Source organism: [Lactobacillus] rogosae, from assembly GCA_900112995.1.
GTDB classification, from domain to species: Bacteria; Bacillota; Clostridia; order Lachnospirales; family Lachnospiraceae; genus Lachnospira; species Lachnospira rogosae.
This window is the reverse complement of record FONU01000016.1, coordinates 1-87,871: the sequence shown is the minus strand read 5'-3', so window position 1 is coordinate 87,871 and position 87,871 is coordinate 1. Positions and strand designations below refer to the sequence as shown.

Annotated in this window: 78 protein-coding genes and 2 pseudogenes; 67 read left to right on the top strand and 13 right to left on the bottom strand. The window is 36.1% G+C overall.

Annotated elements, in window-relative coordinates:
- The 12 genes from infB to BM157_RS08340 all read left to right on the top strand — a co-directional run.
- A partial coding sequence (gene infB, locus BM157_RS08395; protein ID WP_090140677.1) for a translation initiation factor IF-2 occupies positions 1–2,112 on the top strand: 2,112 nt, incomplete at its 5' end.
- Positions 2,113–2,197: 85 nt separating this feature from the next.
- Complete coding sequence (rbfA, locus tag BM157_RS08390) at positions 2,198–2,572, top strand: 30S ribosome-binding factor RbfA (RefSeq protein WP_022502039.1); 375 nt, start codon at positions 2,198–2,200, stop codon at positions 2,570–2,572.
- A 13-nt stretch (positions 2,573–2,585) separates the two neighbouring features.
- Positions 2,586–3,539, top strand: coding sequence for a DHH family phosphoesterase (locus tag BM157_RS08385; RefSeq protein WP_055306539.1), 954 nt, complete (start codon positions 2,586–2,588; stop codon positions 3,537–3,539).
- 23 nt (positions 3,540–3,562) lie between these two features.
- Positions 3,563–4,471 carry a tRNA pseudouridine(55) synthase TruB gene (gene truB, locus BM157_RS08380; protein ID WP_055174488.1) on the top strand — a complete coding sequence of 303 codons (909 nt, stop codon included), beginning with the start codon at positions 3,563–3,565 and terminating at the stop codon, positions 4,469–4,471.
- A 31-nt stretch (positions 4,472–4,502) separates the two neighbouring features.
- Entirely contained in the window at positions 4,503–5,429 is a 927-nt protein-coding gene (locus tag BM157_RS08375) for a bifunctional riboflavin kinase/FAD synthetase (protein ID WP_022502036.1), read from the top strand.
- Positions 5,430–5,667: 238 nt separating this feature from the next.
- Positions 5,668–5,934 (top strand): 30S ribosomal protein S15, encoded by a 267-nt coding sequence (rpsO, locus tag BM157_RS08370; protein WP_022502035.1) that lies wholly within the window; start codon positions 5,668–5,670, stop codon positions 5,932–5,934.
- Positions 5,935–6,146: 212 nt separating this feature from the next.
- On the top strand, positions 6,147–8,231 hold the full coding sequence (locus BM157_RS08365) for a polyribonucleotide nucleotidyltransferase (protein WP_055174490.1): 2,085 nt from the start codon (positions 6,147–6,149) through the stop codon (positions 8,229–8,231).
- A gap of 121 nt (positions 8,232–8,352) precedes the next feature.
- On the top strand, positions 8,353–8,772 hold the full coding sequence (locus BM157_RS08360) for an HIT family protein (RefSeq protein ID WP_022502033.1): 420 nt from the start codon (positions 8,353–8,355) through the stop codon (positions 8,770–8,772).
- A gap of 194 nt (positions 8,773–8,966) precedes the next feature.
- The gene (locus BM157_RS08355; RefSeq protein WP_090140675.1) at positions 8,967–10,319 is read left to right on the top strand and encodes a putative bifunctional diguanylate cyclase/phosphodiesterase; all 1,353 of its coding nucleotides are present in this window, start codon (positions 8,967–8,969) and stop codon (positions 10,317–10,319) included.
- A 69-nt stretch (positions 10,320–10,388) separates the two neighbouring features.
- A complete protein-coding gene (locus BM157_RS08350) occupies positions 10,389–11,132 on the top strand; it encodes a YebC/PmpR family DNA-binding transcriptional regulator (RefSeq protein WP_022502031.1) in 744 nt (247 codons plus the stop codon).
- 273 nt (positions 11,133–11,405) lie between these two features.
- A complete protein-coding gene (locus BM157_RS08345; RefSeq protein WP_022502030.1) occupies positions 11,406–12,170 on the top strand; it encodes a PilZ domain-containing protein in 765 nt (254 codons plus the stop codon).
- Between the two features lie 2 nt (positions 12,171–12,172).
- Entirely contained in the window at positions 12,173–12,727 is a 555-nt protein-coding gene (locus BM157_RS08340; RefSeq protein WP_090140673.1) for a hypothetical protein, read from the top strand.
- Between the two features lie 174 nt (positions 12,728–12,901).
- On the opposite strand, the gene uxaC is transcribed toward BM157_RS08340, so the two are convergent.
- On the bottom strand, positions 12,902–14,308 hold the full coding sequence (gene uxaC / locus BM157_RS08335; protein ID WP_090140672.1) for a glucuronate isomerase: 1,407 nt from the start codon (positions 14,306–14,308) through the stop codon (positions 12,902–12,904).
- A 21-nt stretch (positions 14,309–14,329) separates the two neighbouring features.
- Positions 14,330–15,334 (bottom strand): LacI family DNA-binding transcriptional regulator, encoded by a 1,005-nt coding sequence (locus BM157_RS08330; RefSeq protein WP_022502027.1) that lies wholly within the window; start codon positions 15,332–15,334, stop codon positions 14,330–14,332.
- A 582-nt stretch (positions 15,335–15,916) separates the two neighbouring features.
- On the opposite strand from BM157_RS08330, the gene BM157_RS08325 reads away from it, so the two are divergent.
- The 5 genes from BM157_RS08325 to BM157_RS08305 all read left to right on the top strand — a co-directional run bounded on the left by BM157_RS08325 (position 15,917) and on the right by BM157_RS08305 (position 22,860).
- Complete coding sequence (locus tag BM157_RS08325; RefSeq protein ID WP_090140670.1) at positions 15,917–17,431, top strand: tagaturonate reductase; 1,515 nt, start codon at positions 15,917–15,919, stop codon at positions 17,429–17,431.
- A 265-nt stretch (positions 17,432–17,696) separates the two neighbouring features.
- On the top strand, positions 17,697–19,184 hold the full coding sequence (locus BM157_RS08320; RefSeq protein ID WP_022502025.1) for a UxaA family hydrolase: 1,488 nt from the start codon (positions 17,697–17,699) through the stop codon (positions 19,182–19,184).
- A gap of 265 nt (positions 19,185–19,449) precedes the next feature.
- A complete protein-coding gene (locus tag BM157_RS08315; RefSeq protein WP_090140668.1) occupies positions 19,450–20,028 on the top strand; it encodes a QueT transporter family protein in 579 nt (192 codons plus the stop codon).
- 308 nt (positions 20,029–20,336) lie between these two features.
- The gene (locus BM157_RS08310; RefSeq protein WP_090140666.1) at positions 20,337–21,740 is read left to right on the top strand and encodes a hypothetical protein; all 1,404 of its coding nucleotides are present in this window, start codon (positions 20,337–20,339) and stop codon (positions 21,738–21,740) included.
- 10 nt (positions 21,741–21,750) lie between these two features.
- Positions 21,751–22,860 (top strand): hypothetical protein, encoded by a 1,110-nt coding sequence (locus BM157_RS08305; RefSeq protein WP_090140664.1) that lies wholly within the window; start codon positions 21,751–21,753, stop codon positions 22,858–22,860.
- A gap of 115 nt (positions 22,861–22,975) precedes the next feature.
- Here the strand turns inward: BM157_RS08305 and BM157_RS08300 are convergent, their stop codons facing one another.
- The 4 genes from BM157_RS08300 to BM157_RS08285 all read right to left on the bottom strand — a co-directional run bounded on the left by BM157_RS08300 (position 22,976) and on the right by BM157_RS08285 (position 27,597).
- Positions 22,976–23,899, bottom strand: coding sequence for a Fic family protein (locus BM157_RS08300; RefSeq protein ID WP_090140662.1), 924 nt, complete (start codon positions 23,897–23,899; stop codon positions 22,976–22,978).
- Positions 23,900–24,175: 276 nt separating this feature from the next.
- Entirely contained in the window at positions 24,176–25,516 is a 1,341-nt protein-coding gene (locus tag BM157_RS08295) for a sensor histidine kinase (RefSeq protein ID WP_090140661.1), read from the bottom strand.
- An 11-nt stretch (positions 25,517–25,527) separates the two neighbouring features.
- Positions 25,528–26,241: a LytR/AlgR family response regulator transcription factor gene (locus tag BM157_RS08290; RefSeq protein WP_090140659.1), complete on the bottom strand. Its 714-nt coding sequence runs from the start codon at positions 26,239–26,241 to the stop codon at positions 25,528–25,530.
- A gap of 243 nt (positions 26,242–26,484) precedes the next feature.
- Positions 26,485–27,597: a sugar kinase gene (locus tag BM157_RS08285; RefSeq protein WP_012739150.1), complete on the bottom strand. Its 1,113-nt coding sequence runs from the start codon at positions 27,595–27,597 to the stop codon at positions 26,485–26,487.
- A gap of 322 nt (positions 27,598–27,919) precedes the next feature.
- Here BM157_RS08285 and BM157_RS08280 point away from each other — a divergent pair, with 322 nt between their 5' ends.
- The 4 genes from BM157_RS08280 (at position 27,920) to gltA (ending at position 36,287) form a co-directional block, all read left to right on the top strand.
- Entirely contained in the window at positions 27,920–31,804 is a 3,885-nt protein-coding gene (locus BM157_RS08280) for an Ig-like domain-containing protein (RefSeq protein ID WP_090140657.1), read from the top strand.
- Positions 31,805–32,280: 476 nt separating this feature from the next.
- Positions 32,281–33,948, top strand: a complete 1,668-nt coding sequence (locus BM157_RS08275) for a chitobiase/beta-hexosaminidase C-terminal domain-containing protein (protein ID WP_090140656.1) — start codon at positions 32,281–32,283, stop codon at positions 33,946–33,948.
- A 54-nt stretch (positions 33,949–34,002) separates the two neighbouring features.
- The gene (locus tag BM157_RS08270; RefSeq protein WP_022502018.1) at positions 34,003–34,881 is read left to right on the top strand and encodes a sulfide/dihydroorotate dehydrogenase-like FAD/NAD-binding protein; all 879 of its coding nucleotides are present in this window, start codon (positions 34,003–34,005) and stop codon (positions 34,879–34,881) included.
- Positions 34,882–34,901: 20 nt separating this feature from the next.
- Positions 34,902–36,287, top strand: a complete 1,386-nt coding sequence (gene gltA, locus BM157_RS08265; protein ID WP_055174508.1) for an NADPH-dependent glutamate synthase — start codon at positions 34,902–34,904, stop codon at positions 36,285–36,287.
- Positions 36,288–36,528: 241 nt separating this feature from the next.
- Here the strand turns inward: gltA and BM157_RS08260 are convergent, their stop codons facing one another.
- Positions 36,529–37,137 carry a hypothetical protein gene (locus BM157_RS08260; protein ID WP_090140654.1) on the bottom strand — a complete coding sequence of 203 codons (609 nt, stop codon included), beginning with the start codon at positions 37,135–37,137 and terminating at the stop codon, positions 36,529–36,531.
- A gap of 251 nt (positions 37,138–37,388) precedes the next feature.
- On the opposite strand from BM157_RS08260, the gene BM157_RS08255 reads away from it, so the two are divergent.
- From BM157_RS08255 to rpsA, 13 genes are all read left to right on the top strand, one after another.
- Positions 37,389–38,039 carry a thiamine diphosphokinase gene (locus BM157_RS08255; RefSeq protein WP_090140652.1) on the top strand — a complete coding sequence of 217 codons (651 nt, stop codon included), beginning with the start codon at positions 37,389–37,391 and terminating at the stop codon, positions 38,037–38,039.
- A gap of 163 nt (positions 38,040–38,202) precedes the next feature.
- The gene (locus tag BM157_RS08250; protein ID WP_055174514.1) at positions 38,203–39,648 is read left to right on the top strand and encodes an acyl-CoA carboxylase subunit beta; all 1,446 of its coding nucleotides are present in this window, start codon (positions 38,203–38,205) and stop codon (positions 39,646–39,648) included.
- Positions 39,649–39,664: 16 nt separating this feature from the next.
- Positions 39,665–40,513, top strand: a complete 849-nt coding sequence (locus BM157_RS08245; RefSeq protein WP_055174516.1) for an OadG family protein — start codon at positions 39,665–39,667, stop codon at positions 40,511–40,513.
- A 3-nt stretch (positions 40,514–40,516) separates the two neighbouring features.
- Positions 40,517–40,885, top strand: coding sequence for a biotin/lipoyl-containing protein (locus BM157_RS08240; RefSeq protein ID WP_055174518.1), 369 nt, complete (start codon positions 40,517–40,519; stop codon positions 40,883–40,885).
- A 46-nt stretch (positions 40,886–40,931) separates the two neighbouring features.
- A complete protein-coding gene (locus BM157_RS08235) occupies positions 40,932–42,083 on the top strand; it encodes a sodium ion-translocating decarboxylase subunit beta (RefSeq protein ID WP_090140650.1) in 1,152 nt (383 codons plus the stop codon).
- Positions 42,084–42,287: 204 nt separating this feature from the next.
- On the top strand, positions 42,288–43,721 hold the full coding sequence (locus BM157_RS08230; RefSeq protein ID WP_022502010.1) for an oxaloacetate decarboxylase subunit alpha: 1,434 nt from the start codon (positions 42,288–42,290) through the stop codon (positions 43,719–43,721).
- Positions 43,722–43,922: 201 nt separating this feature from the next.
- Positions 43,923–45,890 (top strand): hypothetical protein, encoded by a 1,968-nt coding sequence (locus tag BM157_RS08225; protein WP_090140648.1) that lies wholly within the window; start codon positions 43,923–43,925, stop codon positions 45,888–45,890.
- A gap of 132 nt (positions 45,891–46,022) precedes the next feature.
- Positions 46,023–47,003 (top strand): diaminopimelate dehydrogenase, encoded by a 981-nt coding sequence (locus tag BM157_RS08220; RefSeq protein WP_022502008.1) that lies wholly within the window; start codon positions 46,023–46,025, stop codon positions 47,001–47,003.
- Positions 47,004–47,255: 252 nt separating this feature from the next.
- Positions 47,256–47,870: a hypothetical protein gene (locus BM157_RS08215; protein ID WP_055174525.1), complete on the top strand. Its 615-nt coding sequence runs from the start codon at positions 47,256–47,258 to the stop codon at positions 47,868–47,870.
- Between the two features lie 20 nt (positions 47,871–47,890).
- On the top strand, positions 47,891–49,309 hold the full coding sequence (locus BM157_RS08210; protein WP_318255875.1) for a BaiN/RdsA family NAD(P)/FAD-dependent oxidoreductase: 1,419 nt from the start codon (positions 47,891–47,893) through the stop codon (positions 49,307–49,309).
- Between the two features lie 45 nt (positions 49,310–49,354).
- Positions 49,355–50,020 carry a (d)CMP kinase gene (gene cmk / locus BM157_RS08205; RefSeq protein ID WP_090140646.1) on the top strand — a complete coding sequence of 222 codons (666 nt, stop codon included), beginning with the start codon at positions 49,355–49,357 and terminating at the stop codon, positions 50,018–50,020.
- 15 nt (positions 50,021–50,035) lie between these two features.
- Complete coding sequence (gene ispH, locus BM157_RS08200; protein WP_090140644.1) at positions 50,036–50,902, top strand: 4-hydroxy-3-methylbut-2-enyl diphosphate reductase; 867 nt, start codon at positions 50,036–50,038, stop codon at positions 50,900–50,902.
- Positions 50,871–51,956 carry a 30S ribosomal protein S1 gene (gene rpsA / locus BM157_RS08195; RefSeq protein WP_022502003.1) on the top strand — a complete coding sequence of 362 codons (1,086 nt, stop codon included), beginning with the start codon at positions 50,871–50,873 and terminating at the stop codon, positions 51,954–51,956. The genes ispH and rpsA overlap by 32 nt, the downstream gene beginning before the upstream one ends.
- Positions 51,957–52,162: 206 nt before the next feature.
- Here the strand turns inward: rpsA and BM157_RS08190 are convergent, their stop codons facing one another.
- Positions 52,163–52,918: a YlmH/Sll1252 family protein gene (locus tag BM157_RS08190; RefSeq protein ID WP_090140642.1), complete on the bottom strand. Its 756-nt coding sequence runs from the start codon at positions 52,916–52,918 to the stop codon at positions 52,163–52,165.
- A gap of 359 nt (positions 52,919–53,277) precedes the next feature.
- On the opposite strand from BM157_RS08190, the gene BM157_RS08185 reads away from it, so the two are divergent.
- Positions 53,278–54,057, top strand: a complete 780-nt coding sequence (locus BM157_RS08185) for a CheR family methyltransferase (RefSeq protein WP_022502001.1) — start codon at positions 53,278–53,280, stop codon at positions 54,055–54,057.
- On the opposite strand, the gene BM157_RS08180 is transcribed toward BM157_RS08185, so the two are convergent.
- Positions 54,026–55,180 (bottom strand): ribonuclease H-like domain-containing protein, encoded by a 1,155-nt coding sequence (locus BM157_RS08180; RefSeq protein WP_022502000.1) that lies wholly within the window; start codon positions 55,178–55,180, stop codon positions 54,026–54,028. The two genes, BM157_RS08185 and BM157_RS08180, sit on opposite strands and share 32 nt — an antisense overlap.
- 252 nt (positions 55,181–55,432) lie before the next feature.
- Here BM157_RS08180 and rsxC point away from each other — a divergent pair, with 252 nt between their 5' ends.
- The 8 genes from rsxC to BM157_RS08140 all read left to right on the top strand — a co-directional run bounded on the left by rsxC (position 55,433) and on the right by BM157_RS08140 (position 61,863).
- Positions 55,433–56,752 (top strand): electron transport complex subunit RsxC, encoded by a 1,320-nt coding sequence (rsxC, locus tag BM157_RS08175; protein ID WP_022501999.1) that lies wholly within the window; start codon positions 55,433–55,435, stop codon positions 56,750–56,752.
- Between the two features lie 13 nt (positions 56,753–56,765).
- Positions 56,766–57,737: an RnfABCDGE type electron transport complex subunit D gene (locus BM157_RS08170; protein WP_055174533.1), complete on the top strand. Its 972-nt coding sequence runs from the start codon at positions 56,766–56,768 to the stop codon at positions 57,735–57,737.
- 1 nt (position 57,738) lies between these two features.
- The gene (locus tag BM157_RS08165) at positions 57,739–58,401 is read left to right on the top strand and encodes an RnfABCDGE type electron transport complex subunit G (RefSeq protein ID WP_022501997.1); all 663 of its coding nucleotides are present in this window, start codon (positions 57,739–57,741) and stop codon (positions 58,399–58,401) included.
- Positions 58,394–59,059 carry an electron transport complex subunit RsxE gene (gene rsxE / locus BM157_RS08160; protein WP_022203742.1) on the top strand — a complete coding sequence of 222 codons (666 nt, stop codon included), beginning with the start codon at positions 58,394–58,396 and terminating at the stop codon, positions 59,057–59,059. Before BM157_RS08165 ends, rsxE begins: the two co-directional genes overlap by 8 nt.
- A gap of 16 nt (positions 59,060–59,075) precedes the next feature.
- On the top strand, positions 59,076–59,648 hold the full coding sequence (gene rsxA / locus BM157_RS08155; protein WP_022203743.1) for an electron transport complex subunit RsxA: 573 nt from the start codon (positions 59,076–59,078) through the stop codon (positions 59,646–59,648).
- A gap of 12 nt (positions 59,649–59,660) precedes the next feature.
- A complete protein-coding gene (locus BM157_RS08150) occupies positions 59,661–60,458 on the top strand; it encodes an RnfABCDGE type electron transport complex subunit B (protein ID WP_055174535.1) in 798 nt (265 codons plus the stop codon).
- A gap of 214 nt (positions 60,459–60,672) precedes the next feature.
- Positions 60,673–61,242 carry a hypothetical protein gene (locus tag BM157_RS08145; RefSeq protein ID WP_090140640.1) on the top strand — a complete coding sequence of 190 codons (570 nt, stop codon included), beginning with the start codon at positions 60,673–60,675 and terminating at the stop codon, positions 61,240–61,242.
- Between the two features lie 228 nt (positions 61,243–61,470).
- A complete protein-coding gene (locus BM157_RS08140; protein WP_090140638.1) occupies positions 61,471–61,863 on the top strand; it encodes a pyridoxamine 5'-phosphate oxidase family protein in 393 nt (130 codons plus the stop codon).
- A 190-nt stretch (positions 61,864–62,053) separates the two neighbouring features.
- Here the strand turns inward: BM157_RS08140 and BM157_RS08135 are convergent.
- Positions 62,054–62,938 (bottom strand): annotated as a pseudogene (locus BM157_RS08135) (aldo/keto reductase); the annotation flags it as partial.
- A gap of 54 nt (positions 62,939–62,992) precedes the next feature.
- Positions 62,993–63,148 carry a hypothetical protein gene (locus BM157_RS13010; RefSeq protein ID WP_318255874.1) on the bottom strand — a complete coding sequence of 52 codons (156 nt, stop codon included), beginning with the start codon at positions 63,146–63,148 and terminating at the stop codon, positions 62,993–62,995.
- A 268-nt stretch (positions 63,149–63,416) separates the two neighbouring features.
- On the opposite strand from BM157_RS13010, the gene BM157_RS08130 reads away from it, so the two are divergent.
- The 17 genes from BM157_RS08130 (at position 63,417) to BM157_RS08060 (ending at position 78,246) form a co-directional block, all read left to right on the top strand.
- On the top strand, positions 63,417–63,638 hold the full coding sequence (locus tag BM157_RS08130) for a Lar family restriction alleviation protein (RefSeq protein ID WP_055174545.1): 222 nt from the start codon (positions 63,417–63,419) through the stop codon (positions 63,636–63,638).
- A 65-nt stretch (positions 63,639–63,703) separates the two neighbouring features.
- Positions 63,704–63,913: a hypothetical protein gene (locus tag BM157_RS08125; RefSeq protein ID WP_022203749.1), complete on the top strand. Its 210-nt coding sequence runs from the start codon at positions 63,704–63,706 to the stop codon at positions 63,911–63,913.
- A 62-nt stretch (positions 63,914–63,975) separates the two neighbouring features.
- On the top strand, positions 63,976–64,476 hold the full coding sequence (locus BM157_RS08120) for a pyridoxamine 5'-phosphate oxidase family protein (protein ID WP_055306557.1): 501 nt from the start codon (positions 63,976–63,978) through the stop codon (positions 64,474–64,476).
- A 30-nt stretch (positions 64,477–64,506) separates the two neighbouring features.
- Positions 64,507–64,725, top strand: coding sequence for a hypothetical protein (locus BM157_RS13005; protein ID WP_055306558.1), 219 nt, complete (start codon positions 64,507–64,509; stop codon positions 64,723–64,725).
- The gene (locus BM157_RS08115; protein WP_456361690.1) at positions 64,626–64,928 is read left to right on the top strand and encodes an alpha/beta hydrolase family protein; all 303 of its coding nucleotides are present in this window, start codon (positions 64,626–64,628) and stop codon (positions 64,926–64,928) included. Before BM157_RS13005 ends, BM157_RS08115 begins: the two co-directional genes overlap by 100 nt.
- 104 nt (positions 64,929–65,032) lie before the next feature.
- Positions 65,033–65,764, top strand: coding sequence for an AlkZ-related protein (locus tag BM157_RS08110; RefSeq protein ID WP_090140634.1), 732 nt, complete (start codon positions 65,033–65,035; stop codon positions 65,762–65,764).
- 206 nt (positions 65,765–65,970) lie between these two features.
- Complete coding sequence (locus BM157_RS08105; protein WP_090140632.1) at positions 65,971–66,510, top strand: nitroreductase family protein; 540 nt, start codon at positions 65,971–65,973, stop codon at positions 66,508–66,510.
- Positions 66,511–66,554: 44 nt separating this feature from the next.
- The gene (locus tag BM157_RS08100; protein WP_055306670.1) at positions 66,555–66,773 is read left to right on the top strand and encodes a hypothetical protein; all 219 of its coding nucleotides are present in this window, start codon (positions 66,555–66,557) and stop codon (positions 66,771–66,773) included.
- Between the two features lie 32 nt (positions 66,774–66,805).
- Positions 66,806–67,216 carry a peptide deformylase gene (locus tag BM157_RS08095; RefSeq protein WP_090140629.1) on the top strand — a complete coding sequence of 137 codons (411 nt, stop codon included), beginning with the start codon at positions 66,806–66,808 and terminating at the stop codon, positions 67,214–67,216.
- A gap of 173 nt (positions 67,217–67,389) precedes the next feature.
- A complete protein-coding gene (locus BM157_RS13235) occupies positions 67,390–67,548 on the top strand; it encodes a LysR family transcriptional regulator (protein WP_172678513.1) in 159 nt (52 codons plus the stop codon).
- A 283-nt stretch (positions 67,549–67,831) separates the two neighbouring features.
- Entirely contained in the window at positions 67,832–68,329 is a 498-nt protein-coding gene (locus tag BM157_RS08090) for a class I SAM-dependent methyltransferase (RefSeq protein ID WP_090140627.1), read from the top strand.
- Between the two features lie 12 nt (positions 68,330–68,341).
- The gene (locus BM157_RS08085) at positions 68,342–69,136 is read left to right on the top strand and encodes a class I SAM-dependent methyltransferase (RefSeq protein ID WP_090140624.1); all 795 of its coding nucleotides are present in this window, start codon (positions 68,342–68,344) and stop codon (positions 69,134–69,136) included.
- A gap of 69 nt (positions 69,137–69,205) precedes the next feature.
- Complete coding sequence (locus BM157_RS08080) at positions 69,206–70,189, top strand: DUF3878 family protein (protein ID WP_090140622.1); 984 nt, start codon at positions 69,206–69,208, stop codon at positions 70,187–70,189.
- A 249-nt stretch (positions 70,190–70,438) separates the two neighbouring features.
- Complete coding sequence (locus BM157_RS08075; RefSeq protein ID WP_090140620.1) at positions 70,439–74,275, top strand: alpha-amylase family glycosyl hydrolase; 3,837 nt, start codon at positions 70,439–70,441, stop codon at positions 74,273–74,275.
- A gap of 382 nt (positions 74,276–74,657) precedes the next feature.
- A complete protein-coding gene (gene uxuA, locus BM157_RS08070) occupies positions 74,658–75,725 on the top strand; it encodes a mannonate dehydratase (protein ID WP_022501642.1) in 1,068 nt (355 codons plus the stop codon).
- Between the two features lie 58 nt (positions 75,726–75,783).
- On the top strand, positions 75,784–77,391 hold the full coding sequence (locus BM157_RS08065; protein WP_022501641.1) for a mannitol dehydrogenase family protein: 1,608 nt from the start codon (positions 75,784–75,786) through the stop codon (positions 77,389–77,391).
- Positions 77,392–77,583: 192 nt separating this feature from the next.
- Positions 77,584–78,246: a GntR family transcriptional regulator gene (locus tag BM157_RS08060; RefSeq protein ID WP_022501640.1), complete on the top strand. Its 663-nt coding sequence runs from the start codon at positions 77,584–77,586 to the stop codon at positions 78,244–78,246.
- Positions 78,247–78,360: 114 nt separating this feature from the next.
- Here BM157_RS08060 and BM157_RS08055 read toward each other — a convergent pair whose 3' ends face one another.
- Entirely contained in the window at positions 78,361–79,581 is a 1,221-nt protein-coding gene (locus BM157_RS08055; protein WP_022501639.1) for an AraC family transcriptional regulator, read from the bottom strand.
- A 454-nt stretch (positions 79,582–80,035) separates the two neighbouring features.
- Between BM157_RS08055 and BM157_RS08050 the strand changes: the two genes are divergently transcribed.
- The 7 genes from BM157_RS08050 (at position 80,036) to BM157_RS08020 (ending at position 87,521) form a co-directional block, all read left to right on the top strand.
- On the top strand, positions 80,036–81,430 hold the full coding sequence (locus BM157_RS08050) for an MFS transporter (RefSeq protein WP_022502166.1): 1,395 nt from the start codon (positions 80,036–80,038) through the stop codon (positions 81,428–81,430).
- A 114-nt stretch (positions 81,431–81,544) separates the two neighbouring features.
- A complete protein-coding gene (gene uidA / locus BM157_RS08045; RefSeq protein WP_022502167.1) occupies positions 81,545–83,377 on the top strand; it encodes a beta-glucuronidase in 1,833 nt (610 codons plus the stop codon).
- Positions 83,378–83,611: 234 nt separating this feature from the next.
- Entirely contained in the window at positions 83,612–84,289 is a 678-nt protein-coding gene (gene hypB / locus BM157_RS08040; protein ID WP_090140619.1) for a hydrogenase nickel incorporation protein HypB, read from the top strand.
- A gap of 241 nt (positions 84,290–84,530) precedes the next feature.
- Positions 84,531–85,883, top strand: a complete 1,353-nt coding sequence (locus tag BM157_RS08035) for an MATE family efflux transporter (protein WP_090140679.1) — start codon at positions 84,531–84,533, stop codon at positions 85,881–85,883.
- A gap of 46 nt (positions 85,884–85,929) precedes the next feature.
- Entirely contained in the window at positions 85,930–86,451 is a 522-nt protein-coding gene (locus BM157_RS08030) for a DNA-deoxyinosine glycosylase (protein ID WP_090140618.1), read from the top strand.
- Positions 86,427–86,870: a NusG domain II-containing protein gene (locus BM157_RS08025; protein ID WP_082437116.1), complete on the top strand. Its 444-nt coding sequence runs from the start codon at positions 86,427–86,429 to the stop codon at positions 86,868–86,870. Before BM157_RS08030 ends, BM157_RS08025 begins: the two co-directional genes overlap by 25 nt.
- A gap of 111 nt (positions 86,871–86,981) precedes the next feature.
- Entirely contained in the window at positions 86,982–87,521 is a 540-nt protein-coding gene (locus tag BM157_RS08020) for a Gx transporter family protein (RefSeq protein ID WP_022502174.1), read from the top strand.
- Between the two features lie 97 nt (positions 87,522–87,618).
- Here the strand turns inward: BM157_RS08020 and BM157_RS08015 are convergent.
- Positions 87,619–87,871 (bottom strand): annotated as a pseudogene (locus tag BM157_RS08015) (transposase); the annotation flags it as partial.

Genomic DNA, 87,871 nt, shown 5'->3' with positions numbered 1-87,871 from the left:
GGCCAGAACAGAGATGGTTATAGAAATGACCGTAATAACGGCGGTTATAGAAACGATAGAAACAATGACCGTAATGGCGGTTACCAGAACAGGGATAATAACGGCCAGAACGGCGGACGCTCAGGAAGAGATGGTCAGGGATTCTCTGGTCAGAGAAGAAATGACAGAGGTTCTTCAGCACCTAAGGACGATTTCATTTTTGAGACAAAGCCAGATTCAAGAAGACCAGACTCAAGAAAGAATGATTCAAGAAAGAATGACAGAAAGAAAGATAATGAGGCAAAGGAAAATCTTAAATTTGCTAACAGCAAGTTAGAGAAGAAACCGGCTCCAAAGCAGGAGAAGAAGGAAGAAGAGACAATTAAGCAGCTCATTTTACCAGACAGCCTTACTATCAAGGAACTTGCTGATAAGATGAAGGTTCAGCCATCTGCAATTGTTAAGAAGCTTTTCTTACAGGGCAAGGTTGTAACAATTAACCAGGAAGTTGATTATGATACAGCAGAAGAAATAGCACTTGAGTTCAACTGCATATGTGACCACGAAGTTAAGGTTGATGTTATTGCAGAACTTCTTAAGGAAGATGAAGAGTCAGAGGACGATATGGTTGCAAGACCACCAGTTGTCTGTGTTATGGGACACGTTGACCACGGTAAGACATCTTTACTTGATGCAATCAGGGAAACACATGTAACAGCTAAGGAATCAGGCGGTATTACACAGAAGATCGGTGCTTATATGGTGGATGTCGATGGACAGAAGATTACATTCCTTGATACTCCTGGACACGAAGCGTTTACAGCTATGCGTATGCGTGGTGCACAGGCTACAGATATTGCTATTCTTGTAGTAGCAGCTGATGATGGCGTTATGCCACAGACAATCGAAGCTATTAACCACGCTAAGGCAGCGGGCGTTGAAATTATCGTTGCTGTTAATAAGATTGATAAGCCTAATGCTAATATCGAGAAGGTTAAGCAGGAACTTACAGAATATGAACTTATCGCAGAAGACTGGGGTGGTTCAACTACATTTGTTCCAGTATCAGCTCACACTAAGGAAGGTATTGACGAACTTCTTGAGATGATTCTTCTTACAGCAGAGGTTAATGAGTTAAAGGCTAACCCTAACCGTAAGGCAAGAGGTATCGTAATTGAAGCGGAGCTTGATAAAGGACGTGGTCCAGTTGCGACTATCCTTGTACAGAAGGGTACATTAAGAGTTGGTGATGCAGTTGCTGCAGGTTCTTGTTATGGTAAGATAAGAGCTATGATTGATGATACTGGAAGAAGAGTTAAGGAAGCTACTCCATCTATGCCTGTAGAGATTCTCGGTCTTAATGATGTTCCTAATGCTGGTGAAATTATTATGGCTACAGAGAGTGAGAAGGAAGCAAGAAATATTGCTGATACATTTATTGCAGAAGGCAAGAAGAAGCTTCTTGATGATACTAAGCATAAAGTATCACTTGATGCATTGTTCGAGCAGATTCAGGCTGGTAATATGAAGGAACTCGACCTTATTATCAAGGCTGATGTACAGGGTTCAGTCGAGGCTGTTAAGCAGAGTCTTGTTAAGCTTTCTAATGAAGAAGTTATCGTTAAGGTTATCCATGGCGGCGTTGGTAATATTAATGAGTCAGACGTTGTGTTAGCTTCTGCTTCTAATGCTATTATCATCGGCTTTAATGTTAAGCCTGATAATCAGGCGAGAATAGTTGCTGAGAGAGAAAAGGTTGATTTAAGACTTTACAGTGTAATCTACAATGCAATTGAAGATGTTGAGGCAGCTCTTAAGGGTATGCTTGAGCCTATATATGAGGAAAAGATTATCGGTCATGCTGAGATAAGACAGATATTCAAGGCTTCTGGTGTTGGTAATATTGCCGGTGCTATCGTTACAGAGGGTAGAATTACTAAGGATTCAATTGTAAGAATTACAAGAGATAAAGAGCAGATATACGAAGGTCCTATCGCTACACTTAAGCATTTCAAGGATGATGTTAAGGAAGTTAAGGGCGGTTCTGAATGTGGTATGGTATTTGAGAACTTTGGCCAGATTCAGGAAGGCGATCTTGTAGAAGCTCATATAATGGTAGAAGTGCCTAGATAGAGTTATCCGATAGTCCAGAAAATTGAATTTTCTGGACTATATGGTTTTGACAGTGATATAATTATATATTAGAAAGTAGGAGTATATGCGTAAAAATAGTGTTAAGAATACCCGCATTAATGGGGAAGTATTAAAAGAGCTAAGCAATATAATCCGTAGTGAAATCAAAGACCCAAGAATCAATCCGATGACATCGGTTGTATCTGTTGAGGTCGCACCAGATTTAAAGACTTGTAAGGCATATATAAGTGTACTTGGCGATGAGCAGTCACAAAAGGACACTATTACAGGACTTAAGAGTGCGGAAGGCTATATAAGAAGAGAACTTGCTAGAACAGTGAATTTAAGAAATACACCAGAAATCAAGTTCATTCTTGACCAGTCAATTGAGTACGGAATTAATATGTCTAAGCTTATAGACGAAGTTACACAGAAAGATAGTGATAGTCATAATAAGTAAGAAGGTGTAATATATGAATATTATTGAAGAGTTAGGTGCTGCAAAAGTAGTTGGTATAACAGGGCATATAAGACCAGATGGTGACTGCACAGGTTCAGTGCTTGGTCTGTATAATTATTTAAAGGATAATGCACCAGATATAGATGTAAATGTTTATCTTGAACAGCCATCAGACAAATTATCATATCTTAATGGTTTTGATGCTATAAAAAATGTTATTGAGCCGGATAAGAAGTTTGATGCATTTATTGTTCTTGATTGCAGTTCAATAGACAGAATAGAGCCATTCGCAGACGGCTTTAAGAATGCGGATAAGACTATATGTATAGATCATCATATAAGTAATGACAGTTTTGCAGATGTTAATAATGTTATTCCAACAGCGAGTTCAGCGTGTGAAGTGCTTTATGACACATTTGATGCCGGTAAAGTAAGCAGGAATACTGCTGAATGTATATACACAGGTATTATACATGATACAGGTGTATTCAAATATAGCTGCACATCACTCCACACTATGGAGATAGCAGGAAAGATGATGCAGATGGGAATAGATTATTCTGATATAATAGATAATAGCTTTTATAAGAAGTCTTATGTACAGAACCAGATTCTTGGAAGGGCGCTTCTTGAAAGCGTGCTTTTTTATGACGGAAAATGTATATTCTCAAGCGTGACAAGAGATGAAATGGATTTCTATGGAGTTACTGGCAGAGAGCTCGGAGGAATTATTGAACAGTTAAGGCTTACGGATGGAGTTGAAGTTGCAATATTCTTATATGAAACAGGTGAGAATGAATATAAGGTAAGTCTTCGTTCTAAGAAAGAGATTGATGTAAGCAGGATAGCTGCCTGCTTTGGCGGCGGCGGACATATAAGGGCTGCCGGCTTTAATGCTAAAGGCACTGTATATGAAATCGTCAACAGAATAGGCGAAATGATTGAACAGCAGTATGCACAGGAGTAATCACTAAGAAAGGTTAAGTTGGTATGAACGGAATTATTAATGTATACAAAGAAAAAGGTTTCACATCACACGATGTGGTTGCAAAACTTCGTGGAATTCTTCATATGAAAAAAATAGGTCATACCGGTACACTTGACCCTGATGCAGTTGGCGTGCTTCCGGTGTGTCTTGGTAAAGGAACGGGTCTGTGTTCCATGATTACAGACTGGACTAAGACCTATGAGGCTGTAATGCTTCTTGGTACAGTTACTGATACTCAGGATACATCGGGAACTGTTCTTAAGACAAGAGAGGTTAATGTCACTAAAAGACAGATATTGGAAGTTTGCAGCAGCTTTGAGGGAGAATATGATCAGATTCCCCCAATGTATTCGGCACTTAAGGTTAATGGAAAGAAGCTTTATGAGCTTGCAAGAGCAGGGGTAGAGGTTGAGAGAAAACCGCGCCGTATAAAGATTAATTCTTTGAGGGTTAATGATATTAACCTTGAAGATGATATTAAGACGGTTACAATTACTGTAGACTGCTCCAAAGGAACCTATATAAGGACGTTGTGTCAGGATATAGGAGAGAAACTTGGCTGTGGAGCTTGTATGATGGAGCTTATAAGAACAAGAGTGGGGGATTTTCTTATTGATGATACTCTTACACTTAATCAGATAGCAGCTTATATGATTAAGGGAGAGATGGAAGAACATATTATCAGCATTGATTCTATGTTTCCGTCATATACCAGACTTACAGTAGATGAAGCTTACAACAAGCTTTTGTATAATGGCAATAAGCTTCCTTTAGAAGCGGTTGTTAATGAAGATTGTGAGTTTCTTGATATGGAGAAATTCAGGATATATGATTCTGGCAATACATTTGTTGGCATATATCAGTATATTGCGGGACAGTTTGTCCTTGAGAAGATGTTTTATGAAGGATAAATGATGTACCTGAAAGGCGGTGTAGACCAGTATGGAATACATACACGGAACGGAGGATTTCAAGCTGGAAAGGTCCAGCGCTGTAACGCTTGGCAAGTTTGATGGTGTTCATCTTGGACATCAGAAGCTTATATCCATAGTTAAAGAGAAAGCAGAGGAACAGGGACTTTTGTCGGTTATGTTTACATTTGACAGAATTCCGCTTAGTATCTGTCCTCAGAAGAACCAGCATTTTTTATCTACTAATTCGGAGAGAAGAATGTTATGCGAGAATTATGGAATAGATGTCGAGGTTGAGTATCCATTTACTACAACACTTATGAATATGGAACCAGAAGAATTCGTAAGTGATATATTGATTAATAAATTGAAAGCAAAGGTAATTGTCGTTGGAACTGATTATTGCTTTGGCAGGGATAGAAGCGGCAATGTGGAATTTCTTATAAGTAATGCAGCTAAATATGGCTATGAAACCATTGTTGTAGAGAAAGAGAAGTTTCAGGATAAAGATATAAGCAGTACATATGTAAGGGAAGAATTAAAGTTAGGTCATATGGAGACAGTCAATGTGCTCCTTAACAGACCTTATTCGATAACAGGAATTGTTGCCAAGGGTAACCAGCTTGGCAGGAAGTTAGAGATACCTACCATTAATGTATATCCTACAGAGATTAAGCTTCTTCCACCGAACGGAGTATATGCATCCAGAATATTAATAGATGGTGTCTGGTATTATGGTGTTACTAATCTTGGTACTAAGCCGACAATAAGTGATGGATATGAAGTGAGCGTTGAGACTAATGTATTTGACTTTGATAAAGATGTATACGGAAACAGGGTTGAGGTGGCACTTTATCATTTCTTAAGGCAGGAAATGAAGTTTGAAAATGTTGAGGCATTAAAGAAGCAGATGGAAAGTGATGCAAGCTTTGCTAAAGAGATGTTTCTTATACAATAAAAGATAAATGGAAATATTTTGAGATTGTTTTTGAAAAGATATTTTTGAAGTGATTTTGATAAAATTAAATTAAAATTAAATTTTGAAAATGTCTTGAAATCTTGAAATTATTTTGTAAATCCACTTGATTTCATATTGGTGTTATGATATATTATCAACGTATGAGCCGTCACTCAGATACGGGACACTCCGACCCCAGGCTTGGTGGCAGGTGATTAATATTTAGGAGGAATCAACAATGATATCTAAGGAAAAGAAAGCAGAAATTATTGCTAATTACGGAAGAAAAGCAGGAGATACAGGTTCTCCAGAAGTTCAGATTGCAATCTTAACAGAAAGAATTGCTGAATTAACAGAACATTTAAAGATTAACCAGAAGGATCATCACTCAAGAAGAGGTCTTTTAAAGATGGTTGGTAAGAGAAGAGCTTTACTTTCTTACTTAAAGAAGAACGACATCGAAAGTTACAGAAACTTAATCGAACGTTTAGGAATCAGAAAGTAATTAATTATTTATGGCGGAGTTGTATAACTTCGCCTTTTTCTTTTGGTAATATGCTTGCAAATCAGGCAGTAATTACTTATTATTAAGCTAATAACAGAAAGATTTCACCGAGACCACTCAAAAGCGTACTTAATTAAGTGGGTTTTTGAGTTGTTTCGGACTTTCTGTTAATACAATTAAGCAAGCCATAACAGGCGGAAACGAGGAAATTTATGTTTAAACAGTACACAATGGAATTAGCTGGCAGAACATTAAGAGTTGATGTCGGCAGAGTATGTGCACAGGCTAACGGAGCAGCTCTTATGCACTATGGTGATACAGTGGTACTTTCAACAGCTACTGCATCTAAGGAGCCAAGAGAAGGAATTGATTTCTTCCCATTAAGTGTTGAATTTGAAGAAAAGATGTATGCTGTAGGTAAGATACCTGGCGGATTTAATAAGAGAGAGGGAAAGGCTTCTGAGAATGCAATTCTTACATCAAGAGTAATAGACAGACCTATGAGACCTTTATTCCCTAAGGATTACCGTAATGATGTTACGCTTAATAATATGGTTATGGCAGTAGATCCAGAGTGCCGTCCAGAGCTTGTTGCTATGATTGGAGCTTCTATTGCAACTTGTATATCAGATATTCCATTTGATGGTCCTTGTGCTATGACACAGGTTGGTATGATTGACGGAGAATTCATTATTAACCCATCACAGGCTCAGTGGCAGGAAGGTGATCTTCAGCTTACAGTAGCTTCTACTAAGCAGAAGGTTATTATGATTGAAGCCGGTGCTAATATCATTCCAGAGGACAAGATGATTGAAGCTATATATATGGCTCACGATATCAACCAGACAATCATTGCATTTATTGAGAAGATTGTATCAGAAGTTGGAAAAGAAAAGCACTCATATGAGAGCTGTGCTATTCCAGCAGAGATGTTTGAAGCTATGAAACAGGTAGTATCTCCAGAAGAAATGGAAGTTGCTGTATTCACAGATGACAAGCAGACTAGAGATAAGAACATTGATGAGATAATGGAAAAGATGAAAGAAGCATTTGCTGATAATGAAGAATATCTTGCATTACTTGGTGAAGCTCTTTACCAGTATCAGAAGAAGACTGTCCGCAAGATGATCTTAAAAGACCATAAGAGACCTGATGGACGTGCAATCAACCAGATAAGACCGCTTGCAGCAGAGGTTGATATCATTCCTAGAGTTCATGGTTCTGCTATGTTTACAAGAGGACAGACACAGATATGTGACGTTGTAACACTTGCTCCTTTATCAGAAGCACAGAAGGTGGATGGACTTGATGATAATGTTACAACTAAGAGATATATACATCACTACAATTTCCCTTCATACTCCGTAGGTGAGACAAAGCCTTCAAGAGGACCAGGACGTAGAGAGATTGGACACGGAGCTTTAGCCGAGAGAGCACTTATTCCAGTACTTCCTTCAGAAAAGGAATTCCCATATGCAATACGTGCTGTGTCAGAGACATTCGAGTCTAATGGTTCTACATCAATGGCTTCAACTTGTGCATCTTGTATGTCACTTATGGCTGCTGGTGTTCCAATTAAGAGTATGGTTGCAGGTATCTCTTGTGGCCTTGTAACAGGTGATACAGATGATGATTATGTTGTTCTTACAGATATTCAGGGTCTTGAAGATTTCTTCGGAGATATGGACTTTAAGGTAACTGGTACAACAGAAGGTATAACAGCTATCCAGATGGATATTAAGATTCATGGTCTTACACGTCCTATCGTAGAAGAAGCTATAAGAAGAACAAGAGAAGCAAGACTTTTCATTATGGATACTTGTATGAAGCCAGCTATCGCTGAACCAAGAAAGACTGTAGGTGAATTCGCACCTAAGATTATCCAGACTACAATTGATCCGGCTAAGATTGGTGAAGTTGTTGGACAGCGTGGTAAGGTTATCAATGCCATCATCGAAGAATGTGGTGTTAAGATTGATATCACAGATGACGGCTTTGTATCAGTATGTGGTGTTGACCAGGCTGGTATGGATAAGGCTATGAAGTATATCAGAACTATTGTTGATGAATTTGAAGAAGGAAAGATATACGAAGGTAAAGTTGTAAGTATTAAGGAATTCGGTGCATTTGTTGAGTTCGCACCTGGAAAGGAAGGAATGGTTCACATTTCTAAGATTTCTAAGGAAAGAATTAATATGGTAGAAGATGTTCTTACTCTTGGTGACGTTGTCAAGTGTAAGTGCATGGGTAAGGATAAGATGGGAAGAATAAGCTTCTCCATCAAAGATGCTGAATAATTGATAGTTCAGACATTTAATAATTGATATATAAAGATATTAACTGATAAGCAGTTTGACCTGCTGGCTTGACTGCTTATTAGTTATTTATAGTGATTTTAATTATAAGGAGGATACAGATATGGTAGATCAGAATTGTGCATACTGTATGGAAGGTGAACTTGTTGCAAAGTTCGGTATTAAGATATGCGAATTAGAGACATCTAAGGTATATCTTTTCAAGGAGCAGAGTCATCCGGGAAGATGTATCGTTGCGCATAAGAAGCACGTAGGTGATATGAACGAGCTTACAGCAGAAGAAAGAGCAGCTTACTTTGAGGATGTTGCAAGAGTTGCAAGAGCAATTATGAAAGCGTTTAACCCAGATAAGGTTAACTATGGTGCATATGGAGATACAGGACATCATCTTCACTTCCACCTTTGTCCTAAGTATAAGGACGAATATGAATGGGGTGGAGTATTCCTTATGAATCCAGATAAGAAATACCTTACAGATGAAGAATATGCTGCTATGATTGAGAAGATTAAAGCTAACCTTTAAGATTAAGTGGTGTTTTAACATATAATTCTGCTGCTTTTGCAGAAAATATAAGAATGCATACAAAATATTGTGATATTGGTATAAAATTTATGCAATATCACAATATTTTTTGCTTTTTTTAATGTAATATGATATAATTTGCAATAAGTAATCTTGATATACATTTATAGAAAGATGTAGGAACGGAGATTAATATGGGAAATGCGGGAGATAATACTACAAATTCTAAGATTGTGAGTGATGAATTATATCTTTATTCGTTGAAGAAGATGGCTGATCTTAACGCTAAGAAGAATGAATCGCCGCTTACAGGTCTATATGGAATTAAGGCATTCTTTTATGAAGCTAATGAACTTATGAAGAATAACAGTGATAAGAAGTTCGCTGTTATAAGAATGGATATATACCATTTTAAGACAGTTAATGAGTTTTGTGGACGTGAAGAAGCGGATAAGCTGCTTAAGTACATATCAGGATTGTTTTGTGATTATGAGGGGGAATTCTGTGTTGCAGGTCATTTCAGGGCTGACATATTTGTGTTATGCACATCATTTGATGACAAGCAGGAGCTTATTGATATTGTTAACTCGATTAGGAGTAGAATAGACCAGTATAATATACAGTGCAAAGTTCTTCCCGCATTTGGAATATGTATTAATCATAATAATATGGATGTAAGCCTTATGTGTGATTACGCAGATCTTGCGATTAAGAAGATTAAGGGCAAGGTATTTAAGACATATGAGTTTTATGATAATGCTATGCGTGAGTCTATGCTTTTGGAGAAGAAGATAGAAAATGATGTGCTTCCGGCACTTAAGAATGACTACATAAAAGCATATGTACAGCCCAAGGTTGATATGCACAATGGGCATATTATTGGCGGAGAGGCACTTGTAAGATGGCAGAACGATAAGGAGATGATATATCCTGACCAGTTCATACCTGTTCTTGAGAAGAATGGATATGTAATTGATGTGGATAATTTTATATGGAACAAAGTATGTGCCTGTATTAAGATGATGGAAGATAAAGGTATTGAACCGGTTCCTATATCAGTTAATGTATCAAGAATGCATGTATATCAGGAAAAGTTCACAGAGAATTTAAAGAATATGGCCGGTGAATATGGTATAGATCCTAAGTATATTCCGCTAGAGATAACAGAAAGTGCGTTTACTAAGGAAGAGGGCAGTCTTTTTAAGAAGGTTCAGTCATTGCAGGGATATGGCTTTAAGTTCTCAATGGACGATTTCGGTTCGGGATATTCTTCTCTTGGAATGTTAAAGAGCGAGCGTGTAGATGAAGTTAAGATAGACAAGACCTTTGTTGATGATATAGCAACAGATAAAGGAAAAGTACTTCTTGGCAATGTCATAAGAATGATTAATGAACTTGGAATAGATATGATTGCAGAAGGTGTTGAGACAAAAGAGCAGGCTGATTTCTTAAAGGAGAATGGCTGTATGTATGCACAGGGCTACTATTATTATAAACCTATGCCTATTGAAGAATTTGCTAAATTGCTTGAAAATTCAGCCAGATAGTGATAGAATATTTGTCGGTGTATTTTTAGATTAGAAATAAGAAGATAAGTAGATTAAAGGAGAAATAAAATGTCAGGACATTCAAAATTTGCTAACATAGCCCATAAGAAAGCTGCAAATGATGCTGCTAAGGGTAAGATTTTTACAAGACTTGGTAAGGAGATTATGGTTGCCGTTAAAGAAGGTGGACCTGATGTTAATAATAATAGTAAGTTAAGACAGGTTGTTACTAAGTGTAAGGCTGCTAATATGCCTAATGATACAATTGAAAGAGCTATTAAGAAGGCTGCAAGTACAGATATGTCTAACTTTGAATCAGTTACATATGAAGGATATGGTCCTAACGGAACAGCTATTATAGTTGAGGCATTAACAGACAATAGAAACAGAGCTGCTTCTAACATCAGAAATGCATTCACTAAGGGTGGCGGTAATGTAGGAACACCTGGCTGTGTATCATTTATGTTCGATAATAAGGGACAGATTATCGTTGCTAAGGAAGATTGTGATAAGGATGCAGATGATCTTATGATGATTGCCCTTGATGCAGGTGCAGATGACTTCAATGAAGAAGAAGACAGCTATGAGATTACTACAGCTCCAGATGATTTTGGCACAGTAAGTGATGCACTTTCTAACGAAGGAATTACATTTGCTTCAGCAGAAGTTACAATGATTCCACAGACAATGGTAGAGCTCACATCAGAAGATGATATTAAGAAGATGAGAAGAATATTAGCACTTCTTGATGAAGAAGATGATGTTCAGAATGTATACCACAATTGGGACGAGCCAATTGAGGACGAGGAATAATAACAATATAGCGTAGCCATTAGATGATTATATATCATTTTATGGTTATATGTGTTTATGATAAAAAGACTGCTGGTATGTTAGTATATATTAGCAGTCTTTATTTTATGTAATAGGAAATTCCAATAGAATGTGTGGAAAATGTCTAAAATGTTGTCTAAAATGTCAAAAAACAACTTTTCAATAAGCGTGAAAAATGTTATTATTTAATTAAATATTTTTGATTACGTTTAATTGAATATATGGATATTTATATATTTCTGGAGATGATTAATGATAATTAAGGAAGTTCCGGCTGAAGGTAATTTAACTATTGAGGTCAGTCTTAAGGAAAGAAAGTTGGAATTTCACTCACAGTGTGTAGAATCAGGAGTGAATTATATATATGCCCAGCCGATAAGGATAGATGGTAAGATACTATCATTTAATAGTGAAGGGCATTTGATGGTTAATTTAATATATTTAAGAGAAGAAAAGAATCCTATAGTATGGAAAGGTGTCGGAATAACGACTGTCCAGAATAATGGAAAGAATGTATACAAGATAGTTGCATCAGGGGAAGGATTTGAGATGAACCGAAGAGAGTCGTTTAGATTGTTTCTTGGTCTGGGAGCGGTTGTCCAGATAGGTTCTAATAAGAAAGCTGTTAATGTTATTCTTAAGGATATAAGTGAGAATGGTTTCTCATTTGTTGAAATTGAAGATATAGATGCAGAGAATCTTCCTGTAAGACTGGTGTTTAATGATATGAAGACAGGTATAAGCCTTATTGGAAATATTGTAAGAAAGGTTACAGTAGGTGAGAAGAAGATTATCTATGGCTGTACACTTACATCCTGCAATATTGATGTGGCACGTTATATCAATGAGAAGCAAAGACAGTTCCTTGCTGCAAGCCGTAGTTCACGTAGTTCAGGGGAATCTAATAAGGAAGCACTAAAGAGGTCTTTAAGAGAACCTACACAATATGAATCAGCACTAAAGGCAGCACAGGCAAATCAGGACAGCAAGAAACAGGGTAAAAGAAAGAAGGGGTAAAGTTGGAGAATAATAAAAGAGTTGTTGACAACAGACAGCATATCAATGACGATGAAAAGATGAAGATTAATATGAGGGCAGAACTTGATGAGCATTATACAATGCTTAAGGAATGTCCTAAGTGTGGCACGAGAATGATATATGCATATGGAGAGGTATATGAATGTCCTAAATGTGGTAATAAAGAATTTACTGAATTTGGCAAGATAAGAGATTATCTTGAAAAGCACGGACCACAGAATGCAGTCACAATAGCTGATGCAACAGGTGTAAGCGTTAAGACTATACAGAAGTTCTTATATCAGGGCCGTATTGAGATACCAGATGGTTCTGGTTCATATATTAAGTGCCAGATGTGTGGTGCAGAGATAAGATACGGAAGATTTTGTCCGGAGTGTTCAGCTAAGCTTAGCAGGGATAATTCATCTATGGTATATGTTGGAGAGAAGCCAAAGCATAAGATGGATTACAATGGCAAGATGCATACACTTGATGAGAGTGAGATGAAGAATGTATCAAGAAAGCCAGTTGCAATGAGAAGAAAAGATAAGAAATAATGAAACAAAGAGAATAATTACTAAGTGGTCTTTGTCAGCTTTTGCCAAAGAGCCTTAAGGATTAAAGATATAAAAATCCGCTGTATATTGATTTTACATTTCAATATACAGCGGATTTTAGTTTAATATTATTAACAAATGAATGTCTATAATACTATTTGTCCGTGCTTGATTTTATAAGTCGAAACCAAAGTAACGAACTGCATTGTTGTAAGAGATGCCTTCAACAATTTTCTTAAGAGCCTTCTCATCGTTAGGGTATTCACCGTTCTCAACCCATCCACCAATAAGCTCGCACATAATTCTTCTGAAGTATTCATGTCTTGTATAAGATAAGAAGCTTCTTGAATCTGTAAGCATACCGATGAAGTTGCCAAGTAAGCTTAAGTTAGCGAGACTTGTCATCTGGTTAGTCATACCAACCTTATGATCATTGAACCACCATGCTGAACCCTGCTGGATCTTACCAACAGCCTTAGAATCCTGAAAACATCCAATAACAGTACCGATAGCAGCATTAACTGATGGATTAAGTGAGTAGATGATAGTCTTAGGAAGTTCATCTGTGCTGTTAAGAGCGTTAAGGAACTGAGCCATCTCTGCTGAACAGTCATAAGTGTTGATGCAGTCAAAGCCTGTATCAGGACCTAACTGATTGTATCTGAATACGTTGTTATCACGGATAGTACCATAATGTAACTGCATTACCCAGTTAAGCTTGTTGTATTCCTTACCAACAGATACCATAAATGCTGTCTTGAACTTGTTCATCTCTTCTGTTGTGATAGCTTTACCAGATAATCTCTTAGCAAATAAAGCTTCGATTTCTTCATCTGTGTATGGCTTATACATAACATATTCAAGAGCATGGTCAGATACTGAGCATCCCATTGAATCAAAGAACTGCATTCTGTTTCTTAAAGCATCCATAAGAGAAGCAAAAGAGTTAACTTTAATTCCACTTACATCTGATAATGTGTTAAGGTAGTCAAGATATTCAGGCTTTTCGATGTTCATAGCCTTGTCAGGTCTCCAGGCTGGGAGTACCTGTACATCAAATGTATCATCTTCTGCAAGCTTCTTGTGCCATTCAAGTGAATCAACTGGATCATCTGTTGTACAGATTAACTTAACATTTGACTGCTTTATAAGATTTCTAACTGACATAGAATCTTCCTGTAACTTAGCGTTGCAAAGATTCCATACTTCTTCGGCTGTATCACCATTTAAGATACCGTTGTAACCGAAGTATCTCTGAAGTTCAAGGTGGCTCCAGTGGTAAAGAGGGTTACCGATAGCCATTTCAAGTGTTTCAGCCCATTTCTGGAACTTTTCACGATCTGTAGCATCACCTGTGATGTACTTCTCATCAACACCATTAGTTCTCATCTGACGCCACTTATAGTGGTCACCGCCGAGCCATACCTGTGTAATGTTCTCGAACTTTCTGTCTTCTGCGATTTCCTTAGGGTTGATATGGCAGTGATAATCAACGATAGGCATCTGGTCAGCATAGTCGTGGAAGAGGTGCTGTGCTGTAGGTGTTGAAAGTAAAAAGTCTTTGTCCATGAATTGTTTCATAGTACATAATCCTCCTGTGAATTAAAAATGTGTTGTATTGCGTTTTATAATATCAGCAGTGATAATGCTGTGTTTATCAGCAGATTCACCGCACAATACCTTCATAAGAACATCTACTGCTTTAGTTGAAAGCTGTTCAACGTGGCTGTCAATAGATGTAAGCTCTGGTTCAGTGCATATGGAAAGAACCGAGTTGTTAAACCCTATAATCTCCAGCTCATCAGGAACACTGATGGAGTGGGAGTGTGCATATTTGACTGCACCTGCTGCAAGCGAATCATCAGAAGTTACAACAGCATCAAATTCGATACCTTTATTATAAAGATAATTAAGGTATTCCTTGGCGTGCGAAATGTTCTTGCCACATAGATGTCTGTAATCTTCAGGAAGCGAAATGTCTGCTTCTTTCAAAGCTTTCATATATCCTGCATATTTGTTCATACCGCTGTATGACTTGCTTGTGTATAAGTAGACTATATTACGATGTCCATTATTAATCAAGAGGTTAGTTGCATTATATATGGCAATTTCATCATTGCACATAACAGAATATATATTAGGTGCATCAAGGTATCCATTCACTAAGACAATAGGTATATCCTTAGCTGCATTAATTATGTAATCATTATTGTGGATATTGGTATTCTCAACAAACTGTGAACCGGCAAGTATTATGCCGTCAACTCTTTTGCTTAACAGGAGTTCAAGATATTTCTTCTTATTAGTATAATCCTTACCTGTACAGCAGAGTATGGAGTCATAACCATGCTTTCTTAATTCCTGTTCAAGATAATATACAGCATTAGCAAGGTAAATATCAGAGGAGTCAATACACATTATACCTATGGTCTTCATTGTATTAAGTCCTAAGCCTCTTGCAAATACATTTGGTGTATAATCAAGCTCTTTCATAGCATCTAATACTTTGTTTCTTGTAGCTGATGATACTTTGGCATTACCATTAAGAACACGGGAAACAGTGGCAATAGATACTCCTGCTTTATTGGAAACATCATATATATTCATAAATTAACCTCATTCTTGTAAGCTCTGGACAACGCTTGCATTAATGTAATATATAGGTGCAGTTGATCATTAGGCCATTAATTATGATGAATAATTATAATTAACAGAATTGTGTAATTATAAAAGTAGTAAAATATCATAAAAAACACTTAATGTAAGCACTTACATATTGATAAACTGATTATACAATGGTATTATTATAAAAGCAAGTATGTAAAGTGTATTTTTATTGTACTTAATTATTACCATTAAAGAGTTGTGCAATTGTTTAGTAATGAGTGAAGAACAATAACTGATAATTAAATTTAACAGACAATAATGTATACAAAAATAAGTATTGACTAAAAATGTTTTTGAGTATATCATAATCTGTGAAAGATAATGAAAGCGCTTACATACGCTTTGGATACCATTTACTGGTTAAGAATGCGTAGTCCGGCAAAGCTGAGTGATACTGCGCTACAATAATGTTAAATATGGAATATCTTAATATTTTAATTAACACTGGGATATTTCATAGTCAGTGTCTACGCCCTGCGTGGAGCTGAGATGCCCTTAAAGTGGGCGGAATGGAGGAATAATATGCAGAGATTAAACAAGAGTATTACACATGCAGTTGACAGACCTGTAAAGGTTATGCAGTTTGGTGAAGGTAACTTCCTTAGAGCATTCGTAGATTATATCTTCGATGTTACTAACGAAAAGACAGATTTTAATGGTGGTGTTGTTATCGTTAAGCCAATCGAGTTTGGTACACTTGAAAGATTCCACGATCAGGAATGCCAGTACACACTTCAGTTAAGAGGTTTCGTAGATGGACAGCCTAAGGAAATCACACGTCAGATTACATCTGTTGTTGATGCTGTAGCAGCTATCGAAGATTATGACAAGTACATTGAATATGGTACAAGTGAAACACTTAGATTTATCGTTTCTAATACAACAGAAGCAGGTATCGTATTTGACGAGACAGATAACGATCCTAATGCTCGTCCTCCTAAGACATATCCTGGTAAGCTTACACAGCTTCTTTACAAGAGATACCAGAAGTTCAACGGAGCAGCAGATAAGGGACTTATCTTACTTCCTTGCGAACTTATCGCTGATAATGGTATCGAATTAAAGAAGTGCATTATGAAGTTTATAGAACTCTGGGATCTTGAAGATGGATTCAAGGACTGGGTTAACAATTACTGCTCATTCTGCCCAACACTTGTTGATAGAATTGTTCCAGGTTATCCAAGAGAAGATGCTGCTAAGCTTTGCGAAGAGTGGGGCTATGAAGATCAGCTTATCGACAGAGCTGAGGTATTCGGTCTCTGGGTTGTAGAAAGTGATTCTAACCTTCCACTTGAACAGCTTGAGAAGGAACTTCCATTCAAGGAAGCTGGACTTAATGTAGTATTTACAAAGGATCATCATCCATATAAGGAAAGAAAGGTAAGAATCCTTAATGGTTCACATACATCATTCGTATTAGCATCATTCCTTGCTGGTAACGATAACGTAGAGAACTCTATGAAGGATCCAGTTATCAGAAAGTATATGGAAGAAACACTTTACAATGAAGTTATTCCTACACTTTCACTTTCTAAGGAAGATTGTGAAGAATTCGCTAAGGCTGTTATCGACAGATTCCTTAACCCATTCGTAGATCACAGATTATTAAGCATTTCACTTAACTCTGTATCTAAGTGGGAAGCTAGATGTCTTCCTTCATTCTTAGGATATGTTAAGAAGTTTAACAAGCTTCCTAAGTACCTTACATTCTCTATCGCAGCACTTATGAGCTTCTATACATCACAGACAGAAGCTGAGTTCAACGGCGGTATTGTATTAAAGGGTGACAGAAACGGTGAAGAGTACAACATCACAGATGATAAGGCTGTACTTGATTTCTTCAGAGATAACTCTGGTAAGACACCAGCTGAATTCACACACGCTTACTTAAGCAATACTAAGTTCTTCGGTGGCGAAGACCTTACTAAGGTTCTTGACCTTGAAGAAGTTATCACAGGATATATTACAGATATCAGAGAAAGAGGCATGAGAGCTGTAGTTAACGATTTAGCTCTTGATGATGAAAAGTTAGCATAATTGCGTTGGCAGTTTGCAGCAAAGTATTTATAAGCCTTAGCTGAATATAAGTTTCGGCATTGATTTATATCGTATTTTAAAGCATTAATAAGGGCGGGTGTTCTTTTTCATCCGCCCTTAAGTTATGTAAGAGGTATTGTGTATTTATACCCTTTTATTGTTATAATAAAAATGTTATGATATGAATGTAATCATTGAATTTCATAATTCTATGATGTACGTGGTTAATGATACATAGAGATTATATTAATTACAGGAGGTAGTTATGCAGGATTTTATTAAGATTAATAAAGATGATAATGTTGCAGTAGCTCTTAAGCCAATCGCTAAGGGCACAACACTTAATGTTGCTGGTACAGAAGTTACTACAATAGAAGATATCCCTCAGGGACATAAGTTTGTTATCAAGCCTATCAAGAAGGGTGATGCAGTTATAAAGTATGGTTTCAGAATCGGTTTCGCACAGTCTGATATTGAAGTTGGTGGCTGGGTTCATACACACAACTTAAAGACAGCTCTCGGTGAACTTCTTGAATACACATACAATCCAGAAGGACATAAGGACGTTGAGCCAACAGAGGAAGCGTTCTTTGAAGGATATATGCGTGAAAATGGTACAGTTGGTGTAAGAAATGAAGTATGGATTATCCCAACAGTTGGCTGTGTTAATTCAATAGCAAGAGCAATCGAAGCTACAGCAAGAGCTAACAAGCCAGAAGGTGTTGATGAAGTTGTTGCTTTCCCACATCCATACGGATGTTCACAGGTAACAGAGGATCAGGAGAATACAAGACACGTACTTGCTGACCTTATCAACCATCCTAATGCTGGTGCAGTACTTGTACTTGGTCTTGGTTGCGAGAACAGCCGTATTGAAGTTCTTAAGGATTATATCGGTGAAGTTAACCCAGACAGAGTTAAGTTCTTACAGGTTCAGGATGTAGAAAATGAGCAGGAAGCTGCTGAAGGTATTATGAAGGAACTTATGTCTTACGCTGCTACATTTAAGAGAGAAAAGGTTAGTGCTAAGCATCTTATCGTTGGTATGAAGTGCGGTGGTTCTGATGGTTTATCAGGTATCACAGCTAACCCAACAGTAGGTCTTTTCTCAGATATGCTCGTATCTAAGGGTGGTACAACTATCCTTACAGAAGTTCCAGAAATGTTCGGTGCAGAGACTATCCTTATGAATAGATGTGCTAACAAGGAACTTTTCGAGAAGACAGTTCACCTTATCAATGACTTTAAAGAGTACTTCATCAAGAATGGTCAGGAAATCTATGAGAATCCATCACCAGGAAACAAGGATGGTGGTATCACAACACTTGAAGATAAGTCACTTGGATGTACACAGAAGTCTGGTTCATCACTTGTAAAGGGTGTATTAGCTTATGGTGAAAGAGTATCTGATAAGGGACTTAACCTTCTTAGCGCACCTGGTAATGACCTTGTTGCTTCAACAGCTTGTGCAGCAGCAGGAGCACAGATGGTTCTTTTTACAACAGGACGTGGAACACCATTTGCATCACCAGTACCTACAGTAAAGATTGCTACTAACTCAAGACTTGCTGGCAATAAGAGCAACTGGATAGACTTCAACGCAGGAAGAATTGTAACAGATGACCTTCCACTTGAAGATGCAGCTAAGGAACTCTTCCAGCTTGTATTAGATGTTGCTTCTGGTAAGAAGGTAAAGGCTGAAATCGCTGGCTTCCACGATTTAGCTATCTTTAAGCAGGGTGTAACTCTCTAATTAACAAATTTTAAGGATTGTGTTAATTGTTTTTCAGAGGCAGTTGTGTATCTTTCAGATTTTGCGTGGCTCTGAATAACAGCATATAAATATAGTGACATATAAGATTAAGGCGGGCAGATATTTACATTTCTGTCCGTCTTATAATGTGTCTGTGAATGCTGCTTATACGGAATGTGTCAGTGATATGTTTCATATATGCAGAGATTATAGTAATGTGTGTTCGAAACCTTCCACACATAAAACAAAACTAAAGGAGAATAAAATGGATACATTAAATCAAGGTAAAGAGGATAAGAATAAAGATATTATTGAAAATAATAATAAAAATAACAGCGGTAATAGAAATACTAAAAGTGCACAGTTTAAGGTTGCGTTTATTACACAGGCGGCCGTGATTGCGGCACTTTATGTTGTGCTTGTTATTATGTTTAACTATTGCAGCTTCGGACCTATACAGTTCAGAATAGCAGAGGCACTTACAATTCTGCCATATTTTACATCAGCGGCGATACCGGGATTGTTCGTAGGTTGTCTGTTATCTAACATCTTAGGCGGTGCGGCTATATGGGATATAATATTTGGAAGCATTGCGACACTTATCGGCGCAATAGGAACTTATGCGTTAAGGAAGAATAAGTGGCTTGCACCATTACCACCAATTATTGCGAATACACTTATAGTACCATTTGTATTAAGATATGCTTATGGTTCAGAGGGGATATTTGCTATGTTCTTTGTGACAATCGGAGCAAGCGAATTCATTGTGTGTGGTGTTATTGGAATGTTGCTTTTATTCGCACTTAATCCGGTGAGAAACGTGATATTTAAGGGCGTGGAGTAATTGGTACAAGAATTAAACAAAATGTTTGATATACCTGATTACAATCAGGAAAAGAAAAGTTGATATAAGAAAATAACAGAACAGGCGGCATTATGGGAATGCTGCCTGTTCTGTTATTAATAGAAATGATTTGTTGCGTAATAAGTAAGTTCCCGAGCTTCATAAAACGGGAAGTTTGAATAAGAATTTACACAATTAAAGCCCTTGACAAAAAAATACCGGGGGGGGGGTAAAATGTAACAGGAATTTATTAAATGTGAAAATTTTATAATAAGTAAATTCTTAAATTACATTTAAAGGAGAAAAATATGAGGTTGATTAAGAAATTGACAGGCTGCATAGAAGTAATTGCAGCGACAGCAGTAGTTGCAACAACATTATTTGGTGGTGTGACTGGAAAAGTAAGCGTTAATGCGGCAGAGGTGACAGATAAGCCAGTTTATTATTGGGAAGATGATGATACTGTAAATAAAAATGGTGTCAAATATGTAATGGACAAAGAAGATTCGGCGGCATTTAAGGAATATTTTGGATATTTTGATGATGATGACAGCCGACAGATGAATATTTTCTATGAGGACAGTACATTAAGAATTGATGCAGATAAGTCGGCATATGGTATAGATGCTGCTAAAGAAGTAGATGTTTATGCATATGAATTAAGCAGAGACGAGTCTGGAAAGCTTGTATTTGACAGAAAAGCAGTGTGTCTGCAAGGGGAAGGTGTTATTGGCGGTGGCTTTGTTGGCGCTTTTGAAGTTATGCCAATCATCTTTAAAGGCTTCTCAGGTGAAAAGAAATATCAGAAGGCACAATTTACCAAGTTATATAATAGCAAAAGTGATGATGGAAAATTTCAGGCAGTAGTGAGGAATAGCTATAATATTGATTTTATTTATATAAATCTTAAATATGAAGCTTCAGATGGCGAGGAGCGGAATAATAATGTAATTATGATGCCTGACTATATGATAGATAAGACAGTCCTTCATTTAACCAAAGTTACAGATGATAAGACTGATGATGTAACAGATAACACATATACATATGATGCAACAGACAAGGACACACAGGTTGTTGACAATGAAACCTTTACAAAGCTTTTAAAGGAAAATGAGAATAAGGATATTGTAATTAAATCTAATAACAATGTTACATTTACATTTGCAAAGGGAACAATGAAGAGTGTTGATGGAAAGAACGAATATGACTTTTCGACAACGATTAATCCAGCTTATGCAGACACAATGCCATCATATGTAACAAAGGATAATTTCGTGTCACAGGTGAAGTTTAATTATTCAGGACAGCTTCCAGCAACAGCAAGTATCCGTATACCAGTGGGAACACAGTATGCAGGAAAGACATTATATTACTCATATATGAATAACGATAATACATTTGCAGACACACAGACAGTAGTAGTTGATGAAGAAGGATACATAACAGTAAAGCAGGAACATTGTTCAAGTTATGTTGTGACAAATAAAGCACCTGAGTATATTAGTTCAGGTTCTAAAGATACAGAACAGGATACACAGATAACAGAGAGTAATACAGAAAATGCTTCTACAGATACTTCTGCACCAACAGATGAAAATGTAGATACACCACAAACATCTGACAGTAATAATGTATACATATATGTGGCTTGTATCATATTCGCTTTAACAGGCGTTATTAAATATGGTAAGATGAAGAAAGTATATTAGAATAAATGGAATGAATACACTTAAGGATTTTTTGAATAATAATAAGAAATATGTATATTTAATGATAAGTATATTAGTCATAGCTGTTATTATAATTGTTGCTGTGCTTGTCAATATTATAAATAAAGGAAACAGAGATACTTCAGATACTGCAGGAGCGACCATTGAAAGCAGAGCAGACAGTCAGGTATTGACAGAAAGCACTATAGATAAAAGCAACATTAATAAAAATGGAGATAATGACAAAGCCGTGTCAACAGATAATGAGAGTGCAGAGAATAGTGATAATGATATAGCACAAAAAGATGACACAGAAGCATCGAAAGAGACTTCGGAGTCAGATGAACAATCACAATTAGCAGGAAATGATAATGATGTATCTAATAATAAATCACAAGAGCAATACATTTCTAGTGATAATAGTGGTTCAGATGATGAGGAAGGAGTAGCTGCGGATGATAATAATGTTAATCAGGATGTGTCTTCTGACCATATTGTATACAATGCTGACGGTTCTTTGAATTTGCAGGAGAGCTACTGGGAGTCATACAAAGGCTGGAAAGAGTTTCAGAATGCGATAGGTTCAAACAGCCAGTTTCAGCAGCTTATAAGTAAAGCCCAATCGAAGGGGATACCTGTAAGTGGAAGATGGTCATTGGTTGGAGAAAAAGGTAAGAATGTTTCAAAAAATGGTTCTCCAAAAGATGTACAGTATTATATTTATCCTGATGGATTAGATTATTATTATATGTTTAAATATGATGGCGATAATTTTTATTTTAATAAACAATATTTTATGAGTATAGGATATGTTGGAGATTCTGCTAGTCAGAATAATTTTGATAATAATATTGTATATAAAGCAGACGGAACATTAAATCTTCAGGAAAGCTATTGGCATTATGAAGATAGTGATTCATTATATGAAAGCATTAAAAGCACGCCAGAGTTCAAACAGGCTATAAATGGATTTAGAAGCATACAGATAAGATATCCTAAAACAAGTGGAAAAATTACTGCAAAGACACAGCAATGGATTGTTGTATATCCTGATGGAAGCGAATATCATTTCTTATTTGACGGTTATAACTATCGTAAAATGCCTTTGTGGAATGATTAGTGTACACAAATAAAAATGTATTAATAACAAGTGCATTTTATAATATACCCCTAGATTTTAAAGTGTTTCAAAATCTAGGGGTATATGTTATATGCTATTTAATGACATCGCTCTTTTAAATATATTCAAAATATTCCAACAATTTCTTATATTCATCCTGTGATGCACGGCAGGTTTCTAGTAAATAACCTTTTTCATCATTGTATTCATTTAAGCCTCGTCTATAATAATCTTTCATAGTATCATAAATAATAAAAGGGCAGATGTTATTTTTCAGACATTCTTTAAACATTATAAGTCTGCCAACACGTCCATTTCCGTCCTGAAATGGGTGTATTTTTTCAAATTTATAATGAAAATCAATTATATCCTCAAAGGTTATATTGCTGTTTTCCCTATAGTCTTTTAATAGACTCTTGATAGCGGTTGGGACTTTGGGAGGGTGTGTTGTTTCAATCATATCACCAATGACATTAGGGCGTTTCTTATAATCGCCAACTGCAAACCATTCTTTTTGACTATCCGTTGTTCCGCTTTTTAATAAGAGATGAATATGTTTTATAATATCTTCGGAAAGTTCTTTATCCGCAATTTTTAAAATATAATCAAAACATCTGAAATGATTAACAGTTTCTATGATGTCATCTACTTTTTCAACGCCATCAGTAATACCTATAGTCTTGGTTTCATAGATACTTCGTGTCTGTTCTTCTGTCAACCGGCTTCCTTCCATATGATTTGAATTATAAGCTATGCGTATCTGGGTCTGATGATATAGACCCCCTTTTAGTTTCATTTCCATTTCTTCACGAAGTCTGAAAAGAGTAGTATTTTTATCAATTTCTTTTTCATATGACAGAATAGCACCGGGCTGGCAGTCAAAAAAATCGCAAAGACTTTGAATTGTTGACATTGAAACATCTTCATTTTTGGAGAGCTTTGCCATAGTTGCTGAGGAAATTCCGATTTTATTTTTTAGCTTTTCTTTTGTGATTTCCTGTTCTTCCATTAGTAGAAATAATTTTTTGTATGAAATCATAGAATACCACCTTTCTGTACATACATAGTATATTATATATATTTAGATTTGTAAATATTTAATGTTTAGATATTGAAAGCAATATAATTTCACTAATTTGGTAGTTGCTGTAAAGGCATTTTGTGGGTATAATATATATAGATATAATTATTAGTATATGAAGGGATACGATATTAAAACTTTTGATAAGAAATTAAATAAATTATTGAAAAACAATTAATATAATGAAAAAGGACTGTCATCATAAATGACAGTCCTTTTTATGGTGGTGTATATTTATATACACGCCTGAAAATAAAACAACCCATCCTCAGTAAAGAAATCATATACACCGTTATATTTCTCAATCACAGATATTATGCTTCTAATACCGATACCGTGGCCGGCTTTATCCGATACAGGAGTATTATTTACAAATATAGGTTCAACAGCATAAGTATTGGTGATATTAATACATAATTTATTGTTTTTATCAAACACCTTTACTGTGATAATACGGTTTGAATTAACCTCGCCGTAGTCAGAAGCAGTGTCGGATATGCTGCTATATGAATTATTAATAGATGTCTTGGCTGTCTGTACAAGCTTGCAGGCATTTATGGCATTTTCAAGTGCATTTGCAAATAGACTGCAAAGGTCAGTTGGCTTGTAGTCAGCAAGGTTGGCGGCAGTAACTGACACTTGTGTGGTGATATTATATTTGTCAGCTTTGGCAATATAGGAAGATAATATAAGGTTGACAGCTTCATTAGCGCAGTATCTTGTTATTTGGCTGTTGTTAAGACTGGTACATATCTCCCTGATATAATCCTGTGCCTGTGCGTAGCTGTTATCATTAAGACAGCTTTGTATAAAGTTCATATGGTGTCGAAGGTCGTGGCGGTATATAGCTGCCTGTTTCTGATAGTCCGATAACTGGGCAATCTCTTTTTCTGCCTGTGCAGCTGCAGCCAAGAGAATGATATTTTCACGCTCGGCGGTATTTTTCTTATTTAACAGAGCCAGTATAACTGTTGATAATATAAAATAGAGTATGACAATAAAGCTGTCCATAAATTCTATAACAACAGCTTCTCCGCGGTATAACAGGTCTGTGTATACAGTGAATGCGTACTCTAAAATATAATAAGTAAGAGGCAGGAGAAAGAACATTGATATAATGGTCTTTGATTCGTTCTTAAGCCTTATTATGTAAGGAGAAATGTATTTAATTACAATAAATATAAGTGGGATTGTAATAATAATAGTTACAATATCTGATATCATAGGAATATCTTTGAAAATGTAAGCGGCAGCAGTGCCGAACCATTTTCTTGGGGTACACATAAGATAAGCCGACAGAACTGCAATTGATGAAATGTATATATTCTTATGGCAGACAAATCTTATGACAAGAATTAAAGGTATATGTATAAGGAAAGGATAGCTTTTATAAAGCACATTCTGACCAAGTAGCAGATAGCATACAGCCTGAAATAACGCAAATGTGAGAGTTGTATATATAAACAGCTTATGGTTATCTTCCAAGCGTATATCAGCAAAATAAAATGATACAATAATGCCAAAGATAAGAACAAAGATATAATTAATAAGATTTAATAAAGTAGAAATATCCATATAGCCCCCTGTTATTCTTCCATCTGGAAAGTTAAATACTGCTTCTTGATTTCAACGACACGGCGTTGTGCCAATGGAACTGTTTTGTTATTGCTCAGATGAATTTCATTACTAATAATAGTACTTATGTAGTTCATCTGAGCAATATATGAACGGTGTGGAAGCGTAAATTCTTTGTGAATACTAAGTGTATCACATATTGAGGAGAATACGTCGGTTGATGTTATGTGTTCTCCATTTTTAAGATGAATAGTTACCTTGCGGTTTAATGCTTCCGCATAGACAATATCAGCTGTACGGATTTTGTGTATACCTGAATTGTTCTTAATAATTATGTTGTTTGTCTGTTCGATGTTAAAGAAGTCTATTAAATCATCAAGCGTAGTATACAGGCGTTCTTTGTTCACGGGCTTTAACAGGTAATTAAATGCCTTGACTTCATAGCTGTCTACTGCAAATTCGGAAGATGAAGTTAAGAATATTATAGGTGCGGCTTTATCAAAGGTACGGATTTCCTTAGCGAGTGCAAGTCCGTTCATTACTGGCATAATAATGTCAAGAAAATATATGTCAAACTTCTCAAATCCAGCAGTAGAAGCAAGCTCGACACTGCTATTATAATATTTCACTGTGAAGCTGATATTAGATGAGGCTTCATAATTATCTAAAAGTTCTCTTATTATACCTAATTCGTATTGGTCATCATCACATACGGCAATCTTCATAGTAATCTCCACTTCTAACAATTAATACTTACGTTATTATATATTTCTTTTTGATAAAATTCCATAGAAATTTACATTGTTCGCGTTGAAAAATGTAGGTTGATATGATAAATAGTGTTAATTAGCTGATTTATTTCAATTATTGTGTTATATAACTGAAAAAGGAGGTATACGGAATTCTGTATACCTCCTTTTTATGCTTAAAAGCATAAGTTTAAATGGATTAACTAAAACAATGTTTAATTATCTCTGAACTCTGGCACCAGCTCCACCAACGATACCTTCAACTTCCTTAAGAGAAGCCATTGTTGTATCACCAGGAGTTGTCATAGCTAATGCACCATGAGCAGCACCATAGTTAACAGCCTTTTCAGCGTCTTCAAATGTCATAAGACCATATACAAGACCTGAAGCGAATGAATCTCCGCCACCAACTCTATCCATGATTTCAAGTCCATCATACTGAGCAGCTTTGTAGATTTCACCATCAGCCCAGCAGATTGCTGACCAGTCATTAACTGTAGCTGTCTTAACCTGACGAAGAGTTGTAGCAACAGCCTTGAAGTTAGGGTATGTAGCAGCAGCTTCGTTAATCATCTTCTTGTAACCATCAAGGTTAAGAGTCTTAAGGTTCTCATCGTTACCTTCGATTTCGAAACCAAGGCAAGCTGTGAAGTCTTCTTCGTTACCAATCATAACGTCAACATACTTAGCAACTTCCTTATTAACTTCCTGAGCCTTAGCTAAACCGCCAATAGCTTCCCACATAGATGGTCTGTAGTTAAGATCGTAAGATACGATTGTACCGTACTTCTTAGCTGCCTTACAAGCTGCAATAACAGTTTCACAAGCCTGTTCAGAAAGAGCAGCATAGATACCACCTGTATGTAACCAACGAACACCTAAGCCACCATCGCTCTTGTTCTTGAAGATGTAATCAAAGTCGAAATCTTCTGGAGTAGCCTGAGAAATAGCTGTGTTAGCTCTATCTGAGCAACCCTTGGCACCACGGATACCGAATCCTCTTTCTGTGAAGTTGAGACCATTTCTGCAAAGACGACCGATACCATCTGTCTTCTTCCAGCAGATAAGGGATGTATCAACACCACCCTGTTCGATGAAGTCCTTCATAAGAAGACCTACTTCGTTATCAGCGAAAGATGTGATAACAGCAGTTCTCATACCGAAGCACTTGTGAAGACCACGGATAACGTTATATTCTCCGCCACCTTCCCATGCTCTAAAGCTTCTTGCTGTACGAATTCTTCCTTCACCTGGATCAAGACGAAGCATTACTTCACCTAAAGATACAGCATCAAATGTGCATTCTTCAGCTGGTCTTAAATTTAATTTCATTTTTTAGATACCTCCAAATAAATTTTTACATAATCATATTAACATATAATTTAGATTTAATCTATATATTTAAGTAAAGTTTTGTATAAAGCTGTCAATTTTCCACTGATTAAAAAGAATATTGGTAAGTTACATTATATATAAATTGAAATATAATGTATTATGTAAGATGTAATGCAATTTATAAAAAGTGAAATGTTAAAAAAATATACATAATTATTGAAAATAGAACTTTTTGCTTATTGAAAATATTGTGGAGATATTGTAAAATATTTCTAAAATAGTATACCAATGAATAATATTTATGAAATGAGGCATATATATGAGCAATATCAAGAAGTTAAGAAAACTCAAAATCCAATGGAAAATATTGCTTTCAGCAATGCTTGTTATATTCGTATTTGGCGGATATATGGTATTTGCTAAAGCTGATTCCAGTGTCACTGTATCAGTGACAACGACAGCAACAATTGTTAATCAGGGCACAGAGTCGAACAGCATCGTGGCAACTATGTCGGGAAGAGATGAGAATAATGTCAGTCAGGATTCACCGGATAATTATAAGCCGGCAGTAAGAAATCTTAAATGGACAGTATCCAACTCTGATATTATTAAATTTGTCGTAAGTGATAGTGCGGGAACTAAATATGCAGACACAGCAGAAGGCACTGCCAATCCTACAATATATGGTAATAGAGCAGGTAAGGCAACAATTACGGCTACATATTATACTAAGGCTTACGGACCAGACGGTAGCATTACTTATGAAGAAGAGCTTGGAAATGACTCTGTAGATATCATCGTTCCTTTAAAGATTAACAGCTTTAAGGCATACAGAAATGGTGTAGAGCTTACAAAAGAAGAAATGCTTTGTTATCAGGTAGGAGATATTATTGAGATAACATCTAATGCCAATGATACTAATAAAATATTTGTTGAAACAGACAATGATAAGACAGGAAGTCTTTCTAAAGATGGTATTGTAGAGAAAGTATCATCTTCAGGTGCTAAAGTAACACTTAAGATTGTCGGTGGTGGTAGAACTAATCTTAAAGTAAGAACAGCAGATGGTGATGGTATCAATTCTCTTACAGCAACATACCAGATAACATCAAAGGTCGAATACACTGATGGAGTTGCTAACTCAGAAGGACATTCTATTCAGAAGCTTTCTGATGGTACAAGATTTATTACATTATCAGATAAAGATTTTGAAGACTTTAAAGAAGAAGCAATTCCTTCTAATATTAAGTATCCAGCAACAGCAGGTGTTACATATGTATCATCAGATACAGACGTAATTACATATAAGGCTGGCAGCGTAAAAGGTGTTAACGCAGGTGTAGCCCAGGCAACAGCAGGTGTTGCAAGTATTGATGTACAGGGTAACATAGGCTGGGCGACCAAAGATGTAGTTAATGTTGTTGTACCATTTAAGAAGCTTGGCAATGATGTAAGCAATATGAATGTGGGTGACTCAATACAGCTTAAGACTTCTGCTAAATCAACAGAGGTTACCTGGTCAACATCTGATAACAGCGTACTTCAGGTTGATGCAACAACAGGTCTTGTTACAGCAATGGGAGCTGGTAAAGCTACTATATATGCAACAAGAGTTGACGATGAACTTTCAACAAAGTACAAGCTTAATAATCAGCTTTCTTATGAGATTACAGTTATCGATGGATTTGGCTTAAGCCTTACATCAATGAGTGTTAATATAGGTGATACACAGAACCTTGTGGCACTTGTAACTAATAATCCTAGCAAGGATGATATTACATTTACAGTAGAGAATCAGCCAGATGCAGCAGGAGTTGTTCCAACTGAGACTTTAATTAATGTAGTTCAGTCAGAAGACGGAAGAACATTCAAGGTAACAGGTATTGCATCAGGTATAGCACATATTAAGGTGACACAGAATGTTAATGGCGTTATTAAGAAAGCAACCTGTGTTGTATATGTTACAACACCAGTGGGTGAGATTACTATTAATCCTTCATCACTTACAGTAGACAGAGGTTCATCTGATACTGTACAGCTTATATTTAACCCATCAGCACCAACTAATAATAAAGTATTATGGTCATCATCTAATACAGATGTTGCAACAGTAGAAGGTGACAGCTATACAGCTACAATTACTGGTGTATCTGGTGGTACAACAACAATTACGGTCATAACAGAAGACGGACTTAAAGTAGCAACTTGTGATGTATATGTAAGAGAACCTGTAACAGGTCTTGTACTTAATGCAACAACAGTTGAATCATCGATGGCAGTTGGTCAGTATCAGCTCGTTGCAACTGTTCTTCCAGCAGGCGAAGGTGTTGACCGTGCTGTAACATGGACATCATCAGATCCATCAGTTGCAACAGTAGATGAGAATGGTCTTGTTAAGTATGTTAAGCCAGGATATTGTACGATCGTATGTAAGACAACAGATGGAGCATATATAGCTACTTGTAACTTTATCATAAGCATACCAGTAGAGCAGATTAAGCTTGATTATACTGATGAGATAATGTCAATAGGCAGTACATTAAGAATTACAGCAGAGGTTCTTCCGGTAACAGCTACTAATAGAACAGTAGTATGGGAATCTTCTAATACTAATGTGTGTATCGTAGATTCTAATGGTCTTGTAGAAGCAGTTGGAACAGGAAGTTGTACAATCCTTTGTAAGTCATTGGACGGTAACTACACAGCAATGTGTAATATATATGTTAAACAGCCTGTAACACAGGTTATACTTAATACAACAGATATAACTGTAAGACAGGGTCAGGTATTCTGGCTTAATGCTACTTGTCTTCCAGAGAATGCAGATAATAAGATTATCAGCTGGGAAAGCCGTGATGAGAGCGTGTGTACAGTTGAGAGCGATGGTAAGGTTACAGCAGTAGGTGCTGGTACAACATCTATTATTGCAACCAATGTTGATACAGGACTTACAGCATATTGTGTTGTAACGGTTACACAGCCGGTAACAGGAATTTCGCTTAACTCAGATTATCAGGAATTATGGGTTGGAGCTAAATATGCAATCATACCGGTAGTTGAACCTTATGATGCTGAGAATAAGAATGTTACATATTTATCAAGTGATCCATCAGTAGCAACAGTAGATGAAAATGGTGTTGTTACAGCATTAAAGGGTGGAAGTTGTATAATTGAAGTGACAACCGAAGTTAATAAGTTAACGGCGGCGTGTACGATTGTAGTAAAAGAGTATGTATCATCAATAACTCTTAGTGAAACTGATAAATTTATGAATGTTGGTTCAACAGGAACGCTTGTTGCTTCTGTTGGAACGGATACAGCTACTAATAAGAATATAGTATGGTCATCTTCTAATTATGATATATGTTATGTAGATGGCAATGGTAACTTAAGTGCCAACTCAGTTGGTAATGCAGTTATTACAGCAACAGCGGCAGACGGAAGTGGTGTTAGTGCTTCTTGTATTGTAAAGGTTGTTGATCCTGTAATAGGAATTACAGTTGAACCAGATACAGTAAGGCTTCTTGTTGGTGATTCAGCTAAGGTTACAGCAGTCATAACACCAGACAGTGCAACTGTCAAAGATGTATCATGGACATCATCTAATGAAGCTATTGCAACAGTAGATGAGTCGGGAGAAATATTTGCCCTTAGTACTGGTAAATGTAAGATAACAGCTACATCACAAGACGGTAACGAAGTTAAGGGTGTATGCTGGGTATATGTAACACCAGTTGTTAACATATCATCATTAAGAATTAACTCTAAAGAAATATATATGCTTTCTGGACGAGCTAGACAGTTATCAGTAATTGTAAGACCTGTTAATAATACAGATTCTTATGAGTGGTATTCAACAGATACAGGAATTGTACAGGTAGACCAGAATGGTGTAATCACAACCGTTGGTCCTGGTACTGCAGATGTGTTTGTTATAAGCAATAACAGCAGTGTAGAAGCTTCATGTACGGTACATTCGCTTGCTATGAGTACATCACGAGTGAGATTGGAGCAGTACGATAGATTTAATCTAGATGTAATAGGTACAGAAGATGCTGTTACCTGGAGAAGTTCTAATCCAAGAGTATGTACGGTTTCATCATCAGGTGAAGTTATAGGTAGACGGGCAGGAACAGCTACAGTAACAGCTACAGTTCATAATAAGACACTTAGCTGTACAGTAACAGTTACTAACATCAGGTAATGCTGCTGGAAAATTTCAATTCTTGATATAAGCTTTAAAGATATTATAGAACTTAAAGATGGTTATGCCAGACATTCAAGTCTGGCATAACCATTCTTTATATAATATTTTGACTGTTATCAGAACATAATGGAACTGACTGTAATAATAAACGGCTTATAGAACAAAATAGACAATATAAAAAGAAACAGGCACTATAAGATTATTCTTATGGTGCCTGTTCTTTATTATTTAATATGAGGGGGAGATAGAAAGAATTAACTTTGCTATCTGATTATTAATATAACCTGTAATTGTGTGCAAAGTATGTCTTATTTGTGAAAGAACGATAAAAAGAATTAAGAAAATAATAAAATAATATATATCAAATGGGTAATGGCTATAAAGTTCAAAAAGTTTAATTTGTTAATTTATTGATTATTGAGTATCAATATGTTAGAATTTATTAGTTAAAATATAAAGGCAGGGGAATAAGTATGAATAGCAATGACAAAGATGAGTTAGATAATGAGTTAATTAAATCAATGAAAAAGCTTGTTGAAGAAGAAACTAACGTTGCTAAAGCGTTCATAGATACTCAGAACGAGTTATCGGATGAAGATGATGAGTTGGCTGATGAAACAATGGGTAAGACAAGAGTTATACCTAAGGTCACAGATGATATGCTCACTAAAGTAAGTGATGCTACAATTAATATCAGTGATTTGAATGCAGACAAAAAACTTCAATCCAATAAAGAACAGAATAATATAGATGATACCAGCAGAGTAAAAGAATATAATAAAGTCAGGGAGTCAGAACCGGTAACAGAATATAATATGGCAGAACAGCAGGATAAGAGCTCTGATGCACATATGAATAATGGTAATAATGAGAAAGATGACAGCGTGCAGGAAAAGGATAAGAAGCCTATGGATGCTAAGAGGAAAAAGATGATTATAGCTGTTTCCTGTGTAGTAGCTGCTTTAGTAGTTATTATAGGTATAGTTGTCGGAGTTGTTCTTAATAATAAGAATAAGAATTCGTTCCAATATAATTATGATAAAGGAATGGCTTCTTATCAGAACAAGGATTATGATAATGCTATTAAGTATCTTGCTAAAGCTTCCAAGTTATCTGAAGGCAAGAAAAATGTAGATTTAAAATATACATTGTATCAGTGTTATGCTGCAACAGATAATACAGATATGTCAATTGAAGTGTTAAAGGATATTTTATCATTTGATGAGAATAATGAGAAAGCTATAAAAGCATTAGCTTCAATATATAATACTAAGAAAGATGGAACAAGTCTTAATAAGCTTATTAAAGATTATAAGGATAAACAGGGTTACAAATATCTTACAGATTATGTTGTTGAAACCCCTAAGCCATCAGTTGAAGCTGGAAGCTATGATGATGTGATTAAGTTACAATTTACAGAGAACAGCAGTTCAACAATATATTACACAACAGATAAGACTGAGCCAGATAAGAAAAGTAAACGTTACACAGGTACAGCAATAGAAATACAGAGTGGTACTACTACAATAAAGGCTATTGCTATTAGTGACATAGGAGTGTGCAGTGATGTTGTGGAGCTGGAGTATACAGTTGACTTTAAGAAGCCATCTGCACCAACAGTAGGTCCTGCCTCAGGGACATATGAGGAAGGACAGACTGTGACAATAGATAATATTCCAGTTGGCAGTACAGCGTATTATACATTAGATGGTTCTACACCAACTAAGAATTCGGAGGAATACTCTGAACCATTTACAATTCCAACAGGTAATAATGTAATATCTGTTGTTATAATTGATTCGCATAACCAGTCAAGCAGTGTTGTTAAGCGTAACTATGTTGTCAACAAGGCTAAGACATATGTATATAATGAGGCACTTGAGATATTAAAAGGAAAGCTTATATCAAAGGGAGTGCTTAAGTCAGATGGAACTACAGCTGCTGATGGTTCTACAGTTACATTTGTATATCAGTCAAGGACAACTGTAGATGGAGTTGAGATGTTCGTTGTAAGATATGATGTGACATCTAAGACGGGTAAGACTTCTACAGCTGGTTATTATGGTGTCGCGACTAAGACAGGTGACTGCTATACAGTGACACAGAATGGCGGAGCATATAGTGCAGCCGCATATAATTAAGTTTTGATGTGTGATTAACACTTCAGATAATATATAACTGAAAGGGGTAATAAAATGTACAAGATTCTTAAGGCTGAAAAATTAGCAGAAAAGATTTTTCTTATGGATGTTGAAGCACCAAGAGTTGCTAAGCACTGTGAACCTGGCCAGTTCATAATTGTTAAAATGGATGAAAAAGGAGAGAGAATTCCTCTTACAATCTGTGATTATGACAGAGAAGCTGGAACAATAACAATTGTATTCCAGATAGTAGGAGCATCAACAGAAAAAATGTCTCACCTTAAAGCAGGTGATGCTTTTAGTGATTTCGTTGGTCCATTAGGATGCCCTTCAGAATTAATTCACGAGAATATTGAGGATTTAAAGAAGCAGAATATCGTATTTATAGCAGGTGGTGTAGGTACAGCACCAGTATATCCTCAGGTAAAATGGCTTCATGAGCATGGTGTAGATGTTGATGTTATCGTTGGAGCTAAGAACAAAGACCTTATCTTATTAGAAGAAGAGATGAAGGCAGTGGCAGGTAATCTTTATATAACAACTGATGATGGCAGCTATGTAAGAAAAGGTATGGGTACAGATGTACTTAAAGATCTTTATGCACAGGGTAAGAAGTATGACAAATGTATAGCGATTGGACCATTGATTATGATGAAATTCGTCTGTCTTTTAACTAAGGAATTAGGTATACCTACAGTTGTAAGTATGAACCCTATTATGGTTGATGGTACAGGTATGTGTGGTGCATGCAGACTTCAGGTTGGTGATGAGATTAAGTTCGCTTGTGTAGACGGACCGGAGTTCGATGGACATTTAGTAGACTTTGACCAGGCTATGAAACGTCAGCAGACATATAAGACAGAAGAGGGCAGAGCTATGCTTGCAGCCCTTGAAGGAGATACACATCACGGTGGATGTGGACAATGTAATTAATCAACGGAAAAGAGGTATATATAATGGATGTTATGAAGAAAGTTCCAGTAAGGGAACAGGCTCCAGATGTAAGGAATAAGAACTTTGATGAGGTATGCCTTGGATATAATGCAGAAGAGGCACAGGAAGAAGCAACACGTTGCCTTAATTGTAAGAATGCTAAATGTGTACAGGGATGTCCAGTATCAATCAATATTCCGGAATTCATACATAATGTAAAAGAAGGTAATTTTGAAGAAGCTTACAAGGTTATTGGAAAGTCATCTGCATTACCTGCTGTATGTGGTCGTGTATGTCCACAGGAAACACAGTGTGAAGGTCAGTGTATAAGAGGAATTAAGGGCGAAGCTATATCAATTGGTAAGCTTGAAAGATTCGTAGCTGACTGGGCTAGAGAGAACAATGTATCACCAGAGATGCCAACAGAGAAGAAGGGTAAGAAAGTGGCTGTTATCGGTTCAGGTCCTTCAGGACTTACTTGTGCCGGTGACCTTGCTAAGATGGGATATGATGTTACAATATTTGAAGCACTTCACGAAGCTGGTGGAGTATTAGTATATGGCATTCCAGAATTCCGTCTTCCAAAGAAGACAGTTGTTGCATCAGAGATTGAAAATGTTAAGAAGCTTGGCGTTAAGATTGAAACTAACGTAGTAATCGGTAAGTCAATGACAATTGACCAGCTTATTAATGAAGAAGGTTTTGATGCTGTATTTATCGGTTCAGGTGCTGGTCTTCCAAGATTTATGGGTATCCCAGGAGAAAATGCTAATGAAGTATTCTCAGCTAATGAATACCTTACAAGAAGCAATCTTATGAAAGCTTTCAGAGAGGATTATGATACACCAATAGCAAGATTTAAGAAGGTTGCTGTCGTTGGTGGTGGTAACGTTGCTATGGATGCCGCAAGAACAGCATTAAGACTTGGTGCTGAGGTACATATTGTATACAGAAGAAGTGAGGAAGAACTTCCTGCAAGAGCAGAAGAAGTACATCACGCTAAAGAAGAGGGTATTATATTTGACCTTCTTACTAACCCAACAGAAGTCCTTACAGATGATAAGGGTAATGTTACAGGTATTAAGTGTGTTAAGATGGAACTTGGCGAGCCAGATGCTTCTGGAAGAAGAAAGCCTGTTGAAGTCCCTGATTCAGAATTCGTAATGGACCTTGATGCAGTTATTATGTCACTTGGTACATCACCTAACCCACTTATCTCATCTACAACTAAGGGTCTTGAGATTAATAAGAGAAAATGTATTGTAGCAGAAGAAGCTAATGGACAGACATCTAAGGAAGGCGTATACGCTGGTGGTGATGCTGTTACAGGTGCTGCAACAGTTATTCTTGCTATGGGAGCTGGTAAAGCTGCTGCTAAGGGTATTGATGAGTACCTTTCAAAGTAAGTAATTATATTTACAATAATAGTAAAAAGCTGTTGATTTATTATCAGTGTTTAGATAATAAACCAACAGCTTTTGCTTATCTTATGTTATAGCCTGATTATAGCTGGGTAATATTTAGCATTGACAGGCTGCGTGATTTTATAGCAGACTGTATGGTTCTATGGAAGCCAGTGTTTTTATAAAGCTGATTGTATGCTTTTTATAGAAGCCTGTATATTCTTTTTGTTTTTGTAAAGTTGATTTACATATTGAAAATGCTGTCAATGTATTTATCAGAGATAGTGTCACATAACCCTTCAGACGTGTCAGGGAACTGTTTCATAATAGCATTTTTGATGTAATCACTTCTGTTGAAATATTTCATTTCTTCTGCAATATCATTGTTGTAAGAACCTTCAATGTCTTCTTTGGTTACATTGTCATTAAGCCAGTTGATAATAGTGTCCGTTGCTTCATTTTCGATAGAGGCGTTTGACTTGATTTTCTTGGAATACTTTAAAGACCAGAAACCTATTGCGATAAATCCAACAAATAAAAGACCAAGAACAACATTTACAAGTATGAAATTAGAACTACCTTTTGTTACAAACTTTAATATTCCGATGTCATTAAGAATAAGAATTATAATTCCAGCAGCACCGCATACAAAAAAAGTTATTGCAGACGACAAGTTATCTTTATATTTGTCATCTGTTGACTCATACAGATTGCCAGAGTGCTGTAAAAGCTCAATGCCTTCTTCTTCCTCGATAATATTTTTGGCTTCTTTTTCAGAAATGCCAGATTGCTTAGCTTCGTCAATGATGTGTTCATCAACTGTATTGTCTGACTGTGAATTTAAGCTGCTCACAATAATCTCCTTTCTGTGTATATAAATAATATGTAATATGTAGCATTAAAATGCTTCGCGTAAATTAAACTATATATAAGCAGTAAAATGTGGTACTATTACCAGATGTAAGCAGAATGAAAATGCTGTCTGCTTATTAAAATATATACGCTTAATTACTATTTGGTTAATTATAAAGTATAAATGTGAAAAATTAAAGAACATGGGCAGAAAATTTAAAAGATTGATAATTAAAAAGGAGGTTATAGAAGATGAGCAAGGCTCTTATTGTTACAGGTGGAAGTATTAATGTTGCGTGGGCTAAGGAATGGCTTGATAATCAGACATTTGATTATTGCATAGCGGCTGACAGCGGGCTTGAGTATGCTGATAAGCTTGGATTGAAGGTGGATTATCTGCTTGGAGATTACGATTCAGTAGATAAAGATGTGCTTGACACATATAAGAGTAATACTGAATTTGAGACATATCCTAAAGAAAAAGATTATACCGACACACATCTTGCGATTATGACAGCACTTAAAAAGGGTGCAACAGACATATATATACTTGGTGCGACAGGAACAAGAATGGATCACACAATTACCAATATAGGAAATATGAAGGTGGTGGCTGATTGTGGAAAGGACTGCCATATAGTTGATGAACACAATTATATATATCTTTTAAGTGAGGCTGATGGAATACATATAATTCGTAAAGACAGCCAGTATGGAAGATATGTGTCAATTATTCCTATGTCAGAAAATGTCAGTTTAAGCCTTGAGGGATTTAAATATACGCTTGATAATTATGAATTAAAGCAGGGATTAAGTATATGCCAGAGCAACGAGGTAGAAGATGAACAGGGAATAATTAAGGTTCATAAAGGACTTATTATAGTTCTTGAAACAAAAGATTAATAACATATATGTCCTATGTGCAAAATTAATGAAAAATGCGTATGAAATTAACAAAATAACGTGGAAAGCAACAACAAATCTCTTGTAATTTAACTTACATTGTTATAAAATAAACAATAGTTGTTTGCATTAAGCAATATATAACAAAGAGGAGGTCTCGGTGATGAGTAATACTACACAGGCTTTATCAAGAATCGAAGCAATTCTTGATGATAGCAGTTTTGTTGAAATCGGAGCGGCTGTTACAGCAAGAGCAACAGATTTTAACATGCAGGAAAAAAAGGCTCCATCTGATGGTGTAATCACAGGATATGGAGTTATCAATGGAAATCTTGTGTATGTGTATAGCCAGGATGCTGCTGTGTTAGGCGGAACAATTGGTGAGATGCATGCCAAGAAGATTGCTAATCTTTATGAGAAGGCAATGAAAATGGGAGCTCCTGTGATTGGTCTGATTGACTGCGCAGGTTTAAGACTTCAGGAAGCAACAGACGCCCTTGACGGCTTTGGACAGATTTATAAGAATATGTCATTAGCTTCTGGAATTGTTCCACAGATTACAGCCGTATACGGTGAATGTGGTGGAGGTCTTGCTGTTCTTGCAGAACTTTCAGATTTCGTATTTGTGGAAGAAAAGAAGGCTAAGTTATTTGTTAACAGTCCTAACGCATTAGATGGCAACTATGAATCTAAGCTTGATACATCAAGTGCAGAATTTATGGCTAAAGCAGGTGTTGCAGATTTCATTGGTGATGAAGAAACAATCGCTAATGGAGTAAGACAGCTTGTATCAATGCTTCCATCTAATAATGAGGAAGGTGCTGTATACACAGATAATCAGGACGACCTTAACAGAGTATGCGCTGATATGTCAGCAGAGATAGCTGATGCTGCACTTGCTCTTACAGATATTTCAGATGATGGATTATTTGTAGAAGTTAAGGCTGAATATGCTAAGGAAATGGTAACTGGCTTCATTCAGCTTGATGGAGTTACAGTTGGTGCTGTTGCTAACAGAACAGCAATATATGATGAGAATGGCGAAAAGGCAGAAGAGTTTGCAGCTGTATTAACTACAGATGGAGCTTATAAGGCAGCCGAATTCGTAACATTCTGTAACGCATTTGAAATACCAGTGCTTTCACTTACTAATGTTAAGGGCTTTGAAGCTAATGTAAGAGCTGAGAAGACAATTGCCAAGGCAGCTGCTAAGTTAGTATATGCATTTTCTAACGCAGATGTGCCAAAGGTTAATGTAATTACAGGTGAAGCTTATGGAAGTGCATATGTAGCTATGAATTCTAAGTCAGTAGGTGCAGATATGGTATATGCCTGGTCACAGGCAAGCATCGGTATGATGGATGCTTCTTTAGCTGCTAAGATTATGTATGCTGATGAAATCGCAGCAGCAGATGATGTTACAGCTAAGATTAATGAAAAGGCTTCTGAATATGCAGCATTACAGTCAAGCGTTGAGCAGGCAGCTGCAAGAGGTTATGTTGATACAATTATTAACCCAGAAGATACAAGAAAGTACATTATTGCAGCATTTGAAATGTTGTTTGATAAAAGAGAGGTTCGTGCAGATAAGAAGCATGGCACAGTATAATTGAAGAGGTGATAATATGAAGAAAATTAAGTTTAAAAAGTTCTTAGTGTTATTCTCATTACTTATCTGTGTATTCTGTATGACAGCCTGCAGTTCATCTAATGGTACTATATCAACAGCAAGTGCCAAGACAGAGTTAAAACAGCAGCAGCTTGATGCCAGTGAGGCTTATCTTGTAGACTGGGCTAAAGATATGATTATATATCTTGATAAGAATGATTCTGCTAAGATAACAGCGGATGCAGAGGCAGCTCAATCACTTACAATGGTAAATAATAAGTTATACATTGTTGACCAGAGTGGAATTAGTGTTAAGACAATAGCTTTTTATAATAGCTGGAATAGCACAAGAGATGAGTTAGGTGCTTTAAAGAGTATCAATGAAATTAATGTAGAACTCAATAGCAAGACAGGTGAGTTATGTACTATTACAGTTGATACTTCATATGAGAAAAATGATAAATGTACATTTGAATTCGTAATTAATGATGACTATACACTTGAAAATGGTGCTATCAATCCATCATATACTACAGGACAGAAGATGTATAAAGCGGTAATGAATACTCTTATCGGTATGGGAACAGTATTCGTTGTACTTATATTTATTTCATTCATTATTTCATTATTTAAGTACATCAATAAGTTTGAGAATAGAAATAAGGCTAAGAATGAAGCATCTAATGGTGCCCAGGGCGTTGATAATGCTATTGCTCAGATAGTTTCAAGCGAAGAGCAGGATGAAGAAGTTGATGATCTTGAACTTATAGCAGTTATAACAGCAGCTATTGCTGCATCAGAGAATACATCTACAGACGGACTTGTAGTTCGTTCAATTAGAAAGGTTAATAGCAGGAGGAAATAAATTATGAAGAATTATACAATAACAGTTAATGGTAATGTATATGATGTTACTGTAGAAGAAGGAACAGGAAGCACAGCAGGTGCAGCTAAGGCAGCAGCACCAAAAGCAGCAGCTCCTAAGGCAGCGCCAAAGGCTGCAGCACCAGCAGGCGCACAGGGTGCAGTAAAGGTTAATGCACCAATGCCTGGTAAGATTCTTAAGGTTAACGTTAATGCGGGCGCAGCAGTTAAGAAGGGTGATGTATTACTCGTTCTTGAAGCTATGAAGATGGAAAATGAAATCTGTGCACCACAGGATGGTACAGTTGCTACAGTTGAGTGTGCAGCTGGTGATTCAGTAGAGTCAGGTAAAGTATTAGTTTCTATGAACTAATTGATATATCAATTAGTTGTGTAGAGATAATATACGGAGGTAAAAAATGGAATATATTTTATCAACATTGGGAAACCTCGTTCACCAGACAGCATTCTTTAACCTCACTTGGGGTAATTATCTGATGATTCTGGTTGCGCTGTTTTTCATGTATTTGGCAATCAAAAAAGAATATGAACCTCTGCTTTTAGTACCTATTTCATTTGGTATGTTACTTGTTAATCTTTTCCCGGATATTATGTTATCTATTGAAGATTCAAGCAATGGCGTAGGTGGTTTGTTACATTATTTTTATTTATTAGATGAATGGAGTATTCTGCCATCACTTATCTTCCTTGGTGTTGGTGCGATGACAGACTTTGGTCCACTTATCGCTAATCCTAAGAGTTTCCTTTTAGGTGCAGCAGCACAGTTTGGTATATTTGCTGCTTACATTATGGCTATATTTATGGGATTCCCAGATAAGGCAGCAGCAGCTATATCTATTATTGGTGGTGCTGATGGTCCTACATCAATATTCCTTGCTGGTAAATTAGGACAGACTAATTACCTTGGACCAATAGCGGTTGCAGCATATTCATATATGTCACTTGTACCAATTATTCAGCCACCTATTATGAAGTTATTAACAACTGAAAAAGAAAGAAAGATTAAGATGGAACAGTTAAGACCTGTATCTAAGCTTGAGAAAATTCTTTTCCCTATTATCGTTACAATCGTTGTAGTATTAATTCTTCCTACAACAGCACCACTTGTTGGTATGCTTATGCTTGGTAACCTTTTTAGAGAGTCAGGAGTTGTTAAGCAACTTACAGAAACAGCATCCAATGCACTTATGTATATAGTTGTTATTATTCTTGGTACATCAGTTGGTGCTACAACAAGTGCAGAAGCCTTCCTCAATCTTGATACATTAAAGATTGTTGCATTAGGTCTTATTGCATTCGGCTTTGGTACAGCGGCAGGTGTAATATTTGGTAAGATTATGTGTAAGGCTACACACGGTAAGGTTAATCCACTTATTGGTTCAGCAGGTGTATCTGCGGTTCCTATGGCAGCCAGAGTTTCACAGAAGGTTGGTTCAGAAGCAGATCCTTCTAACTTCCTTTTGATGCATGCTATGGGACCTAACGTAGCCGGTGTTATTGGTACAGCGGTTGCGGCTGGTACATTTATGGCGATGTTTGGTGTTATGTAAAACAGACTAAGAGGCTCTAAGCTCGCACAATACGCGAGCTAAGACCCTCTAAGTCTGTATAGAAGTTGCTTACGCAACTTCGTTGTGGACAGAGGAATGGTCTATATATATCATAAGACCTTCTAAGTCTGAATAGAAGTTACTTACGCAGCTTAATTAGAGTTTATTTACTTTATATATAGGAATATATAGGAGGAGTTTAAGATGGCAGATCAGGTTAAGAAACCATTAAAGATAACTGAGACTGTATTAAGAGATGCTCATCAGTCACTTATTGCTACAAGAATGACTACAGAGCAGATGCTTCCAATCATAGACAAGATGGATAAGGTTGGATATCATTCAGTTGAGTGCTGGGGCGGTGCTACATTTGATGCATCACTTCGTTTCCTTAAGGAAGACCCTTGGGAAAGACTTCGTAAGTTAAGAGATGGTTTTAAGAATACAAAGTTACAGATGTTATTCAGAGGACAGAATATCCTCGGATACAATCATTATGCAGATGACGTTGTAGAATATTTCGTACAGAAGTCTATCGCTAATGGTATTGATATAATCAGAATATTTGACTGTTTCAATGATTTAAGAAATCTTAAGTCATCAGTTGAGGCAGTTAAGCTTGTTAAGAAAGAAAATCCTAATGCTCACGCACAGATAGCACTTTGCTATACACTTGGTGATGCATATACTCTTGATTACTGGAAAGAAACAGCTAAGAGAATTGAGGATATGGGTGCAGATTCTATCTGTATCAAGGATATGGCAGGTTTACTTGTTCCTGCTAAGGCTACAGAGCTTGTACAGGCATTAAAGGATGGTTCTTCACTTCCTATCCAGATGCATACACATTATACATCAGGTGTTGCTTCAATGACATATATGAAGGCTGTTGAAGCAGGTGCTGATATTATCGATACAGCTATGTCACCATTCTCAATGGGAACATCACAGCCGGCTACAGAAGTTATGGTAGAGGCATTTAAGGGTACAGAGTACGATACAGGTCTTGACCAGAACCTTCTTGCAGAGATAGCTGCTTACTTCCAGCCAATGAGAGAAGAAGCATTAAAGTCAGGTCTTATGAATACTAAGGTTCTTGGTGTTAATATTAAGACATTATTATATCAGGTACCTGGTGGTATGCTTTCTAACCTTGTATCACAGCTTAAGGAAGCTGGTGCAGAAGATAAGTATCAGGCAGTTCTTGAGGAAATTCCTAAGGTTCGTAAGGACTTTGGTGAACCACCTCTTGTTACACCATCATCACAGATTGTTGGTACACAGGCTGTTCTTAATGTATTACAGGGCGAGCGTTATAAGATGATTACTAAGGAATCTAAGAAGGTTCTTATGGGTGAATTCGGACAGACAATTAAGCCATTCAACCCAGAAGTACAGAAGAAGGCTATAGGTGATGCTACACCTATTACCTGCCGTCCGGCAGATCTTATTGAGCCACAGCTTGAGAAGTTCAAGAATGACCCAGTCGTACAGCAGTACAAGCAGCAGGATGAAGATGTGCTTTCATACGCATTATTCCCAGCAGTTGCTACTGAGTTCTTCAAGTATAGAGAAGCACAGCAGAAGAAGGTTGACCCTGCTAAGGCTGATACAGAGAATAAGGCATATCCAGTTTAATAGCTAGCGGTATGATTTGTTCTTTTTCCGTAGAACTCGCAACAACTGGTGGTTTTAAGTGAAAAAATGGGCGTGGGACGTTAGTCCCACGCCCATTTTTGTCATTTTCTGGCAGATTGGGATATATGACAACTGTAATTATAAGGATAAATAAAGTAATATAGCAGCATAAAAATATAAGAAACAGGAGGAACAAAGTTTATGGTGAAAAACAAAAAATGTCATAGTAAGAAAATGGCAGCATTAGTTACAGCTGTTGTGCTTGCTGTATCGGCAGCAGTTTCATTTGCAGTACCACAAGTAAAAGCTGCCAATGGACCATGTGATACTGGTGATTGGGCTTATGCTTATATTAATGTAAGAAATGGAGAGGAAAGTAATCTGCTATTCTCATCAGAAGGCACTAATTCTATAGATGGAATGTCTTATGACAGAGAGTCTAATACACTTACATTAAATAATTATAAAAGCTCTACAACAGTAATAGTTACTAATATGATGGGTGATGATTTCAAGATTAACCTTGTTGGTGATAATGAAATCGGAAGTATAGGTTCATATGGTGATGCATGGGGTGGTTCAATCAATATAAGTGGTAATGGTTCTTTGGTAATTAATGCAGACAAATCAGATGATTATGGAATAGCTTTCTTTGCTGAGGGAACTAATTCGGTGCTTTCAGTTGCAGACACCTGTAATGTTACAATATATTCTGGTTCAAAGGCAGTAGTGTATACAAGCGATAATCTCACTAACAAGCCAATTAAGGATAATGGAACATTAAAGGAAAATGTGACATATAATGTTTCACATCCGCTGGAAATATCAAGATTATGTGCCAGGTATTATGAGTACGACCCTTATACAACTAATATAGTATATAAGAACGAGACAGATAATACTTCATTATATTATATTAAGGAACTGACATATGTTGAATCTGGGAAAGTAACTTATACAATGTACAAGCTTACCACAAAGAAAGCTCTGGGTGACGTATATTATGCTGATAAGATAGGTGAATATGATAATATCCCTGCTGGATATACCAAGACCACATTAGATAATCCAATTTCATATTATGAGTCAGACAGTGGAAGCGGCGGAACAAGTCAGGTTATAATCAATACAGCAACAAATGAAAAGTATGTATCTGCATATGTTTATGAAAATAAAACATCATATTATAGAATATGTAAGCTTCTTGAAAAGCTTGGTGTAGATGAACGAAGCAATGATGAATTATGGCTTATTGATTATGACAATCCTGTAGCAACATACAATCCTGTAGTGGAAAGTGATAATCTTCCAGACGGATACAAGTATGACGGTACAGAGATAGAAGGTCTTTATAATGTTGAATGTGTAGCAGATAAGCTTACATTTACAGCTAAATCATCTAGTGATAATACGACAGATAATTCAAAAGGAGACACAACCAATAATCCATCTGACAACACAACAGATACACCAGCAGATGAGAAGCCATCGACACCAGAGTCAAGCACCACTAATACAGTAGTAGATGTATCAGACGGCAGCACAACTATTAAGGCTGATGAAATCAGAAAGATTATTGAAGATAACAAGGTGAATGATGTTGTTATCAAATCTAACAATGATGTTACATTTACATTTGCAAAAGGAACAATGTCAGAAGTATCACAGGTTGCAATATATGACTTCTCAACAGCAATTACTTCTGATATAAAAGAAGCAGGAGATATGCCGGCAGATGTAACAGAGGATATATTCGTATCTAAGATTGTATACAATTATTCCGGCGTGCTTCCAGCAACGGCAAGTATTAAGTTAAATGTTGGAAAAGCATATGCAGGCCAGACACTTTATTACAGCCAGCTCTTAGATGATGGAACAATAATTAGTATGATGTCAGCTGTAGTTGATAATGATGGTTATATGACAGTAGAACAGGATCACTGCTCAACATATCTTATTACAAAACAGCAGATTACAAGCAGTTCATCAGATATAAGTTTACCAGGCACATCAGTAGAAAATGTAACAGAAGCCGCAGGTAATACAGTTGAAACACCACAGACAGGAGATATGACACATATATACTGGGCAGGATATTTATTAGTATTATCATTAATGGGCATTGGATTTACAATTTTAATGGCTGGTAAGCTAAAGAAAGAACAGTAATAATATTTATTGATAAAAAACTGCCTGAATGAGAGTTGACATATGTATTTTCAAAAAGTAATATTAAAGAAGTGTTTGTTCACATTAATTATATGTGAAATACAGTAAATATGTATAAAATGGAGGCAGAATATGAGAATAGGTATTATTGGATACGGAAATCTTGGAAGAGGCGTTGAGTGTGCTATCAGGCAAAATCCAGATATGGAGCTTGTAGCAGTATTTACAAGACGTGCACCAGAAAGCGTATCTATATTGACAGAGGGTGCTTTAGTATGCTCAGTAGATGAGGTAGAGCAGTGGAAGGATAAGATAGACGTAATGATTCTTTGCGGTGGAAGTGCTACAGATTTACCAGTACAGACACCAAAGTTTGCAGAGATGTTTAACGTAGTTGACAGCTTTGATACACACGCAAGAATTCCAGAACATTTTGAAAATGTTGATTCTGCGGCTAAGAAGAGCGGACACGTTGGAATTATATCAGTAGGCTGGGATCCAGGTATGTTCTCTTTAAACCGTATGTATGCCAATGCTATTTTACCAGAAGGCAAAGATTATACATTCTGGGGTAAGGGCGTAAGTCAGGGACATTCAGACGCTATCAGAAGAGTTGAGGGCGTCAAGGATGGCAAGCAGTATACAATTCCAGTTGAGGCAGCCTTAGAAGCTGTAAGAAATGGCGAGAATCCAGAGCTTACAACAAGACAGAAGCATACAAGAGAATGTTTTGTAGTATTAGAGGAAGGTGCTGATGCTGCAAAGGTAGAAGAAACAATCAAGAATATGCCTAACTATTTCGCTGATTACGATACAACAGTACACTTTATCAGTGAAGAAGAATTAAAGAAAAACCACAGTGGAATTCCTCACGGAGGATTTGTTATCCGTACAGGAAAGACAGGCTGGAACAAAGAGAACAATCACGTTATAGAATACAGCTTAAAGCTTGATTCTAACCCAGAATTCACATCTTGCGTTATCGTAGCATATGCAAGAGCAGCTTATCGTCTTTATAAGGAAGGTCAGAGCGGTTGTAAGACAGTATTTGATATTGCACCTGCATATCTTAGTGCTAAGGATGGAGCAGAATTACGCAAGAGCCTTCTTTAATTAATATTGTGTTATTAATATTATATTGCAGGAATTGATAATGTAATTATTGTAAGAATTAATTACATAAATATTATGAACTAAAATAAGATTGACCTTTGGAGGTATATTATGGCTTCTAAAGGTCAATTTTATTATTTTAAGTCAACTATATACTTTGCACTAATAATAGTGTAATATAAATATGTATGCGTTATTTATAATAATGTCACAATATACGTTACTAATAAACACAGAAAGGTATTTGAATAGATGATTAAGCTTGAAAGATTTGAAGTTATGAATTTTGAAAATGCTATGAGAGGAGCGAGAAATCCGCTTAATAGCTGGGCTAGAATGGATAGTAAGACAGAAAATGGAGTATTCACATTTGGACCTAATGATTTAGATTTAGCGAAAAGGCTTTGCAAGGCTGGTTCAGACCATAGAAAGTTTATAAGACAGATATTTGTAACAGTAGATATAACAGCACCAATCTACTGGTGGAAGGAATACGATACATATAAGGTTGGAACAGTTGCCAATTCAACAAGTACAATGCATAAAATCCACAGCAAGTCATTTGAAATGGAAGATTTCAGCGTTGACCATTGTACTTCTGAGGCGTTAGATATGATGCAGAAGAATATAGATTTTCTTGAAACAATACGCCAGAAGTTCATAGAAACTAAGGATAAAGACCTTTGGTATAGTATGATTCAGTTGCTTCCAGAAAGCTATAATCAGATGCGTACCTGCACATTTAATTATGAAAATCTTGCAGGAATGTATTATTCAAGAAGAAACCATAAGCTTGCAGAATGGCATACATTCTGTGACTGGGCACTTGAGTTACCATATTTCAAAGAACTTTTGGTTCAGGAATAAAGAGGATAGAGAGGTTTCCTATGGGTAAAGTTGTAGTTATTGGAGGCGGGGCGGCAGGTATGATGGCTTCTATTATAGCCGCCAGAAATGGACACACAGTAACTCTTATAGAAAAGAATGATAAGCTTGGAAAGAAGCTTTTTATAACAGGAAAAGGCCGCTGTAATTTTACTAATGCTGGTGATGAGGACGACATTAAAAATAGTGTTGTAACCAACCCTAAATTTATGTACAGTTCATTTAAAGGCTTTTCTAATTATGATGTAATGGGATTCTTTGATGAACTTGGACTTAAGTTTAAAATAGAACGAGGTAACCGCTGTTTTCCAGAGTCAGACCATTCATCAGATGTAATCGGCACATTGGCAAGAGAATTAAGAAAATGCAAAGTGGATATTATGCTTAGCACAGAGGTTGTTGATGTTACAGCCAGGGAATTATCAGAGAATGTAGTATCAGAAAATGCAGTGTCAGGGAAAATAGTATCTTGCAATGCAGTATCAGAGAATATAGCAAATGATAGTGTAAAACTTGAAAAAAAGTATAAATCCAAGAAAAAAGAACCTAAATCTAAGAAAAAAGAGCCAGAATATATATCGCAGTTTGTAAGTGTTGAAGTTAAGGAGTTATCTACTGGCAGAAAGCAGGTTATAAAAGCTGATTCCTGTATTATAGCAACAGGTGGTAATTCTTATTCAAGCACCGGTTCAACAGGCGATGGCTATAGATTTGCAAAGGCACTTTCACATAATGTTACACCTATTATACCGGCATTAGTTCCTCTCACAGTAAGAGAAGAATGGGCTTCAGAGCTTATGGGACTGAGCCTTAAGAATATAGCAATAAGCATATATGACAGTATGGGTGACAGTCGTAAAGAGCTGTATAGTGACTTTGGTGAAATGCTATTTACGCATTTTGGTGTGAGCGGGCCAGTTATTCTTAGTGCGAGCAGTTATACAACAGCAATATTAAGAAAAAGACCGCTTAAGCTTGTGATAGATTTAAAGCCAGCTTTATCAGAGGAACAGCTTGATGAGAGAGTTCTTAGGGATTTCTCAGAGGAAAAGAATAAAACCTTCCGTAATTCACTTGATAAGCTGCTTCCTAAGAAACTTATCCCTGTTATAGTAAGGCTCAGTGATATCAATAAAGATAAACAGGTTAATGAGATAACAAGGGAAGAAAGATTAAGGCTTGTACATCTGTTAAAGCATTTTGAAATGACAATAACCGGTACAAGAGGCTTTAATGAAGCTATAATTACACAGGGCGGTGTTGATGTTAAAGAAATCAATCCGACAACTATGGAGTCAAAGTTAGTTAAAAATGTGTATTTTGCAGGAGAGGTGCTTGATGTAGATGCGGTTACAGGCGGTTTTAACTTGCAGGTAGCGTGGTCGAGTGCGTATGCTGCAGCAATGCATTTGAATAATTAAATAATGCCAGCGTGTTTTATAACACAGGCAGAAAAGAGGATTATTATGTCTTATTCAGTAGCAATTGATGGACCGGCAGGAGCTGGCAAGAGTACAATAGCAAAGCTTATATCTAAGCAGATGGGTTATATATATGTAGATACCGGTGCTATGTACAGGGCAATGGCAGTATATTTTAACCAGAATAATATTGACCCCGCAGATGAAGCTGCGATTAATGCGGCAGTCGATAATGTAAAGATAACAATAGAATATAAAGACGGCGAACAGCAGGTTATCCTTAACGGCGAGAATGTAACCAGTCTTTTAAGAACTGAGGCAACAGGCAATATGGCTTCAAAGACATCTAAGTATAAGGCTGTAAGAAGCAAGCTTGTTGATTTGCAAAGAGAGCTTGCGGCAGCAGAAAATGTTGTTATGGATGGACGTGATATTGGCACAACAGTTCTTCCAGATGCCAATGTAAAGATATATCTTACTGCAAGTTCTGATGCCAGAGCCAGAAGAAGATATGACGAACTTAAGGCAAAGGGTGAAGAATGTGATTTACAGAAGATAAAAGATGATATTGAACAGAGAGATTATCAGGATATGCACAGGGATATTTCACCATTAAAGCAGGCAGATGATGCAGTTCTTGTAGACAGTTCTGATATGGGAATTGATGAGGTGGTGGAAGCCATCAAGACAGTTATTAATAAAGCAAAGTAGTGATTTGGAGGATATATGAAAGAGGCAGAAGTTATACTTGCCAGGTCTGCTGGTTTCTGCTTTGGAGTTCACCGTGCAGTGGATACAGTGTATGAAAGAACAGGAATGGAAAATGTATACACATACGGACCTATCATACATAACGATGAAGTTGTAAAGGACCTTGAAAGCAAAGGGGTCAAGGCAATATCAGATGTAGTACAGCTTGACGGTATTGATAATGCTACTGTCATAATAAGGTCGCATGGTGTATCTAAAAATGTGTATGAGAGCATAAAGACAAAGAATTATGAAGTTGTAGATGCAACCTGTCCATTTGTTCTTAAAATACACAGAATAGTTGAGCAGGAGAGCAAGGCAGGAAAGCAGATTGTAATAATAGGCAATGAGAAACACCCGGAAGTTGAGGGCATTAAAGGGTGGTCAGTAAGTCCTGTATATATAGTGGATTCTATCGAAAAAGCACAAAATCTTGAGCTTGACAGGGCAAAAGAAGTGGTTGTTGTATCCCAAACGACATTTAATTACAATAAATTTCAAGAATTAGTTGAAATTATCAACAAAAAGAGTTACAATATTACCATTAAAAATACTATTTGTAATGCCACGGAAGAACGTCAGACAGAGGCAAGAGATATTGCACGGAAAGTTAGTGCGATGATTGTCATTGGTGACAAGAGTAGTTCCAATACGAGAAAACTGTATGAGATTTGTAAAGGCGAATGTGAGGATACATTTTACATTCAAACTCTAAGAGATCTTAATCTTAACGATTTAAGATTCATAGACAGCATAGGTATTACAGCTGGGGCATCGACCCCGAACAATATCATTGAGGAGGTTTATACTAATGTCAGAGAATTTTGCAGAGATGTTAGCTAACGAAGAGTGGAAGGAAATTCATACAGGAGAAGTTGTTGATGGCACTGTAATAGCAGTTAAAGAAGACCATATCGTTCTTAACATAGGCTATAAGCACGATGGAATTATCACAAGAAGTGAATATTCATCAACACCAGGTATCGATTTAACAACAGTTGTTTCTGTTGGAGATGAGATGAAGGCAAAGGTGCTTAAGCTTAATGATGGAGAAGGACAGGTTCTTCTTACATATAGAAAGCTTGTTGCAGAGAGTGGAAGCAAGAGACTTGAAGAAGCATTTAATAACAAAGAAGCTATAACAGCTAATGTATCAAGAGTTATTAAGGGTGGTCTTGAAGTTGTTGTTGATGAGACAAGAATCTTCATTCCAGCAAGCCTTGTATCAGATTCTTATGTTAAGGATTTCTCAGAATACAATGGTAAGGAGATTACATTTGTATTAACAGAATATGATCCAAAGAACAGAAAGGTGATTGGTGACTGCAAGCAGCTTATCGTAGCTAAGAAGAAGGCAGCTCAGGAAGAACTTCTTTCTAAGATTAAAGAAGGAGATACAATCGAAGGTACAGTTAAGAATGTAACAGATTTTGGTGCATTCATTGACCTTGGTGGTGTAGACGGACTTCTTCATATTTCAGAGATGTCTTGGGGAAGAACAGAGAACCCTAAGAAGGTATATAAGGTTGGCGATTCAGTTAAGTGCTTCATCAAGGAAATCAATGGTGACAAGATTGCACTTTCAGTTAAATATCCAGACCAGAACCCTTGGAATGATGCTTCAACAAAGTATGCTGTAGGTAATGTTGTTACTGGTAAGGTAGCAAGAATGACTGACTTTGGTGCTTTTGTTCAGCTTGAAGACGGCATTGATGCTTTACTTCACGTATCACAGATTTCTAAGGAACATATTAACAAGCCAGAAGATGTATTAAAGATTGGTCAGGAAATTGAAGCTAAGGTTGTAGACCTTAACGAAGCTGACAAGAAGATCAGCCTTAGTATGAAAGCATTATTAGATGATGCAGAACCACAGGAAGAGGCTACAGAAGAATAATTTAATAATTAATTGTCAGATGTTCTGATGATTGGCTGTAACTTAATATTTGATAATATAAGAGCTGTACACCTTAGTGTGATATATACTTTCTATGCTGGGTAGAACCGGTAGAAAGTATATATACAATGTTGGTGTACAGCTCTTGTTAAATTTCCTTAAGCTTTCTGTCAAAATCTGGGGTGCGAATTATATTAGAAGAATAATTACTTATATTGCATAAGTGTCAGATAGCTTCGTCCTTTGCGGGTTTCGGCTTCATCACCTATAAAGATATACTTTCCATGTCCACGGATTACAAGTACATCATCTTTCTTTAAGTTCTGGATTTTATTCTCGGTACATATTCCATTGAGGAATATTTTCTTTGACGTAAATAGCTCATTGGAATTACTGCGTGATAATCTGGTGAGGGAAGCAACAACTGCATCAATCCGCTTAGAAGCAGCAATTATTCGTATCTCTTCAAGTTCTGGTTTGATTGCTTCAATCTCATCAGTGCATATTGTACATCTTATGTGTGTGTGTTTAATAGAGTCCAGATTATCACATATATAATCAGCTATGTGCGAAAGGCAGTATACATAAGCATCAGGCACTTTAATTATAATGTCACCGACTAGTTCGCGTTCAATTCCAAGGTTCATAATTGCACCAAGGTAATCACGGTGGTTAAGCTGTTCAGCAAATTTGACGGATAATGGGCTTATTCGGATAGTTGAGATAGGGTAACCGGCATCATAGCCATAGAGTTCCTCAGAGCCGAAACGTATTATTTTGCGTTCACATACAGGATTGCCACCCCATTCATCATATGGTATAAATGATAATTCATTGCTCATTTTGTTGACAGACGACAGTTCATTTATACTTAAAAAATTAGTGTAAGTATATATATTGTGGTTGAAAGCCTGATTGGCAGTATCTATTATTTTTCTTTTTAAAAGCTGTTCTTCGTTCATTGTGTTAATTCCTTCTATTTTATAAATTGGTGATATGTGCTCATTGTGCTTAGATTAAATTGATATAGTAAATTAATGTTTATTATAATGTAATTAATTATATATGTCTAATACGATGTTTAATATATTGGCAAATTCAATATTGGCAGAATGAGTTGTAAAATCCAGAATATTGTAAAATTGAATATAATGGTAAGCTTAATCGGATATGGTAATTAGATATTTTATGTAATGTTTTTATATTTTTTATATAATGATAAAATTTTGACACAATTAATATTGTGTGATAAAATCCATATAAAGCTAAGGGATTGCAACAACTGCGGAATATGTTACAGGAAAGAACAGAGGATATCAATATGGTTAAAGATTATGAAGATTTTAAGAAATTTGTGTTAGGACTTACAGGAATTGACCTTAATGCTTATAAAGAAAAGCAGATGAAGAGAAGAATAGATACACTTATAGCAAGGAATAAGCATACAGGTTATGACAGTTATTGCAATGCGATAAAGAATGATGCCCAGATGCTTGATGAATTCGTTAATTATCTTACAATTAATGTGTCAGAATTCTATAGAAATCCAGCGTTATGGAAGAAGCTTGATGAGATTATCCTTCCAGACCTGATTAAGAAGTTTGGACCAAGACTTAAGATATGGAGTGCTGCTTGTTCAACAGGTGATGAGCCATATTCACTTGCAATGGTGCTTGCAAAGAAAGTCCCACTTAAAGATATAAAGATATATGCTACCGATATAGATGACCAGGTTCTTGAAAAGGCCAAAGATGGCGTGTATTCAGCCAACAGCTTAAAGGGACTTCCTGATGAGTATAAGAATAAATATTTTGAAAAAATGGGAGATAAGTACTATAAGATTTCAGATGAGATTAAGAAGTGCGTTGAGTTCAAGAAGTCTAATCTTTTAAAAGACTCATATCCTCAGAGCTGTCATCTTATAGTTTGTCGAAATGTACTTATCTATTTTACAGAAGATGCCAAGTTAGAGATATATAAGAAATTCAATGATTCATTAGTTAAGGGCGGCTGTTTATTTGTTGGTAATACAGAGCAGATTATCAATTATAAAGACCTTGGTTATGAATCTAGTGAGTTGTTTTTCTACAGAAAAAAGTAATCAGTATATGTACTGCCTGAAGAATTATGTCTTCAGGCAGTTCTTTTTTATCGTATAAAAGGTATATATTAGCATCATTATACTCATATCTGAATATATATTCAGAAGTCTGGAGACTGTCTGTATTGTAACAAGGCAGTTTGATAAACGAAGCGAATTTTTTAGTGTATGCTGTTTCTCTGGTTGCTTTCACTTTACATTCAGCATCAACATAAGCAGCTACACTTTTGTGAATGGCAGTATCTTCGTATGGAAGATAGTAGTAATTCTTATAATCACTATAATATAATCTGAGATTATCAGTTATTAATGGCAGTTTGATTTTCATAGTATTGCCATTGATTCTTATGGCATATCCATTATTATCAAGATGAATAACGGGTATGGGAACTGCACAGGGCAGGGTATAGTTAATTATTAAATCTCCATTTTTATTAGTATCATCGGAATATTCGACAGAATATCCAGTATAGGTTACATTTTCTTCTAATACAGCATTGTAGGCAGTTATAGATGAAAGCTGGATAAGTCCGTATACATCATCATAATTATGAAGCAGAAGCAGTTCTTCGTAAGAAGCTTCTCCAGTCTTAACATAGTCGTTGTATACCTTGATAAGCTCGCCGCCAGAGAATTCATCATCACGGCTTATGTTAAGGAATTGCTCAACAGACTTCTGGTTACAGCTTTCAAGCTTTAGTAATGCCTTTAATGGACGTACACATTTGTATAAATCATAGCTTAAGAGCTTATCAAGTGTGTACGGAATGTTAAGGTGTGCGGCTCTGTCTTTAATAAATGGAATGTCAAAATTGTCTCCATTAAAATGCACCAGTGTATCAAATGAAGCGGCAGCATTAAGAAAGCTTGCTATTACCTGCACTTCGTCAGCCTTGGACTGGGCAAGCCACTGTATTATGGTAAGTATGGAATTCTTTATATAAGCAGTGCCGATTAAATAACAGAAGCTTGTCTTGTGCGAAAAGCCGGTTGTTTCAATATCAAAAAATATTGTATGCTCGCTGCAGAGAGAATTATTGATAAAATTATCAGCAGTATTATTAGTATTGCTGTCGTTGTTGTGTATATCGTTTAGATTAAATGTTTTAGTTATAGTCTTCATTAATTATAAATCCTTTGATTACAAAAAGTATACGTTAAAAAAATGTCAGTTTTTGTTTATTATATACGAATATATACACAAAAAAAAGTAGATTTTTAATGATAAATGATATATTATATTAATATATTAATTATCGTTCATAATTATTATAAATCAGATACACAATCATTAAGCTTGGGTTTTATGGTTGTCTATCTGTTTTTGCATTGCTTTGGATGATAACATATATTATTTTATAAGGAGAAATATGTCATGGGAAAGTGTACATTTAAAGGTGGAATACATCCATATGACGGCAAGGAATTATCAAAGGATAAGCCTATAAAAGAGTTGTTCCCTGCTGTAGGAGAGATGGTTTTCCCACTTTCACAGCACATCGGTGCGCCGGCAGTTCCAGTAGTTGCCAAAGGTGATTACGTCCTTGCTGGACAGTTGATTGCTGAGGCTGGTGGATTCGTATCAGCTAATATCCATTCATCTGTTTCTGGTACAGTTAAGGCTATAGAGCCAAGAACGCTAGCCACAGGTGGAAAGTGCAATTCAATCATCATTGAGAATGATGGAGAATTTAAGGAAGTTGAGTATACTCCGAAGAAGTTAGAAGAACTTTCTAAAGAAGAAGTATTACAAAGAATTAAGGATGCAGGTGTAGTAGGTATGGGTGGTGCAGGCTTCCCTACTAACGTAAAGTTAAGCCCTAAGAATCCAGAAGGAATTGATTATATTATAGTAAATGGTGCTGAATGTGAACCATACCTTACATCCGATTACAGAAGACTTCTTGAAGAGTCAGACAAGATTGTACTTGGCTTAAAGGTTGCATTAAGCATCTTTGATCACGCTAAGGGTATTATTGGTATTGAAGATAATAAGCCTGAAGCTATCAAAGTTATGCAGGCAGCAGTTGCCTCTGAGCCAGATATCGAGGTTAAGGTTTTAAAGACCAAGTATCCTCAGGGTGGTGAGCGTAGTCTTATCTATGCTACAACAGGCAGAAGCATCAACTCAACTATGCTTCCAGCAGATGCAGGATGTATCGTACATAACGTAGATACAATATACAGCATATATATGGCTGTTATTGAAGGAAAGCCACTTACTAAGAGAATCGTTACTGTTACAGGTGATGGTGTTAAAGAACCAGGCAACTTCTATGTATGGCTTGGCATGAACTACAGACAGCTTCTTGAAGCAGTCGGTGGTGTAGTTGGCGAACCAGAGAAGTACATATCGGGTGGTCCTATGATGGGATTTGCTATGTATAGTCTCGATGTACCAGTTATAAAGGGAAGCTCATCACTTCTTGTATTCCAGAATGATGTTGTATCTAAGCTTGAAGAGACAGCATGTATCCGTTGTGGAAGATGTGGTGAAGGATGTCCAAGCCATTTACTTCCAGCTAAGCTTGCTTCATTTGCAGCTAAGAACGATGAAGCTGGTTTCGTTAAGTTTGATGGTATGGAGTGTGTAATGTGCGGAAGCTGTTCATATGTCTGTCCAGCTAAGAGACCATTAACACAGCAGATTAAGGCTATGAGAAGTATCGTTCTGGCTAACAGAAGAAAGAAATAAGGGAGGATTAAAAGTGAGCGAGATTTTTAACGTATCAACTAATCCACATGTACGTAGCAAGGATACTACTCAGACTATTATGAGAGACGTACTTATAGCGTTAGCCCCTGCTAGTATATTTGGTATTTATAACTTCGGAGTCCAGGCACTTATTCGTATCATAGTTGGTATTGCAGTGTGTATGGCTTCTGAAGCAGTATATGAGTATTTTATGCATAAGAAGATAACAGTTATGGACCTTAGTGCCGCTGTTACAGGTCTTCTTATTGCACTTAACATTCCATCAACTCTCAACATTGGTTTTGAGATTGTTGGCTGTGTATTTGCAATTATTATTGTTAAGCAGTTGTTTGGCGGAATTGGTCAGAACTTTATGAACCCTGCACTTGCAGCAAGATGTTTCCTTCTTATTGCATATACAGGTCCAATGACTAACTTCGTATGTGATGCATATTCCGGAGCTACACCTCTTGCTATATTAAAGCCAGGTTCAGAGGTTGTAGGACAGACAGCTCCTACACTTCTTACTATGTTTATTGGTAAGACAAGCGGTGTTATCGGTGAGACATCAGTTATATGTCTTCTTATTGGTGCTATATATCTTGTTGTAAGAAAGATTATTTCTTTAAGAATTCCACTTTCTTACATTGGAACATTTGCAGTGCTTATATTCCTTTTCGCACCAGGACATCAGTTTGATGCTATGTATATGTTACAGGAAATCTGTGGTGGTGGTCTTATTCTTGGTGCTTTCTTTATGGCAACTGATTATGTTACATCACCTATCACACCTAATGGTAAGTTAGTATTCGGTGTCTGCTTAGGTTTACTTACATTCATATTCAGAATGTTTGGTGGTTCAGCAGAAGGCGTTTCATACGCAATCATCTTCTGTAACCTCTTAGTACCTCTTATCGAAAGAGTTACAGTACCTAAGTCATTTGGCAAGAAAAAGCCGGAAAAAAAGGCAAAGGAGGCTGCATAAGATGAAGAATATAATAAAAGACGCATGTATATTATTCGCAATTACACTTGTTGCAGGTATCCTTCTTGGTCTTGTATATAATGTAACTAAAGACCCTATCGCACAGCAGAACGAGAAGGCTAAGCAGAAGGCTTACCAGGAGGTTATTGCTGATGCTGATAAGTTTGAAGCACTTGATGGAAGTTATGCTTCTGATAAGGTAGCAGAAACAGCTAAGGCAGTACTTTCAGCTTCTGCAACAGATTTCTCTAAGGATGATGTATCAGAGGTAGTTGCTGGTATTAAGAATGGTAAGATTATAGGTTTCGTAGTAACAGTTGTTGCACATGATGGTTACGGCGGAGATATCAAGTTCTCTGTTGGACTTTCAACAGATGGAACATATCTTGGAACATCTATTCTTACAATAAGTGAAACAGCAGGTCTTGGTATGAGAGCTAAGCAGGATCCTTCATTCTTAGCACAGTTTAACGGAACTAAGACTTCAGAATATAAGGTAGTAACAGATGGAACAGGTTCATCATCAGACAGCTCTATTGATGCAATCGGTGGTTCTACAGTTACATCTAAGGCTATAACAAAGGGTGTTAATGCAGCATTAGCTGTATATGCAGACCTTGCTAAGGCTAATGTTAAGACAGTAGGAGGTGTTTCAGTTGAATAAATGTGTTGAAAGACTTTATAATGGTATTATCAAAGAGAATCCTACTCTGGTTTTAACACTTGGTATGTGTCCTACACTTGCGGTTACTACATCAGCAATCAATGGTATCGGAATGGGACTTTCTACAACAGCAGTTCTTATGCTTTCTAACCTTTTCATTTCATTACTTAGAAAGGTTATTCCAGACAGCGTAAGAATGCCAGCTTATATCGTGATCGTTGCATCATTTGTTACAATAATACAGTTCTTATTACAGGGCTTTGTGCCATCTATATATGATGCACTTGGTATCTATATACCACTTATCGTTGTTAACTGTATTATCTTAGGACGTGCAGAGTCATATGCTTCTAAGAACCCAGCACTTCCATCAATGTTTGATGGTATCGGAATGGGACTTGGTTTCACATGTGCTATCACAATCCTTGGTGCAATCAGAGAGTTACTTGGTGGCGGAACAATCCTTTCAACAGGTAGTTCAGCACTTGTAGATCTTTCTAACTTTGGTTATACACCAGCTAGTATATTTATCCTTGCACCTGGTGCATTCTTCGTACTTGCTATGTGTGTAGCTGTTATGAACAGAGTAAAGAGAAAGCATGGAATGAAGCCTGCTGAGGTTCCAGACTATGTTTCAGATGAAGAAAAAGAGAACTAAGGGAGGAGAGTAAAAGATGAATTTATTAGTTATCGCTATAAGCACAGCGCTTGTTAACAACGTTGTATTAAGCCAGTTCTTAGGTCTGTGTCCTTTCCTTGGTGTATCAAAGAAAATAAACACAGCTGCCGGAATGGGTGGCGCTGTTATTGGTGTTATCTCTATATCATCAATCATATGCAGCCTTATATATGATTTTATATTAACACCACTTAACCTTACATACCTGAATACTGTAGTATTCATTCTTGTAATAGCAACATTAGTTCAGTTTGTTGAAATGGTACTTAAGAAGTGTATGCCACCTTTATATGAGGCACTTGGTGTATACCTTCCACTTATCACAACTAACTGTGCCGTACTTGGTATCGCTTTAACAAATGTACAGAATTCATACAACTTAATCGAATCATTTGTAAGTGGTCTTGGTACAGCTGTTGGTTTTACAATAGCTATCGTAATAATGGCTGGTGTACGTGAGCGTACAGAGGACAATGATGTTCCAGAAAGTTTTAAGGGAATGCCTATCGTTCTTTTAACAGCAGGACTTATGTCAATTGCATTTTTCGGATTTTCAGGAATAATCTAAGGAGGATATTGAATAATGACAGGTATTATTATTGCGGCTTGTGCCGTAGGTGTAACAGGTCTTCTTCTTGGACTCTTCCTTGGATTTATGGGAAAGAAGTTTGCAGTTGAGGTTGACCAGAAGGAAATAGATGTAAGAGCAGAGCTTCCAGGTAACAACTGTGGTGGTTGTGGATACGCAGGTTGTGATGCACTTGCAAAGGCTATCGCAGCAGGTGAAGCTGATTGTGGTGCATGTCCAGTTGGTGGTGCTCCGGTAGCAGCAAAGATAGCAGCTATTATGGGTGCTGAGGCAGGAAGCCAGGAGCGTATGACAGCATTCGTTAAGTGTGGCGGAGACTGTGATAAGGCTAAGAATAACTATGTATATTCTGGTGTACAGGATTGTACTATGATGAACATAGCACCTAATGGTGGTCCTAAGGGATGTACATACGGATGTATGGGTTATGGCTCATGCGTTAAGGCTTGTCCATTCGATGCTATCCATGTAGTTAATGGTGTAGCTGTAGTAGATAAGGAAAAATGTAAAGCCTGTGGCAAGTGTGTTGCTACATGTCCAAGACACCTTATCGAACTTATTCCATACAAGGCATCTTATGCAGTCAACTGTTCTTCACAGAATAAGGGTAAAGATGTTATGCAGGTATGTTCAGTTGGATGTATCGGCTGTATGTTATGTACAAAGCAGTGTGAGTATGGTGCTATCACTGTAGAGAACAATATCGCACACATCGACCAGTCTAAGTGCGTTGGCTGTGGCAAGTGTGCTGAGAAGTGTCCTAAGAAGATTATTCATAAGCAGAATTAATATATGAGTATAGTCTGATAGGAATTAATACAATTATTATATTAGTTCTTTATGGATTGATTGTATAAAACCGCTAGTGGAAGACATTATGAGTTTTCTACTAGCGGTTTTTGTGTTATATTATTTATAAATAAAGTTTTCAAATTTAAAATTTTATATTAGAGTTTTAGATTAAAAATTGTAAATAGATGGATAATTATACAAGGAGAGAAAATTGACAGATTATAATTTGGATATAGATGAAGCAGTTATATTGCAGAATAATAATGTTGCCTGTACGACGAACAGCCTGCCTGTATTTAAGGATGAATTAGTATTAACCAATAAAAATATTATTTATGTTTGTATAGGAGTATTTGGTAGAGTTAAGGAAATAAAAAAATATCCTTTAGAACAAATAAAAATGTATAATAATAAGCCACAGGTATTGATTTTGAAAGCAAAAGATGGCAATAAAGAAATGCAGATATTTACCGTAAACCAGCAAATGTCTTTTAGATTTCGGGACTCGGAAAAGAAGCAGATGCCTATATGGATTGACAAGATTACACAATTAATGGTTAAAGGGGAAACTACAATTAACAATAAGGGCACAAAAACTTTACCAGGAATTAAAAATATTGTAGAAACTATAAAAGAAACGAAAAACTCATTAAAAGATGTAATGTTTACTAAAGCTGCTAAAAAGATATATATTACCTGCCCTAAATGTGGAGCGCAGATTGAAGGCGTGAAAAAGCAGGTAGCGGTATGTGAGTATTGTGGGAATAGAATGACATTATAGATTTTTAGCTGACAAGCTGTATATTAAAGCTGGTTTTAAATAAATAAGTACAGAAGACATATTTTACGATACTGTGGAAACCAGACAATTCAGAATGTATGAATATGAGATAGAGTAGTAATAGAAATATATGTGTATGTGGCTCATTAAGGCAGTTACAGCAGAGTTCTTAACAAAATATATAGTAAGTGATATCATATAAGAAAAACAAAACTACGGAGAAATATTATGGAAAGAGTACTTAAATTTTTAAAAGAAGTAGAAACATATTATTTAGCAACAGTTGAAGGAGATCAGCCAAGGGTAAGACCTTTCGGGACAGCACATATTTTTGAAGGAAAGTTGTATATTCAGACTGGAAAGATAAAGGATGTATCAAAGCAAATTCACGCAAATCCGAAAGTTGAAATCTGTGCATTTAAGGATGGAGAGTGGCTGCGTGTAGCTGGAGAGCTTGTAGAAGATGATAGAAAAGAAGCAAGACAGTCTATGCTTGATGCATACCCTTCATTACAGAAAATGTATTCCGCAGATGATGGCAACACTGAAGTGTTCTATTTTAAGAATGCAACTGCGACATTTTCATCTTTTACACACGAGCCAGAAATAGTAAAATTTTAAATATCGTTAAATCATTTATATGATGTAAGGGTCAAAAGGTCAAAGAGTCATTCGTGCTTGCACGATAAGACTCTTTGACCTTTTGACTCGCTTAACACCGAATATGGTTTTTTATGAAAGGTTGAGGTGTTATAGGATTGTGTAGTAATGTAGCAATATGGACAATCTGTTATATAATTACTATAAAATATTAATTTCCAAAATAATCTTTAATATCTTCCATTCTCTCCATCTGTCTAACCTTAAATGGACAGCGATTGTTGCAGTGTCCGCAGCGTATGCAGTCGCCCGTGTGAAGTTCAAGCTTACGATAATGGTCTTTGGCAAGTGCATCACCAGATTTAGCAAGGTCGTAATATTTGTTAATCATTGCAATATCAAGTCCTTTAGGACATGGATGACAATGGCTGCAATAAACACAACGTCCTGCGGCATCAGTAGGTGCAAAGTTACCTATAACGGAATAGTCACGTTCTTGTTTTGTGGCATTAAGGTATCCCAATACTTCTTTGAGGTCGTCTGGGCTTCTGAAGCCAGGAAGAACTGTGATAACACCCGGTTTGTCCAGTGCATACTGTATGCACTGGTTTTTCGATAATGCCTGTCCAAATGGAGAAAGCTTTGCATCAAGAAGTTGTCCACCTGCAAATGCTTTCATAACGGTGATACCAACTTTTTCCTTTTTGCAACGGCGGTAAAGTTCCTGTCTTTCCTGTGCGCCGCCAAAAGCAAATTTGCCGTGCTGGTAATCATACGCTGGATTTATGCTGAACATAATAACGTCAAGTATTACAGTATCAAGCATTTTATGTGCGATTGCAGGAGTGTGTGTTGAGAGTCCGATATGTCTTACAACGCCCTGTTTATGAAGTTCTTTAATACGCTCTAATACACCACCATTAATGTACTGTCTAAGGTCAGAGGGTTCATCAATACAGTGAATAAAGCCGAAATCTATATAATCTGTATGAAGTTTTTTCATAAGCGTATCTATTTCACGGTCGATTTTATCACGATTGGTTGTCCAGCAATATTTTCCAGATGAATAGTCTGCTCCAAAATGCATTTGAAGGTATACTTTATCCCTGCACCCCTCAAAGGCAGTTTTATAATAATCAAATGAACAGGCTTATGATACGGCGAGGTCGAAATAATTGATTCCGTTATCCATTGCCATCAGTACAGTCTTTACAGCTTCATTTTCAGGTGATTCGTGTAATCCGGAGCCACCAAAACCGATAATACTTACCTGTTCTGTTCCTTTTGGTAATTTGCGATATTCCATTTTTTTACCTTCTTTCATATAATGTTAATATTTTTGCCTTTTAAATTTGTATCAATATAAAAAGAATATAGTATATATTATTTATTAATTATAACATTAATTTGCAGAAACATATAATGCATATATGTATTAGGCAGTGTTTTATAATGCCTGATTTTTAAGCAGAATGATTAAGTTTATAATAAAGATAACCTTTAAAAATCACCCAATATCATATATAATAATATTTAATAAGCTAAAATTAAACAGCTAAGAGAGGTATTACAAAATGGAAATTTATGAAATGATAGACCTACAGGATTGTCCAAGGTGTTTAGGACCTTCTTTGTTGGAAGAAGTGGATCACGGTTTTTATGTGACTTGTATGGATTGTGGATGTCAGTCAGCCACATTCAGATATAAAAATGATGATGATAAGCTGGAGGCTGCGAAGAAAACAGCAGAGTTATGGAATACTGGAAAGGTAATCTATACCGGTTATGGAGATTGATAGTATTTACAAGAATGTGCAATAATAAGCCATAATATAATATATCAGATAAGGAGAATTAAACGATGAAGAGTCAGGAAGAACTTTTTAATATGACAGTTATGGAATTAAGAGAGTATATGAATTCGCTTTCTAATGAAGAAATAAAGCAGGCGGCTGAGATGTTTGAATATGATGAGCACGAAAGAGATCCACTTACACTTCTTTCAGCACCTAAGCTTTTTGAGTATATGAAATATGCAAATGGAGCAGTAGATATTGATTTTGGTGAATAATGCTATAATGAGGGAGTGTGATTAATAGTCACGCTCTTTTATTTATGTTGGGAGGCATTTTTATGACACACGAACAATTTGAAAAGGCGGCTGATTACTGGAAGAATAAGGGAATTACAGCAATGCCCAAAGAAGAGCTTAAAAAAGCGGTTGAAGAATATATAGCTGCTAACAATACCTGTGCGCTTGCAACAGGAACTGGCGATTATGTAAGATGTACGCCGATTGAGTACAGTTATCATAATGATAAGTTCTGGATGTTTTCAGAAGGTGGAGAGAAATTTATAGGTCTTGAGAAGAATGAAAATGTATGTTTGGCTATTTTCGATAAATATGATGGATTTGGCAGGCTTAAGAGCATACAGGTTATGGGAAAAGCCGAACTGATAGAACCATTTTCTGATAAATATAATGAACACGCAAAAATTAAGAAAATACCGATAGAGGCGTTAAAGAAAATGGAGTCGCCGCTTAATCTCATCTGTGTAACACCAGTGAAAATGGATGTATTATTTTCTGATTTTAAGAAAGAGGGATATAGCAGCAGACAGATTTTAGAGTGAATTTAAAAGAAAAAAGAGGTAATATAACTTATGGAAGTAAAAGAGTGGTCATATAAAGAATACCATTCTTTTGATAAGCCAGTAGACGGAGTTACAAGAATTCCTACAAGCGGAGATGAGAAGGGAACTTATATATATTCAAATGTGGAATATGCGCATATAAATGGTACGACACTGCATTTGCAGATTATTACACCACAGACAAGAATCCTGAGTTATGCAGAGCTATGTCGGTTGAGTGTAATATAAGTGAAAATGTTTCATTGCCACCAATATTAATGTTTCACGGAACAAAAGACCGTACAATAAATCCAAAGGTCAGTGTTGTTGTATATGAGGCTTTAAAGAAATATAATAAAGATGTGAAGTTATATTTGCTTGAGGGAGCTGACCACGGTGGAAGTGAATTCTTTAGTGATAATGTGTTGGATATTATTGAAGAATTTTTGTAAAAGATTATATCAGCTAGTTAGAATGATAAGTTGTTTTAAAATGTGTAATAAAATGAATTTTTACACTGACATCATAAATATGAAAATACTGGGCGGTAAAATATATGGGAAATGAATCTGGAGAATGGATTATGCACGGACTTGAGTGGGACAATCCAGCGTGTATACATACAGTTGAGAAAGCAATCGAACACATTAATGATGTTGGTTTTCTGCCTCTGTTTAAGAATGAAATAGAAGGATTTTCTCTGGAAGAATGGACAGCACCTGAGTACTGGTGGTGTGATGATGAGCAATATGACCCGTGGCTGTGGCGTGCGGTTATAGCAAGACAGCACGATATAATCTATGGAAAGTTTTTCGGAAAAAAGGCAGGTTTTATATCAAGAAAATGGGTTCCTGCATTTGCTAATTACAGGCGTGACGGATACGATTTTGATGCGTTATATGAGGATGGAAAAGCACCGCTTAAACATAAAAAGATTATGAAGCATTTTATGGAAGAAAATGCAGATAACGAAATATTTTCTAATGAATTAAAGAAACAGGCTGGATACGGCAAAGATGGTGAAAAAGGATTTGATGGTGCTGTTGCTAATCTTATGATGCAGATGTATATATGTAACTGCGATTTTAGAAAGCGTATTAATAAACGTGGTGAACAATATGGCTGGGATGTGGCTGTTTATTCATCAATAGAACATATTTATGGATATGATTATGTTACTTCTGATTATAAGGAAAAGCCAGAAGCTTCGTGGCAGAAAATAGTTGCACATATGAACATATTGTATCCGTCTGCGACTGAAAAGCAGATTAAGAAGATATTGAAGTAAAATTATCAAAAAATATTTGAAATAAATCATAGTTTATTGTTTTTGCTGTTTTATCAGCAGTATACACTTGATACAAAATTTTATTAAAAATGGCGTATAAAAGAGAATTGGTGTGAAAATAGATTTTTCACACGTGAGATTTATGTGTGTGTGCACTTGACACAAACTCGTTATGTACAAAAATATGCGTAGAAATGAGGATTATTATGGAATTACAGGAAGTATTGAATAGCAGAAGAAGTATGAGAAGTTACGATGCTGAAAAGAAAGTTACAAAAGAGCAGCTTGAAACTATTATAAATGCGGCCATATTAGCACCTTCGTGGAAGAATTTGCAGACATCTAGATATTACTGCATATTATCAGACGACAAAATTGAAGAATTCAGACATAAGTGTCTGCCAGAATTCAATCAGAACAATTCAGAGGGAGCAGCTCTTGTTGTAACAACATTTGTAAAGAACTGCGTTGGATTTGACAGATTATCAGGTGAGCCAGTTAATGAATGTGCCAACGGCTGGGGCTATTATGACCTTGGACTGCAAAACGAGAATTTCGTTCTTAAATCTAAAGAATTAGGACTTGATACACTGATTATGGGAATTCGTGATGGTGAGGCAATAAGAGAGTTCTTTAATCTGCCAGAAAATGAGCAGGCAGTTTCAGTTATTGCAGTTGGATATGGAACAAAGGATGCGCAGATGCCTAAGAGAAAGAGTGTTTCGGATATAGCGAAATTTTATTAAAATAGTAAGCAAAAAATATATAGAGAATGTGAGTGATAAATCATATGGGTTTGTTTAAAAAGAAGGAAAAAGTGTATTCATATGATAAAGAGCATATGAAACCGGTAATTAAAACCAGCATATGTACGGGTGAACAGGTGGCTGGATTTAAGGATATTCATACTGGCAAAATAGAAGATATTATGCTTGTAAAAACGTCAGCAGATATCGAAAAATTTAAAGAAATGTATGGAATAGAAGGCAATATTGACAAAGAATATTAGGATTAAAATGTCGGTGGAAGAAGGATATAATTATGGTTAAGAAAATTGTAAAAGGAAAGCAGATATTTGCAAGAAAGGCACAGCCTGCGACAGAAGCGGACAGGCAGGTTGTGACAGATTTAATAGATACTTTAAGAGCAAACAGGGAAATATGTGTTGGGATGGCTGCCAATATGATAGGTGTGAATAAGTCAATAATAGCAGTGGCAGCAGATCCATTTCAGTTTGCAATGATTAATCCTGTTATAACTAAAAAGTCAGGTGAATATAAGACGGAGGAGGGCTGTTTATCATTAGATGGTGTCAGACCCTGCATAAGATATGAGGAGATAGAGGTTGACTATCTTGACAGTAATTTTAAGCCACAACACGGGAAGTATAGCGGGTTTACGGCACAAGTGATACAGCACGAGATAGACCATTGTTGTGGGGTGGTAATATAATTAGGAATAAGTTATAAAAGATTGTTTTTCATGCAGTGTTCACCTCCATAAGGAAGTGTAACAATACACCTAAAAATATAAAATAAGAATGTAGGTTTTCTGACATTTTTATATGCCATATTTCCTACATTCTTATATTAGCATTTGCAACTGGGTAGCCAACGCATAAAATCTTGCGGAAATTTCTTATCAGTATATGTCTCGCACAATATAAAAAATCTGCTGAACAGCTATTTGTATCATCTCAGGCATTAAGCAAAGTTATTAAGAAAATTGAAAATGAATTAGATATATTACTTTTTACAAGAACAAGTCAGGGACTTATGCACTAAAGAAGTTTATCTGATATCAAAAAAAGGAATAACTAAATCAAAAGAAAGCATATGTTTTTTTAGTTATTTATCAGAATGGTTATTGACGGAGCAACATTTTTCAGAGCATTGTTATATTGAAAATATCCCTCAAATAGAGTATTATAAAATAAAGTTAGATACAACTAACAAATGCAGCTTGAAAAGGAGTGAAGTATATGAACATTACAGTTATAATTACAGAACGCAGGATTAATCAAACATAAATTAATAATGACATTTGTTTAAATGAGGAGGGCTGAATATGACTAACGAAGAATATAAGAAGCTGTCAGTTGATGAATTTACAAAAGTGGCAGAAAGATATCCAGACCGCCATTACACAGGACTTGATTTAACACCGGCGATGATAGAACAGGCAAGGAAGAAGAATATTCCTAATGCAGAATTTGTTGTTGGTGATTGTGAGAATTTTCCTTTTGATGAAAATGCTTTTGACGTAATAATATGTTCCAACAGTTTCCACCATTATCCTAATCCGCAGGCATTTTTTGACAGCGTGAAAAGATGTCTTCGTCCGGGAGGAAGATTAATACTTAGAGATGTGACAAGTGATAACAGGCTGCTTTTGTGGTTTATGGATAATATAGAGCTTCCTATTGCTAATATGCTGGGGCATGGCGATGTAAGGGCTGCCAGAAGAAAAACAGTTATGGAGTGCTGCAAAAAGGCAGGTCTTAAGGTGGAAAAGTTCGAGATACGCAAAGGTATGAGAATGCACTGCGTTATAAGAAAAGCTTAAGGAGTATATGGTATGAAAGAGAAAGTAAAGATAACCGGTGTTCCTGAAACAATGATTCAGACATTATATGCAAGGGCGAAGGAAACCCAAAAGAATAATGCCAAAATCAAAGATGACATAGCTGTAGAGATAGTGGAAAAGCTTGATTACGATTTTTCCAAAGCAGATAATGATAAGACTATGGCTAGTGGTGTGATTGCAAGAACTATTGTACTTGATGAGATGGTAGGGGAATATCTGGATACTCATTCTGATACGGTTGTTGTCAATATTGGCTGTGGAATGGACACAAGATGTTATCGTATGCAGGGAAAATATAAGTGCTGGTACAATATTGATTTGCCAGAAACAATTGAGATAAGAAAGTGTTTTCTGACAGAAAATGGTCCTGTATACCAGATTGCCAAGTCTGCAATGGACATTTCATATACAGATGATATTGAATATAATAAAGAAAATGTGCTTGTAATCATAGAAGGTTTGTCAATGTATTTACACGAGAATGACATAAGAGAGATATTTTCGATTATAGAAAAAGCCTTTAATAAGTCAACAGTAATGATCGAAACTATGTCACCATTCTTTGTAAAGCATATGAAGGAAAAATCGATAGAAGGCAGTAATGCCAAGTTTAGCTGGGGTGTTAAAAATGGAAAAGATCTACAGCAGATTGTGCCAGCATTTAACTGGAAGCGTGATGTAAGTCTGGTCGAGGGTATGAAAGTGATTATGCCTGTTTATAATGTGCTTGGAATAATTCCCGCAGTGTGCGGTATGTCTAATAAAATAGTGGTTATGGAAAGATAGTTGATTTTTTTGAATAAATCAGACATAATTAATATGACAAATATGTAAATAACAGGTGTAAGATTAATAATGATTGATAATAAAGAATATTATATGGAATATCTTGACGGACTGACTAAGGATATGCCAGAGGAGTTTGTAAAGCTTGCACAGGTATTTGAACTTAGTGTGTTCGAGCCTGTTTATATGGAAGGCGAAGATGATATATATGCAGCTTATCTTATGAATGATTCAGTTGAAAGTTATTTTGTTTTTGAGAACTCTATAATGACAGGAGAATATAAGGATATTGACTGCGAACAGGTAGCTGGAATAGAAACACTTAGTGACGGATATATGCTTATAGTTAATCAGGGCGGCGAGAATATATTTACAATAAGATTTAATAAGCTAGGTATTAAGACTACATATTTTAATTATGGCAGTATGGGACATTTCTGGGTTAAGGGATATGAGTATTTAAGACAACTGGAGTATCAGCTTGCAGATGTCAGGGATAAATACAGATATCTTGGAAGCTCGTCTTGTACCAGTAAGGAGCTTATATTTATGCAGCTTGCAGATTTTCCACCTATTAAGAAGTATAAATCAGTGCCAGAAGCTTATTATGTGCCATATCCCGATGCAGTTTATTCTGAGGCAGTGAATTATCTTATAGATATAGCAGTGAGTGTTGGCGATAAACGTATGGCAGGTATGCTTAAATGCTATTTGAATAAACCGGACATAATTAAGTGTAATATTATTGCGGCTATGTTTCATAGAAAGGCACATAGCAGATTTATAGATAAGCTTATTATGGATGTGCGTAACGAAGCTGACAATTATGTCAAAAGGACGTTTAACAGTGACGAGGAAGCACAGTATAAGATAGTTCATAATAAGGCTCTTAAGGCACTGGATAGATACAAAGAAGCAGGATATGAGTGTCTGTTATACAGGGAAGAACCATTTATGTATTCCAAGGACTCAATTACATATAAAGAACACATATTAGTGTTTAGAAACGGTCGTATTAATAGAAAATGTGATATATATACATATGAAGCATAGTATATAAATATAATATATAAGTAAAATTTATACTGTTCCACAACATATTTTAATAAAATTTACTGCATATATAATGAATATTGAGAAAAATATGTCATTCGCGCAAGAAAAATGTCATTTCGCGCAGATGGCATTTTTTTTGTGTTTTTTTATTGTATAATAATGCCAACATATAAAGCTTTCGTAATATTTTTAAAGACTGCATACGTTTTTATTGCAGGGAAAGTACGATAAGAGAAAGGAGAGTTTATGAAATATTTGAAAAAAATAATAGCAGTGGCATTAGCTGCAGGTATGATTATCTCCAATGCACCTGTGGCAGGTTCGGCTGCAAACCAGAACAGCAGGGCATCTAAGAGAACTTATAATTGGTATGATAAGTGTGCTGACGATATTGATGAGAATTATACTTATGAAGGTTCAGACCTTGGGATAGAGGCTACTGAAGATTATACAACTTTTAAAATATGGGCACCAAGTGCAAGGTATATAAAAGTTAATATTTACAGAAAAGGTGTGAATGATGACGATGAGTCATCTAAAGTTGGATCATTTACATTGGAAAAAATGTTCGCTAATGGAAATAGAGATGTGTGGACAGGTGTATGGACAGTAACACTTATAGGAGACTGGAGAGGATTCTATTACAATTATACAATTTCTACGACAAACATAACTGGTGCACACGATACAAAATATCAGGTTGCAGACCCATACTCAGTGGCTGTAAGTGCAGATGGCAAGCGTTCTTATATTATAGATCCGGATATGGTATCTCCTGATGGATGGGAGAATGATAAGCATATATATGTAGATACAGCCAAAGCTAATAATGTATACAAAGTAAGTATTAAAGATTTTTCAACAGATACATCATCAGGTACGACATCAAATGGCAAATACAGTGCATTTACAGAAAAAGGTGCAACTGTAAATAATGCAGGTGAATTGTCATCAGGTATTGATTATCTTAAAGAATTAGGTGTTACAACCGTACAACTTGCACCATTTTCAGATTATGCTTCTGATGATGAATATGTAGTTGCGAATTTTAATGCACCGGAGCCGGATTATGCTTCTGATGCATCAAATAGTGAAGCAATAATAAAAGAATGTAAAGCAATGATTCAGGCACTTCATAACGCGGGAATTTCAGTTGTAATGGAAATGCCATATACGCATACGGTTACACCAACAGAGTCTGTATTTGAAAAAGTAGTTCCTGGTTATTATTACAGACATAATACGAATGGAACTTATTACACTACAACTGATTATGACAATGAGTGTGCCACGGAGCGTGCAATGTATCGTAAATATGTTGAAAATTCCATGAAATACTGGGCAGAGGTATATCATATAGATGGATTTTCAATAGATTTAGTTGACTGCTTTGACACAAAAGCATATCATTCAAGACTGGATAAATGGTTAGATGAAGTAAAAGAAAATGTTGCAAAGACAGATCCCAGACTTGTTATATGGGGCGATAATTATACCAAGACAGATAGACAGAATAAGACATCTATATATGATAATATAATTAGTTCTATTAATGGAAGCACATATGGAGCAAGAAATGAAAAAGCAATAAAAATGTATAAACAGCAGGCTGCAATGAAATATGCAACACCAGGAATATTATATATGGATGCAGGAGAAGAAATGTGCAGTAGTGTTGAAGGAACAACACAGCAGGACAAGTCAGTGCTTGAATGGCAGAAATGTATAGATTATACAGATGTAGTATCTTATTATAGAGGTCTTATGGATATTAGAAAAGCCTTTTCACCACTTGCCGATAGTCAGAATATTAGTAATAATAAAGAAGCTTATGTACTGACTAATACAACAGAAGGTGAATGGAGCACTATGGCAGTATTGAATAATGATACAGCTGATGATAAAGAGATTGCAATTCCAGCTTCAAGAGAGGCCGCAGACTGGGTGATTATTGCTAATGGGGAAAGTGCCGGTTTAGTATCACTTGGTGAAGTCAGTGGTTCGACTGTAAAAGTGCCGGCGTATACGACAATGATTCTTGTAGACAAGGAGAGTTCATTGCAGGTATCAGTGCCAGAAGAAAAAGGAAGAGTAATTATTGATTATCTGAGGACAGATGGTTATGGTAATAGCAGTTTTGAGACACCATTAAGAGAGTCGATTACGCTATATGGTACAGTAGGAACAGGGTTTGTTGTGCCACAGAATCTTAATATTTCATCTTATTATGATCTTATTAATGCGGAATATGGCAAAAAGGGTATATTTGAATCAGGTACAATCAGGCTGCGATATTATTATAGTGCTAAATATAAGCCAGATCGTTTGGTAGATGGAATTATTAATGATGGTCATTATTGTGAAGAAGTACGATTCAAAGTAACTGATCCGGCTTATACAGAGGTAAGAGTTGATGATAAGAAGCTGACACCAGATAGTAATGGTTATTATACTGTCTCATATGCTGATAAAGAACAGACTATTAAATTAATAGATAATAATGGCTGTAATGTGCAGCTCTATATAAAGGTACTGGAAAATCATATACCTAACAGCAACGATTGTACTAAAGATTCTGTTTGTACTATCTGTGGCAAGGTATTTCCTGCACAGACAAGTCATAAGTACAGTGATAGCTGGTCAAAAGATGATACTTACCATTGGAAAGTATGTGAGAATGATGGCTGTGAAGTAACAAGTACTAAGACAGAGCATAGTGGTACAGACGATGGAGATTGTACAACACCTGTAATATGTGAATGTGGACAGATTGTTACAGCGGCTAAAGCAGAACATACTTATGGTGAGTGGAAGTCTAATGGTGATGGCACACATACAAGAAAGTGTACAATACAGGGCTGTACAGCAGAAGAAACTAAGGATTGTGAAGGCGGAGAAGCAACATGTACTAAAAAAGCTGTATGTACATATTGTAATTCAGAATATGGTGCGTTAAATCCATCTAACCACAGTGGAAGCGTTGAATTGGTACAGACAGAAGATACACACCAGAAGAAATATGAATGTTGTGGTGCGGAATATGAAGCTGCCGAAAATCATAAGTGGGAAAATGGACATTGCAGTGTATGTGGATACGGCTGTGAACATACAGGCGGAGAGGCAACCTGTACAGAAAAAGCAGTCTGTACTATTTGTAATCTCCCTTATGGAAAAGTAGATGAGAATAATCATACTGGAACAGAGGAATGTATTAAGACAACAACAACACACGAGAAGGAATATACCTGCTGTGGTAAAGTAACATTAGTTAAAGAAAATCATAAGTGGAAAGACGGTGTATGCGAAATCTGTGATTATAAATGTGTACATACAGGAGGGGAAGCTAATTGTATAAGTGGTGCAATATGTGAAAACTGTGGTATGGAATACACAGATAAAGAGCCTTCAAAGCATACAGGAAATCCAGAGTGGGTGCAGACCGAAGATACACACAAAAAAGCATATGGCTGTTGTGGCTTAGAGGTATCAGCAAGTGAGGAACATATCTGGGAGGCAGGAGTATGCAAGATATGTGCTTATCACTGCCATCATACAGGTGGAGAGGCAACTTGTATACAGAAAGCACAGTGTATAATCTGTAATGAGGAATATGGAACATATAATCTTGGTGTGCATAAAGGCTTAAAGTTAGTAGAAGCAAAGGCGGCAACTAAGGCAGAAGAAGGTAATATTGAATACTGGCATTGTGAAGATTGTGACAGATATTATGTAGAAGACAATGGCTATGTCGAGATAAAGAAAGCAGATACAGTAATTGCGAAGGTATCTGATAATGATAATTCAAATGGAGCAGGCTCAGGTGATGTGGTTGACAATGGTACAGGAGCAGGCTCAGGTGATGCAGGTTCGAATGATACAGGAGCAGGCTCAGGTGATGCAGGTTCGAATGATACCGGAGCAGATTCAGGCAGTGATGGTGTTAATGATACCGCTACAGAAGTGAAAGAAACCCCGGATACAGCTGACAATAACAGTATATTTGTATGGCTTCTTATGTTATCTGTTGGAGGAATGACAGTATGTATGGCTATCAGCAGTAAGAAAAGGAGAACTAACGGATAATAATAAAAAATAACAGAAAGAAAAGCTGACAAATAATATCAAACAGAATATTATGATTGGCAGAATATATTCAGAGGCAGTATATTCAGGTGTTTATAATAATATAGTTTTAATGGCGTGTGGAAAATAGAAATTTTTCACACGTCTTTTTTATATTATAAGGTATAGTATATGAGTGAGAATATAAGAATATAAAATAAATTAAAAAAATTGATTGACATGTCAGCACTAACATGTTAGTATTATGACATCAAAGTAATTATGCAGCATAATATTTATAGATAATTGGTGTACGAATTAATTAATAATACGAAGTACATCTATAATAAAGTGATTTTTTGATATTATTTATTATATTTTAATTTAAGGAGGATTTAGCATTATGGATATGACATTAAGATGGTATGGACCAGGTTATGACAGTGTAACACTTAAACAGATAAGACAGATACCTGGAGTTAAGAATGTTATTACAACACTATTTGGAAAGCAGGCGGGAGAGTTATGGCTGCCTGAGGAGATAGCTGAACTTAAGAAGGTAGTATGTGATGCTGGTCTTGGAATAGCCGGTATTGAGTCTGTTAATGTATCAGATGATATTAAGATAGGTACAGCTAAGAGAGATGAACATATTGATAATTATATTAAGACATTACAGGCTCTTGGCGAAGCTGACATCCATATGGTATGTTACAACTTTATGCCAGTGTTTGACTGGACACGTTCTGAGCTTGCAAGAGTAAGGGAAGATGGTTCAACAGTTCTTGCTTATAATCAGGATACTGTAGATATGATTGATCCTGAACATATGAAAGAGTCAGTTGAGAAGATGTCTAATGGTTTTGTTATGCCGGGATGGGAGCCGGAAAGACTTGACAGATTAAAAGAACTTTTTGAAATGTATAGTGATGTGGATGCAGAAAAGCTGTTTAATAATCTTGTATATTTCCTTGAAGCAATCGGACCTGTATGTGAAAAATATGATATAAAGATGGGTATTCATCCAGATGACCCAGCATGGCCAATATTCGGATTGCCAAGAATTATGACAGGTAAGGACTCAGTTACAAGACTTCTTGATGCTGTTGATAAGCCTTATAATGGAATTACGTTGTGTACAGGTTCATTTGGTTCTAACCAGAACAATGATTTATGTGAGATTATTAAGGCCTGCAGAGGCAGAATTCCATTTGCACATGTAAGAAATCTTAAGTACAACTCTCCAAGAGATTTTGAAGAGGCAGCACATTTATCATCTGATGGATCTATAGATATGTATAAGATTATGAAGACTTTATATGATACAGGCTTTGACGGAGTCATAAGACCAGACCATGGAAGAATGATATGGGATGAGGTTGCTATGCCAGGATATGGTCTTTATGACAGAGCATTAGGTGCCACATATCTTAATGGTCTGTGGGAGGCTATAGATAAGTCAGCCAAATAAATTTTGTATGGGAATATGGTTTTATATATGAATATGTATATAGGAATGGAGGATTAGCATGAAACTTTCAATACAAGGTATTAAAGATAAAGAAGCATGGGAGAAGGCTGGAATAAAGCTTCCATCATATGATGTTGAAAAAGTTGCAACAGCTACAAAGGAAGCACCTGTATGGGTTCATTTCGGAATAGGCAACATTTTCAGAATATTTATAGGTGGAATAGCAGACTCATTATTAGAGCAGGGATTGTCAGATAAAGGAATTACATGTGTTGAAACATTTGATTATGATGTAGTTGATAAGATATACAAGCCATTCGACAATCTTGTTATGGCTGTTACATTAAAGGAAGATGGAAGCACTGATAAGAAAGTATTAGGTTCACTTACAGAGGCTGTTAAGGCACAGTCATCAGTAGATGCTGAGTGGTCAAGATTGAAGAAAATATTTGCAAGTCCACAGCTTCAGATGGTTTCATTTACAATAACAGAAAAAGGATATGCACTTCGAGATGCAAAGGGAGAGTATTTTCCATTTATCAGAAGTGATATAGATAATGGTCCTGATAAGGCATCATCAGCTATGGCAGTTGTGTCAGCACTTTTATATGAAAGATTTAATACATGTAAGGCACCTTTAGCAGTTGTGTCTATGGATAACTGCTCACATAATGGTGAAAAGTTAAGAAATTCAATAACAGATATGGTAGGCGAATGGCAGAAAAAAGGTTTTGTTAGCGAAGATTTTGTACAATATGTCAATGATGAAAATACAATATCTTTCCCATGGTCTATGATAGATAAGATTACTCCAAGACCAGCAGATACTGTGGCTGAGTCGTTAAAAGAAGCCGGGGTTGAAGATATGGACCCTGTTATTACATCAAAGAGAACTTATATAGCTCCATTTGTTAATGCAGAAGGACCACAGTATCTTGTTATAGAGGATAGATTTCCGAATGGAAGACCACAGCTTGAAAAGGCAGGAGTATATATGACGGACAGGGATACAGTTAACAAGGTGGAGAGAATGAAGGTTACAACCTGTCTTAATCCATTGCATACAGCACTTGCAGTATATGGCTGCGTATTAGGCTATGACCTTATAGCTGATGAGATGAAGGATAAGGAACTTTCAGAGCTTGTAAAAAGAATAGGGCTTGTTGAGGGTATGCCTGTTGTTACTAATCCTGGTATTATAGACCCAGAGAAGTTTGCAGATGAAGTTATAAATGTGCGTATACCTAATCCATTTATGCCTGATACACCACAAAGAATTGCAACAGATACATCTCAGAAGGTTGGCATAAGATATGGTGAAACTATAAAGTCATATGTTGCCAAGGATGGAAGTGCCAGAGCACTAACTGCCATTCCGCTTGCGATTGCAGGCTGGTGCAGGTATCTTCTTGGCATTGATGATAATGGTGAAGCTTTTGAATTATCCCCAGACCCTATGGCTGATGAATTGAAATGTCAGCTTGATGGTATCGTATGGGGTGAGTCATCATCTTACACGGGTCAGCTTAAGAACTTATTGTCAAATGCTAATATATTTGGTATAAATTTATATGAAGCAGGAATTGGTGATAAGATTGAAGAAATGTTTGTCGAAGAAATATCAGGAAAAGGTGCTATAAGAGAAACGCTTAAGAAATACCTTTAATGTGATGCAGATGTTATAATATACGTTTGACATGCTTATCTTATATATAATATAAACATATTGTGCCGTTCAGAGCTGTAGAGATTATGCAGGATATTGGTTCTGGACGGCTTTTGCTATTTATTTTATTAATTGTTTTATATTTTTATATTAATGGCAGATTGCTGTTATATATAGAAAGGCTGTAATTTTATGGAAAAATCATTAAATGAAGAAACATATGAAAAATTAAAATACGATATAATGAATTTTGAAGTTTTGCCAGGAGATTCTATAAGTGCCCAGAAGATTGCATTAAGATATAATGTATCAAGGACACCTGCAAGAGAGGCAATAGTTAATCTTGAGAAAGAAGGACTTTTAAAGGTTATACCTCAGTCTGGAACGTATGTAGCCTGTATTAATTGTAAGCGTTCAGAGCAGGAATGGTTTGTCAGAAAGAGTCTTGAGATTGGGATGGTTGATGCAATTTTTAAAAATGCAAGTGCTGATATGCTTGATAAGATGGCAGAGCTTAATAATCGACTTATTAATTATGACGAAGAAACAGAAAGTATTCCAAGAATAGAGATAGATAATGAATTTCATCAATTAATATATGAATGTTCCGGCGAACAGCTTGCGAAGAATATAATAAAGACACAGATGAGCCATTACAACAGAATTAGATATCTTGCAGAGTTAAATAAAAACATAAGCGTAAAGACTAATGATGAGCATAATATGCTTATTGATGCGATAAGGAATAAAGATAAGAGAATGTATCTTCGCGTTATAAAAGCACATATAAGCAGAATATTTAATGAACTTGATAAGCTTAAGGGAATATATCCGGAATATTTTGAAAAAAATTGAAGTAAATGAAAGAAATTCCCCTTATATCCGCATATTTTTGTATCATTATATTAAAAAGATAAAAATGACTGACGTAATATACTATCATTACGTCAGCCTTTTTTAATTTATAGCTTATTTGTGTTGTATCATTTCGCGGTATTGCGTAGGAGTCATATTTTTAAGCTTTTTAAAAAGCTTGGTAAAGTAGTTCACATCGTTAATGCCACATTGTGCGGCAATATCCTGAATAGCAGACTGTGTTGTGTTGAGCAGATATATTGCATGCTCTATTCTTTTATTGTTGACGAAGTTCGTAAGAGTCACTCCGGTTTCTTTTTTAAAGAGCGTTGATAAATAACTGCTGTTTAACATAAACTCTTCTGATAAAGCGTTAAGGCTTAAATCAGCTGTGAGATTGAAGGATATATAGTTGATTATATTCTGTATAGGCTTGCTATATGTCCGTAATGAGTGTGACTGGACAAGAAGACAGTATTTTCTTGTTATTTCATTTTCTAATACTTCAAGCTGTGCGATTGATGTGCAGTCTTCAATTTTAATTGCAAATTTGCGCGATATTTCATCAAGATGTACCGGATGTATATATGCAGTCTGTGCAGCTTTACGGCAGATTGTATTTAATATAATCATAAAGTTCTTTCTGTCACGTATAGAGTCAGATAAGCGTGGCTTTATATCAGAAGAGTTAAGACGCTCCATATTTTCAATAGACTTATAATCTCCATGTGCTATACATTCCATAAGAAATGCTTCATTTTTATAGCGGATTTCCAGAGCTTCGACAGATTTTTTTGTAGGCTCAGGTGCTTCTTCTTTATACATATACTGGGTTAAATTCTTATTAAGTATATGTTTTTTTTCAATAGTATAATTATTACCCCAAAGCCTGCTGCAAAGACAGCTTATAATAGCTGTAATACATCGTTCATCAGCAAATACTGGAAGAGCAGAGTAGTACAGCTGCATAAACTCATTATACTGCACAGGAACTGAATTGTAAGAACATAAGTCAAGTATTCTCTGGTTAGTGAATCGTTCATATGAGAATGGACCTGCTATGAATATTCTTGTGCTGTCCGGAAGCTTAATATGTATATATTCACATGAAAAGCTGTCATGTATAAATAATGCAGTATTATCCCTGTTATAGGAGCTGATAAACTGGCTGAAGTTTTCTTGATTATTCATATAAGTATTCTGGGTGAAAATGTTATTTCTAAGTCCACCATCAATTTGATTATCCCATGTGTAAGGAGCGTCAATAATATAGGATGGAATTTTTATTTGCGATAAAAGTTCGATTGTATAATCTAAATATATTTTGTATTCCATATATATTCCCCCAAAAGCTATATTTTTACATTATATTTACATATTATAGCATAAGTTGTATAAAATATTATCTATTAATTATTATTTTTAAAATAATTTTTAAAATTATGATATGTGCATAAAACAAAAATTTATATCTGTAACAATTATAAACTTTAAAACTAGCATGTCTCAAATGTAATCACTAACATGTTAATATGAGCACAACTGACATGTTAGTATAATTTAATTATACAATAGTATAATTTTTAGTGTGAAAATTGTACAGGTAAAAATTATACTATAAAGACTAAATTTAGTAATAACTGTTAATAATTAAAAAGGGTATTATAAAACCATAGAAAACAACAACACAACGAAGTGCAGAACAATATTTAAGGACGTCTTTAAAGAAACTATTTAACAATTAATGATGAATACAAAATATATTTCGCATAAGAATGGAGGATATACAATGAAAGAAACTAATGGAAAGGTAAAGCCTTTCGGTATAAAAGATAAGCTGGGCTATATGTTTGGCGATTTTGGTAATGATTTTACATTTTTGTTATCAGCAATGTTTTTACTTAAGTTCTATACAGATGTTATGGGAGTTTCAGCAGCACTTGTAGGACTTATGATGATGGCAGCAAGATTCGTCGATGCCATAACAGATGTAACAATGGGACAGATAGTAGACAGAAGCAGACCTGGTAAGAAAGGTAAGTTCGCTCCTTGGATAAGACGTATGTGTGGTCCGGTTGCTGTAGCTTCATTTCTGATGTATGCAACATATTTTAAGGGAATGCCAATGGGATTTAAGATATTCTGGATGTTCTTCACATATCTCCTCTGGGGAAGCGTATGTTACACAGGAGTTAATATTCCTTATGGTTCAATGGCATCTGCAATTTCAGATAACCCAACAGACAGAACATCACTTTCTAACTGGAGAACAATTGGTGCAACACTTGCACAGACAGCTATAGGTGTTATATTACCACTTGTAGTATATTATACAGATGCAGCCGGTAATTCAGTATTATCTGGTGAAAAGATGATGATTGGAGCATTAATCTGTTCAATAGGCGCAGTTATATGTTATATGCTCTGCTATCATATGACAACAGAAAGAGTTAAGGTAGAACAGAATACACAGAAGTTCTCATTTAAGGAACTTATTAAGCAGCTTGTTCATAATAAGTCATTAATAGGAATTATAGTATGTGCATTAGTATTCTTACTTGCACAGTTATCATTAAGTAACATGAATGCTTATGTATATCCTAATTACTTTGGTAATATAAAGGCTATGTCTATAGCAAGTCTTGCAGGAACAGTTGTTATACTTGCACTTTCAACATTTATAGTAAAGCTTGCTTCAAAGATAGGTAAAAAAGAATTATCAATGATAGGATGCTTTATAAGTGCAGCTTCCTTCATACTATTATTCATAATTCATACACACAATGTATTGGTATGGGTAGGATTAATAATCGTAGCTACAATAGGAACTTCAATGTTCAATATGGTTATATGGGCTATGATTACAGATGTAATTGATGAGTCAGAGGTTCAGACTGGAGTCCGTCAGGATGGAACAATTTATTCAGTATATTCATTTGCAAGAAAGCTTGGACAGGCTTGTTCATCAGGTTTATCAGGAGTGCTTCTTTCAATAATAGGATATACTTCAGTAACAGCCTTTGATCCAAAGGTAGTAGATGGAATATATAATATTACCTGCCTTGTACCAGCGGGAGGAATGATATTACTTTTACTTGCTTTATGGTTCTTATATCCTCTTAATAAGAAGAGAGTTGAAGAGAATGCAGAAAAGCTTAGAATTAAGAGAAATGAAAATGCGTAGTGCAAAACAATATGTAGGTATAAAGTCGGGGCATCTGACCCCGGCATCATCTGAAAAATAAAATTATTATACAAATTATTATACAAAATTTTAAAATTACAGGAGGAATCAATTATGTTATATCCAATTTTAACAGAATCAAGATTATTAAGTGACTTAAGTGGAGTATGGGATTTTAAGTTAGACAATGGCAATGGCTTTGATGAGAAATGGTATGAAGCACCATTAAAGGATGCAGATACTATGCCAGTTCCAGCTTCATACAACGATTTAAAGGAAGGAGCTGATTTCAGGGATCATTACGGATGGGTATTCTATCAGAGAAACATTTCAGTTCCATCATATGTAAAGAGCCAGAGAATTGTATTAAGATGTGCAGCAGTAACACATTATGCAAAGATTTATCTTAATGGTAATTTAATATGTGAGCATAAGGGTGGCTTCCTTCCATTTGAAGTTGAGTTAAATGATGTATTAGAGGATGGTGATAATCTTCTTACAATCGCAGTCAATAATGTTATAGATTACACAACTCTTCCAGTTGGTGGAAAGGCTAACATGATGAGCGGTCTGATGGGCGGAATGGGTGCAGGAGCATCTGAAAAGCCTCAGAATAATCCTAACTTTGACTTCTTTAACTACTGCGGTATCACAAGACCAGTTAAGATATACACAACACCTAAAACTTATATCAATGATATTACAGTAACATCAGATATTGACTTTGGAAAGGAAACACCATCAGCAGTACTTAACTATGCTGTTGATATTGAGGGTGTGGATAAGGATAGCACGGCTTGTAAGGTTGAGGTGTTTGATGCTGAGGGTAACAAGGTTGCAGAGGCAGCAGGAACACAGGGAAAGCTTGAGCTTGAGAATGTAAAGCTATGGCAGCCATTAAATTCTTATCTTTACCAGATAAAGGTTACAGCAGGAGAAGATGTATATACTCTTCCATATGGTGTAAGAAGCGTAAGAGTAGATGGAGTTAAGTTCCTTATTAATGAAAAACCATTTTACTTTAAGGGCTATGGAAAGCATGAGGATACATTCCCTAATGGACGAGGAATTAATCTTCCTATGAACACAAAGGATATATCTATTATGAAGTGGCAGCATGCTAACAGCTTCAGAACAAGCCATTATCCATACAGTGAAGAGATGATGAGATTATGTGACGAGGAAGGTATCGTTGTTATTGATGAAACAACAGCAGTAGGTGTTAACCTTCAGTTTGGTGGCGGTGCTAACTTTGGCGGAGAAAGAATCGGTACATTTGATAAAGAACACGGAGTTCAGACACAGGAGCATCATAAGGATGTTGTAAGAGACCTTATTTCAAGAGATAAGAACCATGCCTGTGTTGTTATGTGGAGTATTGCCAATGAGCCTGACTCAGCAGCAGAGGGAGCATATGATTACTTTAAACCATTGTTTGACCTTGCAAAGGAAATCGATCCACAGAAACGTCCTTGCACATTAGTAAGTGTTCAGGGAACAACTGCTGATACTGATTGTTCTTCTAAATTAAGCGATGTTATATGCCTTAACCGTTATTATGGCTGGTATTTTGGTGGACCAGACCTTGAAATCTCTGAAAAAGGACTTCGCAAGGAACTTTCAGACTGGGGCAAGCTTGGAAAGCCAGTAATGTTTACAGAATATGGTGCAGATACTGTCAGCGGACTTCACGATACAACATCTGTTATGTATACAGAGGAATATCAGGTTGAGTATTATGAGATGAACAATAAGGTATTTGATGAATTCGAATTCGTAGTTGGTGAGCAGGCATGGAACTTTGCAGATTTTGCTACAAGCCAGAGCTTACTCAGAGTACAGGGTAACAAGAAAGGCTTATTCACAAGGGATAGAAAGCCTAAGATGGTAGCTCATTACTTCCGTAACAGATGGAGCAATATTCCAGAATTTGGATATAAGAAGTAATATACAAATAAACAATCAGGTAAATATAATAAGTGATTCACATTAAAACTTTCTCAATTTTATAGTAACAATAAAAAGGGGTGTCGCATTAAGAAATTAGTGCGGCGCCTCTTTCTATACATCAAAAACAATTATATGAAATGTAGTTAATGAAAGAGACTGATATTGACAAAGATAGTGAAAAACTATTAGACTATAACTATATTAAATAGTAGTTTGGAAATGGAGATTAAGATGGCAGAAGTCAGAGTTATTAAATTAAATGAAAGTGTGTATTCTAAGAATGATAATCAGGCGGATATGACACGCCGTATGTTAAATGATAAGAAGGTGTTTTTCGTTAATATTATGTCATCACCGGGAAGTGGTAAGACTACTATGCTGTCAAGACTTATCAATATGCTTAAAGATGATTACCGCATAGGTGAGATGGACGTTGATATTGAGTCTGATATAGATGCAAGAAGAGTAGCAGAGTCAACTGGTGTAAAGACAATGCAGATACATAACGGAGGTTTGTGTCATATAGATGCCAAGATGACGGCAGATGCAATAAGCGAGTATGGTGTAGATGACCTTGATATACTATTTCTTGAAAATATAGGTAATCTTGTGTGCCCTGCTGAGTTCGATACAGGGGCACACCGTAATGTTATGATACTGTCAGTTCCTGAGGGTGATGATAAGCCGCTTAAGTATCCGCTTATGTTCTCAGTATGTAATGTTGTACTTGTTAATAAGATAGATACTCTGAAAGCATTTGATTTTGATATGCAGAAGTTTACTAATCATATTAAAGAACTTAATCCAAATGCTATAATTATGCCAATAAGTGCAAAGACAGGTGAAGGTATGGAACAGTTTGTAATATGGCTTGCAGATGAACGTAAAAAGTTAACTGAGAAAATTTGATGGGGCTGATTATATCGAAAAACTGCCAACAGTTACAGCATTATGCAGCGCTGTAAAAAATGGACACGCAATTATATTTTATTTAGATATCGATAGTGACAGCGTTCAGGTGATTAAGTCATTTGATGAATATGTTAATATTTCAGAAGTGTATTTTGAATGTTTTGCAATTGTTCAAGATGTAGATGGATATTACGGAGTAATAAGAGATAAGAAACAAGATGGATTGAGGAAGAATAATATGATTAATAATTTAGGTGAGGGCAGTATACCTAAGCTTATGGCAAAGCTTGCAATTCCAGCGGTTGTAGCTCAGGTAGTGAATTTGCTCTATAATATAGTTGACAGGATATATATAGGACATATACCACAGATAGGTGCAGATGCACTTACAGGTGTTGGTTTATTTACGCCGGTTCTTATGCTTCTTAATGCATTTGCAATGCTTGCCGGTTCGGGTGGAGCACCAAGGGCTGCTATTTATATGGGTAAGAAAGATAATGCTACGGCAGAGAAAATTGTCGGGAACTGTTTTACATTTTTAGTGATATGTGCAGTCGTGCTTACAGCAGGATTTTATGGGACATTGCCAGTGCTTCTTAAATGGTTCGGTGCAAGCAGTGTTACAATGCCATATGCTCTTTCATATGCAAGGATATATGTGCTTGGAAGCATATTTGTGCTTATTGTGTTAGGAATGAATTTGTTTATTACAACGCAGGGTTTTGCCAAGATTAGTATGCTGACAACAGTTATCGGGGCAGTTATTAATATTATATTAGACCCGGTATTTATATTTGTATTCAATATGGGCGTTCAGGGAGCAGCACTTGCAACAGTGCTTAGTCAGGCAGTTGGTGCAGTATGGATACTGCATTTTCTTACAGGAGATAAGACCATTTTAAGACTTAGAAAATGTAATCTGAAGCTTAAAAGCACTATAATAATGCCCTGCCTTGCACTTGGAATATCAAGCTTTGTAATGCTTTCAACAGAGAGCATATTATCTGTAAGCTTTACATCAAGTCTGTCACGTTATGGCGGTGATCTGGCGGTTGGTGCTATGACAATTATAACAAGCACTAACCAGCTTGTTCTTATGCCATTGCAGGGAATATGTCAGGGTGGACAGCCTATTATGAGTTATAATTACGGTGCCAAGAACTATGACAGGGTTAAGAGGGCATTTTTTACACAGTTTAAGGTATGTGTTATATTTACAATTGCAAGCTGGGCAGTTATGATGCTTGTGCCTCAGGTATTTGCCGGAATGTTTACAAACAATGCAGAACTTAAGCAGTATACAGTGTGGACGTTAAGGGTATATATGGCAGGAATGTTTTCACTGGGCTTTCAGATATGCTGTCAGCAGAGTTTTATGGCACTGGGACAGGCAAAGGTCAGCCTTATTATGGCCTGCCTTAGAAAGCTTATATTGCTTATACCGCTTATATTCATACTTCCAGTATTTATGAGCAATAAAGTGTTAGCGGTATTTCTTGCTGAACCTGTAAGTGACATTATAGCAGCAGTGGTTACCACAAGTGTATTTATGGTTAAATTTAAGAAACTGCTGGTAGAGGATAATAGCTGACAGTATAAATAGAAAATATTATAAATATATCAGGAGATAACAACTAATGAAGTCACAGTATGAGCATATTATTCATCCATTTCCTCCGCTTTATGACAATAACTCTAAGATACTTATTCTTGGAAGTCTGCCATCAGTTAAATCGAGAGAGCAGATGTTTTTCTATGGACATCCGCAGAACAGGTTCTGGAAGGTTATAACGGCAGTCATTAATAACAGTGGAATGAATGATAAGAATATTGAAGTCCCAGTTACAATAGAGGAGAAGAAGATGATGCTTCATAATAATCATATAGCTTTATGGGATACTATATATAGCTGCGATATAATTGGTTCAAGTGACAGCAGTATTAAAAATGTCGTACCAACGGATTTAGGACAGATTATAAGCAATTCCCGGATTGAACGTGTATACTGTAATGGTGCAGCTTCAGGTAATTATTACAAAAAGTACCAGCAGAAGGTGTTGGGTATTGAAGCTGTTGTTCTTCCGTCCACAAGCCCTGCTAATGCGGCATATTCACTGGACAGGCTCATTGGAATATGGAGTGGAACAATAAATATATAAGTAATATGGAAAGTAAGGACAGATATTTGGATAATAATAATCATAAATATAAAAAAGATATAATATTAATTGCAGCATTTGTAATCATAGCAGTTATTGCATTTGTTGTGATTAATCATTTTGTTAAGAAAGATGGTGCATTTGTGCAGATAAAGGTTGACGGACAGGTGGTAAATACAATACCTGTCAATCAGAATGAAACACTGACTATAGAAGGATATCAGGGTGGAAGCAATATTGTCACAATAGAAAATGGTGGTGTGACAATGACAGATGCTGATTGCCCTGACAAGTTATGTGTTAAGACAGGAAGGATAAGCAAGACAGGTGAAACAATAGTCTGTCTTCCACACCGTGTGGTTGTAGAGATTATAGGAGCGGCGGCTGATGATAGCGGGGTCGATTCAATAGTAAGATAGTAATATAAGTAAGGCAGTTGGAAAAAAGTGCAATAGTGTGTTTGTAAATGCAGAATAGGATGAAAAGAAAATTATTATATAATAGTTGAAGGAGTAAATACATTAAAGAATATGACAAAAGAACATAAAAAGAACAACAGCACATATAACATTGCTATGTGCGGGGTGCTTACGGCACTGGCTATGATATTCAGCTATATTGAGAGTATTATACCAGTTCCAATACCAGTTCCTGGAATTAAGCTTGGAGTTGCCAATATAGCAGTTATCACAATTCTTTATACATTGGGAATTAAGGAAGCGGTTATAATTAATATTTTAAGAATATCACTGACTGCAATGCTTTTTGGTAATCTTAACAGCTTTTTGTTTAGTATTGCGGGGGCAGTGCTTAGTATGGTAACGATGATTGTTCTAAAAAAAATAGACAGTTTTTCGTATATCGGTGTGAGTGTAAGTGGAGCAATTATGCATAATGTCGGACAGATAATCGCGGCAATATTTATAATGGGAAGCAGTGCTATAATATATTATCTGCCAGTGCTTATAATAGCTGGTGTAATAACAGGTATTATTATAGGAATTGTGTCAGGAATAGTAGTTAAATATGTAAAAAAAGGGGCTGTCGCTTTAACGATTGAAAATCGTTAAGGTACCAGCCTCTTTTTCCTATAAAAATACGATTTTTAAGTTACTATTTTATTTATGTTTCTTGCAATTGCTAAAAGAGTACTTTCAGCGAGTACATTCGCAGTCCATTACCTTTTATGCAGTCACTCTTGCAAGGGCAGTCGCTGCAATTCTCACATGTATAGATAGTTTTTTCACTCACATATCCTGTTTTAGTTTTATTGTGTCTTATATGTGATACTGTAAGTTTCCTGTTATTCTTACATGTATAAAAATCGGATATTTTATCGTATTCCATGTTTTCTATCTTTCCAATATCATTCTTGTATTTCCTTGTTTTTGATATCTCATAATTAGCCGGCTTTATGAAT

What these genes read in the sequence shown, in the direction of transcription:
- truB (WP_055174488.1), top strand. Translation starts at nt 3,563, where the DNA reads ATGAACGGAATTATTAATGTATACAAAGAAAAAGGTTTCACATCACAC.
- BM157_RS08360 (WP_022502033.1), top strand. Translation starts at nt 8,353, where the DNA reads ATGGTAGATCAGAATTGTGCATACTGTATGGAAGGTGAACTTGTTGCA.
- BM157_RS08130 (WP_055174545.1), top strand. Translation starts at nt 63,417, where the DNA reads ATGGAAATTTATGAAATGATAGACCTACAGGATTGTCCAAGGTGTTTA.
- BM157_RS08345 (WP_022502030.1), top strand. Translation starts at nt 11,406, where the DNA reads ATGATAATTAAGGAAGTTCCGGCTGAAGGTAATTTAACTATTGAGGTC.
- BM157_RS08270 (WP_022502018.1), top strand. Translation starts at nt 34,003, where the DNA reads ATGTACAAGATTCTTAAGGCTGAAAAATTAGCAGAAAAGATTTTTCTT.
- BM157_RS08165 (WP_022501997.1), top strand. Translation starts at nt 57,739, where the DNA reads ATGAAGAATATAATAAAAGACGCATGTATATTATTCGCAATTACACTT.
- rsxC (WP_022501999.1), top strand. Translation starts at nt 55,433, where the DNA reads ATGGGAAAGTGTACATTTAAAGGTGGAATACATCCATATGACGGCAAG.
- BM157_RS08305 (WP_090140664.1), top strand. Translation starts at nt 21,751, where the DNA reads ATGAATACACTTAAGGATTTTTTGAATAATAATAAGAAATATGTATAT.
- BM157_RS08240 (WP_055174518.1), top strand. Translation starts at nt 40,517, where the DNA reads ATGAAGAATTATACAATAACAGTTAATGGTAATGTATATGATGTTACT.
- rbfA (WP_022502039.1), top strand. Translation starts at nt 2,198, where the DNA reads ATGCGTAAAAATAGTGTTAAGAATACCCGCATTAATGGGGAAGTATTA.
- BM157_RS08365 (WP_055174490.1), top strand. Translation starts at nt 6,147, where the DNA reads ATGTTTAAACAGTACACAATGGAATTAGCTGGCAGAACATTAAGAGTT.
- BM157_RS08125 (WP_022203749.1), top strand. Translation starts at nt 63,704, where the DNA reads ATGAAGAGTCAGGAAGAACTTTTTAATATGACAGTTATGGAATTAAGA.
- uidA (WP_022502167.1), top strand. Translation starts at nt 81,545, where the DNA reads ATGTTATATCCAATTTTAACAGAATCAAGATTATTAAGTGACTTAAGT.
- rpsA (WP_022502003.1), top strand. Translation starts at nt 50,871, where the DNA reads ATGTCAGAGAATTTTGCAGAGATGTTAGCTAACGAAGAGTGGAAGGAA.
- BM157_RS13010 (WP_318255874.1), bottom strand. Translation starts at nt 63,148, where the DNA reads ATGGAATATCGCAAATTACCAAAAGGAACAGAACAGGTAAGTATTATC.
- cmk (WP_090140646.1), top strand. Translation starts at nt 49,355, where the DNA reads ATGTCTTATTCAGTAGCAATTGATGGACCGGCAGGAGCTGGCAAGAGT.
- BM157_RS08120 (WP_055306557.1), top strand. Translation starts at nt 63,976, where the DNA reads ATGACACACGAACAATTTGAAAAGGCGGCTGATTACTGGAAGAATAAG.
- BM157_RS08065 (WP_022501641.1), top strand. Translation starts at nt 75,784, where the DNA reads ATGAAACTTTCAATACAAGGTATTAAAGATAAAGAAGCATGGGAGAAG.
- BM157_RS08025 (WP_082437116.1), top strand. Translation starts at nt 86,427, where the DNA reads ATGGAGTGGAACAATAAATATATAAGTAATATGGAAAGTAAGGACAGA.
- BM157_RS08030 (WP_090140618.1), top strand. Translation starts at nt 85,930, where the DNA reads ATGAAGTCACAGTATGAGCATATTATTCATCCATTTCCTCCGCTTTAT.
- BM157_RS08220 (WP_022502008.1), top strand. Translation starts at nt 46,023, where the DNA reads ATGAGAATAGGTATTATTGGATACGGAAATCTTGGAAGAGGCGTTGAG.
- BM157_RS08035 (WP_090140679.1), top strand. Translation starts at nt 84,531, where the DNA reads ATGATTAATAATTTAGGTGAGGGCAGTATACCTAAGCTTATGGCAAAG.
- BM157_RS08230 (WP_022502010.1), top strand. Translation starts at nt 42,288, where the DNA reads ATGGCAGATCAGGTTAAGAAACCATTAAAGATAACTGAGACTGTATTA.
- ispH (WP_090140644.1), top strand. Translation starts at nt 50,036, where the DNA reads ATGAAAGAGGCAGAAGTTATACTTGCCAGGTCTGCTGGTTTCTGCTTT.
- BM157_RS08225 (WP_090140648.1), top strand. Translation starts at nt 43,923, where the DNA reads ATGGTGAAAAACAAAAAATGTCATAGTAAGAAAATGGCAGCATTAGTT.
- BM157_RS08075 (WP_090140620.1), top strand. Translation starts at nt 70,439, where the DNA reads ATGAAATATTTGAAAAAAATAATAGCAGTGGCATTAGCTGCAGGTATG.
- BM157_RS08280 (WP_090140657.1), top strand. Translation starts at nt 27,920, where the DNA reads ATGAGCAATATCAAGAAGTTAAGAAAACTCAAAATCCAATGGAAAATA.
- BM157_RS08295 (WP_090140661.1), bottom strand. Translation starts at nt 25,516, where the DNA reads ATGGATATTTCTACTTTATTAAATCTTATTAATTATATCTTTGTTCTT.
- uxaC (WP_090140672.1), bottom strand. Translation starts at nt 14,308, where the DNA reads ATGAAACAATTCATGGACAAAGACTTTTTACTTTCAACACCTACAGCA.
- BM157_RS08250 (WP_055174514.1), top strand. Translation starts at nt 38,203, where the DNA reads ATGAGTAATACTACACAGGCTTTATCAAGAATCGAAGCAATTCTTGAT.
- BM157_RS08330 (WP_022502027.1), bottom strand. Translation starts at nt 15,334, where the DNA reads ATGAATATATATGATGTTTCCAATAAAGCAGGAGTATCTATTGCCACT.
- BM157_RS08210 (WP_318255875.1), top strand. Translation starts at nt 47,891, where the DNA reads ATGGGTAAAGTTGTAGTTATTGGAGGCGGGGCGGCAGGTATGATGGCT.
- BM157_RS08020 (WP_022502174.1), top strand. Translation starts at nt 86,982, where the DNA reads ATGACAAAAGAACATAAAAAGAACAACAGCACATATAACATTGCTATG.
- BM157_RS08275 (WP_090140656.1), top strand. Translation starts at nt 32,281, where the DNA reads ATGAATAGCAATGACAAAGATGAGTTAGATAATGAGTTAATTAAATCA.
- BM157_RS08375 (WP_022502036.1), top strand. Translation starts at nt 4,503, where the DNA reads ATGGAATACATACACGGAACGGAGGATTTCAAGCTGGAAAGGTCCAGC.
- BM157_RS08325 (WP_090140670.1), top strand. Translation starts at nt 15,917, where the DNA reads ATGCAGAGATTAAACAAGAGTATTACACATGCAGTTGACAGACCTGTA.
- hypB (WP_090140619.1), top strand. Translation starts at nt 83,612, where the DNA reads ATGGCAGAAGTCAGAGTTATTAAATTAAATGAAAGTGTGTATTCTAAG.
- BM157_RS08300 (WP_090140662.1), bottom strand. Translation starts at nt 23,899, where the DNA reads ATGATTTCATACAAAAAATTATTTCTACTAATGGAAGAACAGGAAATC.
- BM157_RS08095 (WP_090140629.1), top strand. Translation starts at nt 66,806, where the DNA reads ATGGTTAAGAAAATTGTAAAAGGAAAGCAGATATTTGCAAGAAAGGCA.
- BM157_RS08245 (WP_055174516.1), top strand. Translation starts at nt 39,665, where the DNA reads ATGAAGAAAATTAAGTTTAAAAAGTTCTTAGTGTTATTCTCATTACTT.
- BM157_RS08255 (WP_090140652.1), top strand. Translation starts at nt 37,389, where the DNA reads ATGAGCAAGGCTCTTATTGTTACAGGTGGAAGTATTAATGTTGCGTGG.
- rpsO (WP_022502035.1), top strand. Translation starts at nt 5,668, where the DNA reads ATGATATCTAAGGAAAAGAAAGCAGAAATTATTGCTAATTACGGAAGA.
- BM157_RS08355 (WP_090140675.1), top strand. Translation starts at nt 8,967, where the DNA reads ATGGGAAATGCGGGAGATAATACTACAAATTCTAAGATTGTGAGTGAT.
- BM157_RS08055 (WP_022501639.1), bottom strand. Translation starts at nt 79,581, where the DNA reads ATGGAATACAAAATATATTTAGATTATACAATCGAACTTTTATCGCAA.
- BM157_RS08090 (WP_090140627.1), top strand. Translation starts at nt 67,832, where the DNA reads ATGACTAACGAAGAATATAAGAAGCTGTCAGTTGATGAATTTACAAAA.
- BM157_RS13005 (WP_055306558.1), top strand. Translation starts at nt 64,507, where the DNA reads ATGGAAGTAAAAGAGTGGTCATATAAAGAATACCATTCTTTTGATAAG.
- BM157_RS08350 (WP_022502031.1), top strand. Translation starts at nt 10,389, where the DNA reads ATGTCAGGACATTCAAAATTTGCTAACATAGCCCATAAGAAAGCTGCA.
- BM157_RS08385 (WP_055306539.1), top strand. Translation starts at nt 2,586, where the DNA reads ATGAATATTATTGAAGAGTTAGGTGCTGCAAAAGTAGTTGGTATAACA.
- BM157_RS08080 (WP_090140622.1), top strand. Translation starts at nt 69,206, where the DNA reads ATGATTGATAATAAAGAATATTATATGGAATATCTTGACGGACTGACT.
- BM157_RS08310 (WP_090140666.1), top strand. Translation starts at nt 20,337, where the DNA reads ATGAGGTTGATTAAGAAATTGACAGGCTGCATAGAAGTAATTGCAGCG.
- BM157_RS08290 (WP_090140659.1), bottom strand. Translation starts at nt 26,241, where the DNA reads ATGAAGATTGCCGTATGTGATGATGACCAATACGAATTAGGTATAATA.
- BM157_RS08180 (WP_022502000.1), bottom strand. Translation starts at nt 55,180, where the DNA reads ATGAAGACTATAACTAAAACATTTAATCTAAACGATATACACAACAAC.
- BM157_RS08235 (WP_090140650.1), top strand. Translation starts at nt 40,932, where the DNA reads ATGGAATATATTTTATCAACATTGGGAAACCTCGTTCACCAGACAGCA.
- rsxA (WP_022203743.1), top strand. Translation starts at nt 59,076, where the DNA reads ATGAATTTATTAGTTATCGCTATAAGCACAGCGCTTGTTAACAACGTT.
- BM157_RS08050 (WP_022502166.1), top strand. Translation starts at nt 80,036, where the DNA reads ATGAAAGAAACTAATGGAAAGGTAAAGCCTTTCGGTATAAAAGATAAG.
- BM157_RS08140 (WP_090140638.1), top strand. Translation starts at nt 61,471, where the DNA reads ATGGAAAGAGTACTTAAATTTTTAAAAGAAGTAGAAACATATTATTTA.
- BM157_RS08285 (WP_012739150.1), bottom strand. Translation starts at nt 27,597, where the DNA reads ATGAAATTAAATTTAAGACCAGCTGAAGAATGCACATTTGATGCTGTA.
- BM157_RS08110 (WP_090140634.1), top strand. Translation starts at nt 65,033, where the DNA reads ATGGGAAATGAATCTGGAGAATGGATTATGCACGGACTTGAGTGGGAC.
- BM157_RS08060 (WP_022501640.1), top strand. Translation starts at nt 77,584, where the DNA reads ATGGAAAAATCATTAAATGAAGAAACATATGAAAAATTAAAATACGAT.
- BM157_RS08105 (WP_090140632.1), top strand. Translation starts at nt 65,971, where the DNA reads ATGGAATTACAGGAAGTATTGAATAGCAGAAGAAGTATGAGAAGTTAC.
- BM157_RS08315 (WP_090140668.1), top strand. Translation starts at nt 19,450, where the DNA reads ATGGATACATTAAATCAAGGTAAAGAGGATAAGAATAAAGATATTATT.
- BM157_RS08320 (WP_022502025.1), top strand. Translation starts at nt 17,697, where the DNA reads ATGCAGGATTTTATTAAGATTAATAAAGATGATAATGTTGCAGTAGCT.
- BM157_RS08190 (WP_090140642.1), bottom strand. Translation starts at nt 52,918, where the DNA reads ATGAACGAAGAACAGCTTTTAAAAAGAAAAATAATAGATACTGCCAAT.
- BM157_RS08085 (WP_090140624.1), top strand. Translation starts at nt 68,342, where the DNA reads ATGAAAGAGAAAGTAAAGATAACCGGTGTTCCTGAAACAATGATTCAG.
- BM157_RS08100 (WP_055306670.1), top strand. Translation starts at nt 66,555, where the DNA reads ATGGGTTTGTTTAAAAAGAAGGAAAAAGTGTATTCATATGATAAAGAG.
- BM157_RS08185 (WP_022502001.1), top strand. Translation starts at nt 53,278, where the DNA reads ATGGTTAAAGATTATGAAGATTTTAAGAAATTTGTGTTAGGACTTACA.
- BM157_RS08215 (WP_055174525.1), top strand. Translation starts at nt 47,256, where the DNA reads ATGATTAAGCTTGAAAGATTTGAAGTTATGAATTTTGAAAATGCTATG.
- uxuA (WP_022501642.1), top strand. Translation starts at nt 74,658, where the DNA reads ATGGATATGACATTAAGATGGTATGGACCAGGTTATGACAGTGTAACA.